Origin of the sequence: Flavivirga sp. 57AJ16 (assembly GCF_028736925.1) — a bacterium.
In the GTDB taxonomy this organism is placed as follows: Bacteria; Bacteroidota; Bacteroidia; order Flavobacteriales; family Flavobacteriaceae; genus Flavivirga.
In genome coordinates this window covers 57,672-173,014 of sequence record NZ_JAQZAT010000005.1, presented here as the reverse complement: position 1 = coordinate 173,014, position 115,343 = coordinate 57,672, and the positions used below count along the sequence as shown (strand labels likewise).

The window sequence follows — 115,343 nt, the reverse complement described above, 5'->3', positions numbered from 1 at the left end:
AACGTATTATTGAATTGGGTGACAAAAAACAAGTGGTCACCAAAGAGGACTTGCCATATATTATATCTGATGTTTTAGATTATACGTATGAAGAAAAGGTTAAGGTCAATTCTTATGTATTAACACATTCAAAAGGCCTAAAACCATCCACAACGGTTTCAATTACCATAAATAACGAAAACTTTGAAGAAAATGCTCAGGGCGACGGACAATTTGATGCTTTTATGAATGCCATCAAAAGCATTTTCAAAAAGAAAGATATGATCCTGCCAGGTTTAATTGACTATGCAGTAAGGATTCCCCCGGGAAGCAACTCTGATGCTTTATGTGAAACCATTATAACCTGGAAAGATCACGATAAGGAGTTTAAAACGCGTGGTCTTGACTCGGATCAAACGGTGTCTGCTATTAAGGCAACCGAAAAAATGCTAAACATTATTATTAATTAAAGATTACCATAAAACAAAATAAATGAAATTTAATATTGCCCTTTTAGCCGGAGACGGTATAGGACCAGAAGTCATAGAACAAGCTGTAAAGGTAAGTGATGCCGTTGCTAAAAAATTCGGACATGAAATCACCTGGAAACCAGCATTAACCGGTGCAGCAGCCATTGATGCTGTTGGAGAACCTTATCCAGATGAAACCCATGATGTTTGTGCTGCTTCAGATGCCGTTTTATTTGGTGCTATTGGTCACCCACGTTTCGATAACGATCCGTCTGCAAAAGTTCGCCCAGAACAAGGTTTGTTAAAAATGCGTAAAAAACTGGGTCTGTTCGCTAATGTAAGACCAACTTTTACATTCCCATCGTTAATAGATAAATCACCACTTAAAAGAGAACGTATTGAAGGTACCGATTTGGTGTTTTTACGTGAATTGACCGGGGGTATCTACTTTGGAGAAAAGGGGAGAAGGGATGAAGGCGAAACAGCTTATGACAATTGTGTTTACACAAGAGCTGAAGTACGACGATTGGCAAAAAAAGGTTTCGAATTAGCTATGAAGCGTTCTAAAAAACTGTGCTGTGTTGATAAAGCGAATGTTTTAGAGACCTCTAGATTATGGAGAGAGACCGTTCAGGCCATGGAAAAAGATTACCCAGAAGTAGAAGTGTCCTATGAATTTGTTGATGCCGTAGCCATGCGATTGGTACAATGGCCTAACAGTTACGATGTCTTGATTACTGAAAATTTATTCGGTGATATTTTAACAGATGAAGCTTCGGTTATTTCCGGTTCTATGGGATTGATGCCATCGGCATCCATGGGAAGCGATATTGCTTTATTCGAGCCTATTCACGGGTCGTATCCGCAAGCTACGGGGTTAAACATTGCAAACCCTTTGGCCACCGTACTATCTGCCGCCATGATGTTTGAAACCGCATTTAACCTACCAGAAGAAGGTGCTGCCATTAGAGAGGTTGTAAACAAATCGTTAGCAGAAGGTATTGTTACCGAAGATTTGGCCAATGGCGAAAAAGCATATGGAACCCAAGAAGTAGGGGACTGGTTGGCTGCTAATATCTAATATACTACTCTAATTTATATTTAAAACGTGGACGCTCTCATTATTTAGTTCACGTTTTTTTTAACAAGTGATTTCTTAAAACTAGTACTATCAGGGAATCATAATTATTTATAGCGAAAACGTAAGTGGATAATATGGCACTTACGCTTTCGCTATACAGTTTAAGATGTCTTCCTAAGGATCGTTAAAACTACTTTTTAACAACTAATTTTTGAGAAGACTTATTAGAACTATTTATTGCTTTAACAATATACATACCTCCACTTAAATCTCCTATATAAATAGTAGATTCCATATTGGCATTTACTTTAAATGTTTTTACTATTTGACCTAACTGGTTAATAATATTATAATCACCACCCAAACTAGACTTGATCTTCATATGATTAAAACTAGGGTTTGGATACATTGAAAACTTAGATGTATTTTCAATATTGTTGATACTTAGAGTGGCATCTACCAAAACAGCAGTAGTGGCACCAATACTATTTAATGTGGTATTAAGGTCGTTTCCAACCCCGTCCCTTAGCGTTCCGCCATTGGCACCCAACGTCCCGATTGCTATCCCATCGGTATCCAGATCGCCTACCTGAACGGTGTACCTAAATAACAGTGCCGAGGTCCCGCTGCCACTTTGGTAAATAGCTTGGCGCGTTGTGGCACCAACTGTAAGGCTTAATTGTGGTGTGCCGCCCCCGGTGTTTACCATTACGTTCTCGTCGGTGTTTATTGTGAAGTCTAGATTTTGCCCTGCTACATACGTGGCATCGGCCGGTACAGTAACACTGCTTATGGTTGGTGCTGCTGCATCCACTAATACCGCGGTGGTGCTTCCAACACTGTTCAATGTGGTATTAAGGTCGTTTCCAACCCCGTCCCTTAGCGTTCCGCCATTGGCACCCAACGTACCGATTGCTATCCCATCGGTATCCAGCTCGCCTGCCTGAACGGTGTACCTAAATAACAGTGCCGAGGTTCCGCTGCCACTTTGGTAAACAGCTTGGCGCGTTGTGGCACCAACTGTAAGGCTTAATTGTGGTGTGCCTCCCCCCGCGTTTACCGTTACGTTCTCGTCGGTGTTTATTGTAAAGTCTAGATTTTGCCCTGCTACATACGTGGCATCGGCCGGTACAGTAACACTGGAGACGGTAGGGGCAACAGCATCCACTAAAACGGAAGCGGTCGATCCGACACTGTTCAGTACCGGGTTGACGTCTTTGGAACCGGAATCCCTCAAAGTACCACCGTTTTCGGACAACGTGCCCACGGCGATGCCATCGGTATCCAGTCCACCAGCTTGTATGGTATATCTAAATAATAATGCCGAGGTTCCACTGCCGCTCAGGTAGACCGCCTGGCGTGCCGTGGCACCTATGGTAACGCTCATCTGGGGCGTGCCTCCTATTGTATTTACGGTAACATTCTCGCTGAAGTTAATGATAAAGTTCAGGTTCTGTCCCGTTACGTAGGTCGCACTGGCTGGCACAGAGACGCTGGACACAGTAGGGGCAACGGCACTAGATATTACTGTTGTTGTATTATCAGAATCCGTATCACTACCATCATCAAGAACTACTGTAAAAGTTGTTGTTTCTGTGGTACTAGTTCTGTTATCTGTTGGATTAAAAGATAACGATCTTAGTTTTGTTTGTAAATCAGCAGCCGTTGTACTAGCTATAGCATAAGGACCACTACCTGTTAAACCAGTTCCTGACAATATCCCTTTTGCATTATCGTCTAAAGTTATGATCACTGATACATTATCCCCATCAGCATCAGTAATTGCAATTGTAGAGAAAGGACTTAACGTATCATTGTCAAGTACTCCTTGACCAGATGATGTTCCTGATATTACTGGAGCTGTGTTAGATATACCAGAGGTCACTGTTATTGTTGCAGTAACAAAATGAAAATAATCTGAGGCGGCGAATTGACTATTACCGTCAGAAATACGTAATGTCCATGTTCCAGCAGGATTTTCACCATCAAAAGCACTTAATGGGTTATGTGGTGCAAAATTACCTGCTTGCCAGTTATCTAAAGTTTCAATATTTGTTGAATTGTCATCATCAAAATTAACCGTTGCTTCTATTGCCGGAAAAAGGTGAAATGAGTTTAACTGGCTTGGATTACCAGTCCAATACCCCCATCTATCTTGAACCAAATCTACGGCAGTTCCAGTAGGAGATACTAAGCGAACATTCAAATCCTCATGTACACCATATCCTCCTAATGTAGGTGGTGAACCATTTCCTATAATTAGTTGTAAACTTAATTCAACTTCTGTAAGTGAAGTGGATGAAAACTCACCTGCTGTAAAAGTAAAAGTACGATCCATATGATTAGGACCAGTACTAAATACGGTTCCGCTAGTATTGTTCGTTTTGGAAACTTGGGCATTGGAAAACTGTAACAAAAATAATCCAAGCATCATTAAAAGTAATTGTTTTTTCATTGAAATCTAGGTTTGGTTAATTGCAAAATTTAAAAACAAACCTAAGGTTTATATTTAGTTAAAAAAAATAAAAAGAACTATTTTTCTTATAAAAAATACATTTAATCGAACTTTAAATAACTTTAGTCTATAATTTTTTGTTTAATTCGTAATACTTTTCTTAAATATAAATTTATTGAAATTGCAGCTATGTAATAAAATGGCCACCGCTTGGTAACTCAAAAATCTCTAAATCGAAATAGGGAAGTGCCGCTATGATGTGATCGAATATATCAGATATGATATATTCATAGTTTTCCCAACGCTTATCGCTACTAAAAGCATAAATTTCCATAGGAATGCCTTGTGTTGTTGGTGCTAATTGACGCGTCATAATCATCATATCCTTATTGATCGCCGAATGCTTCTTAAGATAGGTATCTATATATTTTCTAAAAACCCCAATGTTTGTTAGGTTTCTGCCATTGATTAAAAGTTCTTTGTTAATATGGTTAGAGGTGTTGTATGAGTTTATATCTGCTTGCCGGGTTTCCAGATACTCGGTAATCAATTGAATATCCTTAAGTACATTGACACTATCTGCACTTAAATATTTAATACTTTCTTGCTTTATGTACAGTGCTCTCTTAATGCGTCTCCCTGACGAATTGGTCATACCTCGCCAGTTCTTAAAAGAATCCGAAATCAGTGCATAGGTTGGAATGGTCGTAATGGTCTTATCGAAATTCTGAACCTTGACAGTTGCCAAGTTGATTTCAATCACATCGCCATCGGCACCATACTTTTCAAACGTGATCCAATCGCCAATGCGTACCATATCGTTAATGGACACCTGAATACTGGCTACAAAACCTAAGATGGTATCCTTAAAGATAAGAATAATGATCGCAGAAGCCGCTCCAAGAGCCGTTAGGAAGGCCACAAAAGGAGTATCGGTAATAATAGCAATGGCCGACATAAAGCCTGCGACCCATGCAAAGATCATAAAGACCTGAATGTAGCTATCTACAGGTTTGTCCTTTAGGCGTGGTAAGGTTTTAAAGTAATCCTTTAAAGTATTCAAAAAACTCCTTACAATCCAAAGGGTTAGCACAATAGCAAAGACTTGTAAACCTTTTTCAATAACGCCATCAAACCTTGGGAAATCCATAAAAATAATAGGCGTGAATTCCATGGCGATCAAAAGCGGAATAATATGCGCTATATTCCTTGGCAGCTTATTGGCAATCATCAAATCATCGAAATTTGTCTTAGACACCGAAGCAAACTGATTAAACGTCTTTATCAGGATTTTCCTGATCACAAAATCAACAACAAAAATAGCGGCCAATAATACCAGTAACAACGCCATGACATTAAGGTATCTGGCGGCATTATCTGTTAAACCAGTATTTTCAACCAAATACTTATAAAGTAAATGTGAGTAATCAATTGATTTATCCATTATTATAGTTTTTGAAATACTTTCTATCAATATAAAAGGTTCCAAATGGAATAATAGATGCTAAAAGAACCGTAGCAAATTGTTTGGTATTCCAATTAAAATCCTTTTTCAGCATAAAAGAAAAAGCAACGTAGGCAACAAACAGTAATCCGTGCGGCATTCCCAACAGTTTAACATATTGTGGATCGTCCAAAAGGTATTTGATAGGCGTTGCTATAAACAACAGTAAAATATAAGATACACCTTCAAGCAGTGCTATAATTCTAAATATAAAAGGGAATGAAAACATATATAAGGTTTTCGCACAAAAATAAGGCAGAATAAGAAAATAACCTTGGGATCTTGCAGCTTATTTAAAGTGCATTAAAAATAATGAGTCCATAGATAGCAAAGCGGGCTAATCGCAGTGAGCCATACAGGATAACATTCTTAAATGGAAATTCAATAATACCCGCTGCTATACAGGATATTGAGAATGGAAGTGGGAGCAGGGCACCAACAATAATAAGGAAACCGCCCCATTTTTTGGAGTTCTTTAATTGCTTTTCCATTTTAGTTTCCAAATAACTGTGTACTGATGGAATTTTTGTTATAATATAACCGATCCAGTATGATAGTAAACCACCAAAATAGGACAAAAATGCAAGGAAACCAAGATAAAGCCATGGGTCTGACAGTTTTCCTGCCCAGGCAATAAACATTTCCGGAGGTATTAATCCGAGTAACGTTTCAGAAGCAAAAAAGACCCCCAAAACCCCATATACAGGTAAGGTTTCGGTAAGTTCAACCAAAAAAGCATTAATATCAAAAAAATGATTAATGACATAAATTGCAATGACAATAGCTATAATAGCAGGTAAAGAGCGTTTTACAGCACGCCATACAAAACTATAAAAGCCTGTAAACTGGTAATACTGGTGCAGTAAACGTAATCGGGATTTATCTGTTTTTGATTTTGGTTTGCTTTTCATGTTAAAAGGGGGCTTATTTTTAACGAAGAACAAAAATACTAGCTTTCTTCCAAAACACATAACTTTTATATTTTTTTTATGAAAAAAGAAGACAAGGTATGCCATCCGATAAAATCAAAAAAAGCGCAATACTCCACAAGGTCGTATAGCGCTTTTTCTATGACTAGTCTTACTAGTCATAAAGATATTCTTAATTGGAAGCCACTGTGCTGTCATCCTCCATCAGTGCAAAGAATTTATTAATATTTGGTAAGATAACTATACGCGTTCTTCTGTTTTTGGCTCTATCATCACTAGAATCATTACTGGCCAAAGGGGCATAGCTACTTCTACCTGAAGCAATAAGTTTTTCAGGAGATACATTAAATTCATTCTGTAGTTTACGAACTACCGAAGTGGCACGTAATACACTAAGGTCCCAGTTATCCTGTACCTTTTCATTATTAATACTTCTTGAGTCGGTATGACCTTCAACCATGACATCAATACTAGGTTCTGAATTGATTACATCCGCCAATTTTTGTAAAATATTGTTAGCTTTGTTACTCACACGGTAACTTGCTGTATTAAATAATAATTTATCGGAAATAGAAATCATCACCACTGTTTCATCAATACTGATGGCAATATCCTCATCCTCATTTAAGCTAGAAGTATCAATAGATTTTGTTAGGTTATACGATACCGCTAGATCCATAGAATCTTTTAAGGTTTTTGCCCCTGCTAGCTGGGCAGGATCAACTTTTTTAAGAGTATTGCGCATACTTTTCTTAGTATCGTTGGAAATCACAGCAACATTGGCTACGGTTTCCATCTTAGAATCATTTTCTTTATTAAGTTCTGTATTCAAATCGTTTAAGGAAGCGATTTTTTCATTGTAAGAGTCAACACGTTTTTGGATGATATCAAACTTGGTTTCAAGATCTTCCTTGGCAACTCGGGTTTTATATAGTTCACTTCTAATCTGGCCATTTTCATTTTCTAAAGCCACATATTTCTTTTTAGAAACACAGGAAGCTAAAACAAACACACTTAAACATACTAGACTGATTTTTTTCATAATAAATAATATAGATTATAATTAATTGTTTAAGCTTATCTACGAGTCAAAACAAAAAAAAGATTATTTGATCATTTGATTTCCTTGTAATTATTATATTGAAACTAGTTGAAATTATTGGGTTTTACTAGGAGGCTGGCAGGCATTAAAATTAAACGAAAAGCCAAACACGAATGTTTAATAACCCGAGTATTAAAGAAGAAATAGAAACTACAAACACTATGGGATAGTTTCTTAAAAAGAATTATTCTTAAAAGTTAATAGAACACTTTTTATGCGACAACGTAGGAGGGAAGCATAATGTGTGTGGAGTGGTCAAATTACTAAATGATTAAAAATAACCTAAAACTTCTTTCACCTTATCTTTATATTTTCGTCCAATAGGAATAGAAACGCCTTTAAGTAAAAGTTTACTTGGTGAAAATGAATCAATAAAATTGAGACCGATGATAAAGGATCGATGCACCCTCAAAAACTTTTTTTTAGGCAGTTCTTTTTCAATAGCCGAAATACTTTTATAAGCAATAATATCTCTATCGATAGCTTTTACTTTGATATAGTTTTTAAGACTTTCAATAAATATGATGTCTTTTATAAAAATTTTCTGAAGTGATTTTTCAACTTTTAAATAAATGAATTCATTATCGTTAACATATTCTAACTGTTTCTTTTCGAGTTCAATAGTTTTCTGATTTGTTTTTTGCCAACTCTTAAAGAATACATATCCAAAAGGAATGATTACAGCAATATTTACATCTAAAAGGGTATTCATAATTTCTGTAGTTGCAAAGAAATTTGAACTTTTAAAATTTTGTAAATATGCTGGTTGAATAATATAAAAAAAGAATGTTCTTTGAATAAAAACTGTCACAGCAATTAAAAGTATGATATAAAACAATACAAACTTTCCATATTTCTTTTCAAGTAAAAATTTAGGAAATAAGAAGAATAATGTTACATAAACCAAGATTAGCCGTGAAGGCAAACTAAATACTTGAATCATAAAATTCCTAAAATAGTCGTTATCGTAAGTTCCCCAAACCAGTGTAAAAAAACACACGAATACCAACCAATATAATATGTGTTTGGTGATTTGATTTGAAATTATATTTTTAATGAAAAAGGAAAACTTCATATGGTGAAAAATATATTCTGCTAAAATCTAAAAATTAATCTTAATAACCAGTAATTAAATACAAACGACCAGTAATTTTATATAAAAAACAGGTTTATGAGGGGTTTCCTATCTTCCATTATTGTTACATCTAAACTTTACTGAAATCAGCTTAATTTGTTGTTTGGAATAAGCAAGTGGTTGTTTAAATAATGCTTTTGCCTTACTTCTTTTCTAATAGTAATATTGACGAATATAATCTTAAACTTTACTAAAATGAATACTGTATTTAGAACTTCAATGATGTGCTTATTCCTGTTAGTTTCCATTCAAATTACAAACGCCCAAAGCGTAAAGTTGAATAGAATAGAGCCATCAAATTGGTGGATAGGCATGGAAAACACCAAGTTACAACTTTTGGTTTATGGAGAAAACATAAGCACTACAAAACCTATAATTCAATACGAAGGCGTTACACTTAATAGCATAACAAAACTCGAAAGTGCCAATTATTTATTCCTAAATCTTACTATCGATAAAACTGCAAAAGAAGGTGTTTTTGATATTTATTTTTACACGGATAGTGGAGAAAAATTAATCTTTAATTATGAATTAAAACAAAAAAAGAAAAGAAATAATTCCAGTAAATCCATTGACGCATCAGATGTTATGTATTTAATAACACCTGATAGATTTAGTAATGGTGATCCTTCAAATGATTCAACCGATGATACTATTGAAAAGGCAAATAGAAAAAACCCAGATGGTAGACACGGTGGTGATATTAAAGGTATTATAGATCATTTGGATTACCTTGAAGAATTAGGGATTACGACACTATGGCTAAATCCGTTTTTAGAGAATGACCAACCTGCATATTCTTATCATGGTTACGGAATATCAGATTTCTACAAAACAGATTCAAGATTTGGAACGAATGATGATTATAAGAATTTGGTGGGTCTCTGCCATAAAAGAGGCATGAAAGTAGTCATGGACCAAGTATTTAACCATTGTGGTTCAGGACATTGGTGGATGCAAGATTTACCATCTAAAGATTGGGTAAATCAATGGGATACCTATACTCAAAGTAGTTTTACAAATGCTGTGGTTTCAGACCCGTATCAGTCAAAGATTGATAGTGATTTACATTTAAAGGGATGGTTTGATACTAATTTACCGGACCTTAATTTAGATAATCCATATCTAGCAACCTATTTAATTCAGAATTCAATTTGGTGGATAGCATATGCAAATATTGATGGAATAAGAATGGATACGCATCCATATCCCAATAATAAAGAGGTCATGGCAAATTGGATTAAATCCGTTGAAACCGAATACCCTAATTTTTATACAGTTGCAGAAACAGCAATGGGTGATAAAGTAGCGTCTTATGTCTATTGGAACAATGGTACGTTAAATAGAGATGGTTACGTGTCAAACATTAAAAGTTTAAGCGATTATGCGCTGTATTATAGTTTGTTAAAAGTATTTGGGCAAGAAGAGGATATTTATGATTTATATGAAACCTTAAGTAGCGATTATCTATATGACACACCTTTTAACAATAAAATATTTAATGGTAACCATGATGTACCAAGATTGTTTACTGAACTTGGTAAGAGCAAAGAGAAGGTTAAATTAAGTATGTCATTTATTTTTACTACTAGAGGAATTCCTCAAATATATTATGGTGATGAGTTATTGTTTGATTCACCAAAACCAGATGGAAAATTAAGAATGGATGTTCCTGGTGGATGGAAAAATGATAACAGAAATGCTTTCACTAAAATTGGAAGAACAAAAGAGGAGAACGAATTATACAATTATATTTCTACCCTTTTGCAATGGAGAAAAAGTGCCATAGAAATTCATAAAGGCAACTTAAAACATTACAAACCATTAGGTAATATCTATGTTTATTTTAGAACTTTTAAAGAGGAGAGCACTATGATTATTATTAATAATAGTGATGAAAATATTCATAATTATAAATTAGAGCGGTTTCATGAGTCTTTAGAAGGATATTCTCACGGAAAGGATATTATAACAGGTCAAAGCATTTCATCTCTTGAAGCCATTGATTTACAAGCTAATACCGCAGTAATCATAAAGCTTAAAAAATAAATTAATGAAAAATGTTTTTGTAATTGGTGGAGCTTCTTTTAATTCAGTTATAACTTTAGATGAGTTTCCTGAAGCTTTACCACAAACTATTCATAAGTGCCAATTCAATGAAACTATTGGCAATACAGGAGCAGGAAAAGCATTAACGCTTTCAAGGTTGGGTTTTAATACAACATTCCATGCTTTGATTGGCGAAGATTCTTTTGGAGATAAAGTCAAATCATTTTTAAAAGGACCTAATCTTAATTTCATTTCAGATATTGATTCCAAAGGTACCGAAAGACATTTAAATATTATGAATAGTAGGGGAGAGCGGATTTCTATTTTTACGAATCCAAGTTCTGATACTCCAACAATAAACTATTCAAAATTTGAAAAGGAGTTAGTAAAATCAGATTATATCGTAGTAAACATTGCTAATTATTGTAGGCATATCTTGCCTGTTTGCAAGAAGTTAAATAAAGAAGTCTGGACAGATTTGCACGATTATGATGGGGGTAATGCATACCATCAAGATTTTATTGACGCTGCTAACTATATCTTTTTAAGTTCCGACAACTTACCTGATTACAGGTCTTTTATGAAAGCACAAATTGACAAAGGCAAGGCCTTAGTGGTATGTACGCACGGAAAAGACGGTGCAACGGCTTATACTAAAGAAGGCGTGTGGATTGAAGTTCCAATTATTGATAATTACAAAATGAATAATGCAAATGGTGCTGGAGATTCTTTCTTTTCTGGATTTTTATATGGGTTTTATAAAGGTTTCAAAATTAAAAAATGCATCCAATTTGCAACAATAACTTCTGGTTTGTGTATTGAATCTGAAACAATTACTAGTAATGAATTGAGTAAAACCCTAATTGAAAGTGAATTTTTAAATTATTATGTAAAATAGAATCTCGATGCTAAGACAGTCGAAGCCACAATTAGCTTGTACATAATAATGAAAATCATCTAATTATTAATAGTTACATAATTAACAATCCCATCACAGATAAACTATTAAATAAGCTTGAAAACGTGGGATTTAATCTAGAAAAAGCAATCCCACTTAATGAAGGTTCCAAGGGTAGAATCAAATATGTAGACCAAAATGATTTACCAAAAAACAAACTACTTATTCATGATAATATTATCATGTTAATTAAGATGGATTTGAAGAAATTGAAATGTAAAAAATTATGGCAAAAATGCATATGCTTAATTTTCTTCTAATATGTTTCTCTATAATGTTATTGCACAAAGGTATGGTTGGTTGAGATTTTTTATTTTACATAATGTAAATTATAGTACAAATTAAAAGCCGAATTAACGGCTAGTTTTCTAGTAAATCAAATACGAATGAACCAAGTTCGTGATACTTTCCTTCACTATGAGTTCTTGAATTTTCAATTCTACTCCATTGTAAAGCAATTTTAAATTTAAAACAGCTTGAACAACTGCATTCAATTGCATGAGCGTAATTGTCAATTAATGGTAAAGTGATTTTTTCCTTTTTACCATCGTTGTAATTTAAAGTAATTGAATCAATCATCTTGCTCCTCGCTTACTTTTTTCTGGTTATCGATAATGTGTCCAGTCTGTTGCAAGATAGCCTTAACATGAATCTTTAAAAAGACCAAGTTCGATTTTAATGGGGCTGTAAAATCATAAAGATGACGTATTTTTCTATTCAAGTCTCTTTTATGAAAATACAATTCAAATCTCAAAAAAATAGTATTTACCAAAAGAACGAGAACAATTATAAATATAGCTATTTCCATAATCAATCCTTTTTGGCTTTTTTATCGGCTTCTTTCTTTGACATAAATTCCATGTTAAAGACGTTTAATGTGATCGATACAAAAACACCACCCCCTTGAGAAGTGTTCATCCCAAAAGTTGGCGAGCCGTCCACATAGACCTTCATTCCTTTCTTTAGAACGTCCAAAACTTTTTTTGGGTCTTTTTTATAACGCTTAAAACATGTTACCCAGTCCGTTCTCTCAACTTCCTGTTGAGTTTTCGTATCAACATATTTCTCGGTATGAGCTACCGAAAACATAATAGTTTGATACTCCTTGTTCTGTGTTTCCACAATTTCGGCATCCTTTCCCAGATGCCCGATAATCTGTAAATTTTTCATTTCTTTTTAGGTTTTAATCTAAAAAGTTTTATTTATTTCCCAATACGTCAAAGAGCTTGTTTATTATCTCAAAAATAAGAGAAAAAACAATACAAAAAAACCTTGATTTATAAAAAAAACATTAATTCATTGATTATCAATAGATTATGTTTTCCAAGAGTCCAAAAAAGTTAATTAGCTATAAATCAATTATTTAAGCTCGAAAATGTTGCAGTTGTGCAACGTGGCTGTATATGTTATAGGAGGAATACAGCATTTTCAACCTCACGGACATTCAGGGGGCATTTTACACCTTTAGAAAAGATAAAGAAGTAAAAACAGGCTTTCTACTGTATCTTTTTAAAAAAAAGGATGCCGTGCCAATCCCTTGCCCTTTAATCGGAAACAAGCACCATTAAAATCGTTCCAGAAGCATTTTAAAGGAGCTTGTCATATATACAGTTTCTCCTATCGTCAAAAACAAAAAGGAAAGTCTTTCATGTTGCGTGCGCAACTCGCTGCGCTCCAACGGAAAGTTATTTTTTTCGTCCTAATCCTTACGGATTGCGGAAATGCAAACAGCACTAAGGGGCTGTTTACGGACGAAAAAAAGAACAAAGAAAAAACCCATAAAGGGTAAACTTTTTCGACTGCAAACCTAAAATTTAAATCCGAATAAATACAGCATAAACTGTCTGTTCCCTGAGATTGCTACGGCGTGAAAAACGCCTTGAATCTCTAGGGAAAGAAAGCTATATGTATTTATTCGGATTTAAATTTTTTAACGGAAGCATCGAAAAAGTTTACCCTTTAATTGGGGTTTTTTGATACGAAAAAGTCAAAAGTTGATGCTCAACTTTTGATAAAAAAATGAACCAAACTATTAATTAAAATTTAGAAAAATGGAACAAAAATTCATTATCGAAGGACCAGACAAAAAAGACAGAACTTACATAATCGAGGTCAAAGAAGACAAGACTACCATGACAAGATTTGTACAAAGGTTTATCTGTGAAGTATGCAAGCAAGAAACACCTGCCAAAACAAGATTATTAGCTTATGAAATCTTAGGAAAACTTAATTCAAAAAAGTAATGGAATATGCAGAAATCATTACAGCAGTATTTACAGTAGCCATATGGCTAGCTGTTAGAGCCTTATTATTCTCTAAAGAGAAAAAAAACGAACTTAAAAACGAACTTAAAAAATTATCAAAATGACAAAACTTGAAGAAAAAATAACAGAAAGCCACCAGAACCTTAAATGTATCGAAGCTCTATTAGAAAAGACAATAAAAACAATAAAAACAATCGGATCATGAACTACAAAATAGTGCCTACAGATTACCAAACGACATTGTTCGATATAATCGAAAATGAAAGAATAAGAAACATTGAAATAAAATTCCAAGAAATACGAATTATGAAAACAATAGACTACAAAGAAATAAACAGAAACTTTATTATACGTGTCGAAAAATCAGACACATACTATAGAGTACTACAGCAAGGGCACGCGGGCAAATTCTTTGTCAACGAAAAATATCCCCTGATAAATATCTCAGAGCACGAAGGAACTACCTTCATATGCCTCTCCGATAATGAAGGGAGTCAATATCCCTTTCTCGAAGAAGAAGTCAGGAAACTCAAAAAGGAAAGCAAACTTTACTCCGCGGACACATACGCCGAACTCGTAGGAGAAACGATCGCAAACAAGCATTTTTTAGAGGTCCTAAACAACGGGAAGTACAAAACCACCTATAAACTAAGAAGAGGGCTAACGATCAATTTTTGCTCAAAATAAAACATGAAGTACACAGGGAACAAAAACATACCAGGAGTCATAGAGTTTTTAATAAACAGACTACCAAAAAGCGAAAGATACTTTTCTCTTTTCATGGGTGGAGCTGGCCTAGAAAATTCCGTATATACTCAAGATATTACTTTTTACTGTTCAGAAAAAGACAAAGAGCAATGGAAAAACAAAGGTAAAAACTTTGTTATATGGGAATGCTACAGGTCCCTTATAGAAGATAATGTATTTACTTCAGAAGATTTCATATTTGCAGATCCCCCATATATGATATCAACTAGGAGGTCCAAAAAAAAAATATACAAAAATGAATTTACAGTTCCGGACCATATAGAATTTTTGAACTATATGATATCATCAACAGCAAAAATTATGATAACACATCCTAGGTGTGATTTATACGATGAAAAATTAAAAGACTGGAGTATAGAAGAATTTAAATATATGACCAGAGGGGGGATTTTTCACGATGCATTATATACGAACTACAATCCTGCAGATATAGAACTAATGAACTATAAATGCCTTGGCAATGATTTCACTGAAAGACAAGCTATCAAAAGACAAAGGCATAATATAATAAAAAAGTTCAAAAAAATGAACAAACACAAAAAAGAAGCAATCATAATCGAACTAAAAAAAAACAAGCTAATATGATAAACATTGAACTATTCTGTGGCTCAGGTGGATTTACAAAAGTGTCCAGGACTTTAAATGTCGAATGCCTATCCATAGATATTAGACGTAGAAAAGGAACATGCGAGCCCCATTTAAAAATGGACATAAATAAAGTGCGCAGCTCTTTCTTTTTAAATCTAAACCCATTTATAATGTGGATAGGTTTGCCATGCGATATTTGGAGCTATGCAAGTGGAGGATTCCATTTAGACAAAAACTTCAACCCAAAAACAGAAAAAGCAAAAAGACACCTCAATCTACTTGAAAAAACTCTCGATATAATTGAAAAAAGCAACCCGGACTATTGGTTTATAGAAAATCCAAGAGGTAAATTAAAAAAGTACCCAGATCTTCTAAAATGGCTCGAAAAAAATAACGGGACAATAAAAGAATGTACCCTTTCATCTTATGGATTCCCAACGACAAAACCAACAAACATCATTACAAATTTTAAAGAACTAAAACTAAAAGAGCTTGATAGTTTCGGACGAGGTGCAAAAAACAAAATACCTGGCACTTTTGACAATATGACAAAAGCACAGAGACAAAAAACACCCGAAAGACTATACAAAGATACAATCAAACAGGTGTTGGAACATAGATCAAAAAACGAAAAGCAACTTTAACTACCTTATATAAATCTCAAAACCCCTAAACTGTCCATAAGGCTGAGCTAATTCGGCATCCATCGCGTCCAAAAATTCCACACTGTGAAAAAGCTCAACAATCTGTGAATTCTTGGTAATCGTAATTATATCGTTATCCAAACCGTTTTTTAGAACAGCTTTTACAACGTTCTCAGAAACAGTGAGAACTCCAAAATAAAACCTATTTTCCTTTGGCAAAATATCATTCAAATCCTCTATAAAAGAAGTTACCTTACTAACTTTTTTAGAGGGATTGAATTCCTCAAAAGCTTTTACTACCTGCGTAACGCTGTCTAATGTATAATCCATAATCTATTTTTTTAAGATTTTAATATAAAGTCAACTTCCCTGAACAAAGATTCCATCCATTCTATGTTCCATGCATGTCCGAAAGACAAAGTATCGTCAAGAACATAATCAATATTGGGATAATTAACGAACTCGTCAGTTATAAGCTCGCTAAAGACCTCAAATTCGTGATAGCCGCCAATATAAATGCCCTTATTTTCCAAATTCACCGCCTCGGACGGTAAACGAGTATTCAGATCATATGTATCAAAATGGGCATCATTCACAAAAACGGGCACCATTTCATATCCAAAAGTCAGTTCGTCAATCCCCAGAGGTGCATCCCAAATGAAAACATGGTCCGCAATCGTCGGCTGATGCATTAGCAAGCTTAAAGCTCCCCAACCGCTTTTTGAAAAACCGATCATACTAACGTTTAAACTCAAAAAATTGCTGTACTTGTTCTTTATAAAAGTGACGAAATTTTTGGAATCGGTTTGCTGCTGTATAGTTATATCGGTAGGATGATTTGCGTACCAAGGAATGTTCTTAAAAATAGGATGAATGAAGATAACATTGTCCTTCACCTCCTTTGTATAGAAACTCGAATCCTTTAAATTCGTCAAGGGATCGCCAAAATTATAGGTCTGCCCCTGTTTCACGGGCAAGACAAAAACTATATTCAACTCCTTGTTCACGTCCAAAGGAGAATTGATATATCTATATAAATGTATATCTGAATTGGGCTTAAAATACTGTTGCTCAATTATAACACCATCGGGATAAAACAAGCCCTCATTACTTATGTTCTTAAGCTCTTTTATCACAAATAAACAAGTTTTAGATCATAAACATTATAATCGTCCATTGACAATTTCAAACGAACATTTTCCGTTAGATCAACCCCAGAATCTCCCAAAAGAACATCATTGTTGTACATAAAAATACTTCCACCCACATTCCTTATCTCCAACTTCTGGGCCATTTCAAAAGTATTGTCCGAAGAAGGTATCGATTGCCCCCCCATGTTCAAGAACTGCCTCGTTTGCCCGAGCGTCCTAAAATCGCCATCGATCACTATGGCATCGTCGGAAACCCTAATCAATTGGATATTATTAAGGCCCTCTGTATTTCTGGGAACCCCGAGACCACTCTCAGAACCAGAAAAGGTCAAGGACCAATCCCTTGTATAATCAAGCTCATAATCCCACGTAGCTTCCTCCAATGTACCATAATTGGTGATAGAACAAGCTCCCGGAACGGACAAATCAAGAGCACCTGAAAGATCGACATACTCGGATTCCTTCGGAACAATCTCCAAAGGAAAATTGGGAACTACCTTCAGATAAAAGTATTTGATGCCATCGGCATCGGAATAAACGAGCAGGTACATATCCGTACCCTCAACAAACTCACTGCCGTTTTCCAAGGACGCCCCTGCAATCTCAGGGGGATTCGTAGTGTTGAACAAAACCTTCGCCCAACCACCATTCACTGCATTCTCAACGACAAAAGAACGATTGTCGTTAGCCGACTGCATATTACAATAATTCCCGAGCGGATTGCTCAAATCTATTGAGGACAAGGTATCCTCTGTAACCGTCGAGCCAAAAGAAGCCGAATCGAAATTTAATTCCCTATAAACCTGCATATCAAATCAAAGTTTTTTAGTCTTTTCATAGCTTCTCCCACCAAAATAAGCAGCTATCGTCGTTAATAAAATAGATGTCAAAAGATCGACCCAATGTCCAGCGACTGCAAATCCCTCAACCGAGGAATCGAGCACTATATAAACAGTAGTCAAAAAAACAAGATACGCCAAAACCAACGGACGTATATTTTTACTGAGCCAAGAATCGGAATTCATATCGAACCCCCAACGCTTGGAAATTTCCTCGTTCTCCCTTACATCGCTCTCCAAAAGCTTTAAGGCAAAATCCCTCTGTTCCTCCGTAAGATCGTCCGAACCTTTCAAAAGAATCTCAACGGCTCCCTTTATGTCACCCGTAATGATCTCGGCAGCCGACCCGAAAACCTTCTTCAAAAGATCACCTTTGCCAATAGAACGCAAAAAATCGCCCACTTTCGTAGTTCCGTTCCTTTGCTTATATGTCAATTTCTTATCTGGCACTTATCTTAAATTCTTTTTTAACCTATAAAAAGTCTCCTTACCTTTAGAACCTACCTTTCTGTAGTTCCTTCTTATCTTCGAATGATTAAAAGGAACTGAATTGCTCGACCAACCATTATCATTATAATACCAGACAAGTTTGGAACCGTAAACGGTCATGACGCGCAAATCGTACCTTTTCGGATTCTTTATTACATTAATATTATATCTCAAAGCCATTATTCAAATATTTTTTCACGTGAATTGTTTCTGGAGAAATGTCTGCAGGAAACAATTCACGTGAAAATTAAATCTCCTGGAGAACTGGCGCTTAACATTATCACGTTATTTTACTTTCTTATCAAACAATTTTTTCAAAAGGACCAAAACGGTCAAAACAGCGATCAACAGTTGCAAGATCGGCATACTATAATCAATAAAGGTCTGCATCAAGCCAAGACCGCCTACTATTACCGTTTTCTTAAAATCCAAAACAAAAAGACCGTTAAAAGGAATGCCCACAACGAGGACATGAATTTAATTTTTTTTTTAGTTCCTCTTTATAACCGTCTGGAACCCTTCTCAATAATTTTTCCTCGATCTCCCCTACCGTTATCCTTTTGTCCTTGTTAAGGTCAAAAAGAGGATTCGCAAAAGCCACCTTTTCAGCAGAAAGCCCCTTAGCCTCAAGTACAAAATCATTAGGCTTTCCAAGAGCCACGGGAAAAAGAGTTGCAATATAGAGATCAACGTAGCTCTTTAATTTCGATCTGTAGATTCTATAATATTCGTAAACGTAATCCAACTGCTCAACAGCGGACATCTTGGAAAGCTCAAACTGCGTCGTACCGATTCTTTCCGATGCCTGTTTACCGAACTGAATAAGACCTACATAGCCAAGGCTATTGGTAATCGACGGACTGAACGTTCCAGCCGTCTCGAGCTCTATAACCGCCATCAACCAGTTCGGGGAAATACCCAAACTCCTACTAACTTCCTTTGCCTTCTCTATGAAAGCACTATCTACCCTATCTTCAAAAAGAATGCTCATTTGTGAAATTTTGATTTGTGTAACTCTATAAAAGGCTCGAAATAATAGATCGCTCCCGTTATAGGACTATATATTAATTTTAACATTTTAACGACCTTTTTTACAAGCTTTATAACCTTTAATAAAAGCTTGTTTTTCAGAAGAAATTCTACCTAACTGTATAATCGCTTTCTTTGAGCCAACGCCACCAGAGCGTTTTAATGATTTCATCTTCTTACCTATTTTAGAAAGCTGCCCTTTCCCTCTGGTCTTCCAAGCCCAAGCATATAAATTGGCTCTCTTTTGCTTAGTATTGGTTCTATTTTTTGAACCTCTTGATGTTCTTCTATTAGCCATGATTAAAATTATTATTTTTAAGTTTTAAATTCAAATTCACTTTTCTCCTGTTCCTATCATTTAGATAGCTAAACCATTGATAACTAACGTAACCAATCGTTAAAAAAGGACTCAAAACCGCTATAAACGCCAACACTATTAAAAATAATGGTATTCCGATCAAAAGCATCAAAACAAGATAAAATACACTTGTTTTAGTTTTTTTCTTATTTTCGTCTTTCATTTCTTATTAAAATACCTACAGTATGAATAAAGAAGAAAGTTTTAAAAAAGGAGAAATTTTTGAAGATTATATTCTAGAACATATTTTTAAAAAAGAAAATTTTATTCTAAAAGAAAAAACACCTAATCATTGCCATAGTCATTTTCCAGAAAATGCCTTGAATCCAGACTTTAAAATAGAATGCCGTAAAACAAATACTATATTTTGGATTGAAGCTAAATTTAGAAACAATGAAAACATAAAAAAAATATCTGTAAACAAAGTACAATTAGACAGATACAAAACAAGTAAGGAAAAAATATACTATTTAATAGGTTTAGGAAAAAACCCTAAAAATCCTCAATATCTGTGCCTTGTAAATTGCGGAAGAATTAACAATGAAATACCATTAAAAATCTTTCACAGATATAGAATAGATGTTAAAAAAATCAAAAATTTCAATGAACTTTTAGAACTTACTTCCAAATCGCACACTTAAAAAATCGTAAGGTGCGGATAACTGTTTTTTAGATATTCCTGCTCCTTTACCGTCAATTCATTGGTCAAAACAGCAATCATATCGTGCCTGTCACTTGTCAAGGGGTCTCCAACATTGCCCCAGAACTTACTGTACTGCCTTTTTCCAAACGCATTATAAACCTCATTAAAATCATTCTGGTTCTTTAATTTATCAAACTGTGCATACAATAAAGCTTCATCCGTTCCGCTCACTATACTTGCGTTATAAATATTATCCGCTATTACCTGAGCCTCTATGTTAGAAATTGTTCTAACACCACTATTGACAGGCAATTTTTCATCACTGGTCAATTTCTCCTCAGTGCTCTTCGACAAAATTTCCCTGAACGTCCTTAAAAACAATAAACCTAAAAGCACATAAACGATAGGTCGGAAATTTTTCAGAAAAAATCTCAATACTTTCATCAGTTATAATTTACATTCGTATCGGTCCTGCGCTCGACTTCTTCAATATCTAAATTTCTGGGTAGTTCTTCATCTGCAGTAGAGCCATTGTCATCTATGACCTCTTCTTTATCTTCACAAAAACAATCCCTGTTCCTAAACAAAAGAAGAAGAAGTATAACTATAATGCCGTCCTTTAATTCCATATAATCCTTAATTTATGAAACCCAACTCTAACGAGTCGGGAATCAACACTAAACAAGCTAACTTATCTCCTACGCCCTCTTATTGGTCCTGCGATACGCCTTTCGGCTATAGGACCGATAAGAACGCCTAGCCCTTTTACGGACGCGCTTTCTTTTCTTTACGAACAATCCGCTTATGTTTTCTACAACCGTGTCCAAAACTGTTTTTCCTGCCATTGGTCTTATTTTAAATTATACCTATCATTCTCGAAATTGCAGCACCAACCGCAATCTTTACTATAGCACCCAATCCAGAATCATTATCATCTGGACCATCTTTTTGCGAACCACCCGAAACAGATGATGAAGTCGGTGTCGATTTTGGAGCGTCCTTCAGTACGTACACACCAAAAGAGACATTATAAACGTGCTCACTATCGAACAATCTGGGCTCGTGCGCGAAATATCTAAAATTGAAGGGCGCGCCTTCCATTTCGTGGAGCTTCATACTATGCGAAGTTTTTGTAACGGTAATTCCAGAAGACCTTAAATTGCTTATAATATTCGTTACGTACTCCGCTTTCAATTCGTCACAAAACGCCTGTACCTTACGGTTCGCCTCTCTCGTAGAATTCGCCCTAGAATGACGTTCCATAAGATGCTTTGCACCTGCCTTCGTGTACATCAAATAAGCATCTATCCACATAAGCACCTCTGCCATGTTCGAAGCATTTGCAGAAGCCAGTTTCTGCTTAATCTTTGGAATACCTATCTGTTGGAGCTTCTGTAGTTCCTGTTCTGGATTGGTAGATGCTCCCCACGAGTTCCAACCGTATTCCTTAACATTGCTCAAATTAGCCTGTAGATCAAATCCCAACAGACTGGTAAGGGTGCTTGCCGTACCTACGATACCGCTCGCAGCTCCGATTACATTTGTCGCACTGCCAATCAATCCGCTCAAATTAAGACCGCCTGACGGTGCAGGCAACCCCGAACTTATCGGAGCCGTTGTCAATGTCTGAATCCCATTAGGATTCAACATATTGACAGATGTTACCTCTGGTCTAGTCGTTAAACTCATAATCTTTATATTATTCTATAAAATCCGTTTCATTACTTTCCGTCATTATCTTCTTCGCCTCTCTTAGAGCGATAAAATAAAGAAAGGGCGCAAGCAACCTAAAAAAAACTCCCTCGTGAAGTTTGTAATACATAAGCTTTAAGCCCGTACTATCAGGTCCACAGGTCTTAACCCATTCCTTAACGTCAGTAGTGAGAACCCTTAACTCCTCGGACGATGTTAAGCCCAAAAATTCTATCAATTTTAAAAATATGCCCGTTAGTGTCATTTTTATATCTATTAGTTATCAAAAATGCCGCACCGAAACGTAATCGATACGGCATTTTAAGAAATGAAAAGTTTTATTTTAAAGAACCGCCTTTCTCATCACCATAAGCCTAGCCGTAGCCTCCACAGCAACGTCAAACTTAGAAGTAAGGCGTACATTATGGATAGGGTTCATATAATCGTTATAAACTACCAAATTCTTAACAGCGGTCTCAGGATTGTTCTGCAACGATCTATAGTTCTCAGCCAACAAAAGGTTTTCAGTAGCCCTTTTCTCAAATCCCTGAGCTGTAAGGACGATGCCATTGAGTGGTTTAGCCTTTGCGCTCGCTCCATAATCGGCACCAAGATCATTTACAAGAACAATCTTTTCAATGTTGTTCCCCAGATTCTTATCAAGATCAAGAGAACCTGTTATATAGGTATGTGCCTCAACTACCGAAACGACATTACTGCCTACAGTTGCAGGAACGCTCTCTATATTTATGGAGCTTTTCGAAAGGTCCAAAGACGTAAATGTAGTATTCTGAACCTTAAAGATAACCTCTATACGATCACCTTTTTGAAGGTTCAACGCGCCATTAAAAGGTATTGCCATCAAATAACCCGCTGCTCTTTTAGTAGTAGCTACAGTATAGCCCATCCACGAGCTTGTAATGGCGCGTAAGATATAATCCAAATAATCATTGCAAAAATATTTAGGTCTAGATTCACCGTTCCTAAAAACGGCAATCTCCAAGGACGCTTTATTTAAGTCGGCAATGTCACAAACAGAATCATCTGATTTTATTGGAGCAATATCTAATAATATACCACCAACAATTTCGTTCTCGATGGTAACGACCTGAGACGAATTAATGCTAATTGTTTCCTTCATCGTTACTATTTTTTGGTTAACATATCATTTAACATAGGCACCTTGGCGACCCATTCCTTAACCTTATCGGAATTAAAAGCGGCAGCAATCGCAACCCCTGCAAGTACCACTGCCGTTATAAACCAACCTTTCTTTTTAGCTCTCGTAGCCATATCATTAAATTTTAAAAGTTTTATTCGATACGGCTAAACTAAATCGAGATTCAAGGATTTTTACATTTGTACAACGAAAAATTTTACAACTTTGTTCGCATATGTACAAAATGTATAATGTTTTCAAGGTCTTGATAACGTTTTTGGTTTCTTAACAAAACATCCAAAACCTGTTCATGTGTACAACAGTCAAACTCTATCTTTAAATCATTAAGTTTATCTAATTGTAATTTCGTCAATTGTATTCTAGTTTTACCCATAGCGTTTATATTCTTCTTTTCTGTAAAAATTATTCTGGTACTGCATTCCTTTGGTATTATGATAGTACTGCCTGTAACTTATCTCCGTAAATATCGGCTTCTCCAGTTCCAAGCTTTCCTCAAAAACATTGAACAACCTCAAATCCGCCAACAACCTCGAATAAGTAGACCTAGATAGATTCAGCTTTTCTCTTATTTGGGGAAGCGAAACCTTACTGTTCTGCATTTCGCGCAAAATCTGCAGCAATCGCAAAGGGTCTACCTTCTTTAACTTTAAATCACGTTTTTCCTTTTGGGTAAGAAGCTGGGTCGCCCTTGTAATGACCCTATTGCCCTTTATTATACGGTTGCCCCTATTATCTACGGTCTTTAACTTGTTTACAGCATTATATAGGTTCACCCTTTCATCTACCTTGCTGTTATAAGCACTTATCTTTTCTGCAATGGTATCATACGTTTCCAATTTCTTGATCTTAAAATCCTTTACGGTGTCAAAAAAATAATCGAAACACCTTTGCAGAAAATCATCACAAAATATACCTACGTCCTTAGTAGAGAGCAATGTATGTTTATAGTCCAAGAGCTGTATCTTTTTTGTTTTCTTGAATTTCTGGTCCGTATAGGACGTCGATTTAGTCAGCCAAATATCCTTTGGCGAATCATTAAGTACCAGGCATATTTTCCTGTTCAAAAAATCCTTGAATATTTTGTACTCCCTATGCTCGAACTTCTTAACCGTATCATCATCCTTCAATTCGCTCTTATAAATGCCCTTGACATATTTATAGTTTTCCTTTAGCTCCCTGTAGATCGGACAACAGTCATAATCCCTATAAAAACCGTTCTCGTTCTTCATCTTGAACTTCTTATTACGAAACACGTGCATCTTGTACTGATAGGAAAAAAAAGCACCGCTCAAGGACATTTCGTACCTCAAGACCTTATCCATCTCGGCCTTAAGAAAATCGGTCTTAAAAGGCTGTATTCTTTTTAATATCCTAGCCGTGACGTTAACATCGTCCTTAATGCTCTTTTGAACATTGATAGGATTGCCCTTCAAATCATCATCAAAGAGCTTAAGGCACAAATCCTTATATTTAGTCTTAAAGCGATATTTTTCAAAGACATCGTTCTCCCTTAAAAAATGATCGATATAATTCCTGTTGAACTCTGAATGTTTTTTATAGTCACCGTGCTCGGTTCCAACATACTCAGACCCCTTGTGGTAAATCTTAAAATAACTGCCCAAGGACTTAAAATAAGTAATACTGGTTTTATAAGTATCAAGCTCTTTATTGGAATTAATGGCTTTCTTTTTGGCACGCTTCTTAAGATGTTCCAAATAGTTGAGCGCATCAGTCTTGCTCTCAAAATACTGATTATAACAAAGGTCGATTCTCCTTATCTCGATAAACTTCTTATTAGGTATAACCTCTAACTTGAACAGATGTGCCATATCGTTCAAGAACCTATCAATAAATTTCATCAATCTCTTATAGATGATCTTTCTCTGGTTCTTTATAAGCTCAAGATTAAAGACCCCTGCGTTAAAATAAGTCCTGCTCAACGGCTGCGGAACAAATTCGGCAAGTGAATGCCCATAAAGATATTTAGGTATGCTCAGATTGAAATCTATAAAACCACCATTATGGTTTATCTTGAAAACGACGGCAGAAATAGAACTCGGAACACGCTTTTTTTGATTAAAAGAGCTATTGATCTTATTCAAGTCCCTCACTATATTAGGACTATTGAACTTGCCATTGGTAGCTCCTATAGTCTCTTTTACCAAATCCTCATCAATAAAGCGCATAACATTCTTTACGTATTGATAGCCGACGTTCTTGGCATTGTTTTCCTTATCGAAAAATTCGCTATCTGACTCTGGCGTAATGCTTATTATATCCTTATTGACCCTCTGGACCATATTAAAGAACTTGCCTTCGTACCTTAACATCTTTTTATAGAGCTCATGATGCTCATCGACCGCATAGATAGCAGCCTGACTGTTACCGCTCTTGACCTCGCTCAAAGTGTCAGTTTTTTTATCCAACACACCATGAAACCTCAGTACAATGGTGTCTATCATTCAAGATATCTTAAGGTCTCAAGATAAAATTCGAAAGCATCGACGGTAGAAGCATCATAGTTCCCTAGGAAAAAATGATCGCCAGTATCAAATCTTTTTTTCATCTGGAGGATAATCCCCTGGGCCTCACAAACAGATTTTTTGAGCTTGAGAGAGATCATAAACCACATTTGAGATTTTAAGTACTCCCTCATTCCTTTTCGTCCTTATCCAACCATACCACGCACTTATCCGTAATCTCTATAAGCCCATCACGTTCCAGAGCTAACAACTCTTCATCGGTGTAAGGTCGCTCCCTTTCCTTATTGAACTTGGATTCATGACAATAATTTTTTAGCTGTATCGGCTTTTTTGACAATAAGGAAATCTTGGGATCGACGAAATTAGAAAGGGTCCTTTTAATTTCTCTTTTCATTAAAGGTCTTACACAGGACCTGTCAGTAAATACCATTATATCCATTAAAGTTTCCTTGTCTATAAAACTATAAAGGCTTCCGACATCATAATTCTGCCTTATATCCATAGGCATCATTTCCAGCTTGTACTGGGTAAGCCTCGTCTTATATTGCGTTCTTACTATCTGGAAGAACAACTTAGCGTCACAGTCCTTTGCCAAATAGGTATGCTCGTCCGTTATCTCCGAAAAAGGCAATGTCCTTTTTGATACCAGATACTTAGTGAACAAATAATCCTTGTTGGACCATTCGTTAAAATAATACTCCTCTCCCACCTTATATGAAAAATTCGAAGGGAGTATCAACAAGAACGTAGGCAAAAAATGCTGCGGGTACGAATTTATATGTATCACATCCATACTAAGCTAATTTTTTAAGTTCCTTACTTATAAGCTTTAAATTCGTCTTGGTATAATCCCTTGTAAGCTTTAGACTTCTCCTATCCGATTCGTATTTGTCCTCCAGATCGGTAACCATTTTCAAACAACTCTCAACCTGTTTCCTCAAACTATAGTTCTTGCGCCTCTGTGAAACAGACTGCATGACATTAAGAATGTCATAAAGCGAATAGATACTCTGATTTATCTTGTTGAAGATTATCGAATTTTCCAAATCGTAATGACTGTGGAAAATCCAATTGTACTGCTTATTGAACGAATTGAAAGCCTCTGACAATCTTTCCGTGTCCACTGCATCGAAGTCAAAAAAGAACGTCCGATAAAGGGTATAGATTTGAGAATTATAATTATTTAGGATGTTTACATTATCCAAGAGCACCTTCTTATAGGTCCTCAGGTATAATCTTAAAAAAGTCTTTGATCTGTGTTCCAGCCATTCAAGCTGCCCCAAATGGATAGTGTGCTTCGTTTCGTTGTTGCCAGCGAAATCGACCTTGATTTTTAATTGTTTCATTTCTTTTCGTTTAGTGCAAAAAATACGCTCTAGACGAATATGGGAAAAAACTGACTTTTAACAGTTTTTTAACAAATAAAACTTTTTAGGGGTTTTGTTAATTTTTTTCTCTTAAGGCCTATAAAACCTCGATTTTTATTTGACAATAATATATATTATAGTACAAATGTGTTTCATACAATTAGATAGCTATAATTCAATATTATGTAAAATATCCCAGAATGTTTATAGTTTCATAATAACGTTTAGTACTTGGGTCATTTTTTAATATTCTGTACAATCGTTTATGTTTTTTTAAATAAGCGATTCTCAAGAAACTTCACGTTTATACATTATGAACTATAATTTGCCGTTTATGTAAAATTGCCACACGCCAATGCACTCGTCCCGATTTTGCATCGGGATATCCATCGCTTGCCAACACCAAAAAAAAGCCAGTTTTTAGATGTTATTGAAATTCTAGCGTAATTGAATACTACTCTTGGTTGTTTTTCTATGATTAAAACCAAAGCGATAAACAAGTTATCGTTTAGCTCTCCTAATTCTTGCTTTAAAATGTAATAACGAACTTAAAATAGAATTAATTTTTTATTATTCTTTTTGAAATAATTCCTTTTTCTGTTTCAATGTTTAAAAGATACATACCACTTTCAATATTACCAATATTTAATTCGTTATTTGAATTAGCAATTTCTTCATTTAGAATTTGCTGTCCTAATAAATTATAAATGGTAACTTTTGCTTTTGTTTCATTTAAAGGGAATTTAATAGTTACTATATCTTCAACAGGATTTGGAAATATCATAAATTTGTCATTATTTATAATATTTTCTTCGGTACTTAATGATATTGAGCTAACAATAGTAATTGGAACTATAGCAGATTTCCCTAAATAGTTTACAGTTAGAATGTCCTCTCCTTCGTTTAAGCCTGTTACTAGACCTGTTTCAGATATCTCCGCATTATTTTGAGTAAATGTATAAGATAAATCGTCAATATTAGTAATGTTTCTTATTTCTCCATCGTCATAATGTCCTAAAATAGTAATTGTAGATTTACTTCCTTCTGGCACATAGATTAAAGATTGGTCTATTTCAATACTTTCTAAAATAGCATCAGTTGTAACTATTATGTAAGTAGAGTCAAAATCTTCATAGCCATTATTACTAAACCCCGCACTAACAATTTCTAATTTACCTAATGCATCATTAGGTATTGTAAAATCAAAGTTTGCCGATGTAGAATTTTCCGTTATATGATTTTGTATAGGAACTACTATATTCCCCATTGTTGATACAATATTTTCTATACCTGAACTTCCGTTCGCTTGAATTGAAATAATTTCACCTGCATTAATTTCCGTTCCAGCAATTGGACTAATTATATTTATGGTTTCATCTACTATTACTTTAGATGTTTGCTTTTTACCAGCATTATAATTACTTACAAGAGTCAGTGGATTATAGCCTTTTGAAGAAAAATAATCAGAATTATTTGAATTTTGATTTAGTAAATCAATTATCCAGTTTTGGATATTTACATTACTTGCTGTACCCATGTGACTCTGATTCTGGAAAAGCCTTGTATTTTCAGCTCCACCTATTTGACTGCTTTGAGGAACAACTAAGTCGTGGTTGGGCGTATTGAAAATATCATTTTCTAAAAAATTGTCAAATACATCAATTGATTTATATTTTAACCAAAAAAATATTGATTCATCTATATTTCCGACCTCTCCCGCCACAGTCTGATTAGAGTAAATCGAATGAATACCTATTGATTCGTACATAACTGAAAATTGCTCTATACTATGATTATTTAAATTTTTAATAAAATTTCCATCAACTCGTAAATCATCTATTACACCTCTCTCAGTATAAAATCTATGCTCCGCCATAAGTCCTCTTAAATAAATTGCAAAAGCTTCATTACTTAATAGATAATTTGCCAATTGAGAGCCCGAATGAGGAGTATTTAATGTAATTAATTTATTGATATCATTTTCATATGCATTGTCTTGTATGTATTGTCTTGTCAATAATCCCCCATTGCTATGAGCTAAAACATCAATTTTGCTTAGTGAAATATTATTTTCTAATGCGATTCTTTTTAAATTGTCAATTCCGTTAGACTTAAAATCAAATTTATTATCCTTGTTATGTCTATCACCAGCATATTCAGCATATTGTAGTTGACTTTGTAAATACATTTCCTCTTCCAGAAGCCTTTTCATCATACCACCAAATGCCTTGTTTCCATCCGACCAAATCCCATGAACCATTAAAACAGATGGTCTAACAATTTTCAATTGAAACTCATCAAATACTTCATTAGTATTAGAATTGATAATTTCAATTGAAACTACTTTATTTTGTTGGTTTACTTCTGGAAAGTATTTGGGATGATTGTAAGTAACATTAAGACTATCATTTACAAACACACCTACTTCAAAACTTCCGTATAAATCTGGATTATTATTTTGGTCTTCCTTTACCTTAAAGCTAATATTTTCAATTTCTGATGAGGAATATTTAAATAAAGTAGCTGATGAGCCATCAGCCGCTATAGATAAATTAGTTAGCCCTAGTTTACTTTCTTTTAATTGTGAATCAACATTATAAACTGAAATATCAATATCACAAGAGCTTTCACTAAAACTAGTATGAGAATCTATACCTATACTCCAACGAGCGTCCATCCAAACTTTATCATCCACTTTTATACAATCCAAATCAGGATTTTGCGAGGCAAAAAACGAAACCAAATTAATATTATTACCATTAGCGGCATTTAAGCTAGTTAAGTTATTGTTTTGACAATACAATTCAGTTAAGAAGCTTAAATTACTCAAATCTAAACTAGTTAAACTGTTATAGTTACAAGCTAAATTTTCTAATGATGTTAAATTCCTTACATCTAGACTAGTTAAGTTGTTACCCAAACACCATAATCTAGTCAGTGAAGTTAAATCATTTACGTCTAAATTAGTTAAGTTATTATTTTTGCAGTGCAAAAATGCTAAAGAATCTAAACCACTTACATTTAAACTGGTTAATTGACTGTTATCACAATCTAAATACTCTAATGATGTTAACATACTTACATCTAAGTTTGTGAAATTATTTCCACTACACCTTAACCATGTTAATGATGTAAAATCTTGAATACCAGTTATATCATTAATTGTCGAACCTATACCTAATCCTGAACCCGCAATATTCAAAGTAGTTATACCGCTAATATTTGAAGTTAGTACATAATTATCTGCTACATCATCATACCCTAAATTTATTAGTTTATTTTCAAATTTATCATCTGGGATATATGTTAATTGCGCATTTAATTTTAGTAATGAAAATAAAGCTAATAAAACGAATAGAAATCTAGTAATATATTTGTGTTTCATAACAATACAGGAATTAATAATAACGCATAATAAACCTTAACAAAATTAAAAAGATGATTTTAGGAGAAAACTAAAATAGTATGATTATTATTAGTTAAAAAATACAGGAGATATACTACTTTTATTTTAGACAAAATACATAGTTAGGAATTAAGGTAAAGACTATAAAACCACTCCATACACATTTCACTAACCTCCTACGTCGTTTCGTAAAAAAGCGTATTCCATTAACATAGTAGAGAAAGTTTTTAGAAGAAAAAAATAAGAAAATGTAGTTGTTTAAACTTCGCTTTTACCAAAGCAAAGTTATCCCGAATCAAGTTCGGGACAGGCTATAACACATAACATTGTAGGACATTTTAATATTCCATAATTAACCATTATGTGAAATTGCTTTATAAACTTATAAATCTGGAATTTTATTGTGATAAATTCTTTAGAAAAGTTACAAATTATTTTCATAATCCATACTTTGATGTAATACACGAACAATTAAAACATCAATATCTGTGGCTAAATAAAAAATGGTGTGAGATTTATATGAAAATCTTTTTAATGATAAAACAAATTCCGATGCATCACGTCCAAGACTTGCATTATCAACTAATATTTGAAACAGGGTATGCATTCCTGATAAGTATGCCTGAGCTTGTTGTAATCCAAACATTTCGATTCCATACTCGTACATTTTGGTAAGATCGATTTCAGCTTTTCCCGATACTTTATAAACGCCCATCAGCTCGCATGCGTTCTTCGACTTCCTTCATAATATCTGGAACAGACTTATCACTAATACCACTTTCCATTCCTTCAGTTATAGCTGTTTTTAATGCTGAAAATTTAGCGTTTTTTGCTTGATCACGTCTCACTAAATCACGAAGATATTCACTGTCATTTGTGAATTCTCCTATTGTAATCCGTGACTTTATCCATTTATCTTGTTTTTCTGTAAATGTTATTGTTTTTCTAATTGTAGACATTTTCATCTGTTTTAATAATCATACTATTGATGCAATATAGTGTATTTGATTAAAGAATACAAAATTAACCCCACTCCATACACATTTTGCCTCCACTCTTCTCCCTTTCAGCGAAACATTTTAGAAGAAAAAAATCAGGCTATAACGCAGAACATTATAGTACACTTTTAATATTGTATGATCCAATGGATAATTCAATATTAAAACAACATTTAGCAATAAGTGTGATGCTTATTACTGTGTAAGCTATAATTCCATATTATGGAAAATATCCCAGAAGCATTCATTTCCATTAGAAAAATTGGAACTTGAGTCATTAAACAAACGGTTTGCTTCGCAGAGTTTATAAAACATTTGTATCTATAATTTGCCGGTATGTAATGCACCGTTTTTCCTGTTACGTTACTAGGTGTGATGGTGTTGCTTTTTTTTTCTTTTTTGGGCTAATATTTAATCCTATAAAATTCTTCTTATTTAGGGAATAAATTCATCCACAATACTTTTTTCTTCTCTATTAAAGCACATATATCCAATAGTGAGCTTGGTTTTCTTTTTTAACTGAGTTAGATATAATTTTAAACTTGGTAATATTGGATGGTAAGAAACTACCACCAATTGATTAGCTCTTTCATTTTTCGGCCAATACATATATTCCAATAACTGACCAATAGCAATACGAATACAAGTAATAAGTTTAGGGTAGCTTTTTACTTCATAAAAAGTCTTGTGACCGGTTCTGTTGTCCAATTTTACTACATCTATTCGCGTTTGGTAACTCGTAGTAGCTTCTGCCCAGACCTTACAATTAGGGTATCTCTTCTTTAAATCAAGAACAAGTCCATTTTGAATATCACTGTGTATGTCTTCATATTCTCTACTACCATTGGTAAATGTTCTTTTAATCTTGCCCTTGCTTCGTCCTTTTCTTCCCTTTCCTGGGCCACTAATTTCATCACTTTCAGTAGGTGGGTTATCTTCTTCTAATTCGATCTCTCCTTTTTTGTCAAAAAGGTTATATCTATCTATTTTAACCAATTGTTGATTCGGATTAAACTCAATCAGTTCTTCTCCAAATGGTTCATAATCTTCCTTCTTGAAACGAACATTAAACAATACCTCTTTTTGAATGCCATAGGTAAAGTTCTCATAATCGGCATTGACCTTCTTTAGCTCATTGGTCATCTCATCAATCCAACCTTTAATCTTATAATGTCTTATTGCTGAATTATTTTCAATTTCATCAATCACTTCAGCATTGCGAATGACACCAACCCAATACCTTGTTTTGCTATCGTAATCGCGCGTATATAAAAACAAATTGAATTTTCTACCAGTATAGGTTTTGTATTCAGAAAACTTGTGAATTGGTTCTAAAAAAGCGTAATGGTATCCGTTAAATTCTCTGTCAAAATCTAACAACCATTCTTCATGACCAAAAAGGTGTTTCTTTTCATGGGGTTCTTTTCCCTGTATGCTCGTTTTACTTTTACCTTCTTCTCCACTTGGAATTCGCCAACCGTTGGTATTCCAACAAATACGAGCAATTTTATCTTCTATTAAATTTTCGGGACTGTTAACTTCATTTATACATGCATAATATTGATCAAGATACTTATCGATATATTCTCGTGTCTTTGCGTAAAGTTTGGGCCAATCATATCGGCTAAAATCCTTAACCGGGATAAGAAGGTCTTTTACTTGGTTGTCAGCTTTATATTTTTCTAAAGCTGAGTATTGCTTAAAACTCAATTTACGGAAGTTCCCATCTAGTTTGATGATCAGACCTCCATCATTTGTCTCATCACCAACATGCACGCCTACCGTAAAAAATATGTTTGAATTACGTTTGGCAGGATCAAACATACGTGCCCAGGTATATCGTCTGTAACGATTTTTTCCCGGATTGTTTCTACCTGCCTGTATGTTCCAACGCCTCTGGAAATAGACCTCCAAATTTTGGTATTGAGTATTATTTGCCCAATAAGCTGTCTTATCCCAAGTTTCTTTTATTCGATCACTAATCGGTTCTTGAGGTATGCTATTGGTTTCAAATACATCCTCTCGATGTTTTCGATAATGGTCAATTTCAGATTTAGTAAAAAAGTGCATTATATTAATTGTGTTCTGCTGCATATTTCAAAATATTTTTTTCAATATCCGCCAATTTGTCGTTTACCTCTTTTAAATCAATTTGAATTTCATCTTCGGCAGTGCTTACATCGCTTTTGGCTTCCTTCATAATATCTGTCACAGGTTAATTCCCAATGGTATAAACAAGCCTGCTTAAAAAAACCATCACCCCCTCTTCACACACCAACACTTTATACTGCCATCGGCTCTTTTTTTACATTTTAATTTTTTTCCTTCAGCGGCACAATCCTCTTCGGTCAATTCCCGTGTTGAAGAAATATCTATTCCTGTAACTTCAATATCATTCATGCCATGTTCCTTAAGCAGTTTCTCTACTTCTTTAAACAGATCGGTTGGTAGGCTTCTTAGTTGCGTTTTAAAATTATTCATGACTTATTATTTTTGAGCATAAATGGTTAATGTATCAGACTTTATTTCATTATTAATATCCGTGGCTGTGCTAATAATGAATAGCTCGCCCTCATAATCATCATTTCCCAGGGTGTATTTATTTACAATTTTCCCTTCAGAGTTGGTTTTGTTTTTATAGTTATTAAAGAGTCCCCTTGGTTGCCATAAGGTATCCTTGACTATAGTTTCTGCTATAGAATTAAGACTGACTATGCCCTTATTTCTTAATAATTCGGTCGTTATATCTATTTCCTTGAACGAATTAGAGGAGATCGTTAAAGAGCTCGTTGTTATATTAATGGCATTAAAATAGGCTTTTGAGAAATTTATGAGTACTTCTTTTGTAATAAGAACCTCATTAACAGAGATGGTCGCTTTTACTTTCAATGGTTCTTGTTTGTTATGGTTTACAAAAATACTGGCGCTCTTTTTCTGTACCCCATGTTCTTGAGAGAGTTCAATAGCTTGGCTATAGGTCTCATTGGTATCTTTAAAAACCACAAAGTCAACCATACCATCTGCCTCGGTAGTAAAATCTATGGGGAAATCCGCTATGACTTCTACCGTTTCAATCCCATCTGATGCTGCGTTGTCATTTTCAACAGATAGTGTTAAAATAGTATCTAAATTTTCAGGGCTGAATTCGTTATCATTATGACATGCACATATTATAATGATCACTATTAATAAGTATTTTATTTTTAACATGACTATATTTTTATTTTAGGAAAAATTGTTTGTAACCACCTCTTTATATCCAAATCAATAGACAGTCCTACATAAGGATGCACCGTTATTGATTTACTGCCATTTATAGCGTCTATCTTTTTATAAAATAAACCCCCAAAATTAACTCTGGTTCCTTGTGTAAGCACTTTATAGCTACCTCCCAATAGGAGCGAATAGTTGCCAAAAAAATTATCTCTTACATGATCCTTTTGAATGGAGCCTATGGTAACCCCTGTATGTATTGACAAACGTTGCATGGCGCTTAATTTAGAAATCTGTAAAGGCACATTTTTATTTGAAGGCGATAAGGAAATATTGACACCTAAAAACAGATTCCCTCCTTTGGGTGCATTCTCTTGGTCTGTGATATAGGTTACGTATCCAAAATCCGGTACTAACGACAATTTATAAGCTGTTTCAAATGAAATAGGATATGTGGAAGGCAAAGGTTTTTTGTCTTCTAATAAAATGGCCTTAAAATTGCCGAGATGATTTGGAATCAAATCTTCATCCGTATAACTAGCTTCTTGTTCCTTTATTTTGTCATTTATAAAATCTATTAACGCCTTTCCGTTTAAAGGCTTATTTTTAAATCTATCCAATAAATAAGTTTCATAGAATTCATAAATGTTTATAAAATCGACAGCATCTATCAAATTTGAAGAAAATGTGGTTTCATCGAATGTGCCCTTTTTAATTAATTTGCTAAAGTGAATGACATCCTCCTTTTCCAATCTAGCACTAATATCCGCAAAATTCAATATTTTAAATTCTCTTAATAAAATTCGTTTCAATTCAGTAAAAAGCTCATTTTTTTCATTTTCTAAAGCTTTTTTCTTTTTTTCTATTTCTTTTTCATCCTTAATGTCCTCCTCTGCAATAATATCATGTAATGTCCTATCAAAAACGGTTAGATCCAAACCGTCAATGGCTTTTTGATAAGAAACCAACTCTGCATGAACAGGATCGTATGTTAGAGGAAAGCGATCCCTTTTCGCGCTTATTCTTTCAATCAACTTCATCCACTGTTTTTTTTCAGTGTACCAGTTGTCATTTTTTTCGTCATGCATCATTAAATAAGCAGCAAATATGCTTTCGCTACTTAAATAGGTGACTTTTATTCTATAAAAGCGATTTGGTTTTAGAGGAGGTATGCTAACAATATGGGTTTTATTATCGCCTTCTTTTTTATCCCAATGAATTTTAACATCATTTATATCGAACCAATCATTTTCATATTTTTCTTCATTATGGTCATTAAAATAATCCCTGGATAATTTTCTGGGCAGTTCCTGCAAAACAATATCCATAATATGGTTGTATCTATCCGGTAAGTCAATTTCCTTAGTGATGGGAATACCAAAGTTTGCTTCTATAACTGTATTTTGCGAAAACATGACGTTTATTTGTAGAAAAAAAACGACCCCTAAAAGGACATACTTATTAAAACAATTTTGTGTGAGTAAAAAATTCTTATGCTTCTTTTTTGAATCTATCATGGTATGATTATTAAAATAACTTTTGTATATAAATTTGGTGAGTAAAACTAGATAATAATGTGCACTAATAAAACCCCTAATAATGGGTATTTTACTAGTATGTACACTATTGACGATTATCAAATGAGAGAGAAAGCACTAATGATACCGATTGAATTTCAAAATGAGTTTGTTTGAAATATAAGCGAAAAAGAAACGAATTAGATGTGTCATTTCAATAATTTAAATTTGGTATTATAATGTCATGCGATAAATGTACGAAATTATTTCATAATATGTGCTGCCCGCTTATTGTCTCACTTCGATTAAACAACTTGATTTTTACACATAAAAAGAACCCTTTAATGTAAGATATTCAAAATACTAATAGCTGTATTATTTTTTAATGTTTTATATTTTTTGTATCTTAAAGTGCTACTGAAGTGGTTTAAACTTTTTTGATTGAAGCGAAAAATAGTGATTTTATTCCCAAATGAATGCTTTTTTGCACTGCATAGCATCGCTACGGAGTAATAAAAAGATAAAATATGGGGATAAAAGGACATTTTGCAGCCAATTATAAAAAGTTTAAACCACTTCACTATATAAACACTTAACTTAAATAAGTGCTTCATTGATTTTTGGTCTTTTATCAAGACTTTATACAGGTTGAACTTTATCACTAAAAACGTTATAATCATGAATCCAATACAAATACTAAGCATCTTACTCATTATTTTCCTTTTAGCAGGAATACGCATCGTGTACGAATATAAACGCGCCCCGAAATTCAGGTTTGGTAAATATATTAAGACCTTACAGCCTGGTTTTAGGTGGATTATCCCTATTGTTGATACCATTCAAATAGTAGACATTCGAGTTATTACCATTAATATTGTTTCTCAAGAGGTTATGACCGAAGATAATGTTCCCTGTAGTATTGACGGTGTTTTATTCTTTAAAATCAATGATCCAGAGCGTGCCGTATTAGAAGTTGAAGAATATAAATTTGCCATTACCCAACTGGCGCAAGCTGCTTTGCGTGACGTATGCGGTAAAGTAGAGCTAGATACTATTTTATCAAAACGGGAAGAAATGGGAAAAAACATAAAAAGCATTGTGGAAATAGAGACCAAAGAATGGGGCATTGCTATTAACGATGTAAAGATCAAAGACATTCAATTGCCCGAAAACATGAGACGTATGATGGCCAACCAGGCAGAAGCAGAGCGTTCCAGACGTGCCCGTATTATATTGGCTTTGGCCGAAGAGCAAGCAGCCGGGAAATTACTTGAAGCTGGGAAATTGATAGATCAATCACCGTCGGCCATTAAATTGAGGCTCTATCAAACTTTATCGAATATTGCAGCAGAGAAGAACTCTACCATTCTTTTCCCTTTCCCTGAGGAAGTATTATCAAGAAAACCAAAGGAAACGGACTAGCTTTTAGTCGTGAAACGTCGTTTTGAAAAATGGCAAAGTCATGCCTCCCCCCTTCCCCCTTTCTAGGTAAACTACTGTGTGTACACAAATAATGCACCATAAAAAGATTGGACACGAATGGCACAAATTCACACGAATCCAATTCTTTATGGACCAGGAACAAAAGTTGTGTTTGGATTTAAAAGAACAAGAGAAAAGCCCTGGTGTTTGTAGGCATGGGAGGAAGAACAAAAATTGTGTAGTTTATATTTTTCATAAAAAAGCACAATGAGTCTACATAATAGCTTTTAAGGGTATTTTATTATTTACTTTTCTTTGCCCGTCCAAAGAAAAGTAACAAAAGAAAGGACGCCCCGTCGTAGGAATTTCTTCTTTTGCTTAGCGCAAGAAGAACCAAGACCAAAACATCACGTCGCCCCTTACTAGATCCATGCTATAGCTCCTGGTTTTCGATGTTTTGTTCTTTATTCTGACCACGGGGCTCGGGCTTGCCTCATGGTCTGCTCTTAGCGACTATTTCGCAGTCTTGTCATAGCGAGAGCAATTAAGGCATGATACCCAGTTTTTCCTTAAACACAACTTTTGCTCATGATCCTTCTTTATGGTATAGATTGGACCCTGCATGAACAAGAATCCCTAGACTATATAGGCTTGAAATCTGTCAATAGTCTGAATAATTAGTAAAAATTTGTGCCATTCGTGTCTTTTTTATAGATGTGTACTCACGGTAGTCTAGGTAAATAGTTGGCTTGTTCTGGGGAGGGTGTGTTTCAAGACATTCTTTATTTTACTCTATGGACTCTAAATGACCAGAATAACGAATTGAAAGCCGAGAATTTCCGTTCAATGTCATTTGTGTTCTTAAATTTGGGTAAAGCTTGATAAATACCTGAAAGTTTTCTGAATTGCTTTTTGCTTGAAATGAGATGCTATAGCTATCCTCATTATAAACCGCTTTATAGTCTTTCAAAACACCATTAAATTCTATGGCATTGTCACCGCCATTATAAGCAACTTGCATTTGTCTTTCGCCAAAATATGGCAAAAAAGAGGTCACACTGTCTTTAGATATGGTTAAGAAATTATGGTTCCCAATCAAAGAGATGGCACCCGATGTACTGCCGGGTTGCATCAATCCAGAGTTAAGAACCTGTTGCACGGCACTTGTTGTTTGTGGATAAGCCCAATCTGACTCAATCCGAAATGTTTGCTTTTTTACAATAGTATGCAAGGCATCGATCTCAGCTTGAGTGGCTGCAGATTTTGACTTACATGAAAAAATCACCGCGATACCAATAAAAAAATAAAGAAGCTTCATCTTAATAAGCTATTAAACAGTTCCTAAATTACAAAAATATTATGATATGGCTACATAAGTTTAAAATAATAAAATCTCAAAAAAAACACCAAAAAAAGCCACCCTAAATTAGGATGGCTCTCATAGCATTGTCTGTATCCCGACACAAAGTGTCAAGGAATTCTTTTCGAGTAAAAATAAAGTGCCTTACTTAGCATATGAATCAATTTCTTTACCTAAAACAATATCTCTTTTAGCAACATAAAGGCCTTCTTTTTTATCTAGTTTAAGAATTCTATCGCTACCGTCTGTTTGCTTTATTTTTGAACGACAAGATTCCGTTAATAATGGATCGTCATCAAACAGGTATGTTTCTATCTTATATTCGGGCTTTCCTGGTTCTTTAACTATGGGAAGAATCTGTTTAAATTCATTACCATAAATATATTTACCAGGAATAAAGGTATAAAATGTATAATGCCCATCGGCATCCGTTCTTATCCAACCTCTATGACGCACATAACGTTTTTTGTTAGCTCTTTTTAATTCGAAATTTCCGTTCTCATCTGCCTGATGAATAAAAAGAAGCACGTTCTTTGCAGGTGTTACACCATCATTTTCGTAAATAGTGCCTGTGATTTTTAGCTTATTCTTTTTTGATTCAAAATCAGGTATGGTATCCGTATTATTTAAGTGCTTTTCCGAATAATCATAAATCGGACTACGTTTCTTATAGTTTTCAGGTTTTTCTTCTAAAACGCTCGCAGATTCTTGCGAGGTGATCGTGTGGCAAGGGTATATAAAACATACCAAGTAAAAAAGGGCTATTAGATTTTTCATAAGACTAAAACTTAATAATTTGGATTAAAATTAAGTTATTTTATCCGTAAAAAATTAAAAATCATGTGAACTCTTAAATTACACGATGAAATGATTTTGTTGGCAAAATTCATCGATAAAAGGACTCTTTTTTTTTCAAATGACAGCTTTGTTTTGAAAGCAAAGGATTACAATTATTTTAGGGATTGAGAGAATAATAAGCAAGTGATACTATTTTTGCTCAAGTCCCATGACCTGAAACTCTAACAATACATTAACATGGTTTTCTTTTATTTTTATCTAAATTCGCCGATCAATTTTATTTATATTGCAAAGTTTTAGCATGAAATTCTTAAGCGCTCTCACTTTTTTAACGCTGTCGGTTTTTTGTTTCGGACAGGATGGTCCGTCCACAATCGAATTAGCTGATTTCTCAGATTTTCCATTTATCAAAACAAACATTAAAGTCGATAATTCCAAAAATATTAGTCGTTTAAATGAAGCACTCTTAGATCTAAAAAAAGAACACTGGGATACAACTGTTTATAATCCTTATAGACATGTAAAGGTTCATTTTCCTGTAGAAATTAAGTTTGATGATAGTACGTACACCCCGCCTATTAGTTTTAAAAAAGTAGTAACGTCTCGTTATGGATGGCGAAGAGGAAGGGCCCATAGAGGCATTGATATCGATCTTGTTACTGGCGATAGCATTGTAGCCATGTTTGATGGTATTGTTCGTTTAGCTAATTACAACGCAGGACATGGCAGAACAGTTATAGTAAGGCATCATAATGGACTGGAAACTGTTTATGCCCATTTATCGAAGTATGCGGTTAAATCCAACGAGATCGTAAAACAAGGGCAGCTTCTTGGTTATGGCGGTACTTCTGGTAATGCCCGGGGCAGTCATCTGCACTTAACTATTAACTATAAAGGCGTGTCCATAAACCCTGAATATTTGTTTGATTTTAGCGAACAGAATATAATACGGTCTAAAAGTATTTGGGTAACGGATAATTGGACACGGCCTGGGCTTCACAATTCTAAAAGACAAACAAAAATAACTGTTTTGCATACTAAAGAGGAAGCTATTGCAAGCTTAAAAAAACGCAAAAAAGTATATATAGTTAGGCCTGGTGATACGCTATCTGGGATTTCGTCCAAAAACAATGTCTCTGTTGCTTCTATATGCAAGTCCAACTATATTAAAAAAACAACGCCCATAAAAATTGGTCAAAAATTGGTTCTTGAGTATGTGTTTTGAAGTGGGAAATACTTAACCCCATACCCTTTTACCTATTGAGTATACGATCTATCTCTGTAAACCAATCATCAATCGTGGTTTCATTAGTGTTTAAGGCAATGCTCCCATTACCATAAGGCGCATATATGTTTTGGTCCGTTACCGAAAAGAAACCAATCGTTGGCGTTAAAGAGGCGCTTGCTAAATGCATAACACCATTATCGGCAGCAATAAAAACCGCCGTATTTTTAATAATGGCTCCCATTTCCCGAATGTCCTTACTATAAAAATTAGGGGCTTTAAATGAGATTTTTGAAATATTCTCAATAGGGAGCATCTCTATAATATTATAATGAGGATAGTCCTTTTTTAAACGCGCATAGAAAGTTTCCCACCAATCTTCAGAATAACATTTTGATCCAGTGGCATTGGTATAAATACAAATAGTATTTTTATCATTTTCAACAATTGTATCCAATATTTTTTTTCCGTTTGCTACTTCGGCGTCATTCAGCTTTATATTTAAGACCGGGAGGTCATGATTATTTTTAGGGAATCCTAACTTTTCTAAAAAATGCCTTAAATTATAAATGGGGTATTTAGAAATATGTTCGTAATCCTTATAAGTGTCCTGAATTTCTTCATCAACATCACCAAAAATTTTATATGTGGCTTTAGCAAATAGTGTTGATAATCTACCGGATGATGAATTTTTATCGCCATTAATGACTAGATCATATCGCTTCTTTTTCAGTTTTAACCAGCACAACCCATAATCTAATAAATGGCTAAAAGGCCTTTTTGGCAATTGGATGATTTTATCGATTTGTTTATAATTTTCAAAAACAGGATAGGCAACCCCACCCTTAACAAACAGGTCAATTTTACAATCGGGAAACATATCAATAATTTCTTGTATTAGTGGGGTTAGTAATAATTGGTTCCCTAATCTGTGATTGGGCCTGGAAACAAGTACGTTTTTTATCTCAACTTTATCATTTGGGTTAACTTTAGGAATGGAATAAGAGTTTCCTATATTTTTAGTTAGCCCTTTCATTACCTTACTCCTAAAAACATTTACACTTCTAGGTACTTTCATTAAATTGGTTAATATGGTTAATATCAGAAGCGCACAAAATACAAATAAGCTAATAGCTAGCCTAATGGTAGCCAAAATAATATTATGATTTAAAAGGGATCAACCAATAGCTTTCACAACAAACAGGCGTTATTATTATATAGTAAGGCAGTATAATTGAACCGTCTCCCTGCTTCAGCTAAACCACCGTGAGTACACAAATAAAGCACAATAAAAAGATTGGACACAAATGGCACAAATTTTCACTAATTATTCTGTCTATTGACAGGATTTCAAGCCTGTATAGTCTAGGGATTCTTATTCATGCTGTGTCCAATCTATTCCATAATGTATTGGATTCGTGTCTTTTTTATAGATGTGTACTCACGGTAGTTCAGCTAAAGCGGGGATGAATTTTTCGGCCTCAGGAAGAAAAGAAAGGATGTTTGACGAATTAAACAAGAAATTTAGGCACACATTTACATGGCCTTATAGCCATCATTTGTAGTTGGTGCCTCCCCTAACCTGCCTTTATAATGCAATGTCCTATCTATAAAGAGAAACTGAATGGCCACATACGGCAATATCCCCCCTAATATTAACAAATTCGTATGCGCCTTCTGGAGTTGATCCCCTTGGAAGTTTTGGATTTAAAGCCCTTAATTTTTTTCTCTATATTCATTATTATATCTTAGTATGAGATCGGTCTTCTACAAAAGGATCTCTTTTTCTATTTCACAAATTATTCTTCATAAAAAAAAAATTTTATATGCTAAATGCAACCCTTTGCTTATTTTGTTGTCTATAATAATAGCTAAAAAAATAAAACCATTTTTAAAGCCACTTAGAGTTAGCAAAATAATTGGATACCAGTATATTATATACTCATAAACCGCTTGTTGAAAAAAGCAAGTTAGGAGATAGAAATGCACAATACGAATTGTATGAGCTCTATGTAGATGCTATGTACAATGTAAGTATGCGCATGATGCATATAAAAGAAGATGCCGAAGATGTTGTTCAAGATAGTTTTATCGAAGCGTTTAACAATTTATCATCTTTTAGATATGAAAGTACATTTGGATCTTGGTTAAAGCGCATTGTAATTAATAAAAGCATCAATCAATTAAAAAAGAAAAAAATACCAATAGTACCCATAGAGAGTCAAATGTATCATATAAAGGAGACCCCAGAAGAGGTGCCTCCCAAGATAGATATTAAAAATATAATTAAAGGAATTAGATTGCTACCATCTGGATACCAGCAAATTATAAATTTATACTTAGTGGAAGGTTATGATCATATGGAGATTTCAGAAATATTGGGAATAACCGCCTCTACTTCCAAATCACAGTATCACAGAGCAAAGAAAAAATTAATTGAAATTGTAAGGACCTTATAAATGGATCATTTCGAAAAATATATAAAAGAAAACAAAGCCCTTTTTGATGTGTACAAAGCTGATAAAAGCAAACTTTGGGCAAATATTGAATCTGGATTAAATAACCCGAAGCCTAAAACAAAGACCGTTAAATTATGGAGCAGGCCTATATTTAAAGTGGCAGCCACTATAGTTATGGCTTTAGGCTTGTTTTCTCTGGTTAATATATTAGTAGTTGGCGAGGCAAATCAAAGCACCCAAAATAACTTAGCATGGCAAGAGCTAAACGATATTGATTCCCATTACAAAGGCTTAGTCGCTTATCAAGTAAGGCTTGTTAATAAAAATACACAATTATCATCAGAGGAGAAAAAAGAATTTTTATCCTTTATGGACGAACTGGATATTGAATATAAACTGCTAAAAGTAGAGCTACAAAAAAATGTAGATAGTGAACAGGTTTTAGAAGCCATAGTCATTAATTACAAAAAGAGAATTGAATTAATAGAGAACTTGTTAGAGCAAATTAATAGCTCTAAAAATTTGAATAATGATGATGCATATACTTTATAAAAAAATAATCCCAATCATTTTATTGTTATTAAGTTTTTCGGTGTATTCGCAAGAAGTTTTAACAAAAACCATTAAAAAAACATACGAAATGACAAATGCCGGAGAGCTGCATTTAAACAATAAGTATGGCAATATAACTATCAATGGCTGGGAAGAAAATAATATTTCCATAAAAATAGATATTAAAGTAGCCAATAAGAAAAAAGAAAATGCTAAAACCCTTCTAAACCGTATTGTTGCCAATATAAAAACGGTAGATGATTTTGTAAGTATTGTTTCAGAAATTTCAGAAAAGAATACCAGTCTTTTTTCGAGATATTTTAACAAGGTAAATCCTTTTGAATTTGATAAAAGTAATGTGGAAATAAATTATACCATTTATTTGCCTATTAATGCTGAAATTGATGTTACAAATAAGTTTGGCGATGTTATTATTGATAATTGGACAGGACGGTTAAAAGCGAATATGGAACATGGTGATTTGTGGATTAATGAAGATATTACGAATGCAAGAATCTCCATGAAGTTTGGTAAGCTTAGAAGTAAATCCATCGCCTACGGAACTATTGATTTAAAAAATGGCGATATAGATATTGAATCTTCTAATAAATTATTGCTAAAGACCAGTGGTACAAAAATTGAAATCGATCAAGTTAAAGATTTAGAACTTATTTCGAGCAAGGATGAAATAATCGTTCAAAAAGTCAAAAAAATTCAGGGGGAATTAAACTTTTCTATTGCCCAAATAGAAGCTGTCGAAGAAAAAATCAGTCTTAGTATGAAAGTAGCCGAACTACGGGTCTCTAAAATAAATCTGCCCGATGCCCTTGTTTCCATAAATCAAGAATCATCAGACATTAATATCAATATTACAGGTTTATCCTTTAAGTTTAATGCTACATTAGAACAAGGGCTATTAAGACTGCCAAAAACGTTTTATAATATTAAAAATAATATGATAGACAAAAGTAAAAGGATACGGGAAATTAATGGTGCCTATGGAAAACCTACTTCCGGTATATTCTCATTCACTGGAAAAAAGGGGGTGATCGTTTTAAAAGATTAAAACAATTGACTAAAAAAATTTAAAAAAAATCATTTTGGATGCAACTAATTACAAATGATGTTGTCTTTGATTTATATAACTTGAATATGACCACTATGAAACCTCTTAGAGTTTTTCTTTTATTATTAGTATCATGCTTTATAAATACTTTATACGCTCAAGAATCGCAAGATTATATTGAATTTAACGATCGTAGAAATACCGTACATGGCGTTTATTTAGGACTGGGCTTTCATTATGGGACCATTAATAAGGCTGAAACGTATTCGTCCAGCTTTAAGGTAGCCTATGTCGCCAATCAACAATTCGAAATTGGTCTTATAGCTGTAGGGCTTTACTCAGACATGAATAGGCCTGGGCTAGATGGCATTATTAGGGATTTGGGAGCATTCTATGGCGGTTTACATTTGGAACCTATTTTTTTTAGTAAATCTAAATTTAATCTGTCATTTCCTTTACTGATAGGGGCAGGTGCTGTTGCCTTAATAGATGATGTTAAGGATCCTATTATCGATGATGATGATTGGGAACCTATTTTTGTTCTTGAACCAGGTGTTAATGTACTCTATAATATAAATAGGTATGTACAAATTGAAGCTGGTGTAAAATACAGGCTTTCTAGTAGGGTAAATTTTAAATATGAAGACTATAAGCCAAGGATAAATGGTATCTCAGGAGGTATAGGGATTAAAATAGGCGTATTTAACATGGGGAGAAATCGTTATAAAAAGAATATAGAAGATGGCGTTTAAGAAAAAAACAAATAGAATAAACTCACAATATGTGCATTCTAAAAACAACAAAGTGTATTTAAAAGCGGATAATGAAACAAATGAATGGTATCCTATTAATTTTCAATGGATTCCAATTATAGCGCTTAATAAAAACATGAGTAATACCAAATAAACTTCAAAATGAAGCAAATAATTCATTTCTATCGCGCACATATTTCATAATAAAACCATGTGCTCTGCTTGACTGGGTATAGAACCGTAGCTTAGATTTTATTATTCATCTGTGCTCGCTATATTCTAAATTATTTTACCCTCATTTTAAAATCCATTTGGTATTATTTTTATGAATTGTAATCGTTTACCATTTCTAATGAGAAAAGATATGGTATAGCTATTTCACCTTTCCTTTATACATGATATTCAAAACCAACCCCCCAATAATGAATGCGATACCTAATAAACTCCAAAAGGTATAAACTTCGCTGAAAATAAAAACCCCAAATAAAACTGTGTAAATAACCTCTAAATATTTAAGTGGTGCCACTTGATTTGTGGAAGCAGCTTGAAAGGCTTTTGTCATGTAGATCTGTCCAAAATATCCAAAAACTCCCAAGCCAAATAGCAACAACCATTCTATCCCCAATGGAGTTACCCAATTGTTTATAGATAATACACCTCCTACTATAACAGAAATAACCATAAAATAATTAACAACGACTACTGGATGATCCCTTTTACCTATCTTACTAATCGTTATATAAACCAATCCACTAAAAATAGCAGAAATACAAGCTAATAAGAGTCCGTAACTATTTAATTCTGCATCAAAACCCTTTAAAACCAAAACCCCGCCAAAAGCGATTGCGAAAAAAAGCCATTGCCATGATTTCACTTTTTCATGCAATAAGAATACAGCAAAAATAGCAGCAAAAATAGGAGCCATATATCGTAACGAAACGGCAGTTCCAATAGGTAAATATTTAGTGGACATAAAAAAGAGAGCCATCGAGGTAACTCCTACTATGCCTCTAAGGACTAAAAGTTTTTTCTTATTCCCTAAAACGGGAATCTTATTTTTTAGTAAAAAAGTAAGCGTAAAAACCAAAGAGCCTATCGATCTAAAAAAAACAATCTGAAAGGCATCAATATGTAGTAACTGCTTAACGATGGCATTCATACAAGCAAATGCCAATGTACTAATAAGCATAAATTTTATAGCACTCTTAACTTCCAATAGTTCTGGTTTTCATTCTTTTGCGCGAAGTGATAAAGAAAACACCTGTTAAAAGAATACAAGCTGCCATAATGGTTTGACCTGTAATGGTTTCATCAAGTACAAACCAACCTAATATTATTGCAACTATAGGGTTTACATAAGCCGAAGTAGCAGCTTTCTCTGTAGAAACAACTTTAAGCAAATAATTAAATGCTGTAAAAGCAATAACACTTCCAAATACAATTAAAAGAATTAAGGACCATTGTACCTCAGGGCTCCAATCGATAGGTGAAAGCCAATTTTCATTTAAGAGCAAACTTATTATAGTTAAAAGCACGCCGGCAATAATCATTTGGTATGCCGTACTAACAAAATAATTGGGTGGTAAATCGGCTTTAGCAACATAAACACTGGCATAGCTCCAACTTAAAACACAGGTAAGGATCATAAACATACCCAACAAACTTTCATCATTGGTAACCAGTTCCTTTTGGCTTACTAAAAGATACATACCAATAATACCCAATGCGACACCTATTAAAGATTTTATCTGCATTTTTTTACCATCTATAAGCCGCATCAACAATAACACAAAAAGAGGCTGGGTAGAAGCTTCAAGAGCAGCAAAGCCACTATCTAAGTACTGTAATGCCCAAATAAAAACACCATTGCCATATACTAAAAATAAAAAACCAACAATAACACAATTAATAAATTGTTTTCTGCTAATGGCAAGTTTAAGTTTCATAAACTTAGCTATAACAAATATGATGAGTCCTGCAAAGGTAAAACGGTTAGCAGCCACAAAAAAAGGTGGTATTTCTGTTACCGCTATTTTATTGAGTAGATAAGTAGACCCCCAGATAACATAAATGGCAATAAAAGCTAAAATTATAAGAATCGTTTTTCGCGATATACTCATTTATGCCTATAATTGAAATAAAATATGAGAGCACTTAAATATTATTCTAAAAAGCTTAAAAAAGATACTATATCTTTTTCACTCGAACTGCGTTCATCCCTTTTTGACCGCGTTCCAACTCATAAGTAACTTTATCGTTTTCTTCAATAGGCTCGAGCAATCCACTTACATGTACGAAATATTTTTCTTGATTTATGCTATCAATTATAAAACCAAAACCTTTGGAATGATCAAAGAATGACACTTTTCCTTCTTTATTTGCTGGCTCTTCTTCTTCCCTATCTTCTTTCTTAGGAATTCCCAACTCAATACTTTCAGCCTCTACTTTCTCGCGCATTGCAGGATCTGGAGGCGTGTCTGTTAAATTGCCGTTGAAGTCTACATAAGCAAATTGAATCCCTTGAGGGTTTTCTTTAGCTTCTGCTCTGCGAGCTTCTTTCTTTTTTTGTTTTTCTTCTCTTTTCTTTAAGCGTTTTTTTTCTTTTTCAATCTTATTAAAAGTTACTTGAGATTTTGCCATAGTTTATAATACTGTACTTATTTAATGTTAATACTTAAGTACAAAGATACGCCTTATTTTAAGGATGTTGTAATAATTTAGAAGTAAAATAATAAGTGCGCGTCCTAATCCTCTGGTGCATACCCATGAATAGTCTCAAAAACCTCATCAAAATTTGAGCGTAAATAGGCATTTAATTTTTTTCTATAATCCCCCTTTAACCATTCTACAAAATTATAAGTGCTTTTGCTTATACACTTTGTATACCGTTGTATTCTAAAATCGATATCGTCTCCCAGCATTTTTGCCAACCCTAGAGCGTCGTACACATCCTCACTATTTTCAATACAAATTTTTGCGTGTTGCTCTATGGAACGTTCTAAAACAACTTTTGAGGATTCACCACCTCTAATAGATTCTATATACGTTTTTTGTATATCGAAATAAACTTCTTGGGATTTAGAAAATTCTTTTCGCAATTCATCTGGCATTTCATACCTAAAATTACTTTCTAATTCTTCATCGCTCAAAATAGCATCTAAATAGTAATTTGGCGATTTAAAAATACGCTGCCAATCTAAGCTATCCCCCCAAGGCCCAAATCGATGAAAATTATTTCCCAGGTCAATAACACTAAATGTATCCTTATTTTTTAGAATACGGGATCCACGACCTATCATTTGATAATAAAGCGTTAATGATTTAGTCGCTCTATTTAAGATAATACTCTCTACCGTGGGCTCATCAAACCCAGTCGTTAAAATACTTACCGAAGTTAAAATGGCATCCGGTGTTTTTTTAAACCATTTCAAAATAAGCGCACGTTCTTTTTTTGTATTCGTATTATCCAAATGTGCAATAGGATATCCAGCCCTCCTAAAAGTATCATAAACATGCAACGACGTATTAATGCCGTTATTGAAAATCAATGTCTTTTTCCCTTTAGAGCGTTCTTCATAAGCTTGCAAGAGTTTACCAAGCATATCATTATCTGTATATAAATCCTCAGAAGATTTAACTGTATAATCACCGTTGGCCCCTACTACTAATGAAGTTAGACCAACATTATAGGAGAACATTTCGGCACGAGCTAAAAATCCATTCTCTATTAAAGATTCTATACTTTCTCCAACAATCAATTCATCATAATTATCGGTCATTGGTAATTCTATACTAGAACTTAAAGGCGTTGCGGTAACTCCTAAAATAAATGATTGACTAAAAAATTTAAAGAGCTTCGTGAATGAATTATAATGCGCTTCATCAATAATCACCAGACCTATATCGGAAATATCCAGCTTATCATCATTCAACCTATTATTTAAGGTTTCAACCATGGCCACAAAACAGCTATAATCTGCTTGGTCACTTAAATTGGCTTTACTGTCTACAACCTTGTTTTTCACACCAAATTCCGTAAGCATATTAGATGTTTGCTTGCACAATTCAATACGGTGTGTCATCACCAATACCTTCTTCTTATGGTTTTTAAGATACTGTCTAACAATTTCAGAAAAAATTACTGTTTTCCCACCTCCAGTTGGTAATTGGTATAATAAATGATAATCGTGAGGTGATTCATCAAAACTCTTAAATATTTTATCAATAGCCCCTTTTTGGTAGCTATACAGATCTTTTCCTGCTTTTCTTTCTTCTAATTCTGTTATTGAGACGGACATTCCTATAATTTTATGACGTGCAAAAATAACACCTTTGTAGGGTTTATCACGAATGTTTGATGCGAAAATTGTAAATGAATATTTTTATTTACTGAAAATGAATATGTTAAACAGCAATTAAACCTATCTGTTTTTTTTAAGTCAAACTTTACAGTAAGCAAGGCAATACCCAATAAAAGGTAGTACTAAAATACTGAGACTGGTTCAGCACATAAAGCGAAATTAGCCCACCACGACAAAAATGTGGTTCAACTATCTGTTTTGAAGGTATTGCCGTTACTTAGCCATTTTTTCCATGCCATAAGCGTGGACTAATCACTCAAAAATTATGATGCGTTCTATATTTATCAGCCTGTTTATAGTATTCTTTTCTTGTGATCATTCCATTGAAACTATGGCCTATGCCGAAGAAGAAATAGAGTCCCCAAAAAATAATATGCCCAATATTTTACTAATTATTGCAGACGACATGGGGCTAGATGCTTCTCCTGGTTACGACATAGGTATTGTTAAACCCCATATGCCCAACTTACAGAGTTTGATGACATCAGGAATTAAGTTTACCAACCTATGGGCTAATCCAACATGCTCTCCTACAAGGGCAACTATCTTAACGGGCAAATATGGATTTAAAACCGGCGTGCTTGATGCAGGTGATATTTTATCTGCTTCCGAAACTTCTTTGCAAAGCTATATAGACACAAACTCCAGTACATCATATAACCATGCTGTTATTGGCAAATGGCACTTGTCAAATAATGAGAACCACCCTAATAATATGGGAATTAATCATTTTGCAGGCCTTATAGGGGGAGGAGTTCAGTCGTATTGGAACTGGAACCTGACAATAAACGGGATCACAACAAAATCAACAGAATATACCACAACCAAGTTTACGGATTTAGCTATTAATTGGGTTGCAGAGCAAACAACACCTTGGTTTTTATGGTTGGCTTACAATGCACCGCACACCCCTTTTCATCTGCCTCCTAACGATTTACATTCCCAAGGGGCCTTACCTTCAGATCAAGCGAGCATAGACAGCAACCCACTCCCCTATTACATGGCCGCACTTGAAGCTATGGATGCTGAAATGGGCAGATTAATCAATTCAATGTCTACGGAAGAAAAGGATAATACAGTTATTATTTTTATAGGGGACAATGGTACTCCCAACCAAGTTGTACAAGAACATCCACCTACAAGAGCTAAGGGCAGTATCTATCAAGGCGGTATTAATGTTCCTATGATCGTTTCGGGAAAAAATGTGATACGCATGAACGAAACAGAAAATGCCCTTATAAATACTACAGATTTATTCGCGACAATAGCTAATATCGCTGGAACATCAGATACAGGGATTCATGACAGTAAAAGTTTTAAAAGTTTACTTACAAGCAGTGACAATAGTAGCAAAAGAGCTTATGTATATGCTGAAAATGAAGATTTTACTATTAGAAACGCCACTCATAAATACATTCATTTTAATAATGGCTCTGAAGCTTTGTTCAATTTAAATGACAATCCTTTGGAAAGCCCGAATCTTCTAAATGCAAATCAAGGGACTTTAAGTAATAACGATGCTACCGTAAAACTTGAGCTAACAACTAAATTATCCGAGATTAGACATTGAACTCACCTTGACTTTGTACTACTATAAATAAGTACAATTTTAAATGGATTTGTAACAAAATTCATTTTTTTTCTTCTAACTATTAGACATCGTTATATTTATGATGCGATAATTTGTGTCTAAAATGTCAATAATTTAATCCATATCAATAAATGAAAACTATTATTCTAAAACTAAGCGGTACACTAATGCTTTTTTTATGTACAGTAGCTCAAACGCATGCCCAAGACATTGTTGGCTCTTGGAAAGGAAAATTATCTGTTCAAGGAACAGAGATGCCTCTATTATTTGATATTAAAAGTGAAGAGGATGGCTATACCTCAACTATGGATAGTCCATCACAAGGAGCCACGGGCATACCTATGGACGAAACACTTTATTTAAACGATACGCTTACCATTAAATTTAATCAGGCAGGCATAAAGTATATGGCCACGTTAAAAGAGAACACCCTCACCGGTGTCTTTTATCAAGGTGGTAAAGAATTCCCCCTAGTACTATCAAAAACAGTAAAAACACTTCCTGGAGATACGTCTTTACCAACTTCTGATGAAGATTTGGAAACACTGGCCAATTGGAATCCTACAAATTACAAATATGCCGTTAAGGATTATTTTGCAAGGCCAAAGGCCAGATCTTTTAGCTTTTCACCTAATGGTACGTATTTATCATATCGGGAAAAAGATAAAAACACAAAAAACCATGTGTATGTAAAAAATCTTGAAACAAACGAAGTTACAAGGGTTATTGAGGAAAAAGATGAATTGATCCGTGGTTTTGGCTGGGCAAATGAAGGTCGGTTGGTTTATGTCATGGATAAAGGAGGTAATGAAGACTATCATTTATTTGCTGTAAACATCGATGGCAGTAATGCTAAAGAACTAACGCCTTTTGAAGGTGTGAAAGTAAATATTCTAGAGGGCCTTAAAGAAGATAAGGATCATATGATTATTTCTATGAACCAAAATAATCCCCAAATATTCGAACCCTATAAAATTAATATTGAAACTGGTGAACTAAAGCAATTATATAAAAATGAAGATGCAGCAAACCCAATCAATAGCTATGTATTTGATAAAGATGGAAATTTACGTGGGTTTGCTAAACTTCGTGATGGCGTAAACATTGATGTGTATTATACCGTAGATGGCAAAAACTACGAAGTGAAAAAACAATTAAACTGGAAAGACAACTTTAATATTGTGTCGTTTAATTATGCTTCGAGCCATCCACACGACGCCTATATAACATCAAATCTGGATAGTGATAAGGCTCAAATATATTTATATGACCTCAAAGAGGATAAAATCATTAAAAAGCTGTTTTCCAATGATCAATACGATGTTTCCGGATTAGGACTATCCAGAAATAGAGGCTATGAACTGGACTATTTTTCGTATGAAGGTGAAAAAAGACATATCATACCCGTAAGCAAGTATTACAAAAAATTACATAACAAAATCACTACTAAATTCCCTGGATATAATTATTCAATTCCTGACGTAACAGACGATGAGAGTAAATATTTAATCTTTTTGCAAAGCGATAAACTGTATGGCACTTATTATTCGTATGATGCCAAAAAAGATGCCTTTAAATTACTTTACAACCTCATGCCCAATCTTATTGAAAAAGATATGGCAGAAATGCGCCCTATTACTTTTAAAAGTAGGGATGGAAAAACCATGCATGGCTATATTACATTACCTAAAGAAGCCCTTAATGGTAAAAAAGTGCCTGTTATTGTTAATCCGCATGGTGGGCCACAGGGAATAAGGGATTCTTGGGGCTTTAATCCAGAAGCGCAATTGTTTGCCAGTCGTGGTTATGCTACTTTACAGGTCAATTTTAGGATTTCCGGTGGTTATGGAAAAGAATTTTTAGAATCTGGATTTAAGCAAATAGGAAGAAAAGCCATGGACGATGTTGAGGATGGTCTGCAATATGTAATAGATCAAGGTTGGGTAGATAAAGATAATGTAGCTATCTATGGTGGTAGCCATGGCGGGTATGCCGTACTGCGCGGTTTGACAAAAACGCCAGATTTATATGCCTGTGGTGTTGATTATGTTGGCGTGTCCAATTTATTTTCCTTTATGAAAACAATTCCCCCTTATTGGAAACCTTATTTAAAGATCATCAAGGAAATATGGTACGATGAAGACGTTCCAGAAGAAAAAGCCATCATGAAAGAAGTATCACCAGTATATCAAATAGATAAAATCAAAAAACCGCTTTTTGTCGTTCAAGGCGCTAACGACCCCAGAGTCAATATAGACGAATCCGATCAAATAGTAAGCGCGCTGCGCGCTAAAGGTTTTGATGTGCCCTATATGGTGAAATATGATGAAGGCCATGGGTTTGGTAGAGAGGAAAACCAAATTGCACTCTACGAGTCTATGATGGGCTTTTATGCTAAACATTTAAAAAAGGAAGTTAAGCAATCCTTAAAGGATTAAAAAGCAGGCATAACGTTTAAGAGAAGCGTCGTATTATACCCGTTCTGATTTAAAATTATTCAAATCAGAACGGGTATTAATTTTTTTAACTAGCACGTGTAATGGAGTTAGTTTGTCATTCCTGCATAAGCAGGAATCCACTGGCTTACTAAATGATTTTATATAAAAAACGATGCCCCGTTTTTTCTTTATGTTAAAGAATGAAAATTGGACTTATTAACTTAATAATGGATTCCTGCCTTCGCAGGAATGACAGACAGGTTCGTTTTTGCTATTAACATCATAATAAACTATTTAGATTAATGTAAAAGAACCATATTTATGAAATCTACCTAATAACTCATAAACAAGTTATTTGAGCAATCACTTCAATAGTAGTGTAAAACACCACAACCACAAAAGATCCTAATTAAATTTTTTAACTAGCACGTGTAATGGAGTTAGTTTGTCATTCCTGCATAAGCAGGAATCCACTGGCTAACTAAATGATTTTATATAAAAAACGATGCCCCGTTTTATCTTGATGTTAAAGAATGAAAATACTTATTAACTTAATAATGGATTCCTGCCTTCGCAGGAATGACAGACAGGTTCGTTTTTGCCATTAACATCGTAATAAACTATTTAGATCAATGTAAAGGAACCATATTTATGATTTGAGCAATCACTTCAATAGTAGTATAAAACACCACAACCACAAAAGATCCTAATTAAATTTTTTAACTAGCACGTGTAATGGAGTTAGTTTGTCATTCCTGCATAAGCAGGAATCCACTGGCTTACTAAATGATTTTATATAAAAACGATGCCCCGTTTTTTCTTGATGTTAAAGAATGAAAATTGGACTTGTTAACTTAATAATGGATTCCTGCCTTCTCAGGAATGACAGACAGGTTCGTTTTTGCCATTAACATCGTAATAAACTATTTAGATCAATGTAAAGGAACCATATTTATGATTTGAGCAATCACTTCAATAGTAGTATAAAACACCACAACCACAAAAGATCCTAATTAAATTTTTTAACTAGCTCGTGTAATGGAGTCCGTTTGTCATTCCTGCGAAGGCAGGAATCCACTGGCTTACCAAATGATTTGATATAAAAACGATGCCCCCGTTTTATCTTGATGTTAAAGAATGAAAATTAAACTTATTAACTTAATAATGGATTCCTGCCTTCGCAGGAATGACAGACAGGTTCGTTTTTGCTATTAACATCATAATAAACTATTTAGATTAATGTAAAAGAACCATATTTATGAAATCTACCTAATAACTCATAAACAAGTTATTTGAGCAATCACTTCAATAGTAGTGTAAAACACCACAACCACAAAAGATCCTAATTAATTTTTTTAACTAGCACGTGTAATGGAGTCAGTTTGTCATTCCTGCATAAGCAGGAATCCACTGGCTTACTAAATGATTTTATATAAAAAACGATGCCCCGTTTTATCTTGATGTTAAAGAATGAAAATTGGACTTATTAACTTAATAGTGGATTCCTGCCTTCGCAGGAATGACAAATTGACTAAACCAACAGGGAAAATAGCTTAAAAAGATGTGGGCACATGCTTGTCGGTTAATTAGGGGCAAATCTTGGTTCTTAGCCATACGGATTCGCATATTTATCGAATATTAGCAATATAATTTATACATTTACAGCCTTAATTATTAGTTACTCTAAACATGCAAATCAACGACAAATCTGGAACAACAAATTATCAAGCTTCTAACCAAAGGTATAATACCATGACCTATAAAAGGTCTGGAAAAAGCGGTGTGCTCTTACCGGCAATCTCATTAGGATTATGGCATAACTTTGGCTTTGTCGATAATATACAAAACGGAAGAGATATTATTAGATGTGCCTTCGATCTTGGTATTACACATTTAGATTTAGCTAATAATTACGGCCCCCCATATGGATCTGCCGAAGAAAATTTTGGTACTATCTTTAAAAAAGATTTTAAGCCTTATAGAGATGAATTATTTATCGCCACTAAGGCAGGTTATGATATGTGGCCGGGACCTTATGGTAATTTGGGGTCGAGAAAATATTTAATCTCAAGTTTAGATCAAAGCTTAAAGCGTATGGGCCTGGATTATGTTGATATTTTTTATCACCATAGGCCAGATCCCGAAACCCCTTTAGAAGAAACCATGGGGGCATTGGCAGATATTGTACGACAAGGAAAAGCGCTATACGTTGGGATTTCCAATTACCAACCGGAAGACACTCAAAAAGCTGCTGAGATCCTTAAAAGTTTAAATGTACCGTTTATTCTGCACCAAGCACGCTATTCCATGTTCGATCGTTGGGTGGAGCAAGGACTTTTAGATACCTTAGAACAAAATGGTGTGGGCTGTATAGCCTTTTCACCGCTGGCCCAGGGTATGCTGACCGAAAAATATTTAAAAGGAATCCCCGAAAGCTCCAGAGCTGCAAAAGACCTTACTTATTTAAATGTCGATACCGTAAATAGTCATATAGAAAAAATTCAAAGTTTAAATGCGATTGCACAGGAACGCGGACAAAAATTATCGCAAATGGCCATTGCCTGGATTTTAAGACAGCCGCAAGTGGCATCGGTGCTCATTGGTGCTAGTTCACCAAATCAATTAAAAGAAAACATAAAGGCCGTAGATCATTTGGATTTTTCTGAAGATGAATTAAAACTGATCGATAAAATAGTCTCTTAAATATTATTGGATAGTGGATAAGGGGTACATACAAATATTGAACAATAAAAGTTTAGACACGAATTTCACAAATTCACACGAATCTAATACTTAATGGTATAGATTGGACCCAACATGAACACTTATCGATTAATTAGTGAAAATTTGTGAAATTCGTGTCTTTTTTAAAGAAAGATAAGCCCCGCTCCTATTCCTTTACAATGATAACGGTTGCTTTCACGCCCGTAGCCAGATTCCAACGATTTGAAGACACCAAATTTCCCTGGTCGTCGACCACTTTAAATTCGGCGGTATTGGGCCCTGATTCCCCTTGGTTTAAAGCTAAGAAATCTATTTTATTAAACCCTGGTTGCAAATCGAGTTTAAAACCTTTAAATCCACCTGTTAAATATACCCTGGCATGAATAATGTCATCATTTACCAAAACTTGAATGATATCGCCATCAACATAACCATGGTCCCTATATACCACATTCACAAACTTGGCCTTACTCTTAAAGTCACCAAAATATTGATCTGTTGTACTGCCATTTTTCAATTCCAACTCTTCCTGACTTAACTTTAAGTGATCCAAACTTTTATTAAGTCGGTCCTCATAAAGCTCTCCTGGATTACCAAATTTCTCACCCCCAAACATAGAAAACTCTTTTTGGGGTATATTGAGATTATTAGATACCCTAGGGGTATTTATATTATCGATTGGCGTATTGTTGTCAGGCTTAGACGGCAAAAACGGATTAGCATCAACTGAATCTTTACTTTTAACAGCGGGTATGGCAATAGATTTTTTTTTCACATCAATCTGAGCATAAGTTGATAGCGAAAAAACAAATAGTATAAAAAATGAAAAGTAAAGTCTCATTTGTTTTTTATTAATAATGCAGCTAACATATTTCAAAGATATTTTTTTATCTGAAAACATATCTACTCTTAGCTAAATTTTGTATTCATTTAACACAATAATCATTCCTAAAACACTTTAAAAGTCCGAAAAAAGGGTTGTTGCTTACTAAAATCCCTTCAAAATCGTTAAAATATGTTAATTTATTACTTTGTTATACATAGTACTGTAACGTTTTTCATTTATGGTCGTCTATCTAGTATAAACCATTCAAAAAACAACAATTATGAGAACATTAAACAACAATCAATTAAGCGGAACACTAACTGGAACTAAAAGTAACCAATGGAATAGAAAAAGACGTTTTAGATAAGTTATTTTAAGTTATTGAAAATCATCAATCAATTAATCAACCTATACTGAATTTTTTGAAATGAATTATACCTATTTCAGTATCAACATTAAATCAAAAACCATGAGAACATTAAACAACAATCAACTAAGTGGCACTTTAAACACTACAAAAAGTTACAATTGGAACAGTAAAAGACGTTACAGATAAGTAGCGTCTTTTAAAACAATTTTTTCATCAATCAAATAATCAAAATGAAATCAACTACTAAAATATCGAGGTACTTAAATAGTATCACTCAAGAAAACTCAATTACAGATAGCATCATACCAAACCATGATAATTCACATGAGAATGCATGGAAACGCATAAAATGCTATGCTTATTAATAGAGAGACATGATCTAAGACATATTAGAGTATCAGGATTTACATTGAATGACAAATCACTTTATATATTATAACTTTTTATTTTTTAGATTTAAGTGTCTTTTCAACCAGAAATTTTAATTCCAAAATTGTAAATACACATTTTTAAAAAGACACGAATGGCACAAATTTTCACTAATATGTTGAGTCCAATCTACGCCATTAAGTAATTAGATTCGTGTGAATTTTTGCCATTCGTGTACAACTTTTTATGATTCAATATTTGTATGCATACGTGATTGGTAATATAATAAGATTTATGGTATTGTTTTTGTGATTTCATTAACATATTAACATTTAAATCTATAATTATGAGGCATTCAAAATTAATTCCTGAAGTAAATGCAGGATCTATGGCAGACATTGCATTTTTATTACTTATCTTTTTTCTTGTAACCGCCACCATATCTTCAGATGAAGGGATCGATAGGCGCCTTCCAAAAGAATGTCCGCCCGGAACGGTTTGTGATAGTAAAATATCTGAACGCAATATACTTCGCATTCTAATAAACAATAATGATGAAATTATGATAGAAAATAACGTGGTTTCCATTTCCGAATTAAAAGAGATCACCAAAAGCTTTTTGGATAACAATGGCGATGGTACTTGTAATTATTGTCATGGTGCAAAAAGTCCAAACGCATCCGATAATCCTAAAAGAGCAGTAGTATCATTACAAAACGGTAGACATACGTCTTATAAACAATTTATTGCGGTACAGGATGAACTCTCAAAAGCTTATTACGAATTAAGAGAGGCGTATAGTATAAATGTATTAAGAAAGCCTGTAGACGAGCTATCAAAAAGCGCGTTAAAACATGTGAAAGACGCCTATCCTTTTATACTTTCGGAAGCAGAAACGAAATAAACAGCCCATGTTTGCTTATATTGATTTAGCTATACAGGACAATTAGTGAAAATTTGTGAAATTCGTGTCCTTTTAAAAATGAACCTTGTTGCAGATTTACTATCTACTTTTTCTTAGGAACACGATAGCTTATAGTCACCTTTTTCCTGCCCCAATTCCTTGCTGCTTTTACATCTGTTCCCATATAAATATCTATGCGCTTTTTCCAACGTGTATGCATTTTGTCCTTAACTAAATAAATACTGTCAAAACCTTCAATTGTAATAGGCGTGTTATGCGTTAACCCCATTTTGAGCAAATCCCTGGAGACAGCAACACATCGCATTCCTGATTTTAAACTATCTCCAAAGGCGGTTATACTTGGATTTGAGTTTGTTTGATATGCCAATGAATTATAAGCTGTTGCGGTAACATTGATAGTTTGCCACTCATAAAGATCTTCATCGCTTTCTTTTTCTTTACAATGAAAGAAGGTTAAAACAATAATTAGTATGACATATTTATTTCTGAACATAAGCAACTAAAAATTAATCATTTCTCTTAAATCCATAAAACAACTGCATAAAAAAGTTTTTAGGCATGTTTGTGTCATCAGGATACCCCAAAGCTATTTTTCCGCTAGCTTCCGGAATATAATCTGTTTTAAAAATATAATCCCAAAGACTTAAGCTAATCCCAAAATTAACGCCATAATGGTGTTCTTTTGGCAAAGCATAGGCATGATGGTACAAGTGCATAATGGGATTGTTAAATATATATTTCAAAGGGCCATAGTTGAGCTTGACATTGGCATGATTTAAATGGCCCATAGCAATGGCTATAAAATGTACAACAAAGGCTTGTTCTGGCTCAAAACCACCAAGTAGCATCACAGCGAATATTTTAAGCGGTTTATATAAAATGTTTTCCATCCAATGGTAACGCAAATGGGCTGCAAATCCCATTTCCTTAACAGAATGGTGTACTTTATGAAAACGCCATAAAAAGTTAAATCTATGTAATAATACATGCGTAAACCATTGCACAAAATCCAACACCAAAAAGAATATTAATAATTGCCCCCATACCGGTAACGCTTTTAAATTTAGCAGAACAATAGATTGCATGGTGCCCCCTATACTTAAAAAAAATTGCTCTAAAACCGCATAAACACCACTTATGATAATGGCGAAAACAAAGAAATTGAAGAACATATAAACAGCATCTAGCCAAAAATCTTTCCTAAAAATCGCCTGTTCTTTTCGCCAAGGAAATAGTATTTCCAAAAGCCAAACAATTACAGATATAACGACCAATCCCCAGAAATAATTGGTGTACCATGGCACCTCAAAAAGTATCGATTTCCATGTCCAATCCACGGTACCTAAAAAGGCATTTTTAAAAGCTTCTATATAAGTATTCATAGTTGTTAAATAAAGTCATTATAGTGTCTTGTTTAAAAGGTAAATCTTTATTGAAACGCCATTCCACCCAAGAACCATCATAATTTTTCACATTTTTAAAACCCCGTAATTCTGTTAGAATAAAGGTTACATGAGCTAAGCGAACCCTAGAATAACAATACACATAAACCGCTTTAATTCTTTAAATCATACCATTCTACATTTTCCAAGTTATCACGTCTCCCCTTCTCTTCAATGCCATAATTTTTAGCTAAATAATTAACTATAACAACCTCATTAGTTCCTAAATCCCATAGGTTTTGAGTCTCTTGCATCCAGCGAATAATACTTATCCAACCTTCTTTATTCGCTCTGTTTTGAGTGACTAATTTTGCTGAGTGGCAAGACGTACAATTTACTATAACAGTTTGAAGCCCCTCATCATCTTTAAAACCTGTCTCCAGATGAATCCCATTTTCAATGTTGTCAAAACCTACCACATCAACATACGTTTCGGTTTCTACTTCATTAGGAAAAGTTAAAAACGAAGGATCTACCATCTTATAAACCAATCCCCCAGATAAAATAAGCAGCAATCCAAAAAATAGGGTGAGTCCATAATAAATACGTTTTACTTTATTTTTAAATCCCTGATTTTCCATTATTTAACTTTAACAGCAATTCTATGACAAGCATTATTAAGATAGCCTTTGGGATTCCAACCCGGTACTAGCATGGGCTGACTTACCCCATCAACATCCGTAGCCCTGGCCCAAACTTCGTAATAGCCCTTTTTGGGAAATGCAATTGAGGCGTTAAAGTGTTGCCACGCTAAACGGTTTATAGGTTTCTCAATACGGCAGGTATGCCAGGTTGCCCCAAAGTCTATAGAATACGCCATGGCCTGAACTTCCAATTCTCCTGCCCAGGCATGGCCTCTAATATGGAGTTTTTCTCCTTGGCTAATCATAGCTCCGGACCTAGGGTAGGTTATCAAAGATTTTACGGGCATGCTTTCGATAATGCACATATCGGCATCTTTTACTTTTTCTCCAGGCGCAACGGGTTTACAGGGCACTCTATAGGCTGGCGCTTTCATTTTTGTGCCATCATGCACTTTATCCCTAACACTTATTCTGTGTATCCACTTTCCAGAAGCAGACGCTGGCCAACCGCCTGCAACCAATCGTAACGGGTAGCCATGTGCAAGCGGAATGTCCCTACCGTTCATCTTAAAAGCTAGCAATGTTTCTTCCTGAAGCGCTTTCTCTATGGGGACCCCTCTTGAAATCGGTTCCTTTTCCGGATCTCCACTTAAATGAGTATCTGCAGCATGATAGCCTATGTAAACAGCATCGTCTTTAATACCTACATCTTCTAGGACATCTTTTAATCTAACACCAGTCCACACGGCACACGAAACAGCACCTACAGTCCATTGATTGCCTTTTGCTGGTGGATTAAACTCACTCCTACCATTGCCACCACATTCCAATGTTAATTGGTAGGTATGGTTTTTAAATTTACTTTTCAGCGCTTGAAGCGTATATGTTTTTGGTGTAGAAACAGATTCCCCATCAATAATCAGTTTCCAATGAGCCACATCAATATTCTGGGGAATGTTGCCATTATTCCGTATAAACATATATTTATTAGGTGTGATTTTATCATCCAATAAATGCGCTTTTGCCTCTATATTCCATGGTTTATCGTTCAATACGGTCATATCCTTATCCTTATTGAATAGCGTATAGGGATCTGGGTCTTTCAGTCCAATGGGGGTATAGTTTTTAGGCATTGAAGAAGAAAATACGATGTCTGCACCAATGAGCGATGCCGCGGTACCAAGAAAAGTATTTCTTATAAACTTTCTTCTTTTCATACGTTTAAATCTTTATAATTGTTTGATTTGATGTTAATTATAAAATTGAGAACGTATGCAACCGCTACGCTCTCACATTAAACCTGCTTGCTGGCAGGTTTAATGCTCGTTTCATGTGTTTATATCTAATATTTTTTATTTGTCATACTTCGACTGCGTATCTAACTTAATGCTCTTTTCATTTTCTTCTTAGACGGGCCACTATAACTAAAATGAAACCACTTCAATATGCTAAAAGTGTCTTTAGTGCTTCTTCAAACGTTTTTTTAGGTAGATACTGTGCTTCTAATTGACTAGCAAACGGTATAGGTGTTTCTAAACTGGCAACACGCTTAACCGGTGCATCAAGGGATTGGAAACAGTGTTCCATAATTAATGCGGAAATATCACTTGCAATCCCACCAAACAAAGAATCTTCCTGTAAAATGATTGCTTTTCCTGTTTTTCTAACCGATTGATATATGGTATCCGTATCCAAAGGCTGGAGTGTTCGTAGGTCTATAACATCTGCCGAAATTTCGGGGTCATTTTCCAAAGTCTCTAGAGCCCAATGAACAGCAGCTCCAAAGCTAATAATAGTTACATCGTTACCTTCGTTAATCACAGATGCTTTTCCAAAAGGCAAGGTGTAGTAATCTACTGGAACTTCTTGACGAATGCTTCTGTACAAGCCTTTGTGTTCAAAAAACAAAACAGGGTTCGGATCATTAATTGCTGTGGCCAATAAGCCTTTTGCGTCATAAGGGAAGGCCGGATAAACCACTTTTAATCCTGGTGTTTTTGTAAACCAGGCCTCGTTGGTCTGAGAATGAAAAGGCCCCGCTGCCACACCGCCTCCACAAGGCATTCTAATAACAACATCGGCTTGCTGTCCCCATCTGTAATGAGACTTGGCCAAATAGTTAACAATAGGATTAAAACCAGAGCTGACAAAATCTGCAAACTGCATTTCAACAATACTCTTAATACCTGCTATAGATAAACCCATAGCCGTTTCTATAATGGCAGATTCGCAAATGGGCGTGTTGCGTACACGTTCTTTTCCAAATTGGGCTACAAATCCATCTGTTATTTTAAATGCACCACCATATTCGGCAATATCCTGCCCCATAATGACCAGATCTTCGTGATGCTCCATACTCTGTTTTAAGCTCTCTGAAATAGCATCAATAAAACGGATCTTCTTTAATTTATTTTCATTTTTAATTTCTTGATAATCAAAATCTTGATATACATCATTTAATTCATTTGTTTTATCAGGAATTATTGCTTCTTCCATAAAGGCCATATCCAAATGCTCATTAATTTCTGCCTTTATAGCCTCTTGAATGGCAGCATGCTCATCGTCATTTAAAATACCAGTGTCTTTTAGGAAAGCCTCAAAATTTAATACGGGATCTTTAGCAGCCCAGGCATCCATAAGTTCCTGTGGCACGTATTTAATACCACTAGCCTCTTCATGCCCGCGCATCCTAAACGTTTTAAATTCCAATAAAATCGGCCTTGGGTTTCCCCTTACACTTTCCGCTAACTCACTTACCTTTTTATAAACCTCAATGATATTATTTCCATCGATAATATGGGATTCTATGCCATATCCCAGCCCCCTATCTGCAATATTTACACAATTGTATTGTTCTTTGGTAGGCGTAGACAACCCATAACCATTATTTTCAACACAGAACAAAACAGGTAATTGCCAAACTGAAGCGACATTTAAAGCTTCATGAAAATCGCCCTCACTGGTGCCGCCTTCGCCTGTAAACACAGCCGTTACCTCATGTCGTTTTCTTAATTTAGAAGCCAAGGCAATACCATCTGCTACGCCTAATTGTGGCCCTAAATGGGAAATCATTCCAATTATTTTATATTTCTGTGTTCCAAAATGGAAGGATCGGTCCCTTCCCTTTGTAAACCCAGAAGCTTTTCCCTGCCATTGCGCAAATAATCTATATAACGGAATTTCTCGAGACGTGAATACTCCCAAATTTCTATGCATGGGCAATATATACTCGTTGGTATTTAAAGCCATGGTAACCCCTACAGCAATAGCCTCTTGCCCAATACCGGAAAACCATTTGCCTATTTTTCCCTGCCTTAGTAATATAAGCATCTTTTCCTCTATGAGTCTTGGCTTTAATATGTTTTTATACAATGCCATTAATACCTCTTTGTCAAGATTTTCAATATGATATTCCATATTAATCGAAGTGGGTTCTGTATTCATAAATTAAACATATTACTTGATCAAATATACCATAAAAAGACAAAAACAATATAAAAGTTATATAAACCACGGTATGCCAAACTTTACAATGTTTTTGTACATTTGTAATACATTCATTATAAATTACAACTTATGACTAGTATACCAAGTGTAGATTTAAGTGATTTTATTTCTAACGATCCTACTAGAAAGCAACAATTTGTCGATGCTATTGGTAAAGCATATGAAGACATTGGTTTTGTAGCCCTAAAGGGCCATTTTTTAGATGATACGCTAGTCGAAAACTTATACACAGAAGTCAAACGTTTTTTTAGTTTACCCACAGAAATCAAACAACGCTATGAAATCCCTGGGATTGGTGGACAACGCGGCTATGTTTCATTTGGAAAGGAAAGCGCTAAAGGTAAAAAAGAAGGCGATTTAAAGGAGTTTTGGCATTTTGGTCAATACGTTGAAAACGACCCGAAACTTGAAGCAGAATATCCAGAAAACGTAACCGTTACCGAACTTCCGGAATTTAATGCCATAGGCAAAAAAACTTATAAAATGCTCGAAAAAACAGCTAAGTATGTTTTACGTGCATTGGCCTTACATTTAAATCTTGAAGAAACCTATTTTGATAAATTCATTTATAATGGGAATTCTATTTTAAGGCCCATTCACTATCCACCAATTACAGAAGCACCTAAGGAAGCTGTTCGTGCGGCTGCACATGGGGATATTAACTTGATAACATTATTAATGGGGGCACAAGGTCTGGGCTTGCAAGTGCAAAACCATAAAGGTGAATGGATAGATGCCATTGCACAACCTGATGAACTCATGATCAATGTTGGGGATATGCTCTCCAGACACACCAATAACAAATTAAAATCTACCATACATCAAGTTATAAACCCTCCAAAAGAACTTTGGGGAACATCACGCTACTCCATTCCATTTTTTATGCATCCCATAAGTGAAATGAAGCTGGATGTATTAGAAGGCTGTATCGACGAGAATAACCCTAAAGCATTTGAAGATATTACGGCTGGTGAATTTTTAAATGAACGATTAATAGAATTAGGGCTGATAAAAAAATAGTCCACGGTATTCGGTTGGTTGAAATTGAACACTGAAATTGAAGTTGAAGTTGAAATCGAAACCGAACACTGAAGACTGAACACTGAGGACTGAGGACTGAGGACTGAATACTAAAAAAATGGATTTACAGGACCAATTAAAAAATTTGTTTCCAGATCATGTTCAAACAGAATCTGCTGAAAACGATAGTGAAACTTCTAAAATATGGATGCAGGACGATCCCATTATTTGCAAATATGAAAAACGCAAAGGCAAACCAATTACTATATTGGAAGGGTACACTGGTGCAAATGAAGATTTTAAGGCTTTAGCCAAAGAGATTAAAACAACGCTAAGTGTTGGCGGCAGTTTTAAGGATGATAAAATTATTATTCAGGGAGATTATCGGGAAAAAATAATGAAAATACTCCAAGAAAAAGGCTTTAGCGTAAAGCGTGTAGGAGGTTAATGTTATGAGCAAACAACCACTTCATATTACCAATGGCGATGTTTTAACAAATTATTTAGATGAGTTGGATATCGTTGGCGAAAAGCTTACCTGGCAAGAAATGCTTTGTGAAGGGCCAACCATTATTGAGATAAATTCCGAAAAGTTTTTGGACCTCCGAAAATCATTTTTTAGTGAATTTTATGATATTGATTTAGATACGGACAGCATTAAGTTTGAATTAAACAAACTGAATGTTTACAAGGAATATTCAGAAATTATCCTATGGTTTGAATATGATCTATTTTGTCACATCAATATGATTGCCGTTATCAATCTTATCATACAAAAAAAAATCGACCTGCCTATTTCTTTAGTTTGCAGTGGTAGAATTAAAGGGGATAAAGCATTAAAAGGCTTATCCGAACTTAACGACGAGCAATTAATAGATCATTATAAAAAAAGAGTGAAACTAACGTCTAAAGATCTAGAATTGGCTAAAACCTTATGGGGCATTTATTGTGGCAAAGACCACAACTTACTAAAACCTTTTATCCTAACCGTATCATCGTTCAAATATTTAAGTAATTGTCTAAAAGCACACTTGGAGCGTTTTCCAGATTTAATATATGGCTTAAATGTATTAGAAAAAAACATACTGGAAATCGTTAAAAACAATAGTATAAAATCCAAGCACCATTTATTGGGCTATGTACTTAACTACCAAGGATATTATGGTTATGGAGATCTTCAAATTTCTAGGATTATAGAAAAGCTAAGTGTATTTTTTACCAAAGAAGCACATGACATAACGCTTAACAGGAAAGGCCATGAAGCATTGTTAGGACAGCATAATGTGGCCATTGAAATTGATAACAACATGGTTTATGGAGGCGTTGAAAAATCCGATTTTCAATTCAATAAGAAACAAAATAAACTTTTAAAAACCGTACTAAATGCCCATTAAGGACTCCGAATTAATATTGAATCCAGACGGTAGTGTTTATCATTTAAATTTAAAACCAGAAAATGTTTCGAGCACCATCATTTTGGTCGGTGACCAAGATCGTGTTGAAAAAGTATCAAAACATTTTGATAGTATTGAATTTTCAACTCAAAAACGGGAATTTAAAACTCAAACGGGACATTATAAAGGTAAGCGCATAACAGTTATATCTACTGGAATTGGGCCAGACAACATAGATATTGTTCTAAACGAATTGGATGCCCTTTTTAATATAGATTTAATTACAAAAACCCCAAAACAGATCATTACGAGTTTGAATATTATTAGGATAGGCACATCCGGTTCGCTGCAAAAAGATATTCCTGTAGACTCGTTTCTTTTAAGCACTTTCGGCCTAGACCTTAATGGTATGCTACATGCCTACCAAATACATACCATTAACAACCCTGATATTGAAGCCGCTTTTATAAAGCAAACAAATTGGCATGAATTTAAGGCAAGACCTATTGTTATAAAAAACAGCAATGCCCTCGAAAAACAATTTGAAAGCCCTAAGACCCATAAAGGGCTAACCGCTACAGCAGGTGGGTTTTATGGGCCTCAAGGACGCGTCTTGCGGTTGCCCATTCAAGATGCTGGTTTAAACAATAAAATGGATACTTTTAATTTTAAGGGTATCCGTATCACAAATCTAGAGATGGAAACATCTGCTATATATGGTTTAGCAAAACTTTTGGGGCATCATGCTTTATCGCTAAATGCTATCATTGCTAACAGGGCTTCTGGAACTTTTAGCAAAAACCCTTCAGAAGTTATTGAAAATCTTATAAAATACACAATCGATAAAATTGCAAATTAATAGATTGATTTAGAACTCATTTTAAGCTTTTTGGATTGTAGCGAAAATTAGCTATTTTACACCCATTCGAAGGCTTTTTTGAGTTGCATAACAGGGCCTACGGAAGGAAAAAAGACAAAAATGGGTGTAAAAAGGGCGATTTTTTAGCCGATTGAAAAAGATTAAATAAGTTCTCAATGAAGAAAGTAAATATTGGTGGCGTACCCGAACATTTTAACTTGGCATGGTACCTAACGTTAAAAAATGGCGATTACAAAAAAGAAAATATTAATTTACGTTGGCATGATTATCCAGGAGGTACAGGCGCCATGTGTAAAGCCCTCCGAAATAAAGAGATCGATATGGCTATTATACTTACCGAAGGTATTATAAAAGACATCATAGATGGCAATCCTAGTAAAATTGTGCAGACTTTTGTAAAAACCCCTCTAATTTGGGGAGTTCATGTCGCACATAATTCGTCTTATAAAACCATAAAAGATTTAAAAGGAACCAAAGCCGCTATAAGTCGATATGGTTCTGGCTCACATTTAATGGCTTATATCAATGCTGAAAATAATAACTGGGATCTAAAAAAAGATCTCGATTTTGAGATTATAAAAAATTTGGATGGTGCTGTAGAAGGATTAACGACCGGCGAAGCTGATTATTTTTTATGGGAAAAATTCACAACAAAACCACTGGTCGACGAAGGGGTATTTAGACGCATAGGCAACTGTCCCTCACCCTGGCCCTGCTTTGTAATTGCTGCACGAGAAGATTTTATAGAATCCAATGAAGATGATCTGGCAACCATTTTAAAAATTATTAATAATACAACCTCTACATTTAAAGAGATACCAAGTATAGATGAAACAATCGCAAATCGATATGAACAACAGCTTGAAGATGTACAAGAATGGTTAAGTATTACCGAATGGTCCCAAAATTTAATCGACAGGCAAACCATAATGAATGTGCAAAAACAACTGCATGCTTTAAATATTATACCTGAAATAGCAGATTACGAGACATTGGTCCTTCATGACCCCCAAGCTATAAATAATTAAAATTAAGTTAATAATTAACATTTTATTATGCAAAGGCTTATTTTTGATCGAAATAATAAACTAAAAAAATGAAAAAAATACTTTTTTTGGCATTTACAATAGCGCTAGTTGCTTGTGAAAATGCTCCCAAAGACTATGTCACTTTATCTGGTAAAATCACTGATAAGAATAGTGATTCCTTGGTCGTTAGAACACGAACATATTCAAAAACCATTCAAGTAAATGAAGATGGCACTTTTAAGGATACCTTAAAGGTGGTAGCTGGTGTTCATAATATTTATGATGGTAAGGAATCGAGTAATATGTATCTCGAAAATGGATTTGATATCAATGTAACCCTGGATACAAAAGAGTTTGATGAGACTATTAAATATACAGGTATTGGTGCTGAAACCAGTAACTACCTGGCACAAAAATCTTTATTGCAAGAAAGTCTTTTTACACCAGATCTATTAGATTTAGAAGAGGCTGCTTTTAAGACTAAAGTAGATGAAATTGAAAATAAACTCACTGAGTTTATAGAAAAAAATAAAAATATTGACTCTACAATTTATGCAAACGAAAAAGCTGGCTTGGAAAAACTTGGCGAAAATCTTTTGACCAGTTATAACCGACAAAAACAGAGAGCTGTACAAATGGCCAGTTTTATAGGCAAGCCATCTCCCGATTTTGTTGATTATGAGAACCACAAAGGCGGTACAACATCCTTAACAGATTTAAAAGGAAAGTATATTTACATAGATGTGTGGGCAACCTGGTGCGGGCCTTGTAAAGCTGAAATCCCTTTTCTTAAAAAGGTTGAAGAACAATACCATGGAAAAAATATTGAATTTGTGAGCATTTCAATAGACGATCAAAAAAAACATGATGCCTGGAAGAAAATGGTGACCGATAAGGAATTAGGTGGCGTACAATTATTGGCCGATAGCGATTGGAAATCAAAATTCATTCAAGACTATAAAATTCAAGGGATCCCTCGTTTTATCCTTATAGATCCAGCTGGCAATGTGGTTAACGCAGATGCACCAAGACCGTCCAGCCCAAAACTAATTGAATTATTTACGTCTTTGGACATATAATACGAATTTAAAAAGCATAAAATAAAAAGCCTATGAAACACTTGTTTCATAGGCTTTTTTAGTGATATGGTTTTTATGAAAAGATCTCTTGAGAAGCTCTCTGGATTGAGGCATCAAGCTATTTTAAAACTATTCTTGTTGTTCTTGCTCCTGCTCTTTTTCTACAACTTCTGTTGGTTGTTCCGGTTGCTTAAATAAATCAATAAAAGCGGTTCCCAAATAGTCTATAACATGACTGGCAATTAAACTTTGGTAACCAAAATCCTCAACCGCTATATCGGCAGACCTTCCATGTAAATACACTCCAAATATGGTCGCTTCTAATGGATGATAACCTTGCGATATGAGTCCGGTAATAATTCCGGTTAAGACATCCCCGCTTCCAGCAGTAGACAGTCCTGGATTCCCCGTAGCGTTCACATAAAGTTTACCATCAAACACGGTAATAGTATTGGCGCCTTTTATGACAACGATACAGGCATGCTTTTGTGAAAACGCTTTTACTTTTTTTAATTTATCGAAATCATCTTTCCAGGTTCCAATTAAACGCTCCAACTCTTTAGGATGCGGTGTTAAAACGGTTTGTTTTGGCAAAAGTTTTAATAAGGCCTTCTTTTTAGATAGTATATTAATCCCGTCGGCATCAATAACTAAAGAGGCCTTACTTTTCTTTAAAAGGGCTTCAAAAGCACTCATGGTTTTAGGATGCGTCCCTGCTCCTACCCCAAAACCAATAACAGTAGGCGCTATATCAAATTTAATATCTGTAATTATTTCCTCATCGGCATCTGTTATAACCATAGCTTCTGGAAAAGATGCTTGTAAAGGTACATAGCCACATTTAGGCACATATGCGGTGATTAAACCAGATCCAGCAGATAAAGCGCCCCTGCTTGCCAATGTTACAGCACCCATTTTACCATAGCTCCCACCAACGATAAGGCTATGTCCAAATTGGCCTTTATGTGAAAACTTTTCTCGAGGCCGGTATAATGGTAACACTTCATGCTTGCCAATTAATTCTGCCTCGGTATTTGTTGTGAATAAAAATTCCTGGTCAAGACCTATATCCAATACTTCCCATTGCACGGTGTACTTAGCGGTTTCCGGCAAGAAAAAAACCAATTTAGGAGATGCAAAGCTCAATGTAAAACCAGCCCAAACTACACCATCTTCGTCTTCTGGGGCTTTTTCCGTACTTAAACCAGATGGAATATCAATAGATAAAGTAAATGCCTTTGTCTTTCTAAAATGTACAAACAATGACTTTACCCATTTATCAATAGGTCTGTTTAGTCCAATACCAAAAATGGCATCAACAATAATATCATCTGGATGAATTTCAGGAAAATCTGCGGTACAATTTAAAAGCGTTGGCCAATCTTTAGTCACATTTTTAATGCGATCATAATTAATTAAAAAATCTTTTGATCGCTTATCACTACAGTTAACAACATAAGTTTTAACATGGTAGCCATCTAAAATTAAATGCCTGGCAAGTACCAATCCATCTCCTCCATTATTTCCAATGCCGCAAAATATATGAATAGGCACTTGAGCACCCTGCATACGCATGTGCATCCAATTAAAAATTTGCGTTCCTGCACGCTCCATCAAATCTGTTGAAGATATATTTTGACGTTCGGCTGTTAGTTTATCGCCCTCATAAATCTGTTCTTTGGAAAATAATTTCATTTACTCCTTAATTATTGATGAATGTTTCTTGACTTTTATATTTAAGCGGAAACCCGGAATGGGTTCTGTTATTAATTTTTCAATCCTCAATCATTTTAACCACTTTTCTTTCAATAAAATAGTTTCTATATAAGAATACTATAAAAAGACAGCTTTTGTTTTTTTATTGGGTTAAAAGTAATACTTTTGGTCTATATTTATATAGAATATAGTGAATCATTTAAACCAAAATACAGTTGCAAGTTTTTCTTCTTTAACAGAAGGAACCATTTCTATTTTTGGTACTACTACAATTACTACTACTACAACCCCTTGGGGTTGCTAACTATATATTCTTCAGGCCATCATTGTGATTTTTAATAATTACAATATCTCAAATATTTTTTCAATTATCAATTCATTAAAAAATGAAAGTTTTAAAATTTGGTGGAACTTCGGTAGGTTCTGCAAAAAACATAAATAATGTCATAGATATATTAACTGCATACTCAAAAAAGGATGCCATAATATGTGTTGTATCGGCCGTAGGGGGCATTACGGATAAGCTCCTTTTAGCTGGTAAACAAGCTCAAAATAAAGACACCCGTTTTAAAGAAACGTTCCATACTATAAAAGATATTCATTTAAATATTATAAATGAATTAAACCCTAGTTATACAGACGACATTATAGCATACGTCGAAACCAGACTGGATGAATTAAAAAATTTACTGGACGGTATTTATTTAATAAATGAGCTATCCCCTAAAACATCTGATAAATTAGTGAGTTTTGGCGAGTTATTATCTTCATACATTATATCGGAAACGATGAAGCATCGTAGTTTATCCGTAGATCGTAAAAACGCTCAGGAATTAATTATAACAAATTCAAATTTCACTAAGGCTGAAGTTGATTATAACATAACCAATAAAAATATAAGAGACTATTTTAAAACAGTAGCGCAGCAAATTACTATACTTCCCGGGTTTGTTTCAAAATCTTTAGTAGGAGAACAAACCACATTGGGTCGTGGTGGATCAGATTTTACTGCCGCTATTGTTGCCGCCGCATTAAAAGTAGAGCAGTTAGAGATTTGGACCGATGTAAGCGGGATGTATACTACCAACCCTAAATTGGTAAAACAAGCCTACCCTATCAAAAAGATTTCTTATCAGGAAGCTATGGAATTATCACACTTTGGTGCCAAAGTTTTATACCCGCCTACAGTACAGCCTGTTTTAGATCTGGAAATTCCCATACACATAAAGAACACCTTAGAACCAGAAGCTGCGGGTACTATTATTTCTAATGATGCGGTAAATGTGACATCGCCCGTAAAGGGCATTAGTAACATAGGACATATTGCCCTGTTAACCTTAGAAGGCAGTGGCATGGTTGGTATCCCTGGATTTTCCAAGCGCTTATTCGAAACCCTTTCTCAAGAAAAAATTAATGTCATCTTGATTACCCAGGCATCATCTGAACATTCTATTTGTTTGGGTATTGAAGAAAAAGATGCCCATGAAGCCAAAAAAGCTATCGATGCTGTTTTTGAAAATGAAATTGCCCTAAATAAAATAAACCCCATCATAGTTGAAACTAATCTTTCGATTATTGCATTAGTTGGTGATAACATGAAAAACCACCAAGGGATCAGCGGTAAAATGTTTAGTACTTTAGGAAAAAACAATATCAATATCCGTGCTATAGCTCAAGGGGCCTCAGAGAAGAATATTTCGGCCGTTATATCAGAAAAAGATGTAAAAAAGGCTTTAAACACTTTGCATGAGCAGTTTTTTGAGATTGAAACAAAACAGCTCAATGTGTTTATTACGGGCGTTGGAAATGTTGGTGAGAAATTAGTCGATCAAATAGAACAACAGAGCACGTATTTAAAAGAGAATTTAAAAATCAATTTACGCGTTGCCGGCTTATCAAATTCCAGAACAATGATTTTTAATGAAAATGGAATTGATTTAAAAAACTGGAAAGATCAGCTCGCTTCAGGAGAAAAAGCCACTTTAGAAGGCTTTTTTGAAAACACTAAATCACTTAATTTACGCAATAGTATTTTTGTTGATGTTACAGCAAATAAAGATGTTGCGAATTTATATGCCGATTATTTACGTCAAAGTATTGGTGTGGTAGCCTGTAATAAAATTGCATGCTCAAGCGATTACGAAAACTATAGTTTGTTAAAGCGCTTATCGCTTAAATACAATGCGCCTTATTTATTTGAGACTAATGTGGGTGCTGGTTTACCTATTATTGACACGCTTAATAATTTAATTGCTTCTGGTGATAAAGTCACGTCCATTCAGGCGGTCTTATCTGGAAGTTTAAATTTCGTATTTAATAATTTTAATGATACCACTAAATTTTACGATGTGGTTAAACAGGCAGCAGCAGAAGGCTATACGGAGCCAGATCCAAGAATAGACCTAAGTGGTGTTGATGTGGCCAGAAAAATATTGATCTTGGCCAGGGAAAGCGGAATACAAATGAATTTGGAGGATATTTCAAACATACCTTTCTTATCTGAATCGGGATTAAAGAGTGATTCGGTTGACGATTTTTATCAAACGCTTATTGCCGATGAAGGGCATTATCAAGCCCTATACGCTTCTGCAAACGCAAAAAACAGCCAGTTAAAGTATGTAGCACAGCTAAACAACGGAAAGGCAAATGTTGGTTTACAGGAAATTCCAGAAGGCCATCCATTTTATAACTTGGAAGGAAAGGACAATATCGTTATGTTTTATACCCAACGCTACCCAGAACAGCCTATGATTATTAAAGGTGCTGGTGCTGGTGCAGAAGTAACAGCTTCGGGGTTATTTGCCGATATTATTAGAATAGGGAACAATTAATTTTAGTAAACTGAAAAAAGTGAACAGTATTCAGTCCCAGTTTGCAGTTAACTAGTTTATGATAATTAATACAACAAAGAGTTGTCATTTCGAACATATGTGAGAAATCGCATAATTTAGAATTAAATTTAAAATGAAAAACGACATAAAGATATTTTCGCCCGCAACAGTCGCCAATGTAGCCTGTGGCTTTGATGTTTTAGGATTCTGCCTAGACACTATTGGAGATGAGATGGTTATAAGGAAAACGGATAAAAAAGGTATTTATATTACCAAAATTGAAGGGTTTGACCTGCCTTTTGAAACAACCTTAAATGTTGCCGGTGTGTCTGCACTAGCGATGTACGAAGCCCTAAAACCGGATTGTGGTTTCGAAATAGAAATTTATAAAAATATAAAGCCTGGTAGTGGGATTGGTAGCAGTGCTGCAAGTGCTGTTGGTAGTGTTTTTGGAATGAACGAGCTTTTGGGAAGACCTTATAACAAAACGGAATTAACACAATTTGCTATAAAAGGAGAAGCCTTAGCTAGTAAATGTGAACATGCCGACAACCTTGCACCAGCCATTTTTGGAGGCTTTACATTGGTTAAAAGTGTCTCCCCTCTGGAAATTTTAGAAATCCCTTCTCCAAAAGATCTATATGCGACCATTATTCACCCGCAAATAGAAATAAAGACCTCCGAAGCTCGAGCCATACTTCCTAAAGAAGTGCCTTTGCAAAACGCTATAAAACAATGGGCAAATTTTGGCAGCCTAATTCATGGTCTACATACAAGCGATTATGGTTTAATACAAAGATCCTTACACGATGTGATTGTAGAACCCCATAGAAGCAAACTGATCCCTCATTATGAAGACGTAAAAAAAGCGGTGTTACAACATGGTGCCTTGGGTGCCGGAATATCAGGCTCTGGCCCAGCAATTTTTACATTGAGTAAAGGATTAGAAAATGCCCAAAATGTAAAAGATGCTATGGAAAGCGTGTATTCTAAAACTGGCATTGTATTCGAAATACATATGACCAGAATTAATACGGAAGGGATTAAGGTGCTTGAAGACAGAAGACTGAAGACTGATAACAGAAAACCGACGCATACACATTAATAAACATGATGCACGCATTTAGAAAAAATATTAATTAAACCACCATCAATGGAATTTTCGGTCTTCCATCAATGGTCTATTTTAAAAATAATGAACTATTACTCACTAAACAAACAAGCACCAAACGCCTCTTTTAAAGATGCCGTTATAAAAGGATTAGCTCCAGACAAAGGATTGTATTTCCCAGAAAGCATAACGCCTTTAAGCGATGATTTCTTTAAAAACATGGACGCATTATCGCATACAGAAATTGCATTTCAAGCCATTAAACAATTTGTATCTCCCGAGATTCCTGAGGCCATTTTAAAAACCATTGTTCAAGAGACCCTGTCTTTTGAGTTTCCGGTAGTTCAACTAAACGACTCTATTTCGACCTTAGAATTGTTTCATGGTCCAACCATGGCATTTAAAGATGTTGGCGCACGTTTTATGGCACGGTGTTTAGGGTATTTCAATAAAGATAACACCAATGAGGTGACCGTTTTAGTAGCCACTTCTGGTGACACAGGAGGTGCTGTAGCAAACGGTTTTTTAGGTGTTAAAGGGGTAAACGTGGTGATACTCTACCCTAGCGGAAAAGTGAGCGATATTCAAGAAAAACAACTAACAACACTCGGGCAAAACATTACCGCTTTAGAAGTTAATGGGACATTCGATGATTGCCAGGCCATGGTAAAGAAGGCCTTTTTAGATGAAACCTTAACAAGCAACATGCAGTTAACCTCTGCCAATTCTATCAATGTAGCACGCTGGTTGCCACAATTATTTTACTTTATGTTTGCATACAAACAACTATATAAAAAGTATGATAATATTGTGTTTTCCGTACCAAGCGGTAATTTCGGAAATGTTTGTGCTGGTATGATGGCCCAACAATTAGGTTTGCCAATCCATCACTTTGTTGCATCAAACAACAAAAACAATGTAGTGACCGAGTATTTAAAAACACAGTTATATACGCCTAAACCATCGGTACAAACAATTAGTAACGCTATGGATGTTGGAGATCCCAGCAACTTTATCCGTATTCAGGAAATCTATAAAAACAAATTTGACACCTTAAAGGAGCATGTGTCTTCGTTTAGTTTTTCTGATGATGAAACCAGAGAAGCCATGAAAGAAATCCATACGCAATATAACTATGTGGCAGACCCACATGGTGCTGTTGGCTATTTAGGCTCTAAAGCCTATCTCGAAGCGCATCCTAATACGCATTGTGTGTTTTTGGAAACGGCACACCCAACCAAGTTTTTGGATGTTGTTGAAGACGTTATAAAGGAAACACAACCGCTTCCAGAACAAATTCAATCGGTTATGGGTAAAGAAAAGGTTTCTATTTTGATTTCTACCTATGAAGATTTGAAAGGTTATTTATTGCAATAACTTTAAGATGTGATATATATTCATACCTATCAATTCCCTAAATATTCTATCCTTGAGACTGTCACGGGTTACCAATTTTAACGGAAACCCTGTCTTTATAGGCAGACAGGCCAGACACAGAACGTCTAGGATTTATTTTTGATTAAAGGACCAACAAAACATTATTACATTAACTTATTTAACAATTTTTTTTTAATAGTAATAATATGAATTTATGTAGTTTTGCGCTACAAAAATTAACTATTCAATAATCAATAATGAAAAACACTGCTTTATCATCAACTCACGAAGCTCTTGGAGCTAAAATGGTACCTTTTGCGGGCTACAATATGCCAGTACAATACGAAGGTGTAAATATAGAACATGGAACGGTAAGACAATCTGTAGGGGTATTTGATGTATCGCATATGGGAGAATTTTTAATTGAAGGTGAACACGCACTGGATCTTATACAAAAAGTATCTAGTAACGACGCCTCTAAATTAACTATCGGGAAAGCCCAATACAGCTGTTTACCTAATGATAATGGCGGTATTGTTGATGATCTGATTATTTACAAAATTAAAGAAGACACCTATTTATTAGTGGTGAATGCTAGTAATATTGAAAAAGATTGGAACTGGATCCAGTCTAAAAATGATATGGGCGCCACCATGCGCAATTTAAGTGACGACTATGCATTACTTGCCATTCAAGGCCCAAAAGCCATTGAAGCCATGCAATCTATTACCAGTCATGATCTATCGGCTATAAAGTTCTACAATTTTGTAATTGGTGATTTTGCAGGTATAGAAAATGTCATCATATCGGCTACAGGCTATACTGGAAGTGGTGGTTTTGAAATCTACTGTAAGAACAGCGAGGTAAAACAGGTTTGGGATAACGTATTCAAAGCAGGTGAAGATTATGGTATCAAGCCTATTGGATTAGCAGCTCGAGACACATTACGTCTGGAAATGGGCTATTGTCTTTACGGAAACGATATTGACGATACCACCTCTCCTATTGAAGCCGGTTTAGGCTGGATTACAAAGTTTACCAAAGATTTTACAAACTCTGAAGCCTTAAAAGCAGAAAAAGAACGAGGACCAGAACGTAAGTTAATAGCTTTCGAATTGGACGAGCGTGGTATTCCAAGACAGGGTTATGATATCGTCGATAACAACGGAAACAAAATTGGGATAGTGACTTCTGGTACAATGTCACCATCATTAAACAAAGGGATTGGTTTAGGCTATGTACCAACTGTTTTGGCAAATGTTAACAGTAAAATCAATATTCAAATACGTAAAAATACGGTTCCCGCAACTGTCATAAAATTACCTTTTTACAAATAATGTATGCCTGATTTTCAAGCCATTTTAGAAGGTCTTTATCGAGAAGCTATGAATGCTTCCGATAAAGGTACGGTGGCTTCATACATCCCTGAATTGGCGTATATTGATAAAAATAATTTTGGGATTCACTTAAAAACTGCCGATGGAAAAGATTATGGTGCTGGTGATTATAAAAAAGTATTTTCTATTCAAAGTATCTCTAAAGTTTTGGCCTTATCTAAAGCTATGGAACTCATTGGAGAAAATATTTGGAAACGTGTGGATGTGGAGCCTTCTGGGCATCCATTCAATCAGTTGGCATTATTAGAAATTGAAAATGGCATTCCCAGAAATCCGTTAATCAATTCCGGTGCCCTTGTTATTGCAGATATTCTTGTTTCTAATTTGCAAAACCCAAAAGAAGATTTCTTAAATTATATAAGAGACCTTTCGGGAGATGACACTATCAATTTTAATACAGATGTGGCCCATTCAGAAAAAGTGACAGGTTTTAAAAATTATGCAGCCGCAAACCTTTTAAAATCTTTCAAAAATTTGAACAACCCTGTTGATGATGTTTTAGATTTCTACTTTCATCAATGTGCTATTGAAATGAGTTGCCAGCAACTGACCAAAGCTTTTTTCTTTTTGTCCAACAAAGGAAATTGTTTATCAAATAAGATCCGATTAACAAAAACACAGGCAAAACGTATTAATGCCATGATGCTCACCTGTGGTTTTTATGATGAAGCTGGTGAGTTTGCCTTTGAAGTTGGCTTACCTGGAAAAAGCGGCGTTGGCGGTGGTATCGTAGCACTTTTACCAGATAATTTTGTGATTGCGACATGGTCTCCTGGACTTAATATAAAAGGCAATTCGTTATTAGGAATGAAAACATTGGAAAAATTCACTACAAAAACAAAATTATCTATATTCTAAAAAGTTTTTTATGAGTTTGATGCATGATGAAAAGAGAGATAAAACATAGCATTTTAATATTAGGTGCCAGCGGCTTTTTGGGTGGTGCTATTTACAAAGAGCTCTGCCCCTACTTTAAAACATTCGGAACATATAATACCTCAAATAAAGAACATGAAAAAAACAAACATTTCTTTCAATATAACATGGAGGAAGATGATGTTTATGAGATATTAGAAATAGTAAAACCTTCCATTGTTATTTCTGCACTCCGAGGGGATTTTTCAGCGCAATTAGTAGCGCACCAACATTTGGCGGAATATGTGTTTACAAACAAGATAAAACTCATTTTTTTATCCTCTGCAAATGTTTTTGATGCCTACAGTAAATACCCAAGTTACGAAACCGATAAAACTTTAAGTAACAGTATTTATGGGCACTTCAAAATTAAGATTGAAAATATGTTGTTACGCATGCCCAAAAGGCAAGTTGTTATTTTAAGGTTACCAATGGTTTTTGGTGTACAATCTCCCAGAATAATGGAAATGCATAAAAACATAAAAGAAAAAGAACCTATAGAAGTGTTTCCTAACTTAATAATGAATGTGACAAACGCTCTAAAAGTAACGCAGCAAGTTCATTATATTATCAATAGGAATAAATCAGGTATTTTTCATTTGGGCAGCAGTGATCTGGTACACCATGATGATTTTATAAAAGAAATTGTTGATTCCTTTGAGTTGCACAACAAAGTAATTTATAAAAATGTTTACACCACTAACGACGATAGGTACCTAGCTGTATTACCAAAATATAACCTATTACCAAAACACCTCCAACTTATAAGTCGGCAAATAATATCAGAGTTAAAATTATAATTGATTTTAATCCCAAAAATCGTTAAATTAGTAGAATAACATGTACTTAAACATTTCATTTTTATGAGTAAACTTTCAGAACAGGATATAGAAAAACGGTTATTACACTTTCCAGACTGGGATTACTATGATAATGCCATTCATGCCGAATTCGAATTTGAGAATTTTAAAGATTGCTTTAGTGCTATGAGCAGAATTGCTTTTGAATGTGAAGCTTTAAACCATCACCCAAATTGGACCAATGTATACAATGTGCTTACCATTTCGTTATCCACCCATGATGCCAATGGTGTTACCAATAAAGACTTTAAATTAGCTGAGGCCATTGAGACCATTGTTGAACCGGATGAGGAGTAATCCAGTTGCAGTGTTCAGTTAGCAGTAGGCAGTCAACACATCCAAAAAATTAAAACGGGCAACTATTATTTTGGTTGGTAGATTTTTTTAAATTTGTTGGCATAAAATAAAAACAGGTTCCTACGGGAACGATAAATAAAGTATACAGTTATGGGAAGAGCTTTTGAATTTAGAAAAGCAAGGAAAATGAAACGTTGGTCCGCTATGAGCAAAGCCTTTACTCGCATAGGCAAAGATATAGTTATGGCAGTTAAAGAAGGAGGTCCGGATCCCGCTAGTAATTCCCGTTTAAGAGCCGTTATACAAAATGCCAAGGCCGTTAATATGCCTAAGGATAATGTAGAACGGGCTATTAAAAAAGCAAGTGATAAAAGTCAAGGCGATTATAAAGAAGTTATTTTTGAAGGGTATGCACCCCACGGAATTGCTGTTTTAGTTGAAACAGCCACCGATAATAACACCCGCACCGTAGCCAATGTACGTAGCTATTTTAATAAATGTGATGGTAGTTTAGGGACATCAGGTTCTGTCGTTTTTATGTTTGATCATACTTGTAATTTTAGAATTAATGGGGATGGTTTAGACCCTGAAGAAATCGAACTGGAATTTATAGATTTTGGTGCCGAAGAGGTTTTTGCTGATGAGGACGGTATATTAATATACGCCCCTTTCGAAAGCTTTGGAGCCATTCAATCCGAATTGGAAAATCGGGAAATAGACATTTTATCTTCTGGTTTTGAGCGTATTCCACAAGTCACAAAACCACTGACTACTGAACAAGCTGCCGATGTTGAAAAGCTTTTAGAAAAGTTGGAAGAAGATGACGATGTACAGAATGTGTACCATACCATGGAAGAAAGTACTGAATAAACAGCTATCTATTTTAATAAAACGACGTGAGTAATTTTAAAAAAAACGATAAAACAATTAACTGGGGAATTATTGGCTGTGGAAAAGTCACTGAAGTTAAAAGTGGCCCTGCTTATAAAGCAACAGAAGGTTTTAAAATAGCCGCTGTTATGAGGCGTGATTTTGATAAAGCAAAAGATTATGCCCAAAGACATAATATAAGTAAGGTTTATGAAAATGCTGATGATTTAATTAATGCCGACGACATCGATGCAGTATATATTGCAACACCCCCAGACACACATATGTTTTATGCATTAAAAGTGGCGAACGCAGGAAAAATTTGTTGCATAGAAAAGCCTATGTCTCCTTCCTATAAAGAGAGTCTGAAAATATACAACACTTACAAGGATAAAGATTTACCATTATTCGTCGCATATTACAGAAGGTCATTACCACGTTTTAATCAAATAAAAAATTGGTTAGAAAATAAATATATAGGGGAAGTAAGACATATTAACTGGCATTTAAACAAACCAGCTAACGATATAGACAAATCAAAATCATACAATTGGCGTACCGACTCCAAAATAGCACCTGGCGGCTATTTTGATGATCTGGCAAGCCATGGCCTCGATTTGTTTACATATCTTTTGGGAGATATAGAAAATGTATCAGGACTCAGTCTTAATCAGCAAGGTCTTTATTCTTCAAAAGATGCCGTAACGGCTTGTTGGGTCCATAAAAATGGCACTACAGGATCTGGTTGCTGGAACTTTGGTTGTAGCGACCATACCGATAAAGCTCAAATTTTTGGGAGCAAAGGCACCATTCTATTTTCTGTTTTTCATGATAACCCCATCATATTAAACAGCGATACAAAACAAGAAGAACTGGTTATTGAAAACCCAAAACATATACAACTATACCATGTAGAAGGCATGAGGGATATGTTGATCAAAAAAAATTACACACATCCTTCTTCTGGAGGTTCAGCACTTCACACGAGTTGGGTTATGGATAAAATTCTGGGCAACTAAATTCCTGCACCCTGTGCTGAACTCGTTTCAGTAAGGCAGGCATCTTATTATTAATTAACGTCAGTTCGATATATTACAAATAGGTAAACAGGTATTAAAGATATTATAAAAAAGAAACCTTGGCAATCCGAACGCTATCCAAAACAAAATATATTTAGTTTGAAGATATTAAGCGAAGTTTCCAAGGAGGCATCTCATTATATAGAGATGTCTCAAGTTTATCTTGAGTGCTTCGGCTGCACTGCATAAACGCTAGTCGAAAGGCTCATCCTTCGCGCTGTCTTCATGACAATTAACTGTATTTCTGGTGATTAATGATTCTTTACAATAAAACTTACGTCGGAATCTGGTTATTATTAGTTATTTGCTATAAACGCCACTGTCATTCCTGCGAAGGCAGGAATCCACTTTGGATGATAAAATAACGTGAGTTCGATATAAGCATAATACTATTGAGCTGACTATTAGTAATTTAATATTAATGTCAGGTTGAGTACTTCGGTAAACTCAGCACAGGCTCTGTCGAAACCCATTTAAATAGTGGGTTTTAATGACCTTTCGACTTTAGTTTATGCTGAGCCTTTCGACTTCGCTCAAGATAAACTATAGTCGAAGTACTAAAGGCGACAAATCGTTTTATTAGTGAATTTATTGTTAAAAACGCCCTTGCCTGCCTGTCGGCAGACAGGTTTTAAATCGAACTCACGTTAAAATATGATGATGGGGTTCCTGCCTGCGCAGGAATAGATCATTTATTCCTAACAAAAATCAATTTAAACCGTCCATTGCTTTGGTCGCGTTGTTCCATTTCAAAACGATCTAACGATTTAAAAAGAGGCGTTAACTTATCAAAACCAAAATTTCTAGAATCAAAATTAGGTTGTTTTTTTAGTATGAGAGAACCAACATCCCCAAGAAATGCCCAGCCATCATCATCTGCAGCATCCGACACTGAATTTTCAAGAAGTTTTATAACTTTAGGGGTGATATTATATAAATTGTCTTTTTTGGAGCCCCCCCCTTTATCTCCTTTTTCAACATCTTTTTGAAGGATTTCCAGATAAATAAACTTATCACAAGCCACAATAAAAGGATTAGGTGTTTTCTTTTCACCCATACCATAAACCTGCATCCCAGCTTCTCGTAACCGTGTTGCTAATTTTGTAAAATCACTATCAGAAGACACTAAACAAAAACCATTGACTTTTTCCGAATATAAAATATCCATCGCATCAATTATCATAGCAGAATCTGTAGCGTTCTTTCCTGTGGTATAACCATACTGCTGAATAGGTGTAATAGCATTTTCGAGCAAAATATGTTTCCATTTGGAAAGGTGTGGTTTCGTCCAATCCCCATAAATCCGTTTTATGGTTGGCGTTCCATACTTTGCAATTTCCTCCATCATTTCAGAAATATATTTAGATGGAATATTATCGCCGTCAATTAATATAGCAATCTTGGTGTCTTTTATCATAATGCCTAAAGATACAGATATCTAAAATAGATAATTAAAATTACTCGATAAAATATAACTATTATTTACATAGGTGAAAAAGAACAAGTTTTAGAAAGTCATTTTAAATACCATTAAATTTCTTTTAAGTATACTTCGACTGCACCCGAATTTCGTTGGTTTCAATAAATTCTTTACTTTTAGCATGACTAATTCAAAATAATATTATGACGTTCAAAAATCTAAAAACTAAAAGACTTATTTGTTTTGTGCTAACAATAATGCTTTTTTCTATATCTGAAAATGTTCAAGCCCAAAAAAGAAAAAAAGACAAGAAAAAGGATCAGGTAGAAGTTACTGACAAACCTGTCAAGAAAAAAACAAAAATAAAAACGATTGCCGAACTGGTTAAGTCCAGTAAAAAAATGGATGGTTTATTCACCATTTACCAAGATACCATAACGGGGTCTATACAAATGATTATTTCTGATGACCAAATAAACAAAGAGTACATCTATTTTAGTCAAATTGCCAATGGTGTTATGGATGCTGGAAGAATTATTAGAGGGTCTTATAAAGGTTCTAAAGTGTTTAAAATTGAAAAGTATTTTGATAAGATTGAATTTATAACACAAAACACATCGTTTTACTTTGACCCTGAAAGCGCGCTTTCAAAATCTAAAGATGCCAATATTAGTAACGGAAATATGGCTAGCATAAAAATTGAAAGTCATGACATAAAAAAGGGACTTTATCTCATAAAGGCCGATAATCTGTTTTTAGCAGAAACACTCTCACAGATTAAACGGCCAAATTCGCCAGGGACCCCACCCACCGCTTTTAAATTGGGTAATTTAAATAAGACAAAAACAAAAATAGACGCGATTCGTAATTATGATAATAATACAGATTTAGTAGTGGAATATGTTTATTCTTCTCCTTCTGTTTTAAATGGGGGATCTAATGCTCTAGCAGATGGAAGAAATGTAAGCATTAAAGTATTTCATAGCTTAATAGCATTGCCAGAAAACGATTATGAAATTAGATATGACGACCCCAGGGTTGGTTATTTTACAACCCAAGTAGATGACCAAACATCTACAAGCACCACACCGTATCGCGATTTAGTACACCGCTGGAATTTAAAAAAGAAAGACCCAAATGCAGCTATTTCAGAACCTATTGAGCCTATTACTTGGTGGATAGAGAATTCGACACCAATAGAATGGCGTGAAACTATTAAAAATGCGGTTTTACAATGGAATGTCGCTTTTGAAAAAGCGGGATTTAAAAATGCCATAACCGTTAAAATCCAACCAGATGATGCAAATTGGGATGCTGGGGACATAAGGTATAATGTATTGCGTTGGACATCTTCTCCGCAACCCCCTTTTGGTGGTTATGGTCCTAGTTTTGTAAATCCAAAAACGGGGCAGATTTTAGGCGCAGATATTATGTTAGAATATGTGCATTTTACCAACAGAGTCATGTACGATAAATTGTTTAATCTTGCCTCGTTGCATAAACCTTTTAAAAATTCAAACACAGAAGAAGATCATAAAATGTATTGCTCTTTAGGGCACGTTATGCATGAAAACACACTTTTTGGAAATGCAGTATTGAAAGCTACAGACGCTTCGGATTTAGAGATGAAACGGATGAAAAAAGAAGCCATGACCGCTTTGATCATGCATGAAGTAGGACACACATTAGGCCTAAACCACAACATGAAAGCCAGTCAATTATTCTCACCCGAACAATTAGCTGATGCCGATTTTATTAAAGGTAAATGCTTAACAGGCTCAGTCATGGATTATGCAGCTATTAATATAACAAAAGACAGAACAAAACAAGGACAATACTATGATACAGCAGTTGGCCCCTATGATGTTTGGGCCATTCAATTTGGATATACGCCTTTTAAAACCAAACTTGAAAGAACAGAATTATTAGAGCAATCAACCAAACCAGAGCTTATTTTCGGCAATGATGCAGACGATATGCGCTCCCCTGGAAAAGCTATTGACCCAAGGGTTATGGTTGGAGATATGTCTAACGACCAAATTAAATACTCTATGGATCGGTTTGAGGTTATTAATACCATGATGCATGGCATAAAAGATAAGTTTACCAAATCTGGTCAATCCTATCAAGAGTTAAGACAAGCCTATTATATTTTAAGTAGTCAAAGAGGAAGTGCTGCCAATGTTATTTCAAGGTTTATTGGCGGCGTATATGTAGATAGAGCTATGGCTGGGCAACATGGTGAAAAGCAACCTTATACACCAGTAAGCTTAGCCGATCAAAAAAGAGCCATGGCAGCTTTAAGTAAATATGTTTTTGCACCAGATGCTTTTAATGCACCTCATGATTTGTATAATTATTTAGCCATGCAACGAAGAGGTTATAATTTTAGGACCCCTGAAGATCCAAAAATTCATGGGCAAGTCCTAGGATATCAAAAAAATGTGCTTGATCACCTATTGCACTATAATACATTACAAAGAATTACAGATTCCGAATTATACGGTAATGAATATGGGCTATCTACTTTTATGAACGAATTAAACCGAGCTATTTTTAAAGTAGATATTTATTCGAACATAAACTCTTTTAGACAAAATTTACAATTACAATATACTAACATGCTCATAGACATCCTTACAGGAAAGCAAAACAGCAGATATACAAATAATGCAAAGTCCATGGCTTTGTTTAATTTAAAAAACATTAAAACAATGGCCTCTAATACAGGAAATATATCGTCCAGAGCACATAAACAACATTTAAGAACACTTATTGATAATGCTTTAAAAGAAGTAAAATAAAGTTAAAGCACCATAAAGTATGCTTTTAAACAAAAAGAGGCTGTCTAAAAAGTAAATTCGGTGTCATATTGAGCTTGTCGAAATATTTTTAACTTATTGATAATCAATATTGGTTTCGACAGGCTCAACCTGACAAATCAGATATAAAGACTTTTTAGACAGCCTCTTTAATTTTTATGGATTAGAAATGTTTCTTTTTAGGGACAAACAATTGTTTACTTTATGTTTCATTTCCTATTACAATTAGTATCATTCAAATTCCGTGCCACTTTAATAATTAATACCTATTTGAGGGTAATACCAATTATGAATTAAAATACGCTATTCAAACTCATTCATTAATTCGTTTTATCACTTTGCTCATCATTTCCATAGCTTAGGCTATGCAAATAACTCGCAGCAGGCTAAAACAAATAAGCAATGTCGTTTTCTGTAGCTCATTTTAATTCATAATTGGTATAAGACCAGTAACAACAATAATGAAGGCCCATAGGACCATAAATGAGTTTGTTAAGAAAAATGAGATATTTTTCCTTTTACATCTTTAAAAAAACCGTGCATAAACTTAAAATCACCTTCCACATCCTCTGTTGGATAAAAGGGTTTTGAGATTTTATTTTGCTTATTTTCAAAATCGAGTGTAATCATTATGATGGGCACCTTGGCTTTTTTAGCTATATAATAAAAGCCTGTACGCCATTTATCTACTTTTGTACGTGTACCTTCTGGCGCCAGAGCCACCCTAAATTCTTCTTTTTCTTCAAATAATTTGGCTATTAAATCTACTTTATTCTCTTTAGCTTGCCTATTAATTGGTATGCCTCCCAATGCTCTAAAAAACCATCCCATCGGAAATGTAAATAATTCTTTTTTGGCTATAAAATGAGTTTTTACATGTAATACGGAACGCAGTAAAACAGCAATATAAAAGTCATGCCAACTCGTATGCGGCACCATAATGATTATTGCTTTTTTAACTAAGTTTTTTGAGATATGAGTAGGATCTACAACTTGCCACCCTAATAATTTAAAATAAATAAGTTTGGCCAGCCATCGCATACTACATTTTTTGATAAAGCGCTCTTAATTTCTCACGAGTCATCGTTTTTTTCCAATTTGCCCCTAAAGCATTTTCCCAAAGTGGTTCCAAACTCAATGAAATATCAATCATTGTATTGAATTCCTCATCTGTTAAATGAGCGCAAAGACCGTTGGGCAGTACAATATTATGCTTTTCTTTCATTTCCTTAAAAAGGGTGACCCCTTCTGGATAAAATTCTTCCAAATGATCAAAAACAATACAATTACCAATCCCATGCTTTGTACCCAGTAAATAAGATAGACCATAGCTCATGGCATGTGCAACCCCTACTTGGGAGTAAACAATACTCATACCTCCATGCCATGAAGCCATCATCAATTTTTCTTGAGCTTCCAGTTCTGTAAGATTATCACTTAAAAATATCTCTTTACATAAGCTTAAGGCCATATCACCATAACTTTGACTAAAAGCGTTTAAATAAGTTCCCTTTAAGGATTCTATACAATGAATATAACAATCCATTCCTGTATAAAACCATTGGTCCGTAGGTACATCTTTCGTAAGTTCGGAGTCTAGCACCACTTGGTCAAATGGTGTAAAATCTGAATTTATACCAAGTTTTTTATCTGGCCCGGTAAGCACTGTTGTTCTGGAAACCTCTGCCCCTGTTCCGGATATTGTTGGAATACCAACATGATAGACCCCTGCATTTTTCACTAAATCCCAACCTTGGTAATCTTTAGCTTCACCCTCATTGGTCAACATTATGGAAACAGCTTTAGCTAAGTCTAAAATGGTTCCGCCTCCTATACCAATAATTCCCGATGGACGTTCTTTTGTTAATAGAATAATTTCTTCAACCAAAGCATCTACCTGAGACGTTTTTGGTTCTTCTTTTGATGAAATAAAAATAATCTTATCATCATACGATAATTGTATTCTTGAGGTTAACCAAGCATTGCTTTTAAAAACATCATCTACCAAATAAATAAATGGTGCATGGCTGTTTAAACGTTTTGGGGCTAAAATTTCGTTTAACTGATTGAAACTACCTCTGCCAAAAATTATCCTTGGCACCATTGGAAAGTTCTTATAATTCATTTAACAGTTTTTTTTTACAAAAAGTAAAAATAGTATTTATTTTAAATATTATTGACTTAAATATTCTTGAAATTTTTCTGAAAATAAGCTAACATGATAACCATCTACTAATGCATGATTTACATGAACAGAAACATACATCATTAATTCATTATTGACTTTGCTTACTTTACTAAATGCTATTTTTGGTACAGAATCCAATGCTCCAGAAACAGGTTCTTTATGTCCTGAAAAATGCAGCCAGGGCATGGCAGAACAATGTATACAGTTTAACTCATTTTGAGGAGGATATAAATCTGTTGAATTTTCAATTCTTTCTTTTTCCATTCTTATATTTTCTATAAAAACATTTAAATCGTCGTGATATTCAATAAAAGAAAACCCAAACGTTTTATTACTTCTCATTATTGTTGCAGATGCATGAATAACACTATAATCTATAACGTTCCCATCTTTTATTCTATACCTAAAATTATCGACCCTATTTATGGCTTTCATACAATCATGCAAATATTTCGCAAAAAAACTTTTATTGCTTTCTTTTGAAAATCTATATGCTTTAGTGACATTAAAAGGAATTGTTAAGGCAAAATAAGGGTCTTTCAACCCACAAAAATGCTCGTAATGCTGTTTTCTATTCCAAGTATTTATATCTATTATCTTCAATTAGCTCAATAATTTAATAACATCTCTCAAGCTATTTATCGTCTTATATACTTTTCCGTTTGTGTCTTTTTCTGTGACTTGCTCGTGTGCCCAAGTAGTATGAAAAGGTACATGGATGGCATGAGCCCCTATATTTACCAATGGCAACACATCTGATTTTAAAGAATTTCCTACCATTAAAAATTCCGATGGTTTAATATCCAAATGGTTTAATAATTTAGAATAATTGACTTCTTTTTTATCGCTTAATACCTCTATATGGTGAAAATAACTTGTAAGACCAGACTTTTCCAACTTACGCTCTTGATCTAACAAATCGCCTTTTGTTGCAAGTATTAAACGGTATTTTTTTGACAACACCTCTAAAACATCTTCGACCCCATCAAGCAATTCCACTGGTTTATTAAGCATGTTTTTGCCAATGTCAAGTATCGCTTCAATTGTTTTATTTGGCACATCATAGTTAGATAATTCCAAAGCAGATTGTACCATAGATAGCACAAATGCCTTCACCCCATATCCATATATAGATAAGTTGCTTATTTCCATCTTAAACAATTCCTGATCTATTTTATTTGGGGTTTCATAATCTGACAATAATGCTCCAAACGCTTCTTCAGCCTCACGAAAATAGGTCTCATTTACCCAAAGCGTATCATCCGCATCAAAACCTATAACCTTTATATTTTCGTATTCTTTTATCAATTTATTTTCATTTAATAAGTTACTAAAACAACTACCCTAAATTCAGCAAAAAGTTCATCACATACTATGGCCATATTTTTTTAGCACGCTCTAAGTCTTCCGGTGTATCAATCTCAATGCCCTGAACATCTGTTTCTACCATTTTAATACGTTTTCCATACTCCAAATAACGAATACATTCTATTTTTTCTGAAGCTTCCAATGGTTGCATTGGTAGTTTGTAAAAATCTAGTATCGCTTCTTTTCTAAAAGCATAAACACCTTTGTGCTTATAGTATTTTACCCCTACGTTATTTTCTCTTGGATAAGGAATTGGACTCCGGGAAAAATAAAGCGCAAAATTTGTTTGGTCAACAATCACCTTTACCGTATTGGGATTATTAATTTCATCAAGATCCGTAATATGAACCATTAAAGATGCTAAATCAATATTTTTATTGTGATCTTCTTTAAAAACCTCAATCAATTTGGCCAATGATTCTTTATCTGTAAAAGGCTCGTCCCCCTGTACATTAATCACAATATCCACATCCATAAACTCAACGGCTTCAGCTATTCTATCACTACCGCAATCATGCTCTTTTTTACTCATTATGGCCTTCCCGCCATTATTTACAATTTCATCATAAATAATTTTGCTATCGGTAACAACAAATACACCATCAAACAAATTAGTAGCCAGTGCAGCTTCGTATGTGCGCAATATAACCGTTTTCCCCGCTAGGTCTTGCATAAGTTTTCCTGGAAACCGCGATGCACTATAACGCGCAGGAATCATTGAAATTATTTTCATAATTATTAGTGGTCAGAATCTAATTCAAAAATAGAATAATTATTATTAGATTCTACTTTTATAAAGCCTAAACTTTCAGACAACATAAAAAATCATAAACAATGTCTACTATTTATGGGCATTAAAAACAATTAACCGTTCAATGCAACCGGAGCATAAAGTTAGGAAAGTTGTGGCTAAAACTGAACACGCCTTATCTATACCTATAGTATTTTCTCGCGAAGGTGCCAAAGGCGCAAAGGAATACCATGTAACCGATAGCCAATGCGAACTGAATACTGAACACTAGATTAATCTTCTTCAAAAAAATCATCCTTAAAACCAATAAGGTACAGTTTTTCTTTAGCCCTGGTTACAGCAGTATATAACCAACGTAAATATTCTTTATCAATGCCGTTTGGCAAATAAGGCTGTTCCACAAAAACAGTATTCCATTGCCCACCTTGAGATTTATGGCATGTCATGGCATAAGAAAATTTTACCTGAAGGGCATTAAAGTGTTTACTACCTTTTACCTTTAAAAACTTTTTATATTTACTGGATTCGCCTTCGAAATCCTTCATGACTTCTTGATATAATCTATTGGAATCATCATAAGACAAAGATGGTGTTTCCGCTGCAATGGTATCTAAAAGCAAAACCGTTTCAAAAGGCCTCATTTTTGGATAATCTATCATCCTGATCTTCACTTCTGCAAAACGAAAACCGTAAAGCTCCTGAATGCCAAAAATTTCGAGAACCTCAATAATATCGCCATTTGCAATAAACCCGGCTTCGGTGGTTGCCTTGATCCAAAAATAATTATTCTTGACCACCATTAAATAATCCCCCGTAGCAAGATCGCTCTCATTAAATAATATCCTATTCCGTATTTGCTGATTATATAAATTAGCACGTTTATTACTTCTTACGATAATAGCAGTTTCCTCTTTACCCAAATCGCCATAGGCGTCATTAATAGCATCCATGATCTCATAGCCGTCTATTAACCTAACAATATCTTTAAAATCTGCTAAATCAAATTTAAAACTATCGTGAATGCTATGTGATATAGCCTCACGCAATACAGTAGCATTTGCAAGGATACCAGAATTTTGTTCTTGCCTTACAACTTCATCTAATTCCATTCTGGTAACTTCCTTGTTGTAGTTTAATCCAAGGGAATCTTCATTTAATGCAGGACTTAAATCCAGCTTAACCGGCGGTAATTGAGCCGTATCTCCAATTAAAAGTAATTTACATTGATGCCCTGAATATACATATTGTATTAAATCGTCCAACAACGAACCATTTTCAAAAAGTTTTGACTCACCTGGTGTATCTGGTATCATGGATGCCTCATCGACAATAAAAACGGTGTTTTTATGCTTATTAGGCTGTAGAACAAACTTAACGCCGCCATTTTTTTCTTTTTTCGGAAAATATATTTTTTTATGTATGGTAAACGCTTCTTTTCCAGAGTAATTAGAGATAACCTTAGCCGCCCTACCTGTTGGAGCCATTAAAACGGCACTTTTTTTTGCTTTCCATAAATTAGAAACGATAGTTCCAACAATTGTAGTCTTACCCGTACCTGCATAGCCTTTAAGTACATAAAGGGCATTGGGAGATTTGTTAAAAATAAATTCTGAAAGCTGTTGTAAAACAATATGCTGTTTTAGCGTTGGATTAAACGGAAATTGCTGGTTTATAAGAGAATAAAATTCAGATGAGGTCATTAAAAGTTTTGACAAATTAAAAATTATTCAAAGATAGAACGATTTTTACTCTCTATAGATTTTTACGGTTAAAAAAAAATTGTAGATTTGCGAAAAGACTTTTAACTAAAAACATACTATGTTGAAATTTATTCTTATCGCAGTTGCAGTGATACTAGTTACAATTGGCTTGGTAAAGCTGGTTGACAAATTCATACCTTCAAAATTTAAACCTGTTTTAACAATTGCTTTATGGCTGTTAATAGGTTTTTTAGGGTATCAAACATATTTATCTATTTATGAGCCCATTAAATTTAACAAACTTAAAAACAAACGTTACAAAACGGTTATTTCAAGTTTGATTGACATTAGAGATGCTCAGCTAGCTCACAAACAGGTAACTGGTAAGTTTTCTGGTAATTTCGAAAACTTAATTAAGTTTATTGACACAGCTCAGTACACTATTACCCAACGTAGGGATTCTACTGTTATAGACAAAGAATTAACTAAATTATACGGGGTAGATACTACTAAAGAAATTGTTGTTATTGATACTTTAGGGTTTGTTTCTGTAAAAGATTCTTTATTTAAGACTTCAGATCGTTACAAAAGTATGATGAATGTTCCTGTGGGAAAAGAAGGTGCCAAATTTAAACTTCAAGCCGGATATTTAGAACAAAATGATATACAGATACCTGTTTTTGAAGCTTCTGTAGAAAAGGACGTTATTTTATACGATCAAGATCCAGATCTTCTTATGCAAGAGAATCAGGTTGTTTCTGTGGATGGGGTAAATGGTAACATGCTAAGAGTAGGTTCTATGGACGAAGTTAAAACAATTGGAAACTGGCCAAAAACTTATGGCGCTAACGAATAAAAAAACAAAAACTAGCAAACCAACTAATTTAGAATTGTCCATTCAAATAAATTTGAGTGGACTTTCTTTTTGTATACTAGAGAAAGAATTAAGCACTATTTCTGCCTTAAAGCACTTTGACTTTAATAAAAAACTAAACCCTTTAGATATATTAGATTCTCTTAAAAAGATCTTTAACACAGAGGCTATTCTACAGGAATCATTCTCTAAAATCTGTGTCATTCATGACAACGAGCTATCTACCCTTGTACCAAGACCACTTTTTGAAGAAGCTAGTTTAGCTGATTATTTAAAATTTAATTCTAAAATCCTTAAATCAGATTTTATTACTTACGACGATATCGTATTAAACGATAGCGTAAATGTATATGTGCCCTATATAAATATTAATAATTTTATATATGAAAAATTTGGTGCTTTTACCTTTAAGCATGTTTCCACTATATTAATTGAGGAAATTCTACATATTGAAAAAAACACGAATACGACTAAAGTATATTTAAACGTAAACAAAAATCATTTTGAAATAATTGTTATAGAAAAAGGCAAACTTTTACTTTATAATACATTTGAATACGTTACAAAAGAAGACTTTATATATTATGTCCTATTTACTGTAGAACAGTTAAAACTAAACCCAGAAACGCTAAATTTAGTTTTAATTGGTACGATACACAAAGAAGATGATTTATATCAAATAGCATACAAATATATAAGAAATGTAAGTTTTGGTAACCGAAATGACCATTACGAATATTACGAAAACCCTAAATACGAACATTCAGATTTCACTTTAATAAAAAGTTTTTAATGCGCATTATTTCAGGAACTTATAAAAGCAGAAAAATTGTTGCACCAAAAAATTTACCGGTGAGACCAACAACAGATATGGCAAAGGAATCCCTATTTAATATTTTAAATAACCTGTTTTATTTTGACGATATTTCTGTTTTAGATTTGTTTGCAGGAACAGGCAATATAAGTTATGAATTTGCATCAAGAGGCACCCAAAATATTACCTGTGTAGACCAAGACTATGGCTGTATCAAGTTTATAAACCAAACAGCCGAATCTTTTGAAATGCCAATAAACACTATAAAAAGTGATGTTTTTAAATTTTTAGAAAAATCTAATTTACAAACCAACGTTATATTTGCAGACCCTCCTTATAACTTTTCAGAAGAAGAGTTTGCTAAAATTCCAGAATTGGTTTTTCAAAACAACATGCTGCTTGAAGACGGTATTCTAATTGTTGAGCACTCTAAACACACGAATTTATCTAACTTAAACCATTATAGCTATTCTAAAAGCTATGGTGGTAATATGTTTAGTTTTTTTGAAATAACTTAAACCCTCACATATCTTTTTTTGTTAATTCCTTTTTTTTCAGTACTTTAGACTCTTACTTCTTAAGAGTCCCCAGGCTCTATACATAATTTATCTCATCTAATAAAGTATTTCTTTTCTTACTATTGTTTGTGGTTAATTTAAACACTAACCTTAAAACCATTAAGAAATGAAAAAACTTCCTTTATTATTATTAGCAGTGATTCTTTTAATCGCCTGTCAAAAACACACACAACGTTACTTTGCTGAATCTGCCGAAATTGAAACATTAAAATCTGGTATAAAAGCCTACGAAACAGGTGACTGGGACAAATGGAAAAGTCATTTTGCCGACACGGCAAAAGTATTTGTTAATTCTACCAAACCCATGACCATTGAAAAAAGGCTGGAAGATTTAAAAGCTATGACCAGTGCTATGTCTGCTTATGGTTTTAACCATGATAAAGAATACATAGAAATGGTCCTTGACAAAGAGGACGAAACCTGGGTCTATTATTGGGCGGTACATTTAGGTACTTTTGCCGCAAATAATAAAGAGCTAGCCATACCAGTGCATTTGGCGGTACAATTCATTGATGGAAAAATTGTAGAAGAACATATTTATTTTGATGGTACAGCCATGAATTCTGAATTTGCTACTATAGCTAATGCCGAGGTAGAGGCTGAAGTTGAAACCGAAGTTTCAGAAGACTAACTAACTAACTAACTAACTAACTAACTAACTAACTAACTAACTAACCAATAAATAAATGGTGAAAACAATTAGAACAACTTTAGCACTAGTCTTGCCACTAAGTTTAATGTGCCATCTATCTCAAGCACAGAAAATGTTCTCGGTACATCAAGACAATGTTAGACCTTCAATGATTATGGAATACGAAAAAATTGCAAAATAATTTTTCAATAAAGTGAAGAATATAGTGGAGAAATGAGACCCGATTTATCTTATTCCCCTAAAAAGGATTAATTACTAACCAATCATTTTTTAACCGAAAACCCTTCTTGAAATTCAAGAAGGGTTTTTATGGTAAAGTAAATCTATAAGCCGAATTCTGTATTTCCCGAACCTGTTTCAGGATCCCCTAAAACAAGTACAAAAAACCCTTATCATTTATCTGCGTGCATTGTTACCAAAACACTTTAGCTGCCTACCCTCCAGTATCGAGCGTGCAGCCCTCAAACACTGGTATACATGGCATTGCACCACATAGAGTTTACCTGGTTTCACTACAGCATGACCTGTACATACTTTCTGTTGCACTTTTCCTAGCCTCACGACTGGTGGCTATTAACCACTATGTTGCACTATGGTGTTCGGACTTTCCTCCCACATGCTAGAGCAAGTCCAGTATGTGAGCGATAAGGCAATCTACTTATTTGCAAAATTACAATAAAGAAATTTTAAACTTCAAAAAAATACAATCATTTCCATAACTTTAAAATACTTTTTACTTCGGACACTTATCACTAAAAGTTGTTAATAACTCCTTTTAAATTTTATGTGCTTTATCTTTAATTTTAAGCTGAATTTTTAACTTTGTTAAACATTCTAAAATTAGCATCAAAAAAGATGCTGAAATAAATTCAGCAAGATTTGGAACACTTTGTAGTATCGGCTAGAAAATACAGACCACAAACATTTAAAGACGTTGTAGGTCAACAAGCTATTACAAATACTTTATTGAATGCCATAGATAACAATCATTTAGCTCAAGCCCTGCTTTTTACCGGGCCTCGTGGTGTTGGTAAAACGACTTGCGCACGTATTCTCGCTAAAATGATTAATAGTGATGGCTCCGAAACCAATGATGAAGATTTTGCCTTTAATATTTTTGAACTCGATGCTGCTTCAAACAATTCCGTTGATGACATTAGAAGTTTAACAGATCAAGTTCGAATCCCCCCACAAGTTGGTAAATACAAAGTCTATATCATTGATGAGGTACATATGTTATCGCAAGCGGCTTTCAATGCTTTTCTTAAAACGTTGGAAGAGCCTCCAAAACACTGTATTTTCATTTTAGCAACTACCGAAAAGCATAAAATTATTCCAACTATTTTATCGCGTTGTCAAATTTTTGATTTTAAACGCATTACAGTAAAAGATGCCAAGGAATATTTAAAATATATAGCAAAAGAACAAAGCATAACTGCCGATGACGATGCCTTACATATTATCGCCCAGAAAGCCGATGGCGCTATGCGAGATGCCCTATCTATTTTTGACAGGGTGGTTAGTTTTTCGGGCAAAAATTTAACCAGACAAGCTGTTACAGAAAATTTAAATGTACTTGACTACGAAACCTATTTTACGAGTACCGATCTAATTTTAGAAAATAAGATTCCCGAATTGCTATTACAATTCAACAGCACACTATCCAAAGGGTTTGATGGCCATCATTATATTAGTGGGTTGGCATCTCATTTTAGAGATTTACTGGTAAGCAAAGCCCCCGAGACGATGGAACTACTTGAAGTAGGTGAGCAAACCAAAGCTAAATATTTAGAACAATCTAAAAAAGTGCCACAGGAATTCCTGCTCCAAGGTATAAACTTGGCAAACGATTGCGACCTCAAATATAAAACCAGTAAAAACCAACGCTTACTTATCGAGTTATGCTTAATGCAACTTGCCTCTATCACTTTTGATGGAGAAAAAAAAAATAGCAGACATTACATAATTCCTGCTTCTTACTTTAAAAAAAAGGGCATTACCCCTATTCCCGTAACACCCCCTAAGAAAGAACAAAATAGTTTAGCCACCTCTAATTTAAAAGAAGAAAATAAAGAGCCTCAATTATCAAACTCTAACGCCGCAGAAGCTTTTCGAGTTAATGAACCTCCAAAAATTATCCTAAAAAAAGAAACAAAACGTACTTCTGGGCTTTCCCTAAGTAGTATAAAAGCTAAAAAAGAACATCTCATTAAACAAATGGATGTTGTTATTGAAGAAGAGGATTTACCTAAGGAAGATTTTACCGAGAAAGAACTTATAAATGTTTGGAATACTTACATAGAAATAATAAGAGAAAAAGGAAAGCATAATTTAGCTTCCATACTATCCATTGACACACCAAAAGTCAAGGAAACAACCGTTTATTTAGAATTCCCTAACGCTACAAATAAGGTAGAAGTGGAACGGAACCAATATGATCTTTTATCGCACGTTAGAAAGTCCTTAAATAACTATGACATTAACTTATCGATTAGTGTAAATGAAGTTATGGAAAAGAAGTACGCTTACACGCCTGCGGACAAATTCGAAAAATTAAAAGAAAAAAACCCTAATATAGATCTTTTAAGAAAAACTTTCGATCTAGACATATAAATCATTAAAAATGAATAAATTAGTATTTATACTTCTTATATTTACCCTTACTTTAGCAAGCTGTGATGGTCGAAATAGAAAATATAAAACCAACGCAGAGGTTTTAAAAGAAAATAACCTTTTAGAATCTTTTAATCAAGAAATAAAGTTTGTTCCAGAAACGTATACTGAAATAAAAACAGATACTATTTTAAGTAGTGGGTTTGAAGTTAAAATAAACTACCGCTCTTTAGAAAATGATTTTGTTTTAGAGACCAGAAAATCTAAAGGCGATTCAGTAACCAAAATTCACTACAAAAATTTCGAAGCACAACTTCTAGTATTAAAAAACAACACCATCATCAACAGAAGCCTCATTAATAAAAAATGCTTTTATAAATTTGAAGGCGCTTCGTTTTGGACAAACGCCATCATGCAATTTATATGGGTCGATCATGAAGCTTCAAATAAAGATATACTACGGTTAAATACTTCTTTTTGTATTCCCAATACAAATGAATGCAAAGATTTTACGCTTAAAATTAATAAACAAGGTGTTATTCAAATTGAAGAAATAAACATTTTTTCCAATACTATATAATCATGCTAGGACTAAAGCTTCCAACAGACCCGCGCTGGGTTAATATTGTAGAAAAAAACATTGAAGAAATACTTACCGATCACGCTTTTTGTGAACAAAAAGCAACAAGCACTGCTATTTCACTCATTGTAAGTTTTCCCGAATACACTGAATTGGTACAAGAAATGACGGCACTGGTGAAAGAAGAAATGAGTCATTTTAAAATGGTTCATGATAAAATTATAGAGCGTGGATGGGCGCTAGGACGCGATAGACGTGACGATTATGTCATTCAACTTGTAAAATTCTTTCCTAAAGGTGGTAGCAGAACGACACAATTGGTACATCGCCTACTTTATGCGGCATTAATCGAAGCCAGAAGCTGTGAACGCTTTAGACTGCTCTCAGAACAACTCCAAGACAAAGAACTAGCAACTTTTTATAGAAATTTAATGGTTAGTGAAGCCAACCATTACACTATGTTTTTAGGCTTTGCCCGTAAGTATGGAAATAAAAAGGAAGTGGATGCGAAATGGCAGCAACTTCTTGAATATGAAGCCGAAATTATGTCTAACTTAGGTAATAAAGAGACCATACATGGTTAGTCCAAGTTACACACTAGAAAATTTCTAGCCTTGCTATAACTTGCTAAATATTCCATCTCATTTTTCCCCGCTACCGCTAGTTTTTAAAACTAGTGGCGTACCGAGTAAGAAAAAAAACACAAGCCACATTAAATAGTTGTAGTGTGGTTTTTGTTTATACCCCCTGCTAGCCCTCGTATGCGCTAGGCTTCCCCCGCTACCGCTAGTTTTAAAAACTAGTGGCGTACCGAGTAAGAAAAAAACACAAGCCACATTAGATAGGCACTTTCAGAAAATAGTCTATAAATTTTAATCAATGATGAAGAACACTAAAAATCCTATCTGGATTTTTAGTGTTCTTTGTTTTTTTCAAGTTTTTTGTTGGATTATGTCACGAACGGACGCACTTATCCCCGCTACCGCTAGTTTTAAAAACTAGTGGCATACCGAGTAAGAAAAACACACAAGTCACATTAAATAGCTGTAGTGTGGTTTTTGTTTATACCCCCTGCTAGTCCTCGTATGCGCTAGCGCTTCGTCTTTGACGAGTGCCGTATCGAGTAGGCAATAAATGAAAATAAGAAACCACACTTTATCGCTAGTGTGGTTTTAGTATACGTTCTTAAAAATAAAATTTTTGTAGCTGCTCTTTGGAGCGGTAGGCTGTAAAAGGTGACCACCGTTGAAAAAAACGCATAAACTACTACCCCTTTGGGCTGCGTCACGAAGGTTACAACAGATAACCCTAGTTCTCTCTAGTAATATAACCCCTGCTAGTCCTCGTATGCGCTAGCGCTTCGTCTTTGACGAGTGCCGTATCGAGTAGGCAATAAATGAAAATAAGAAACCACACTTTATCGCTAGTGTGGTTTTAGTATACGTTCTTAAAAATAAAATTTTTGTAGCTGCTCTTTGGAGCGGTAGGCTGTAAAAGGTGACCACCGTTGAAAAAAACGCATAAACTACTACCCCTTTGGGCTGCGCCACGAAGGTTACAACAGATAACCCTAGTTCTCTAGTAATATAACGCTTAAATGGAAGTATAACTAATACGGAAGCTATACACGGTTAAAACTTATAACCGATGCCTATTTGTATATTTGAGTTTTTGGCTTCAACACCTAGGTTGTCATCAAAAATATTGGAGAAACCATAAGTATACCTTACATCTGCAAATATGGCATAGTTAATTTTATATTCTATACCAGCAACACCAGAATAAGCAAAATTCTTCATACCGTCATCTTCTTTATGTACTTTAAGCCCCACTTGTGGACCTGCTCCAACATGAATTTTTTCGCTTAACCTAAACTTTAGGAAAATAGGAGCTTGAATATAATCCAAATGCAATGGCTCTGCCTTGGCGCCTTCTGCAGAGAACTGTATTTCTGGCATGATTGCAATGGTTTTAGACAAGCCTATGTTCGCAAAAAAACCAATATACATGCTATTTCTGTGTTTATTTACAGGCGTCGTGTTATTATCGAAATCTAAATTTGAAATATTCAAACCACCTCTTACTCCATATTTTACATCTTGAGAAAAGCCATAATTTGAAAAAGTAAACAGGACTGTTAATAGTAATATTTTTTTCATAGTAAATTAGGTTTGAAATATAAATTTAAGCAATTAAGTTGTGTACGAATATATATTATAAAATTAAAAAATGACAACTATAAAAGGTAAAGTGCACAATTTTACTGTGTATTACTAGAAACCGTATCATAATAGATACTTTTAATTATGCCATCTGCCAAGCCGATTTTTGGTACATAAATATTTTTGGCTCCGCTCCATTTCATTGAAGAAAGGTAAATCCGCATAGCAGGAATAATAACATCTGCCCGGTCTTGATTTAAGCCTAATTCCGTAATACGTTCTTCGTAAGAGTAGCTTTGCAATGTATTATAATAAGATGATAGGTAGAAGTAAGTTAGGGGTTTGCCCATAGCCTTCCCAGAGATCTTAAATATTTTATTAATATTCCCTCCAGAACCTATAACCTCAATTTTATGGTACGATTTTGCATGTTTTTCTATCCAAGCCTCCAACTCTCTCCATGATTCCTTTTTAACGATATCATTAAGAAGTCTAACGGTTCCTATTTTAAAGGATCTTGATGCGACTTGTTTTCCTCTGTGGATAACGGTAAACTCCGTGCTACCACCACCTACATCGACATACAGATACGTTTTATTATCATCTATGTACTTGTGCAAATCCGTCGCGGCTATAATAGCAGCTTCTTCCTTTCCTTTAATAATATCAATACTTATGCCCGATTCTTTTAAAACCAAATCTACCACGTGTTTACCATTTGCAGATTCCCGCATCGCCGATGTCGCACAAGCTTTGTATTTTACTACCTTATGCGATTTCATCAACAATTTGAACGCCAACATGGTATCAAGAAGGCGTTGCGTATTTTCTATGGAGATCTTGTTTTTTACGAATACATCGGCTCCCAAACGTATGGGCACACGAACCAACGAGTTTTTCTTGAATTGCACAGGTCTCCCCTTTTGTTCAATTATATTTGAAATAAGTAACCTGACAGCATTAGAGCCAATATCTATAGCTGCATATTTCTTTATTGTAAGCATATTAACTCTCTAGCTTTTTTAAATAATAATTATACATAGCAAATTGAGACCTCACTTTTTCCTTATCATTTATTCTATAATTATTTTCTTGTGATTCGTTTAACAGTCTGGCTTTAACATTATCGCTCCAACTAATATTAAACGTCTCAATAATTTCTTTTTTAATATCCTCGTCATAAATAGGACAGCTCACTTCTACTCTATTTTCAATATTCCTCGTCATCCAATCCGCAGAAGAAATATAAACTTTAGAATCTCCATTATTACCAAAAATATAAATCCGAGAATGTTCTAAAAACTTGTCCACAACACTAATAACCTCTATATTTTCACTCATGCCTTTTACGCCAGGAATTAAACAACAAATACCTCTCACAATCATTTGGATTTTTACGCCCGCCCTACTTGCTTCATAAAGCTTATCAATGACTTTATAGCTGGAAATACTGTTCATTTTTAATCTTATACTGCCCTCATTTCCATTTTTGGCACTTTCAATTTCGGCATCTATTAATTTAAAAATTGCTTTTTGGGTATAATGAGGGGATGTTATTAAATGCTTATATGTAAAAATTTTATAATTAGTCTCAAAGAAGCTGAAAATTTTATTTACTTCTTTTAAAATGCGTTGGTTGGAAGTAAACAATGTATAATCCGTATAGATTTTTGCAGTAGATTCGTTAAAATTCCCTGTACTAATAAAACCATAGCGCTTCAATTTTTTTCCTTCCTCTCTTTCTATAACACACATTTTACTGTGTACCTTTAAACCTGCCACTCCAAAAACCAAATTCACCCCTTCTTCTTCCATCTGTTGCGCATAATCAATATTCGCCTGCTCATCAAATCTGGCCTGCAATTCTATAGATACCGTAACGGATTTGCCATTAATGGCAGCATTAATAAGTGAGCTCGCTATATGTGAAATTTGGGCCAAACGATAAATAGTGATCTTTATAGTTTTCACATTTGGATCTAAAGCTGCCTCCCTTAAGAACTTAACAACATAAGAAAAAGTTTGGTACGGTGCCTGAAGTAAATAATCCTTTTTCTTAATAGCCGTAAAAATACTGGACTCCAAACTAAGGCCTTTAACCGGTAAAGCTTCTATTTTTTCATAAAGAAGATCATTTCTACCTAAACTGGGAAACCCCATATAATCCCTTCTATTATGATAACGACCGCCAGGTATAATACTATCTGTTTCGTCAATTCCCATTTTAGCCATTAAATACGCTAAGGTTTCCTTATCGATTGTTTTATCATATACAAAACGAACGGGCTCACCCTTTTGTCTGTGCTTAACGCTATCGGATATTTTTTCGATAAAACTCTTGCTTAAATCACTCTCAAAATCCAATTCACCATCCCGAGTAATTTTAATCATGTGGGCAGAAATACTTTTATAATCGAAGATGTTAAAAATATCACTTAAACAATGACGAAGTAAATCGTCTATCATTATAATATAGTTCTTTTCGTCTTCTCTTGGCAATACAACAAATCGGTTAAAGGACTTTGGTATTTCTACTAGCGCAAACTGCCTTTCATCATTAGACATCAACATTCTAACCGCTAAATAGGCACCACTATCTTTTAAATTGGGAAGCACTACAGAGTCATTTAAAATAATGGTCACTAACGCAGGACTGACTTTTCTTAAAAAATATTTTTTTATAAAGTCGTGTTGTACATCATCAATTTGATTTTCATCAATGATATAAATATTCTCTTCCTCTAATCTTTGGTGAATAGTATTTAATATTTCTAAACTTTTACTTTGTTGATCTATAACAATTTGAGTTATAATCTCCAATAACTCTTTAGCTTTAATACCCCCTAAAGCGTTCTTTCCTCCTTTTCCTGCCTCAACAATACGCTTAACCGTGGCATATCTAACCTTGAAAAATTCATCCAAATTATTAGAAAAAATACCTAAAAATCGCAAGCGTTCTATTAATGGCACATTTTCATCTGATGCTTCCTGTAAAACTCTAGCGTTAAACTGTAGCCAACTTATTTCTCTATTTATATAATTATTGTCCTGTGATTCTGGTTTCGTCATATAGGGTGATTCGTGATTTAGAAATAGATTCACAAATATATTCTATTTAAGCTTAATATATCAATAAAACCAATATGAAATAGAAAGGTTTCGAATGAGTTAGTGGTTGCATATAAGTTTAATGATTTAGCCAAACATCGATATTTTGGTGCGAAAAATTGATATACAATTAATTATTGATCGAAATCAAGTTGATCTATTGAAAAAGCCCACCCATACTCACTTAAAAAGTTAAGTATTGTCTCTTTTTATAAGTTACAAACCTATTATAGCTAAGTCGATATAAAATGGCATAGAATATTTAGATATAAAAAATTGAAGTTCAAGGCAAAAAGCGTAGGCATAGCTTAGTTACGGCGAGTATTTTTAACGAAGAAATTCGGCTTTTTACTCTGAAGGTTCATGTTATTTTATATTGATTTAGCTATAGGTTAGTTAATATTATTTTAAATCCCTAGGAAATAAGGTTTGTATGGTTGTTCCTTTATTTAAATTTTCCCACGCCTCAATATCAAAATCTATAACCACCACACCACTGGTAGGAACGTTATCTATGTAACGATCTCCATAAGTATTTACAAAAGCCGTGATAGCATGATTATGCCCAAATAACATGAGTGTATTAACAGAATGATCACAAGCTTTGATGACCTCAATAAGATTAGTTCCCGAAAAATCATATAACGCGTGATTTAAATGGACAATACCTGTATTGATGTTAAGGTTAGAAATAAAAATATCAGCAGTCGTTTTTGCACGCATGGCATCGCTTGACAAAACCAAGTCTATATTCAAGGGACTTTCCTTTAAGTTGGCTGAAACCAAATTTGCATCTTTAAACCCTCTATTATTAAGAGGTCTTTCATGGTCTATTACGTTATGCTTCCACGAAGATTTTGCATGTCTTACTAAAACTATTCTTTTCATAAAAATTCGATTAAGTGAAAATTTCATCGATAAAAAGTTGTTTTTATCGATGAAATTGAATTTATTTGTATTAAAAATTTGACAAAGTTACCATGTCAGAAAGATATTATAAACATTTAAAAATTACGGATTAAGGGAGAATAAAACTAATACATAGTTGAGAAACCGACAAAAAACTTATTATAACGACTAAACGCTTGACGAAAGCTTTTAAACGAATTTATAGGTGATTTACCATATATTTTTGAAAAGAAAGTAGTATATGTATTCTTTTGTACTACCTACTTAAGATATAAAGTTATGAACCTGAACCCAATATCATACATCAATATAGCATTGTTAAACAATGTTTTTCCCTCACAGTTTTTTCCCTCGAAAGCTTTTTTATTAATAATTAACAGAAACATCTAATGGTGACTATTCTGGCGCATTAGTGTCTATTATATATAGTTTTAAATAAAATAATTTTACTAAATCATGAAAAACAAATCGACTTTAAAGTTTTACTCTTTTCTATTATTGTGTTTCTTTTCACTATCAGTAAATGCACAGCAAGATACCTTTGATTTAGAAATAGTTAATTATAGCGATAAGCCAGATGCAGATGTCGTCCACTTACACCTTTTATCACTTACAAATAATTCAAATAAAGTATTGAATATTAGTCTTTCTAATAAAGAAGTAATGTGTAAAGCCGAACATAATGATGTCGTTCGCAATAAAATTGGTGCTATTGATAATGATGATGATGTTATTAATAAAAAAAGCGCATCTAGCTTAACTCTTGAAATCTATAATAAGACATTAAGTAAGAAGATCAACAAAATAACTCTAACTCCAAATGAGTCCATTCAATTCTATGCTAAAATTACACGACAAAATGATACAGAAATAGGAACATGGAAATGTTTTAAAATAGTAGCAAACCCATTAAATGATAAAAAGATTGGAAAATCTGTAATAATAAGATCTTTTATCCCGAACCCAAACATTTTAGGTCACTAAAATTCATTACAATATTAATTAGTTAATTAAAGGCTTATGAAAATCTTTACCAAATATATAAACTATCATAAAGCAATGCTCATGATCATACTTTTGATCAGTGCTTTTGCTCAAGCCCAGTTAAAGAACTCTTTTGATCCTCGCTTTAATGAGGCCGTGAATGGAGATTTTGCCATTATCGCAAATAATATGATTTCCACGACGGCTACAGGTGATTATATTGGAGCAAATGATAACAACCAATTTTCTAATCTGGTATATGTAGATATTGATAATGACAATACGACATTCAATTCGAGTAGTGCTAATTTTGTTAATCCAGCTCCAACAGCGGGTTGTTTAACAATAAAAAAAGTACTCTTATATTGGGCTGCCTCAGATCAAGAACCAGATGCCAATGACCCCGCATCAGAAAATCAACCCAATTGGAATTACAACGACATAAAACTCATGTTACCATCTGAAACGTCGTATACAACTTATACAGCAGATGAAGTTTTATACAGAGGCCGAGAAGATCATGTTGGAGCTCCTAATGACGGTCATTTTAGCAATGATCCTTATTTCTGTGTAAAAGACATTACAAGTTCGGTAACTGATTTAATTGATAATAGCATAAGCCCTTATGGTACTTATCAAGTAGCAAATGTTGAAGGGAAGATAGGAGCTTTAAATGATCACGATACTAACATACCCACTGGTGTTTCTGGAGGTTGGCAAATAGTTTTTGTATACGAAAGCCCTATATTACCATTAAAGAATATTGCGATTTTTGATGGCTATGGTCATGTTGTTAATGGACAAGGTAGTTATAATATTGATTTTAATGGATTTCAAACAGTTCCTGTAGGTAATGTAAATGCCAATATCCTTGTTGGGGCTTTAGAAGGTGACCTAGGGCTTAGTGGCGATAGGTTACAAATAGAAAATAGCTCTAATGTTTTTGTGGATTTATCAACGTCTCCTACAAGTCCTATAAGAACTACCGATAACTTTTTTAATAGTAAAATTACTATTGGTAATGCAGATTTTACCGATAGAACGCCTGCCAGTACAAATACCTTAGGTTTTGATGCTGCCATTTTTCAATTATCAAACCCCAGTAACACAATTATTGGAAACAATCAGACTTCAGCAACATTTAGATTAACCTCTACTCAAGAAACATATGGTTTATTTTTATTAGGATTTTCTGTAGATGTTTGGTCACCAAACATAGGTCCTATTCATTTAACATTAGACACGCCAAATACTTCTCTAAGCCCAGGTGACACTTTTGGAGCTAGCTTTACTGTTGAAAATAAAGGAAATGATAATGCAGTAGGCTTGGAAGTGTCAATGACATTACCGCCTCAAGTAACACTCATAGAACCTATTGCTTTACCGGCCGGTATAACCTATACAAATAGTGGTGGTCTACTTACATTTTTTGTAGATGATGATTTTGTTAATGTCGGTGACCCCGCAATAGATGTAGATTTTGATTTACAAATTCAAAACGACACTTACTTTTTGGAAACAGATTGTACCCTAGATTTTAATCTACAACTAGAAGCTACTTATCAAGGAGAGCAAAATCCGGCCCAACAATCCACTTTAAGTTCTGCTAGCTTAGATGCTTGCGGGGTAGGGATTTTAGATCCCGTGGCAATTAACGTTATTCAACCTACAGCCGAACCTAATATAGCACATACCCAAAACAATGTATTATGTAATGGTGAAAGTACTGGAGATATTAATATAACGGTTACTAACGGTGTTGCACCATATACGTATTCATGGATAGGCCCTGATGGGTTTGTATCCAGCTCAGAAGATATTAGCAATTTGGCAGCTGGTATATATACCGTAACAGTGACAGATTCTAATGTTTGTGAGCCTGCAAATGAACAAAAACAAATAACTATTACAGAACCGGCATTAACAACTTGTGATATTACGGTAGCAAATTGCCCTCCAGTGACAGGAACCGTTTGTGCTGATTCAGATTCAGGTAGTAATGTTGTTTGGACACCACCTAGTTTTGCGTACGAATGCTGTACTTCAATTACTGGAGATGACTATTCCTTTTTTATTGAGTTTGATTTACCGGAAGGCTCCAATGCATGTTGGGACTATAATCGAGTTCAACGTATAGGAAGCAATAACCTTAGACTCTTCCAATCTAATGGTACCAATGTAGATTTTACAACGCCTTTACAATATTTTGATAATAGTAGTGGTACCCCAATAAATATGGAACTAATTGTTCCTAGTGGTACTTTCGATTGGACTTTACAAGTGCTCGACGGTGCTAATATTGTACATACACAAACAATTACCGGGATTTCCAGTGATGGTACACAAACCATAACAATACCGAATACAGTACCTAGTGGTGCCTATAAGTTAAAGTTTGTATTTGACGATAATGGAACAGGTTTAGGTGCTAATGATCACATAGAAATTGATAGAATGTACTACAACGCGACACTTCTAGATACTAATTGTGCCAATGGAATTAACTTTGTAGTAACGTCTACTCACAATCCTGGAGACCTATTTGTCCCTGGGGAAACTATAGTAACTTATACAGCTACATATACACCCGCTAGTGGTGACCCTGTTATTTTAACTTGTGATTTTGATATTAATGTTGTAGGCATTAATACTTCTGAAACTCTGGCCGATCATAAAGATGTAACCTGTGCAGATGGTTCTGATGGTTCCATTACAGTTACAGCAAGCGGAGGAGATGCACCCTATAGTTATAGTTTAGACAATGTAGATTTTAGTAATACATCTGGTGTATTTAATGGCCTTGCTGCTGGTACGCATACCATATATGCAAAAGACAATAATGGCTGTTCAGACCCCTCACCATTGCAAGTTACACTATCGGTACTTGATTCTTCCGACCCTGTAATAACTGCTCCTTCAACAATAGATATTGAAGGATGTGATGAAAATGACATTACTGCATTAAATGCAAGATATCCTTATAGTGCAACTCAATCTAGTGATATTAAAGATACTTACATAGCTAGTGGCTATACTGCTTCAGATGATGTTGAAATAGCAAGTATTACATATATAGATGTAATCACTCCTAATTCGAGTTGCCCTTTAGAGGTTATAAGAACTTATACGATTACTGATACTTGTGGAAATTCTAGCCCTGCTTCTCAAACTATTAATATTACTCCAACTGCTATTATCTATACGAATCCTGTAGACAGCAATGTACAATCTTGTGATTTTGATGATCAAACGGAGGTGAACACGGCATTTGACAACTGGGTTACCGCTCAGTCTGCTGCTATCGCCCCTGCCAATGGCTGTTCTCCTGTGCTCTCTAATAACAGTGCATCCGTTTCTACGCCTCTATTGTGTGATGGCGGTACGACAACAGTTACTTGGACCATCACGGATCTTTGTGAAACCATAAATATTACCGCAGACTTTAATTTAACTGCGCCTACGGACATTTCTTTTACGAATCCTGCTAATGACTCCTCAACAGCTGCGGAACTTGATGACCCTGACCCTAATGTCGCTCAAGCTAATCTTGATGCTGATATTGCTGCATGGGTTGCGGATCAAACTGCCGCCCTAAATGGAAGCATTACTAATGGGTGTGCTCCTGTTGTTACAAATGATTTTACGAATCAATCTATTACATTCTGTAATTCAGGAACCATAACCATTACTTGGACTATTACGGATCTTTGTGAAACCATTAATGTATCTGCTAATTATAGCTTTACGCAGCCTGAGGGAATAAGTTTCACTAACCCTTCTGGAAACACGGTTAATTCTTGTGATTTTGATAATGATGATCCTATTGTTGCCCAAAATGATCTTGATACTAGCATAGCTGCTTGGGTTGCTGATCAAACTGCTATAATTAATGGCAGTTTAACTGGCGGTTCCCCTACTGTAAGCAATGATTTCACTAATCAATCTATTGATTTATGTACTGGTGGTAGTATTACAGTTACCTGGACTATTGATGATATTTGTGAAACTATAACACCTACAGCTACTTATACTTTAAATGCGCCTAATGCCATTTCATTTACGAATCCTATAGATAGCAATGTGCAATCCTGTGACTTTGCTGACCAGACCGAGGTAAACACGGCTTTCGACAACTGGGTTGCCGCTCAGTCTGCCACTATGGCTCCTGCCAATGGTTGTTCGCCAGTCCTTACAAACGACAGCGCATCACTTTCAGCGCCAGTACTGTGCGATGGCGGTACGACGACCGTTACCTGGACCATTACGGATCTTTGTGAAACCATTAACGTTACTGCGGACTTCAATCTGGCCGCCCCTATAGCGATCGCATTTACAAACCCTATAGATAATAATGTACAGTCCTGTGACTTTGCGGACCAGACCGAGGTAAATACGGCTTTCGATAACTGGGTTATCGCCCAGTCCGCTGCCATAGCGCCTGCCAATGGGTGCTCCCCTGTTCTTTCAAACGACAGCGCATCGCTTTCAGCACCAGTACTGTGCGACGGCGGAACGACGACCGTTACCTGGACCATTACGGACCTTTGTGAGACCATTAACGTTACGGCGGACTTCAATCTGGCCGCCCCTATAGCGATCGCATTTACAGCCCCTATAGATAACAATGTACAGTCCTGTGACTTTGCGGACCAGACCGAGGTAAACACGGCTTTCGATAACTGGGTTATCGCCCAGTCCGCTGCCATAGCGCCTGCCAATGGGTGCTCCCCTGTCCTTTCAAACGACAGCGCATCGCTTTCAGCGCCAGTACTGTGCGACGGCGGAACGACGACCGTTACCTGGACCATTACGGACCTTTGTGAGACCATTAACGTTACGGCGGACTTCAACCTGACAGCACCTACGGCGATCTCGTTTACCGATCCTGCAAACGATGCTTCGACAGCTGTAGAACTTGATGACCCTGACCCTAATGTCGCTCAAGCTAATCTTGATGCAGATATTGCTGCGTGGGTTGCCGATCAAACCGCTATAATAAATGGAAGCCTTGCCAATGGGTGTGCGCCTGTGGTTACAAACGATTTTACAGATCAGTCCATTGCGTTCTGTAATTCGGGGACGATAACCATTACTTGGACCATTACGGATCTGTGCGAGACCGTAAATGCATCGGCCAATTACACCTTTACGCAACCAGATGGCATCAACTTTATCGCTCCTTCTGGAAGCACAGCAAATTCTTGTGATTTTGATAATGACGCCCCTAACGTGGCTCAAGCCAACCTGGATGCCGATATCGCTGCATGGGTTGTAAACCAAACCGCTATAATAAACGGTAGCCTTACAGGGGGGTCTCCTACTGTAAGCCATGACTTCACCAACCAGTCCATTGATCTGTGTTCCGGTGGTAGTCTTACGGTTACCTGGACCATTGATGATATTTGTGAGACCTTGACGCCAACGGCCACTTATACATTGACCGCACCTACCGAGATCTCGTTTACGAACCCTGTAGATGATGCTTCGGATGCATGTGAATTTGGTTCAACTGATGCTATTGCTGCTCAAGCTAACCTTGACACCGATATTGCTACATGGGTTACAAATCAAACCACTGCTATTAATAGCAGTATAACTGGAGGGTGTTCTCCAATAATAACTAATGATTATACTAATCAATCTATTGACCTTTGTACTGGTGGATCAATTACTGTTACTTGGACTGTAGCAGATTTATGTGAAACTATAACTCAATCCGCAACCTATACGTTTACACAACCAACAGCGGCAGTCTTTGATCAAACTACATTGCCTGCAGATAACTTAACTTTTGAATGTGATTCATTACCTCAAGCAGATGTATTAACAGCTTCAAATTCTTGTGGAAATATAGATGTTATCTTTACTGAAACGAGGACAGACGGTAATTGCCCAAACAGGTATTCTCTTTTAAGAACCTGGACGGCAACTAATATTTGCGGAGTTTCTGCAACACACAGCCAAACAGTTACAGTTACAGACAATACACCTCCTGTACTTACATTACCCGCTAATCAAACAGCCGAATGTAGTGATGATCTGTCACCAATAGCTTTTGGTACCGCCACCGCTATAGATAACTGTGATGCAAATCCAGTAATAACGTTCGAAGATGTTAGAACAGATGGTGCATGTTCTGGTACTTTTACAATTACCAGAACTTGGACAGCTACAGATGCCTGTGGAAATATCGCAACTGCCGACCAAACTATATCGACATCAGATACCACGGCTCCCGAATTTGAGCAAACGGTACTTCCTGGAGATATAACAGTAGAATGTAGTGGCGTACCTGCTCCAGAAACCTTAACAGCTACAGACAATTGTGGAACCGCTACTGTGGAAGTAACCGAGGAAAGAGTTGATGGAAATTGTGCTAATAATTACACCATTACCCGTACCTACACTGCTACTGATGAATGTGGTTTAACCAATACCCATATTCAAACAATAACAGTTCAGGATACCACACCTCCTGTTTTCGAACAAGCACTTCCTCCGCTTGTTAGAATTGTTGAATGCGATGCTGTACCAGATGCAGAAACTTTAACAGCAACAGATACTTGTGGTTCTGCTACAGTAACAGTTAATGATGTAAGAACGGATGGTAGTTGTACCAACAATTATACAATCGCTCGTACATGGACAGCGACAGATGCATGTGGTTTAACAACAACGCACACACAAATTATAACAGTTCAAGATACAACGGCCCCTAGCTTTGAAGGCACGCTGCCAGCTACCAATATAACGGTTGAATGTGATGCCGTACCAAATGCAGAAACATTAACTGCTACAGACAACTGTGGTGATGCTTTAGTGACTGTTAATGATGTTAGAACAGATGGAGACTGCCCTAACAATTATACAATTGCCCGTACCTGGACAGCAACAGATGAATGTGGTTTAACAACGACCCATACACAAGTTATAACGGTTCAAGATACGACTGCTCCTGTACCTACATCGACTTTTGATGAGCTATTAAATGTAAGTTGTACGGACATACCTGATGTACCAGAATTGACCTTTACCGATAATTGCTCAACTAATATTACGGTTGTATTTAATGAAACAAATTCCTTTGAGGAAAGCGTATTTGCCGATTATGAAATCGTTAGAACCTGGACGGTAAGAGACGAATGTAATAATGAAGAAGTTTATACGCAGACCCTTCAAGTATCACTTGATGAAGTTATTACAGATGTAGTAGCACCAGACTGGTGTTATGATGAAGGTGCTATTAATATGAATAATTTGCTACCTGGTGATCTTAATACAAATGGTACCTGGGAACTATTAGAAGGAGATCCAGTTGCAACGCTAAACGATAATATATTTGATCCCTCAAACCTTGAATTAAGTGTAGATTTCTTACCAGAAAGCGGAGGCATTGATTATAGGTTCAGGTATACAACTACAGATGCAGGCTGTATAAGCATTACAGAAATTACCATGAATGTACATGCAGATTGCGTGGTGTTGCCTTGTGGTGAAAACGACATTACAATATCGAAAGCCGTAACTCCTAATGGCGATGCCTATAATGAATACTTTGAGATTTCTGGTATTGAATTATGTGGATTTCAATATGATGTAAAGATATTTAACCGATGGGGTGCTTTAGTATACGAATCCGATAATTACCAAAACGATTGGAACGGTACAGCAAACAGTGCATCAATTGGTACTGCGGGGAAAGTCCCTAACGGAACATATTACTATATTATAAAATTACTTAATAGTGGATTGAATCCTATTACAGGACCTGTTTACTTAGGAACCAAATAAAAACATAACCTATGAAACTTATTAAATACAATATAATCGCTATTGCATTGTTAAGCTGTACGGTTGGAGTTGCACAACAATTACCACAATTCACACAGTATATGTACAATACAATCTCAATAAACCCCGCTTATGCAGGGAGTCGAGAAGCTTTAAGCATCGTTGGATTACATAGAAGCCAATGGGTTGGTTTTAAAGGAGGCCCTATAACACAAACACTATCTGTGCATACGCCCCTAAGAAATGATAGAATTGGATTAGGCTTAACTTTCATTGAAGATGATTTGGGACCTCAAAACTATTCATACCTATACGGAGATTTTTCATATAGTATTCCAACTGGAAAGACTGGAAAATTAGCATTTGGTCTAAAAGGAGGTTTTACCGGTTATAGCTTTGATCAAGATTTTTTAAATGATCCAACAGTCACAGAAGATCCATTTTTTAACGGAACAGAAAATCGCTGGGCTCCAAATATCGGTGCAGGTGTCTATTATCATACCAATAGGTTTTATGCAGGGTTATCTGCACCTCGAATATTAAACACCGATCAAAATAAACAAGGAGACTATAAGGCTTTAGAGCGTATTAGTTACTATTTCACACTTGGTGGCGTACTCGATATAAGCAAAAGCTTCAAATTTAAACCTGCAGGTTTAATAAAAGCAACGAATGGAGCTCCTTTATCGTTCGACCTGACCGCTAATTTTTTATACAATGAGAAATTCTGGATAGGAGGATCCTATAGAATTAATGACCAAACCGCTGCTATTGGTGGTATTGCAGACTTTCAAGTTTCTAGACAACTACGTGTAGGTTATGCTTATGAGAAACCCATTTCCGATATAGCCCGCTACACAACAGGAACACATGAAATATTACTTATTTATGAATTTAAGTTCTTAAGTTCTAAACTAAAATCACCTAGATATTTCTAATAAGACTTTTTATATGAAAAATAAAAATTACATATTAGCCTGTATCGCTTTAATGCTAAGCTTTTCTGTCTTTTCACAACAAGGAAAACAAAAAAGAGCAGATACGTTGTTTAATAAATTCTCCTTCGTAAAAGCTGCAGAAGTTTACAGGGAACTTATCCAAAATAATTATAAC

The 115,343-nt window shown here is 34.8% G+C and carries 105 protein-coding genes and 1 other RNA gene (2 of these 106 cut by a window edge); 50 read left to right on the top strand and 56 right to left on the bottom strand.

Annotation, left to right across the window (positions count from 1 at the left end):
• A protein-coding gene (locus PQO00_RS07145; RefSeq protein WP_274184149.1) for an alpha-isopropylmalate synthase regulatory domain-containing protein crosses the window boundary here: on the top strand, positions 1 to 449 show its 3' end. It extends 1,072 nt beyond the left edge of the window; the window shows 449 of its 1,521 coding nt (coding positions 1,073-1,521); the start codon falls outside the window, past its left edge; its stop codon occupies positions 447 to 449.
• 22 nt (positions 450 to 471) lie between these two features.
• Positions 472 to 1,530 (top strand): 3-isopropylmalate dehydrogenase, encoded by a 1,059-nt coding sequence (leuB, locus tag PQO00_RS07140; protein WP_274184148.1) that lies wholly within the window; start codon positions 472 to 474, stop codon positions 1,528 to 1,530.
• Between the two features lie 190 nt (positions 1,531 to 1,720).
• On the opposite strand, the gene PQO00_RS07135 is transcribed toward leuB, so the two are convergent.
• The 6 genes from PQO00_RS07135 to PQO00_RS07110 form a co-directional block, all read right to left on the bottom strand.
• A complete protein-coding gene (locus PQO00_RS07135) occupies positions 1,721 to 3,985 on the bottom strand; it encodes a T9SS type A sorting domain-containing protein (protein WP_274184147.1) in 2,265 nt (754 codons plus the stop codon).
• 187 nt (positions 3,986 to 4,172) lie between these two features.
• On the bottom strand, positions 4,173 to 5,429 hold the full coding sequence (locus PQO00_RS07130) for a mechanosensitive ion channel family protein (RefSeq protein ID WP_274184146.1): 1,257 nt from the start codon (positions 5,427 to 5,429) through the stop codon (positions 4,173 to 4,175).
• A complete protein-coding gene (locus PQO00_RS07125; protein ID WP_274184145.1) occupies positions 5,422 to 5,718 on the bottom strand; it encodes a DUF3817 domain-containing protein in 297 nt (98 codons plus the stop codon). Before PQO00_RS07125 ends, PQO00_RS07130 begins: the two co-directional genes overlap by 8 nt.
• A 64-nt stretch (positions 5,719 to 5,782) precedes the next feature.
• Positions 5,783 to 6,400 (bottom strand): YqaA family protein, encoded by a 618-nt coding sequence (locus PQO00_RS07120; RefSeq protein ID WP_274184144.1) that lies wholly within the window; start codon positions 6,398 to 6,400, stop codon positions 5,783 to 5,785.
• Positions 6,401 to 6,590: 190 nt separating this feature from the next.
• Complete coding sequence (locus tag PQO00_RS07115; protein WP_274184143.1) at positions 6,591 to 7,460, bottom strand: OmpA family protein; 870 nt, start codon at positions 7,458 to 7,460, stop codon at positions 6,591 to 6,593.
• 331 nt (positions 7,461 to 7,791) lie between these two features.
• Positions 7,792 to 8,232, bottom strand: coding sequence for a LytTR family DNA-binding domain-containing protein (locus tag PQO00_RS07110; protein ID WP_274184142.1), 441 nt, complete (start codon positions 8,230 to 8,232; stop codon positions 7,792 to 7,794).
• A gap of 618 nt (positions 8,233 to 8,850) precedes the next feature.
• Here PQO00_RS07110 and PQO00_RS07105 point away from each other — a divergent pair.
• Positions 8,851 to 10,704: a glycoside hydrolase family 13 protein gene (locus PQO00_RS07105; protein WP_274184141.1), complete on the top strand. Its 1,854-nt coding sequence runs from the start codon at positions 8,851 to 8,853 to the stop codon at positions 10,702 to 10,704.
• A 4-nt stretch (positions 10,705 to 10,708) separates the two neighbouring features.
• Positions 10,709 to 11,602 (top strand): carbohydrate kinase family protein, encoded by an 894-nt coding sequence (locus tag PQO00_RS07100; RefSeq protein ID WP_274184140.1) that lies wholly within the window; start codon positions 10,709 to 10,711, stop codon positions 11,600 to 11,602.
• 870 nt (positions 11,603 to 12,472) lie between these two features.
• On the opposite strand, the gene PQO00_RS07095 is transcribed toward PQO00_RS07100, so the two are convergent.
• Positions 12,473 to 12,832 (bottom strand): single-stranded DNA-binding protein, encoded by a 360-nt coding sequence (locus tag PQO00_RS07095; RefSeq protein ID WP_274184139.1) that lies wholly within the window; start codon positions 12,830 to 12,832, stop codon positions 12,473 to 12,475.
• 881 nt (positions 12,833 to 13,713) lie between these two features.
• Here PQO00_RS07095 and PQO00_RS07090 point away from each other — a divergent pair.
• The 5 genes from PQO00_RS07090 to PQO00_RS07070 all read left to right on the top strand — a co-directional run bounded on the left by PQO00_RS07090 (position 13,714) and on the right by PQO00_RS07070 (position 15,926).
• The gene (locus tag PQO00_RS07090; protein ID WP_274184138.1) at positions 13,714 to 13,905 is read left to right on the top strand and encodes a hypothetical protein; all 192 of its coding nucleotides are present in this window, start codon (positions 13,714 to 13,716) and stop codon (positions 13,903 to 13,905) included.
• Positions 13,905 to 14,030: a hypothetical protein gene (locus PQO00_RS07085; protein ID WP_274184137.1), complete on the top strand. Its 126-nt coding sequence runs from the start codon at positions 13,905 to 13,907 to the stop codon at positions 14,028 to 14,030. The genes PQO00_RS07090 and PQO00_RS07085 overlap by 1 nt, the downstream gene beginning before the upstream one ends.
• 202 nt (positions 14,031 to 14,232) lie before the next feature.
• Positions 14,233 to 14,613 (top strand): hypothetical protein, encoded by a 381-nt coding sequence (locus PQO00_RS07080; protein ID WP_274184136.1) that lies wholly within the window; start codon positions 14,233 to 14,235, stop codon positions 14,611 to 14,613.
• A gap of 3 nt (positions 14,614 to 14,616) precedes the next feature.
• Positions 14,617 to 15,279 carry a hypothetical protein gene (locus tag PQO00_RS07075; protein ID WP_274184135.1) on the top strand — a complete coding sequence of 221 codons (663 nt, stop codon included), beginning with the start codon at positions 14,617 to 14,619 and terminating at the stop codon, positions 15,277 to 15,279.
• Complete coding sequence (locus PQO00_RS07070; protein WP_274184134.1) at positions 15,276 to 15,926, top strand: hypothetical protein; 651 nt, start codon at positions 15,276 to 15,278, stop codon at positions 15,924 to 15,926. Before PQO00_RS07075 ends, PQO00_RS07070 begins: the two co-directional genes overlap by 4 nt.
• Here PQO00_RS07070 and PQO00_RS07065 read toward each other — a convergent pair whose 3' ends face one another.
• The 7 genes from PQO00_RS07065 to PQO00_RS07035 all read right to left on the bottom strand — a co-directional run bounded on the left by PQO00_RS07065 (position 15,927) and on the right by PQO00_RS07035 (position 19,955).
• Positions 15,927 to 16,256 carry a hypothetical protein gene (locus tag PQO00_RS07065; RefSeq protein WP_274184133.1) on the bottom strand — a complete coding sequence of 110 codons (330 nt, stop codon included), beginning with the start codon at positions 16,254 to 16,256 and terminating at the stop codon, positions 15,927 to 15,929.
• An 11-nt stretch (positions 16,257 to 16,267) separates the two neighbouring features.
• A complete protein-coding gene (locus tag PQO00_RS07060; RefSeq protein ID WP_274184132.1) occupies positions 16,268 to 17,062 on the bottom strand; it encodes a hypothetical protein in 795 nt (264 codons plus the stop codon).
• Entirely contained in the window at positions 17,059 to 17,706 is a 648-nt protein-coding gene (locus tag PQO00_RS07055; RefSeq protein ID WP_274184131.1) for a hypothetical protein, read from the bottom strand. The genes PQO00_RS07060 and PQO00_RS07055 overlap by 4 nt, the downstream gene beginning before the upstream one ends.
• 186 nt (positions 17,707 to 17,892) lie before the next feature.
• On the bottom strand, positions 17,893 to 18,366 hold the full coding sequence (locus tag PQO00_RS07050; RefSeq protein ID WP_274184130.1) for a hypothetical protein: 474 nt from the start codon (positions 18,364 to 18,366) through the stop codon (positions 17,893 to 17,895).
• Positions 18,367 to 18,850: 484 nt separating this feature from the next.
• Entirely contained in the window at positions 18,851 to 19,396 is a 546-nt protein-coding gene (locus PQO00_RS07045; RefSeq protein WP_274184129.1) for a hypothetical protein, read from the bottom strand.
• 87 nt (positions 19,397 to 19,483) lie between these two features.
• Positions 19,484 to 19,732, bottom strand: coding sequence for a hypothetical protein (locus PQO00_RS07040; protein WP_274184128.1), 249 nt, complete (start codon positions 19,730 to 19,732; stop codon positions 19,484 to 19,486).
• Positions 19,725 to 19,955 (bottom strand): hypothetical protein, encoded by a 231-nt coding sequence (locus PQO00_RS07035; protein WP_274184127.1) that lies wholly within the window; start codon positions 19,953 to 19,955, stop codon positions 19,725 to 19,727. The genes PQO00_RS07040 and PQO00_RS07035 overlap by 8 nt, the downstream gene beginning before the upstream one ends.
• Positions 19,956 to 19,977: 22 nt before the next feature.
• Between PQO00_RS07035 and PQO00_RS07030 the strand changes: the two genes are divergently transcribed.
• Positions 19,978 to 20,433 (top strand): hypothetical protein, encoded by a 456-nt coding sequence (locus tag PQO00_RS07030; protein ID WP_274184126.1) that lies wholly within the window; start codon positions 19,978 to 19,980, stop codon positions 20,431 to 20,433.
• Here PQO00_RS07030 and PQO00_RS07025 read toward each other — a convergent pair.
• The 15 genes from PQO00_RS07025 to PQO00_RS06955 all read right to left on the bottom strand — a co-directional run bounded on the left by PQO00_RS07025 (position 20,430) and on the right by PQO00_RS06955 (position 36,189).
• The gene (locus PQO00_RS07025; protein WP_274184125.1) at positions 20,430 to 20,789 is read right to left on the bottom strand and encodes a hypothetical protein; all 360 of its coding nucleotides are present in this window, start codon (positions 20,787 to 20,789) and stop codon (positions 20,430 to 20,432) included. The two genes, PQO00_RS07030 and PQO00_RS07025, sit on opposite strands and share 4 nt — an antisense overlap.
• A gap of 89 nt (positions 20,790 to 20,878) precedes the next feature.
• Positions 20,879 to 21,064, bottom strand: a complete 186-nt coding sequence (locus PQO00_RS07020) for a hypothetical protein (RefSeq protein ID WP_274184124.1) — start codon at positions 21,062 to 21,064, stop codon at positions 20,879 to 20,881.
• Between the two features lie 226 nt (positions 21,065 to 21,290).
• Positions 21,291 to 22,124 carry a hypothetical protein gene (locus PQO00_RS07015; RefSeq protein WP_274184123.1) on the bottom strand — a complete coding sequence of 278 codons (834 nt, stop codon included), beginning with the start codon at positions 22,122 to 22,124 and terminating at the stop codon, positions 21,291 to 21,293.
• A 346-nt stretch (positions 22,125 to 22,470) separates the two neighbouring features.
• The gene (locus PQO00_RS07010) at positions 22,471 to 23,268 is read right to left on the bottom strand and encodes a hypothetical protein (protein ID WP_274184122.1); all 798 of its coding nucleotides are present in this window, start codon (positions 23,266 to 23,268) and stop codon (positions 22,471 to 22,473) included.
• Between the two features lie 5 nt (positions 23,269 to 23,273).
• Complete coding sequence (locus PQO00_RS07005) at positions 23,274 to 23,420, bottom strand: hypothetical protein (protein WP_274184121.1); 147 nt, start codon at positions 23,418 to 23,420, stop codon at positions 23,274 to 23,276.
• 252 nt (positions 23,421 to 23,672) lie between these two features.
• Positions 23,673 to 25,769 carry a hypothetical protein gene (locus tag PQO00_RS07000; protein WP_274184120.1) on the bottom strand — a complete coding sequence of 699 codons (2,097 nt, stop codon included), beginning with the start codon at positions 25,767 to 25,769 and terminating at the stop codon, positions 23,673 to 23,675.
• A gap of 190 nt (positions 25,770 to 25,959) precedes the next feature.
• The gene (locus PQO00_RS06995; protein WP_274184119.1) at positions 25,960 to 26,583 is read right to left on the bottom strand and encodes a hypothetical protein; all 624 of its coding nucleotides are present in this window, start codon (positions 26,581 to 26,583) and stop codon (positions 25,960 to 25,962) included.
• 1,133 nt (positions 26,584 to 27,716) lie between these two features.
• The gene (locus tag PQO00_RS06990; RefSeq protein ID WP_274184118.1) at positions 27,717 to 30,542 is read right to left on the bottom strand and encodes a T9SS type A sorting domain-containing protein; all 2,826 of its coding nucleotides are present in this window, start codon (positions 30,540 to 30,542) and stop codon (positions 27,717 to 27,719) included.
• 445 nt (positions 30,543 to 30,987) lie between these two features.
• Complete coding sequence (locus PQO00_RS06985) at positions 30,988 to 31,278, bottom strand: type II toxin-antitoxin system RelE/ParE family toxin (protein WP_274184117.1); 291 nt, start codon at positions 31,276 to 31,278, stop codon at positions 30,988 to 30,990.
• A complete protein-coding gene (locus PQO00_RS06980) occupies positions 31,265 to 31,522 on the bottom strand; it encodes a type II toxin-antitoxin system ParD family antitoxin (protein WP_274184116.1) in 258 nt (85 codons plus the stop codon). Before PQO00_RS06980 ends, PQO00_RS06985 begins: the two co-directional genes overlap by 14 nt.
• Positions 31,523 to 31,996: 474 nt before the next feature.
• A complete protein-coding gene (locus tag PQO00_RS06975; protein ID WP_274184115.1) occupies positions 31,997 to 33,655 on the bottom strand; it encodes a hypothetical protein in 1,659 nt (552 codons plus the stop codon).
• The gene (locus tag PQO00_RS06970; RefSeq protein ID WP_274184114.1) at positions 33,636 to 33,773 is read right to left on the bottom strand and encodes a hypothetical protein; all 138 of its coding nucleotides are present in this window, start codon (positions 33,771 to 33,773) and stop codon (positions 33,636 to 33,638) included. The genes PQO00_RS06975 and PQO00_RS06970 overlap by 20 nt, the downstream gene beginning before the upstream one ends.
• 44 nt (positions 33,774 to 33,817) lie before the next feature.
• Positions 33,818 to 34,042 (bottom strand): hypothetical protein, encoded by a 225-nt coding sequence (locus PQO00_RS06965; protein WP_274184113.1) that lies wholly within the window; start codon positions 34,040 to 34,042, stop codon positions 33,818 to 33,820.
• 6 nt (positions 34,043 to 34,048) lie between these two features.
• Positions 34,049 to 34,771, bottom strand: coding sequence for a hypothetical protein (locus tag PQO00_RS06960; RefSeq protein ID WP_274184112.1), 723 nt, complete (start codon positions 34,769 to 34,771; stop codon positions 34,049 to 34,051).
• A gap of 2 nt (positions 34,772 to 34,773) precedes the next feature.
• A complete protein-coding gene (locus PQO00_RS06955; protein ID WP_274184111.1) occupies positions 34,774 to 36,189 on the bottom strand; it encodes a hypothetical protein in 1,416 nt (471 codons plus the stop codon).
• A gap of 780 nt (positions 36,190 to 36,969) precedes the next feature.
• On the opposite strand from PQO00_RS06955, the gene PQO00_RS06950 reads away from it, so the two are divergent.
• Positions 36,970 to 37,713, top strand: coding sequence for a slipin family protein (locus PQO00_RS06950; protein ID WP_274184110.1), 744 nt, complete (start codon positions 36,970 to 36,972; stop codon positions 37,711 to 37,713).
• 787 nt (positions 37,714 to 38,500) lie between these two features.
• On the opposite strand, the gene PQO00_RS06945 is transcribed toward PQO00_RS06950, so the two are convergent.
• Both PQO00_RS06945 and PQO00_RS06940 read right to left on the bottom strand, forming a co-directional pair.
• The gene (locus tag PQO00_RS06945; protein WP_274184109.1) at positions 38,501 to 39,031 is read right to left on the bottom strand and encodes a DUF4251 domain-containing protein; all 531 of its coding nucleotides are present in this window, start codon (positions 39,029 to 39,031) and stop codon (positions 38,501 to 38,503) included.
• 186 nt (positions 39,032 to 39,217) lie between these two features.
• Positions 39,218 to 39,850, bottom strand: a complete 633-nt coding sequence (locus tag PQO00_RS06940) for a hypothetical protein (RefSeq protein ID WP_274184108.1) — start codon at positions 39,848 to 39,850, stop codon at positions 39,218 to 39,220.
• 322 nt (positions 39,851 to 40,172) lie between these two features.
• Here PQO00_RS06940 and PQO00_RS06935 point away from each other — a divergent pair, with 322 nt between their 5' ends.
• On the top strand, positions 40,173 to 41,096 hold the full coding sequence (locus PQO00_RS06935; RefSeq protein WP_274184107.1) for a M23 family metallopeptidase: 924 nt from the start codon (positions 40,173 to 40,175) through the stop codon (positions 41,094 to 41,096).
• 28 nt (positions 41,097 to 41,124) lie between these two features.
• Here the strand turns inward: PQO00_RS06935 and PQO00_RS06930 are convergent, their stop codons facing one another.
• A complete protein-coding gene (locus tag PQO00_RS06930) occupies positions 41,125 to 42,174 on the bottom strand; it encodes a glycosyltransferase family 9 protein (protein ID WP_274184106.1) in 1,050 nt (349 codons plus the stop codon).
• An 841-nt stretch (positions 42,175 to 43,015) separates the two neighbouring features.
• Between PQO00_RS06930 and PQO00_RS06925 the strand changes: the two genes are divergently transcribed.
• From PQO00_RS06925 to PQO00_RS06905, 5 genes are read left to right on the top strand one after another with little or no spacing between them, the layout of a single operon-like run.
• Positions 43,016 to 43,555 (top strand): RNA polymerase sigma factor, encoded by a 540-nt coding sequence (locus PQO00_RS06925; RefSeq protein WP_274184105.1) that lies wholly within the window; start codon positions 43,016 to 43,018, stop codon positions 43,553 to 43,555.
• Positions 43,556 to 44,107, top strand: a complete 552-nt coding sequence (locus PQO00_RS06920; protein WP_274184104.1) for a hypothetical protein — start codon at positions 43,556 to 43,558, stop codon at positions 44,105 to 44,107.
• Complete coding sequence (locus PQO00_RS06915) at positions 44,088 to 45,173, top strand: hypothetical protein (RefSeq protein WP_274184103.1); 1,086 nt, start codon at positions 44,088 to 44,090, stop codon at positions 45,171 to 45,173. The genes PQO00_RS06920 and PQO00_RS06915 overlap by 20 nt, the downstream gene beginning before the upstream one ends.
• 38 nt (positions 45,174 to 45,211) lie before the next feature.
• The gene (locus PQO00_RS06910; RefSeq protein ID WP_274184102.1) at positions 45,212 to 45,925 is read left to right on the top strand and encodes a hypothetical protein; all 714 of its coding nucleotides are present in this window, start codon (positions 45,212 to 45,214) and stop codon (positions 45,923 to 45,925) included.
• Positions 45,915 to 46,079, top strand: a complete 165-nt coding sequence (locus tag PQO00_RS06905; protein WP_274184101.1) for a hypothetical protein — start codon at positions 45,915 to 45,917, stop codon at positions 46,077 to 46,079. The genes PQO00_RS06910 and PQO00_RS06905 overlap by 11 nt, the downstream gene beginning before the upstream one ends.
• A gap of 219 nt (positions 46,080 to 46,298) precedes the next feature.
• Here PQO00_RS06905 and PQO00_RS06900 read toward each other — a convergent pair whose 3' ends face one another.
• The 4 genes from PQO00_RS06900 to PQO00_RS06885 all read right to left on the bottom strand — a co-directional run bounded on the left by PQO00_RS06900 (position 46,299) and on the right by PQO00_RS06885 (position 50,223).
• Positions 46,299 to 47,141 (bottom strand): DMT family transporter, encoded by an 843-nt coding sequence (locus PQO00_RS06900; RefSeq protein WP_274184100.1) that lies wholly within the window; start codon positions 47,139 to 47,141, stop codon positions 46,299 to 46,301.
• Positions 47,131 to 48,045 (bottom strand): EamA family transporter, encoded by a 915-nt coding sequence (locus tag PQO00_RS06895; RefSeq protein WP_274184099.1) that lies wholly within the window; start codon positions 48,043 to 48,045, stop codon positions 47,131 to 47,133. Before PQO00_RS06895 ends, PQO00_RS06900 begins: the two co-directional genes overlap by 11 nt.
• A gap of 67 nt (positions 48,046 to 48,112) precedes the next feature.
• Positions 48,113 to 48,565 (bottom strand): cold-shock protein, encoded by a 453-nt coding sequence (locus tag PQO00_RS06890; RefSeq protein ID WP_274184098.1) that lies wholly within the window; start codon positions 48,563 to 48,565, stop codon positions 48,113 to 48,115.
• A gap of 104 nt (positions 48,566 to 48,669) precedes the next feature.
• On the bottom strand, positions 48,670 to 50,223 hold the full coding sequence (locus tag PQO00_RS06885; RefSeq protein WP_274184097.1) for a DEAD/DEAH box helicase: 1,554 nt from the start codon (positions 50,221 to 50,223) through the stop codon (positions 48,670 to 48,672).
• Positions 50,224 to 50,551: 328 nt separating this feature from the next.
• Here PQO00_RS06885 and PQO00_RS06880 point away from each other — a divergent pair, with 328 nt between their 5' ends.
• The 3 genes from PQO00_RS06880 (at position 50,552) to mgrA (ending at position 57,018) form a co-directional block, all read left to right on the top strand.
• The gene (locus PQO00_RS06880; RefSeq protein WP_274184096.1) at positions 50,552 to 51,856 is read left to right on the top strand and encodes a sulfatase-like hydrolase/transferase; all 1,305 of its coding nucleotides are present in this window, start codon (positions 50,552 to 50,554) and stop codon (positions 51,854 to 51,856) included.
• A 152-nt stretch (positions 51,857 to 52,008) separates the two neighbouring features.
• Entirely contained in the window at positions 52,009 to 54,315 is a 2,307-nt protein-coding gene (locus tag PQO00_RS06875) for a S9 family peptidase (RefSeq protein ID WP_274184095.1), read from the top strand.
• A gap of 1,689 nt (positions 54,316 to 56,004) precedes the next feature.
• A complete protein-coding gene (mgrA, locus tag PQO00_RS06870; protein WP_274184094.1) occupies positions 56,005 to 57,018 on the top strand; it encodes an L-glyceraldehyde 3-phosphate reductase in 1,014 nt (337 codons plus the stop codon).
• Positions 57,019 to 57,205: 187 nt separating this feature from the next.
• On the opposite strand, the gene PQO00_RS06865 is transcribed toward mgrA, so the two are convergent.
• Positions 57,206 to 57,880 (bottom strand): hypothetical protein, encoded by a 675-nt coding sequence (locus PQO00_RS06865; protein WP_274184093.1) that lies wholly within the window; start codon positions 57,878 to 57,880, stop codon positions 57,206 to 57,208.
• Positions 57,881 to 58,465: 585 nt separating this feature from the next.
• Here PQO00_RS06865 and PQO00_RS06860 point away from each other — a divergent pair.
• Both PQO00_RS06860 and PQO00_RS06855 read left to right on the top strand, forming a co-directional pair.
• Positions 58,466 to 58,600, top strand: coding sequence for a hypothetical protein (locus tag PQO00_RS06860; protein ID WP_274184092.1), 135 nt, complete (start codon positions 58,466 to 58,468; stop codon positions 58,598 to 58,600).
• Between the two features lie 350 nt (positions 58,601 to 58,950).
• The gene (locus PQO00_RS06855) at positions 58,951 to 59,508 is read left to right on the top strand and encodes a biopolymer transporter ExbD (RefSeq protein ID WP_274184091.1); all 558 of its coding nucleotides are present in this window, start codon (positions 58,951 to 58,953) and stop codon (positions 59,506 to 59,508) included.
• Between the two features lie 103 nt (positions 59,509 to 59,611).
• On the opposite strand, the gene PQO00_RS06850 is transcribed toward PQO00_RS06855, so the two are convergent.
• The 6 genes from PQO00_RS06850 to PQO00_RS06830 form a co-directional block, all read right to left on the bottom strand.
• Positions 59,612 to 60,022: a 3D domain-containing protein gene (locus PQO00_RS06850; RefSeq protein WP_274184090.1), complete on the bottom strand. Its 411-nt coding sequence runs from the start codon at positions 60,020 to 60,022 to the stop codon at positions 59,612 to 59,614.
• Between the two features lie 13 nt (positions 60,023 to 60,035).
• Positions 60,036 to 60,911, bottom strand: coding sequence for a sterol desaturase family protein (locus PQO00_RS06845; protein WP_274184089.1), 876 nt, complete (start codon positions 60,909 to 60,911; stop codon positions 60,036 to 60,038).
• Entirely contained in the window at positions 60,886 to 61,074 is a 189-nt protein-coding gene (locus PQO00_RS20385; RefSeq protein ID WP_369128009.1) for a hypothetical protein, read from the bottom strand. Before PQO00_RS20385 ends, PQO00_RS06845 begins: the two co-directional genes overlap by 26 nt.
• Before the next feature lie 10 nt (positions 61,075 to 61,084).
• Positions 61,085 to 61,552, bottom strand: coding sequence for a monoheme cytochrome C (locus PQO00_RS06840; RefSeq protein ID WP_337992828.1), 468 nt, complete (start codon positions 61,550 to 61,552; stop codon positions 61,085 to 61,087).
• Entirely contained in the window at positions 61,552 to 62,772 is a 1,221-nt protein-coding gene (locus PQO00_RS06835) for a sulfite oxidase (RefSeq protein ID WP_274184088.1), read from the bottom strand. The genes PQO00_RS06840 and PQO00_RS06835 overlap by 1 nt, the downstream gene beginning before the upstream one ends.
• A 223-nt stretch (positions 62,773 to 62,995) precedes the next feature.
• Entirely contained in the window at positions 62,996 to 64,972 is a 1,977-nt protein-coding gene (locus PQO00_RS06830; RefSeq protein WP_274184255.1) for a dehydrogenase E1 component subunit alpha/beta, read from the bottom strand.
• Positions 64,973 to 65,131: 159 nt separating this feature from the next.
• Here PQO00_RS06830 and PQO00_RS06825 point away from each other — a divergent pair, with 159 nt between their 5' ends.
• From PQO00_RS06825 to PQO00_RS06800, 6 genes are all read left to right on the top strand, one after another.
• Positions 65,132 to 66,082 carry an isopenicillin N synthase family oxygenase gene (locus PQO00_RS06825; RefSeq protein WP_274184087.1) on the top strand — a complete coding sequence of 317 codons (951 nt, stop codon included), beginning with the start codon at positions 65,132 to 65,134 and terminating at the stop codon, positions 66,080 to 66,082.
• Positions 66,083 to 66,200: 118 nt separating this feature from the next.
• Positions 66,201 to 66,530: a translation initiation factor gene (locus PQO00_RS06820; protein WP_274184086.1), complete on the top strand. Its 330-nt coding sequence runs from the start codon at positions 66,201 to 66,203 to the stop codon at positions 66,528 to 66,530.
• 4 nt (positions 66,531 to 66,534) lie between these two features.
• The gene (locus PQO00_RS06815; RefSeq protein ID WP_274184085.1) at positions 66,535 to 67,476 is read left to right on the top strand and encodes a DUF1835 domain-containing protein; all 942 of its coding nucleotides are present in this window, start codon (positions 66,535 to 66,537) and stop codon (positions 67,474 to 67,476) included.
• Positions 67,466 to 68,335, top strand: a complete 870-nt coding sequence (locus tag PQO00_RS06810) for a nucleoside phosphorylase (protein WP_274184084.1) — start codon at positions 67,466 to 67,468, stop codon at positions 68,333 to 68,335. The genes PQO00_RS06815 and PQO00_RS06810 overlap by 11 nt, the downstream gene beginning before the upstream one ends.
• A gap of 176 nt (positions 68,336 to 68,511) precedes the next feature.
• Positions 68,512 to 69,384 (top strand): substrate-binding domain-containing protein, encoded by an 873-nt coding sequence (locus PQO00_RS06805; protein WP_274184083.1) that lies wholly within the window; start codon positions 68,512 to 68,514, stop codon positions 69,382 to 69,384.
• A 68-nt stretch (positions 69,385 to 69,452) separates the two neighbouring features.
• On the top strand, positions 69,453 to 70,463 hold the full coding sequence (locus PQO00_RS06800) for a TlpA disulfide reductase family protein (RefSeq protein ID WP_274184082.1): 1,011 nt from the start codon (positions 69,453 to 69,455) through the stop codon (positions 70,461 to 70,463).
• A 129-nt stretch (positions 70,464 to 70,592) separates the two neighbouring features.
• Here the strand turns inward: PQO00_RS06800 and PQO00_RS06795 are convergent, their stop codons facing one another.
• Positions 70,593 to 72,158, bottom strand: coding sequence for an NAD(P)H-hydrate dehydratase (locus PQO00_RS06795; RefSeq protein ID WP_274184081.1), 1,566 nt, complete (start codon positions 72,156 to 72,158; stop codon positions 70,593 to 70,595).
• 407 nt (positions 72,159 to 72,565) lie between these two features.
• On the opposite strand from PQO00_RS06795, the gene thrA reads away from it, so the two are divergent.
• The 9 genes from thrA (at position 72,566) to PQO00_RS06750 (ending at position 82,856) form a co-directional block, all read left to right on the top strand.
• Positions 72,566 to 75,010 carry a bifunctional aspartate kinase/homoserine dehydrogenase I gene (thrA, locus tag PQO00_RS06790; RefSeq protein ID WP_274184080.1) on the top strand — a complete coding sequence of 815 codons (2,445 nt, stop codon included), beginning with the start codon at positions 72,566 to 72,568 and terminating at the stop codon, positions 75,008 to 75,010.
• Between the two features lie 133 nt (positions 75,011 to 75,143).
• Positions 75,144 to 76,115: a homoserine kinase gene (locus PQO00_RS06785; RefSeq protein WP_274184079.1), complete on the top strand. Its 972-nt coding sequence runs from the start codon at positions 75,144 to 75,146 to the stop codon at positions 76,113 to 76,115.
• A gap of 90 nt (positions 76,116 to 76,205) precedes the next feature.
• Positions 76,206 to 77,498 (top strand): threonine synthase, encoded by a 1,293-nt coding sequence (gene thrC, locus PQO00_RS06780; protein ID WP_274184078.1) that lies wholly within the window; start codon positions 76,206 to 76,208, stop codon positions 77,496 to 77,498.
• A gap of 257 nt (positions 77,499 to 77,755) precedes the next feature.
• Positions 77,756 to 78,835 (top strand): glycine cleavage system aminomethyltransferase GcvT, encoded by a 1,080-nt coding sequence (gcvT, locus tag PQO00_RS06775; RefSeq protein WP_274184077.1) that lies wholly within the window; start codon positions 77,756 to 77,758, stop codon positions 78,833 to 78,835.
• Positions 78,836 to 78,838: 3 nt separating this feature from the next.
• On the top strand, positions 78,839 to 79,753 hold the full coding sequence (locus PQO00_RS06770; protein ID WP_274184076.1) for a glutaminase: 915 nt from the start codon (positions 78,839 to 78,841) through the stop codon (positions 79,751 to 79,753).
• Between the two features lie 23 nt (positions 79,754 to 79,776).
• Positions 79,777 to 80,610, top strand: a complete 834-nt coding sequence (locus PQO00_RS06765) for a sugar nucleotide-binding protein (protein ID WP_274184075.1) — start codon at positions 79,777 to 79,779, stop codon at positions 80,608 to 80,610.
• 63 nt (positions 80,611 to 80,673) lie between these two features.
• The gene (locus PQO00_RS06760) at positions 80,674 to 80,967 is read left to right on the top strand and encodes a 4a-hydroxytetrahydrobiopterin dehydratase (RefSeq protein WP_274184074.1); all 294 of its coding nucleotides are present in this window, start codon (positions 80,674 to 80,676) and stop codon (positions 80,965 to 80,967) included.
• A 150-nt stretch (positions 80,968 to 81,117) separates the two neighbouring features.
• A complete protein-coding gene (locus tag PQO00_RS06755) occupies positions 81,118 to 81,837 on the top strand; it encodes a YebC/PmpR family DNA-binding transcriptional regulator (RefSeq protein ID WP_274184073.1) in 720 nt (239 codons plus the stop codon).
• A gap of 26 nt (positions 81,838 to 81,863) precedes the next feature.
• Positions 81,864 to 82,856, top strand: a complete 993-nt coding sequence (locus PQO00_RS06750; protein ID WP_274184072.1) for a Gfo/Idh/MocA family protein — start codon at positions 81,864 to 81,866, stop codon at positions 82,854 to 82,856.
• Between the two features lie 748 nt (positions 82,857 to 83,604).
• On the opposite strand, the gene PQO00_RS06745 is transcribed toward PQO00_RS06750, so the two are convergent.
• Positions 83,605 to 84,333 (bottom strand): NYN domain-containing protein, encoded by a 729-nt coding sequence (locus tag PQO00_RS06745; protein ID WP_274184071.1) that lies wholly within the window; start codon positions 84,331 to 84,333, stop codon positions 83,605 to 83,607.
• A 260-nt stretch (positions 84,334 to 84,593) separates the two neighbouring features.
• On the opposite strand from PQO00_RS06745, the gene PQO00_RS06740 reads away from it, so the two are divergent.
• Positions 84,594 to 87,140 (top strand): zinc-dependent metalloprotease, encoded by a 2,547-nt coding sequence (locus PQO00_RS06740; protein ID WP_274184070.1) that lies wholly within the window; start codon positions 84,594 to 84,596, stop codon positions 87,138 to 87,140.
• A 510-nt stretch (positions 87,141 to 87,650) separates the two neighbouring features.
• On the opposite strand, the gene PQO00_RS06735 is transcribed toward PQO00_RS06740, so the two are convergent.
• The 6 genes from PQO00_RS06735 to PQO00_RS06710 form a co-directional block, all read right to left on the bottom strand.
• Positions 87,651 to 88,199 carry a 1-acyl-sn-glycerol-3-phosphate acyltransferase gene (locus PQO00_RS06735; protein WP_274184069.1) on the bottom strand — a complete coding sequence of 183 codons (549 nt, stop codon included), beginning with the start codon at positions 88,197 to 88,199 and terminating at the stop codon, positions 87,651 to 87,653.
• Position 88,200: 1 nt separating this feature from the next.
• The gene (locus PQO00_RS06730) at positions 88,201 to 89,283 is read right to left on the bottom strand and encodes an iron-containing alcohol dehydrogenase family protein (RefSeq protein WP_274184068.1); all 1,083 of its coding nucleotides are present in this window, start codon (positions 89,281 to 89,283) and stop codon (positions 88,201 to 88,203) included.
• 48 nt (positions 89,284 to 89,331) lie between these two features.
• A complete protein-coding gene (locus tag PQO00_RS06725) occupies positions 89,332 to 89,949 on the bottom strand; it encodes a CatA-like O-acetyltransferase (RefSeq protein WP_274184067.1) in 618 nt (205 codons plus the stop codon).
• Positions 89,950 to 90,654, bottom strand: coding sequence for an HAD family hydrolase (locus PQO00_RS06720; RefSeq protein WP_274184066.1), 705 nt, complete (start codon positions 90,652 to 90,654; stop codon positions 89,950 to 89,952).
• A gap of 64 nt (positions 90,655 to 90,718) precedes the next feature.
• Entirely contained in the window at positions 90,719 to 91,447 is a 729-nt protein-coding gene (gene kdsB, locus PQO00_RS06715) for a 3-deoxy-manno-octulosonate cytidylyltransferase (RefSeq protein ID WP_274184065.1), read from the bottom strand.
• Positions 91,448 to 91,737: 290 nt separating this feature from the next.
• Positions 91,738 to 93,165 (bottom strand): ATP-dependent RecD-like DNA helicase, encoded by a 1,428-nt coding sequence (locus PQO00_RS06710; RefSeq protein WP_274184064.1) that lies wholly within the window; start codon positions 93,163 to 93,165, stop codon positions 91,738 to 91,740.
• Between the two features lie 118 nt (positions 93,166 to 93,283).
• Between PQO00_RS06710 and PQO00_RS06705 the strand changes: the two genes are divergently transcribed.
• The 5 genes from PQO00_RS06705 (at position 93,284) to PQO00_RS06685 (ending at position 96,264) form a co-directional block, all read left to right on the top strand.
• Positions 93,284 to 94,021, top strand: coding sequence for a hypothetical protein (locus tag PQO00_RS06705; protein ID WP_274184063.1), 738 nt, complete (start codon positions 93,284 to 93,286; stop codon positions 94,019 to 94,021).
• A complete protein-coding gene (locus PQO00_RS06700; RefSeq protein ID WP_274184062.1) occupies positions 94,005 to 94,832 on the top strand; it encodes a DUF3822 family protein in 828 nt (275 codons plus the stop codon). The genes PQO00_RS06705 and PQO00_RS06700 overlap by 17 nt, the downstream gene beginning before the upstream one ends.
• A complete protein-coding gene (gene rsmD, locus PQO00_RS06695) occupies positions 94,832 to 95,371 on the top strand; it encodes a 16S rRNA (guanine(966)-N(2))-methyltransferase RsmD (protein ID WP_274184061.1) in 540 nt (179 codons plus the stop codon). Before PQO00_RS06700 ends, rsmD begins: the two co-directional genes overlap by 1 nt.
• Positions 95,372 to 95,537: 166 nt before the next feature.
• Positions 95,538 to 96,062: a nuclear transport factor 2 family protein gene (locus tag PQO00_RS06690; protein WP_274184060.1), complete on the top strand. Its 525-nt coding sequence runs from the start codon at positions 95,538 to 95,540 to the stop codon at positions 96,060 to 96,062.
• A gap of 55 nt (positions 96,063 to 96,117) precedes the next feature.
• Positions 96,118 to 96,264 carry a hypothetical protein gene (locus PQO00_RS06685; protein ID WP_274184059.1) on the top strand — a complete coding sequence of 49 codons (147 nt, stop codon included), beginning with the start codon at positions 96,118 to 96,120 and terminating at the stop codon, positions 96,262 to 96,264.
• Between the two features lie 129 nt (positions 96,265 to 96,393).
• On the opposite strand, the gene rnpB is transcribed toward PQO00_RS06685, so the two are convergent.
• Positions 96,394 to 96,744: RNase P RNA component class A (gene rnpB / locus PQO00_RS06680), an RNA gene on the bottom strand.
• Positions 96,745 to 96,962: 218 nt separating this feature from the next.
• Here rnpB and dnaX point away from each other — a divergent pair.
• Genes dnaX through PQO00_RS06665 form a run of 3 tightly spaced genes read left to right on the top strand, consistent with a single transcriptional unit; the run spans position 96,963 to position 99,860 of the window.
• Positions 96,963 to 98,696 (top strand): DNA polymerase III subunit gamma/tau, encoded by a 1,734-nt coding sequence (gene dnaX, locus PQO00_RS06675; RefSeq protein WP_274184058.1) that lies wholly within the window; start codon positions 96,963 to 96,965, stop codon positions 98,694 to 98,696.
• Positions 98,697 to 98,706: 10 nt separating this feature from the next.
• The gene (locus PQO00_RS06670; RefSeq protein WP_274184057.1) at positions 98,707 to 99,276 is read left to right on the top strand and encodes a DUF4738 domain-containing protein; all 570 of its coding nucleotides are present in this window, start codon (positions 98,707 to 98,709) and stop codon (positions 99,274 to 99,276) included.
• A gap of 2 nt (positions 99,277 to 99,278) precedes the next feature.
• Complete coding sequence (locus PQO00_RS06665) at positions 99,279 to 99,860, top strand: tRNA-(ms[2]io[6]A)-hydroxylase (protein WP_274184056.1); 582 nt, start codon at positions 99,279 to 99,281, stop codon at positions 99,858 to 99,860.
• Between the two features lie 1,047 nt (positions 99,861 to 100,907).
• On the opposite strand, the gene PQO00_RS06660 is transcribed toward PQO00_RS06665, so the two are convergent.
• From PQO00_RS06660 to PQO00_RS06645, 4 genes are all read right to left on the bottom strand, one after another.
• Positions 100,908 to 101,435, bottom strand: coding sequence for a porin family protein (locus PQO00_RS06660; protein WP_274184055.1), 528 nt, complete (start codon positions 101,433 to 101,435; stop codon positions 100,908 to 100,910).
• 101 nt (positions 101,436 to 101,536) lie between these two features.
• Positions 101,537 to 102,442 carry a Ppx/GppA phosphatase family protein gene (locus tag PQO00_RS06655; RefSeq protein WP_274184054.1) on the bottom strand — a complete coding sequence of 302 codons (906 nt, stop codon included), beginning with the start codon at positions 102,440 to 102,442 and terminating at the stop codon, positions 101,537 to 101,539.
• A gap of 1 nt (position 102,443) precedes the next feature.
• Positions 102,444 to 104,507, bottom strand: a complete 2,064-nt coding sequence (gene ppk1, locus PQO00_RS06650; protein WP_274184053.1) for a polyphosphate kinase 1 — start codon at positions 104,505 to 104,507, stop codon at positions 102,444 to 102,446.
• Positions 104,508 to 104,948: 441 nt separating this feature from the next.
• A complete protein-coding gene (locus PQO00_RS06645; RefSeq protein ID WP_274184052.1) occupies positions 104,949 to 105,434 on the bottom strand; it encodes a histidine phosphatase family protein in 486 nt (161 codons plus the stop codon).
• Between the two features lie 477 nt (positions 105,435 to 105,911).
• On the opposite strand from PQO00_RS06645, the gene PQO00_RS06640 reads away from it, so the two are divergent.
• The 4 genes in view from PQO00_RS06640 to PQO00_RS06625 are tightly spaced (at most 36 nt apart) and all read left to right on the top strand, a layout consistent with a single transcriptional unit that may run on beyond the window.
• Positions 105,912 to 106,439 carry a hypothetical protein gene (locus PQO00_RS06640; protein WP_274184051.1) on the top strand — a complete coding sequence of 176 codons (528 nt, stop codon included), beginning with the start codon at positions 105,912 to 105,914 and terminating at the stop codon, positions 106,437 to 106,439.
• Positions 106,440 to 106,475: 36 nt separating this feature from the next.
• The gene (locus tag PQO00_RS06635; RefSeq protein WP_274184050.1) at positions 106,476 to 114,230 is read left to right on the top strand and encodes a gliding motility-associated C-terminal domain-containing protein; all 7,755 of its coding nucleotides are present in this window, start codon (positions 106,476 to 106,478) and stop codon (positions 114,228 to 114,230) included.
• Positions 114,231 to 114,241: 11 nt separating this feature from the next.
• Positions 114,242 to 115,168 carry a type IX secretion system membrane protein PorP/SprF gene (locus PQO00_RS06630; RefSeq protein ID WP_274184049.1) on the top strand — a complete coding sequence of 309 codons (927 nt, stop codon included), beginning with the start codon at positions 114,242 to 114,244 and terminating at the stop codon, positions 115,166 to 115,168.
• Positions 115,169 to 115,181: 13 nt separating this feature from the next.
• Positions 115,182 to 115,343 carry the 5' portion of an OmpA family protein gene (locus PQO00_RS06625; protein ID WP_274184048.1) on the top strand. The gene runs 1,758 nt beyond the window's last position, so 162 of the gene's 1,920 nt are visible here — the first part of the coding sequence; the start codon lies at positions 115,182 to 115,184; the stop codon falls past the right edge of the window.

Coding starts and splice junctions, on each gene's coding strand:
- PQO00_RS06800 (WP_274184082.1), top strand. CDS start 69,453: ATGAAAAAAATACTTTTTTTGGCATTTACAATAGCGCTAGTTGCTTGT.
- PQO00_RS07070 (WP_274184134.1), top strand. CDS start 15,276: ATGATAAACATTGAACTATTCTGTGGCTCAGGTGGATTTACAAAAGTG.
- leuB (WP_274184148.1), top strand. CDS start 472: ATGAAATTTAATATTGCCCTTTTAGCCGGAGACGGTATAGGACCAGAA.
- thrA (WP_274184080.1), top strand. CDS start 72,566: ATGAAAGTTTTAAAATTTGGTGGAACTTCGGTAGGTTCTGCAAAAAAC.
- PQO00_RS06710 (WP_274184064.1), bottom strand. CDS start 93,165: ATGACCTCATCTGAATTTTATTCTCTTATAAACCAGCAATTTCCGTTT.
- PQO00_RS06995 (WP_274184119.1), bottom strand. CDS start 26,583: ATGGATGTGATACATATAAATTCGTACCCGCAGCATTTTTTGCCTACG.
- PQO00_RS06975 (WP_274184115.1), bottom strand. CDS start 33,655: ATGCAGCAGAACACAATTAATATAATGCACTTTTTTACTAAATCTGAA.
- PQO00_RS07010 (WP_274184122.1), bottom strand. CDS start 23,268: ATGAAGGAAACAATTAGCATTAATTCGTCTCAGGTCGTTACCATCGAG.
- PQO00_RS06785 (WP_274184079.1), top strand. CDS start 75,144: ATGAAAAACGACATAAAGATATTTTCGCCCGCAACAGTCGCCAATGTA.
- PQO00_RS06910 (WP_274184102.1), top strand. CDS start 45,212: ATGCAACTAATTACAAATGATGTTGTCTTTGATTTATATAACTTGAAT.
- PQO00_RS06705 (WP_274184063.1), top strand. CDS start 93,284: ATGTTGAAATTTATTCTTATCGCAGTTGCAGTGATACTAGTTACAATT.
- PQO00_RS06700 (WP_274184062.1), top strand. CDS start 94,005: ATGGCGCTAACGAATAAAAAAACAAAAACTAGCAAACCAACTAATTTA.
- PQO00_RS06665 (WP_274184056.1), top strand. CDS start 99,279: ATGCTAGGACTAAAGCTTCCAACAGACCCGCGCTGGGTTAATATTGTA.
- PQO00_RS06990 (WP_274184118.1), bottom strand. CDS start 30,542: ATGAAACACAAATATATTACTAGATTTCTATTCGTTTTATTAGCTTTA.
- PQO00_RS07085 (WP_274184137.1), top strand. CDS start 13,905: ATGGAATATGCAGAAATCATTACAGCAGTATTTACAGTAGCCATATGG.
- PQO00_RS06825 (WP_274184087.1), top strand. CDS start 65,132: ATGACTAGTATACCAAGTGTAGATTTAAGTGATTTTATTTCTAACGAT.
- PQO00_RS06930 (WP_274184106.1), bottom strand. CDS start 42,174: ATGAAAGTACCTAGAAGTGTAAATGTTTTTAGGAGTAAGGTAATGAAA.
- PQO00_RS07095 (WP_274184139.1), bottom strand. CDS start 12,832: ATGAAAAATTTACAGATTATCGGGCATCTGGGAAAGGATGCCGAAATT.
- PQO00_RS06840 (WP_337992828.1), bottom strand. CDS start 61,552: ATGGAAAATCAGGGATTTAAAAATAAAGTAAAACGTATTTATTATGGA.
- PQO00_RS06640 (WP_274184051.1), top strand. CDS start 105,912: ATGAAAAACAAATCGACTTTAAAGTTTTACTCTTTTCTATTATTGTGT.
- PQO00_RS07115 (WP_274184143.1), bottom strand. CDS start 7,460: ATGAAAAAAATCAGTCTAGTATGTTTAAGTGTGTTTGTTTTAGCTTCC.
- PQO00_RS07105 (WP_274184141.1), top strand. CDS start 8,851: ATGAATACTGTATTTAGAACTTCAATGATGTGCTTATTCCTGTTAGTT.
- PQO00_RS06860 (WP_274184092.1), top strand. CDS start 58,466: ATGAAATCAACTACTAAAATATCGAGGTACTTAAATAGTATCACTCAA.
- PQO00_RS06815 (WP_274184085.1), top strand. CDS start 66,535: ATGAGCAAACAACCACTTCATATTACCAATGGCGATGTTTTAACAAAT.
- PQO00_RS06945 (WP_274184109.1), bottom strand. CDS start 39,031: ATGAAGCTTCTTTATTTTTTTATTGGTATCGCGGTGATTTTTTCATGT.
- PQO00_RS07005 (WP_274184121.1), bottom strand. CDS start 23,420: ATGGCTACGAGAGCTAAAAAGAAAGGTTGGTTTATAACGGCAGTGGTA.
- PQO00_RS07080 (WP_274184136.1), top strand. CDS start 14,233: ATGAAAACAATAGACTACAAAGAAATAAACAGAAACTTTATTATACGT.
- PQO00_RS07090 (WP_274184138.1), top strand. CDS start 13,714: ATGGAACAAAAATTCATTATCGAAGGACCAGACAAAAAAGACAGAACT.
- PQO00_RS07035 (WP_274184127.1), bottom strand. CDS start 19,955: ATGAAAGACGAAAATAAGAAAAAAACTAAAACAAGTGTATTTTATCTT.
- PQO00_RS06980 (WP_274184116.1), bottom strand. CDS start 31,522: ATGTCTACAATTAGAAAAACAATAACATTTACAGAAAAACAAGATAAA.
- PQO00_RS06755 (WP_274184073.1), top strand. CDS start 81,118: ATGGGAAGAGCTTTTGAATTTAGAAAAGCAAGGAAAATGAAACGTTGG.
- PQO00_RS06940 (WP_274184108.1), bottom strand. CDS start 39,850: ATGAAAAATCTAATAGCCCTTTTTTACTTGGTATGTTTTATATACCCT.
- PQO00_RS06795 (WP_274184081.1), bottom strand. CDS start 72,158: ATGAAATTATTTTCCAAAGAACAGATTTATGAGGGCGATAAACTAACA.
- PQO00_RS06635 (WP_274184050.1), top strand. CDS start 106,476: ATGAAAATCTTTACCAAATATATAAACTATCATAAAGCAATGCTCATG.
- PQO00_RS07065 (WP_274184133.1), bottom strand. CDS start 16,256: ATGGATTATACATTAGACAGCGTTACGCAGGTAGTAAAAGCTTTTGAG.
- PQO00_RS06855 (WP_274184091.1), top strand. CDS start 58,951: ATGAGGCATTCAAAATTAATTCCTGAAGTAAATGCAGGATCTATGGCA.
- gcvT (WP_274184077.1), top strand. CDS start 77,756: ATGAAAAACACTGCTTTATCATCAACTCACGAAGCTCTTGGAGCTAAA.
- PQO00_RS07015 (WP_274184123.1), bottom strand. CDS start 22,124: ATGAGTTTAACGACTAGACCAGAGGTAACATCTGTCAATATGTTGAAT.
- PQO00_RS06885 (WP_274184097.1), bottom strand. CDS start 50,223: ATGTCCGTCTCAATAACAGAATTAGAAGAAAGAAAAGCAGGAAAAGAT.
- thrC (WP_274184078.1), top strand. CDS start 76,206: ATGAACTATTACTCACTAAACAAACAAGCACCAAACGCCTCTTTTAAA.
- PQO00_RS06690 (WP_274184060.1), top strand. CDS start 95,538: ATGAAAAAACTTCCTTTATTATTATTAGCAGTGATTCTTTTAATCGCC.
- PQO00_RS07120 (WP_274184144.1), bottom strand. CDS start 6,400: ATGAAAAGCAAACCAAAATCAAAAACAGATAAATCCCGATTACGTTTA.
- PQO00_RS06765 (WP_274184075.1), top strand. CDS start 79,777: ATGATGAAAAGAGAGATAAAACATAGCATTTTAATATTAGGTGCCAGC.
- PQO00_RS06830 (WP_274184255.1), bottom strand. CDS start 64,972: ATGGAATATCATATTGAAAATCTTGACAAAGAGGTATTAATGGCATTG.
- PQO00_RS06630 (WP_274184049.1), top strand. CDS start 114,242: ATGAAACTTATTAAATACAATATAATCGCTATTGCATTGTTAAGCTGT.
- PQO00_RS07110 (WP_274184142.1), bottom strand. CDS start 8,232: ATGAATACCCTTTTAGATGTAAATATTGCTGTAATCATTCCTTTTGGA.
- kdsB (WP_274184065.1), bottom strand. CDS start 91,447: ATGAAAATAATTTCAATGATTCCTGCGCGTTATAGTGCATCGCGGTTT.
- PQO00_RS06955 (WP_274184111.1), bottom strand. CDS start 36,189: ATGTTTTCGCAAAATACAGTTATAGAAGCAAACTTTGGTATTCCCATC.
- PQO00_RS07130 (WP_274184146.1), bottom strand. CDS start 5,429: ATGGATAAATCAATTGATTACTCACATTTACTTTATAAGTATTTGGTT.
- PQO00_RS06895 (WP_274184099.1), bottom strand. CDS start 48,045: ATGAGTATATCGCGAAAAACGATTCTTATAATTTTAGCTTTTATTGCC.
- PQO00_RS06905 (WP_274184101.1), top strand. CDS start 45,915: ATGGCGTTTAAGAAAAAAACAAATAGAATAAACTCACAATATGTGCAT.
- PQO00_RS06770 (WP_274184076.1), top strand. CDS start 78,839: ATGCCTGATTTTCAAGCCATTTTAGAAGGTCTTTATCGAGAAGCTATG.
- PQO00_RS06735 (WP_274184069.1), bottom strand. CDS start 88,199: ATGCGATGGCTGGCCAAACTTATTTATTTTAAATTATTAGGGTGGCAA.
- PQO00_RS06880 (WP_274184096.1), top strand. CDS start 50,552: ATGATGCGTTCTATATTTATCAGCCTGTTTATAGTATTCTTTTCTTGT.
- PQO00_RS06950 (WP_274184110.1), top strand. CDS start 36,970: ATGAATCCAATACAAATACTAAGCATCTTACTCATTATTTTCCTTTTA.
- PQO00_RS06965 (WP_274184113.1), bottom strand. CDS start 34,042: ATGAATAATTTTAAAACGCAACTAAGAAGCCTACCAACCGATCTGTTT.
- PQO00_RS06685 (WP_274184059.1), top strand. CDS start 96,118: ATGGTGAAAACAATTAGAACAACTTTAGCACTAGTCTTGCCACTAAGT.
- PQO00_RS07075 (WP_274184135.1), top strand. CDS start 14,617: ATGAAGTACACAGGGAACAAAAACATACCAGGAGTCATAGAGTTTTTA.
- PQO00_RS06845 (WP_274184089.1), bottom strand. CDS start 60,911: ATGAATACTTATATAGAAGCTTTTAAAAATGCCTTTTTAGGTACCGTG.
- PQO00_RS06850 (WP_274184090.1), bottom strand. CDS start 60,022: ATGTTCAGAAATAAATATGTCATACTAATTATTGTTTTAACCTTCTTT.
- PQO00_RS06645 (WP_274184052.1), bottom strand. CDS start 105,434: ATGAAAAGAATAGTTTTAGTAAGACATGCAAAATCTTCGTGGAAGCAT.
- PQO00_RS06875 (WP_274184095.1), top strand. CDS start 52,009: ATGAAAACTATTATTCTAAAACTAAGCGGTACACTAATGCTTTTTTTA.
- PQO00_RS06935 (WP_274184107.1), top strand. CDS start 40,173: ATGAAATTCTTAAGCGCTCTCACTTTTTTAACGCTGTCGGTTTTTTGT.
- mgrA (WP_274184094.1), top strand. CDS start 56,005: ATGCAAATCAACGACAAATCTGGAACAACAAATTATCAAGCTTCTAAC.
- PQO00_RS06730 (WP_274184068.1), bottom strand. CDS start 89,283: ATGAATTATAAGAACTTTCCAATGGTGCCAAGGATAATTTTTGGCAGA.
- PQO00_RS06890 (WP_274184098.1), bottom strand. CDS start 48,565: ATGGCAAAATCTCAAGTAACTTTTAATAAGATTGAAAAAGAAAAAAAA.
- rsmD (WP_274184061.1), top strand. CDS start 94,832: ATGCGCATTATTTCAGGAACTTATAAAAGCAGAAAAATTGTTGCACCA.
- PQO00_RS06810 (WP_274184084.1), top strand. CDS start 67,466: ATGCCCATTAAGGACTCCGAATTAATATTGAATCCAGACGGTAGTGTT.
- PQO00_RS07000 (WP_274184120.1), bottom strand. CDS start 25,769: ATGATAGACACCATTGTACTGAGGTTTCATGGTGTGTTGGATAAAAAA.
- PQO00_RS06865 (WP_274184093.1), bottom strand. CDS start 57,880: ATGAGACTTTACTTTTCATTTTTTATACTATTTGTTTTTTCGCTATCA.
- PQO00_RS07100 (WP_274184140.1), top strand. CDS start 10,709: ATGAAAAATGTTTTTGTAATTGGTGGAGCTTCTTTTAATTCAGTTATA.
- PQO00_RS07045 (WP_274184129.1), bottom strand. CDS start 19,396: ATGAGCATTCTTTTTGAAGATAGGGTAGATAGTGCTTTCATAGAGAAG.
- PQO00_RS06660 (WP_274184055.1), bottom strand. CDS start 101,435: ATGAAAAAAATATTACTATTAACAGTCCTGTTTACTTTTTCAAATTAT.
- PQO00_RS07135 (WP_274184147.1), bottom strand. CDS start 3,985: ATGAAAAAACAATTACTTTTAATGATGCTTGGATTATTTTTGTTACAG.
- PQO00_RS07030 (WP_274184126.1), top strand. CDS start 19,978: ATGAATAAAGAAGAAAGTTTTAAAAAAGGAGAAATTTTTGAAGATTAT.
- PQO00_RS06960 (WP_274184112.1), bottom strand. CDS start 34,771: ATGTTAAAAATAAAATACTTATTAATAGTGATCATTATAATATGTGCA.
- PQO00_RS06805 (WP_274184083.1), top strand. CDS start 68,512: ATGAAGAAAGTAAATATTGGTGGCGTACCCGAACATTTTAACTTGGCA.
- PQO00_RS07020 (WP_274184124.1), bottom strand. CDS start 21,064: ATGGAATTAAAGGACGGCATTATAGTTATACTTCTTCTTCTTTTGTTT.
- PQO00_RS06835 (WP_274184088.1), bottom strand. CDS start 62,772: ATGAAAAGAAGAAAGTTTATAAGAAATACTTTTCTTGGTACCGCGGCA.
- PQO00_RS06985 (WP_274184117.1), bottom strand. CDS start 31,278: ATGGGCGTTTATAAAGTATCGGGAAAAGCTGAAATCGATCTTACCAAA.
- PQO00_RS06760 (WP_274184074.1), top strand. CDS start 80,674: ATGAGTAAACTTTCAGAACAGGATATAGAAAAACGGTTATTACACTTT.
- ppk1 (WP_274184053.1), bottom strand. CDS start 104,507: ATGACGAAACCAGAATCACAGGACAATAATTATATAAATAGAGAAATA.
- PQO00_RS06670 (WP_274184057.1), top strand. CDS start 98,707: ATGAATAAATTAGTATTTATACTTCTTATATTTACCCTTACTTTAGCA.
- PQO00_RS07125 (WP_274184145.1), bottom strand. CDS start 5,718: ATGTTTTCATTCCCTTTTATATTTAGAATTATAGCACTGCTTGAAGGT.
- PQO00_RS06920 (WP_274184104.1), top strand. CDS start 43,556: ATGGATCATTTCGAAAAATATATAAAAGAAAACAAAGCCCTTTTTGAT.
- PQO00_RS06655 (WP_274184054.1), bottom strand. CDS start 102,442: ATGCTTACAATAAAGAAATATGCAGCTATAGATATTGGCTCTAATGCT.
- PQO00_RS06820 (WP_274184086.1), top strand. CDS start 66,201: ATGGATTTACAGGACCAATTAAAAAATTTGTTTCCAGATCATGTTCAA.
- PQO00_RS06745 (WP_274184071.1), bottom strand. CDS start 84,333: ATGATAAAAGACACCAAGATTGCTATATTAATTGACGGCGATAATATT.
- PQO00_RS07040 (WP_274184128.1), bottom strand. CDS start 19,732: ATGGCTAATAGAAGAACATCAAGAGGTTCAAAAAATAGAACCAATACT.
- PQO00_RS06915 (WP_274184103.1), top strand. CDS start 44,088: ATGATGCATATACTTTATAAAAAAATAATCCCAATCATTTTATTGTTA.
- PQO00_RS06740 (WP_274184070.1), top strand. CDS start 84,594: ATGCTTTTTTCTATATCTGAAAATGTTCAAGCCCAAAAAAGAAAAAAA.